The sequence below is a fragment of the Nocardioides lijunqiniae genome, from assembly GCF_015024225.1.
Taxonomy (GTDB): Bacteria; Actinomycetota; Actinomycetes; order Propionibacteriales; family Nocardioidaceae; genus Nocardioides; species Nocardioides lijunqiniae.
This window is the reverse complement of the sequence record NZ_JACJGM010000001.1, coordinates 169,348-282,451: the sequence shown is the minus strand read 5'-3', so window position 1 is coordinate 282,451 and position 113,104 is coordinate 169,348. Positions and strand designations below refer to the sequence as shown.

General features: G+C 73.0%; 106 protein-coding genes and 1 tRNA gene (1 of these 107 cut by a window edge). 34 read left to right on the top strand and 73 right to left on the bottom strand.

Annotation, left to right across the window (positions count from 1 at the left end):
• From IRQ30_RS01340 to kduI, 3 genes are all read right to left on the bottom strand, one after another.
• Nucleotides 1-827, bottom strand: the 5' portion of a protein-coding gene (locus tag IRQ30_RS01340) for a sugar ABC transporter substrate-binding protein (RefSeq protein WP_193611253.1). Its footprint begins 265 nt before the window's first position; only the first 827 of its 1,092 coding nucleotides appear in the window; the start codon lies at nt 825-827; its stop codon lies off the left edge, out of view.
• Nucleotides 828-937: 110 nt separating this feature from the next.
• Nucleotides 938-1,693: a 2-dehydro-3-deoxy-D-gluconate 5-dehydrogenase KduD gene (kduD, locus tag IRQ30_RS01335; RefSeq protein WP_193611252.1), complete on the bottom strand. Its 756-nt coding sequence runs from the start codon at nt 1,691-1,693 to the stop codon at nt 938-940.
• The gene (gene kduI / locus IRQ30_RS01330; RefSeq protein ID WP_338087660.1) at nt 1,690-2,472 is read right to left on the bottom strand and encodes a 5-dehydro-4-deoxy-D-glucuronate isomerase; all 783 of its coding nucleotides are present in this window, start codon (nt 2,470-2,472) and stop codon (nt 1,690-1,692) included. Before kduI ends, kduD begins: the two co-directional genes overlap by 4 nt.
• A gap of 203 nt (nt 2,473-2,675) precedes the next feature.
• Here kduI and IRQ30_RS01325 point away from each other — a divergent pair, with 203 nt between their 5' ends.
• Nucleotides 2,676-3,467, top strand: coding sequence for an IclR family transcriptional regulator (locus IRQ30_RS01325; RefSeq protein WP_134741220.1), 792 nt, complete (start codon nt 2,676-2,678; stop codon nt 3,465-3,467).
• A gap of 35 nt (nt 3,468-3,502) precedes the next feature.
• Here IRQ30_RS01325 and IRQ30_RS24015 read toward each other — a convergent pair whose 3' ends face one another.
• On the bottom strand, nt 3,503-5,614 hold the full coding sequence (locus IRQ30_RS24015) for an acyltransferase family protein (protein ID WP_193611251.1): 2,112 nt from the start codon (nt 5,612-5,614) through the stop codon (nt 3,503-3,505).
• 113 nt (nt 5,615-5,727) lie between these two features.
• Here IRQ30_RS24015 and IRQ30_RS01315 point away from each other — a divergent pair, with 113 nt between their 5' ends.
• Nucleotides 5,728-7,116: an exonuclease/endonuclease/phosphatase family protein gene (locus tag IRQ30_RS01315; RefSeq protein ID WP_193611250.1), complete on the top strand. Its 1,389-nt coding sequence runs from the start codon at nt 5,728-5,730 to the stop codon at nt 7,114-7,116.
• A 7-nt stretch (nt 7,117-7,123) separates the two neighbouring features.
• On the opposite strand, the gene IRQ30_RS01310 is transcribed toward IRQ30_RS01315, so the two are convergent.
• Nucleotides 7,124-8,104 (bottom strand): alpha/beta hydrolase family protein, encoded by a 981-nt coding sequence (locus IRQ30_RS01310; protein WP_193611249.1) that lies wholly within the window; start codon nt 8,102-8,104, stop codon nt 7,124-7,126.
• Between the two features lie 510 nt (nt 8,105-8,614).
• Between IRQ30_RS01310 and IRQ30_RS01305 the strand changes: the two genes are divergently transcribed.
• The 6 genes from IRQ30_RS01305 to IRQ30_RS01280 are packed head-to-tail and all read left to right on the top strand — an operon-like array spanning nt 8,615 to nt 14,334.
• On the top strand, nt 8,615-9,043 hold the full coding sequence (locus tag IRQ30_RS01305) for a hypothetical protein (RefSeq protein WP_193611248.1): 429 nt from the start codon (nt 8,615-8,617) through the stop codon (nt 9,041-9,043).
• Between the two features lie 2 nt (nt 9,044-9,045).
• Nucleotides 9,046-10,098, top strand: coding sequence for a peptidoglycan-binding protein (locus tag IRQ30_RS01300; RefSeq protein WP_193611247.1), 1,053 nt, complete (start codon nt 9,046-9,048; stop codon nt 10,096-10,098).
• Nucleotides 10,095-10,766, top strand: coding sequence for an ATP-binding cassette domain-containing protein (locus IRQ30_RS01295; protein ID WP_193611246.1), 672 nt, complete (start codon nt 10,095-10,097; stop codon nt 10,764-10,766). The genes IRQ30_RS01300 and IRQ30_RS01295 overlap by 4 nt, the downstream gene beginning before the upstream one ends.
• Entirely contained in the window at nt 10,763-11,941 is a 1,179-nt protein-coding gene (locus IRQ30_RS01290; RefSeq protein WP_338089512.1) for an ABC transporter permease, read from the top strand. Before IRQ30_RS01295 ends, IRQ30_RS01290 begins: the two co-directional genes overlap by 4 nt.
• 9 nt (nt 11,942-11,950) lie before the next feature.
• Entirely contained in the window at nt 11,951-12,652 is a 702-nt protein-coding gene (locus tag IRQ30_RS01285; RefSeq protein WP_227466761.1) for a response regulator transcription factor, read from the top strand.
• Nucleotides 12,649-14,334, top strand: a complete 1,686-nt coding sequence (locus IRQ30_RS01280) for a sensor histidine kinase (protein ID WP_193611245.1) — start codon at nt 12,649-12,651, stop codon at nt 14,332-14,334. The genes IRQ30_RS01285 and IRQ30_RS01280 overlap by 4 nt, the downstream gene beginning before the upstream one ends.
• A 99-nt stretch (nt 14,335-14,433) precedes the next feature.
• Here IRQ30_RS01280 and IRQ30_RS01275 read toward each other — a convergent pair.
• The 7 genes from IRQ30_RS01275 to IRQ30_RS01245 all read right to left on the bottom strand — a co-directional run bounded on the left by IRQ30_RS01275 (nt 14,434) and on the right by IRQ30_RS01245 (nt 19,853).
• Nucleotides 14,434-14,506: transfer RNA gene (locus IRQ30_RS01275), tRNA-Ala, on the bottom strand.
• Between the two features lie 72 nt (nt 14,507-14,578).
• Complete coding sequence (sepX, locus tag IRQ30_RS01270) at nt 14,579-15,448, bottom strand: divisome protein SepX/GlpR (protein ID WP_193611244.1); 870 nt, start codon at nt 15,446-15,448, stop codon at nt 14,579-14,581.
• 179 nt (nt 15,449-15,627) lie between these two features.
• Nucleotides 15,628-16,233 carry a GNAT family N-acetyltransferase gene (locus IRQ30_RS01265; protein WP_338089511.1) on the bottom strand — a complete coding sequence of 202 codons (606 nt, stop codon included), beginning with the start codon at nt 16,231-16,233 and terminating at the stop codon, nt 15,628-15,630.
• Nucleotides 16,234-16,282: 49 nt separating this feature from the next.
• Nucleotides 16,283-16,762 carry a MogA/MoaB family molybdenum cofactor biosynthesis protein gene (locus tag IRQ30_RS01260; RefSeq protein ID WP_193611242.1) on the bottom strand — a complete coding sequence of 160 codons (480 nt, stop codon included), beginning with the start codon at nt 16,760-16,762 and terminating at the stop codon, nt 16,283-16,285.
• The gene (gene moaC / locus IRQ30_RS01255) at nt 16,759-17,235 is read right to left on the bottom strand and encodes a cyclic pyranopterin monophosphate synthase MoaC (protein ID WP_193611241.1); all 477 of its coding nucleotides are present in this window, start codon (nt 17,233-17,235) and stop codon (nt 16,759-16,761) included. Before moaC ends, IRQ30_RS01260 begins: the two co-directional genes overlap by 4 nt.
• On the bottom strand, nt 17,228-18,472 hold the full coding sequence (gene glp, locus IRQ30_RS01250; protein ID WP_193611240.1) for a molybdotransferase-like divisome protein Glp: 1,245 nt from the start codon (nt 18,470-18,472) through the stop codon (nt 17,228-17,230). Before glp ends, moaC begins: the two co-directional genes overlap by 8 nt.
• Nucleotides 18,465-19,853 carry a UTP--glucose-1-phosphate uridylyltransferase gene (locus IRQ30_RS01245; protein WP_193611239.1) on the bottom strand — a complete coding sequence of 463 codons (1,389 nt, stop codon included), beginning with the start codon at nt 19,851-19,853 and terminating at the stop codon, nt 18,465-18,467. The genes glp and IRQ30_RS01245 overlap by 8 nt, the downstream gene beginning before the upstream one ends.
• 23 nt (nt 19,854-19,876) lie before the next feature.
• Here IRQ30_RS01245 and IRQ30_RS01240 point away from each other — a divergent pair, with 23 nt between their 5' ends.
• Complete coding sequence (locus tag IRQ30_RS01240; RefSeq protein ID WP_338089510.1) at nt 19,877-20,482, top strand: 5-formyltetrahydrofolate cyclo-ligase; 606 nt, start codon at nt 19,877-19,879, stop codon at nt 20,480-20,482.
• Here IRQ30_RS01240 and hemB read toward each other — a convergent pair.
• From hemB to IRQ30_RS01205, 7 genes are all read right to left on the bottom strand, one after another.
• Nucleotides 20,479-21,477 carry a porphobilinogen synthase gene (gene hemB / locus IRQ30_RS01235; RefSeq protein ID WP_193611238.1) on the bottom strand — a complete coding sequence of 333 codons (999 nt, stop codon included), beginning with the start codon at nt 21,475-21,477 and terminating at the stop codon, nt 20,479-20,481. The two genes, IRQ30_RS01240 and hemB, sit on opposite strands and share 4 nt — an antisense overlap.
• A 127-nt stretch (nt 21,478-21,604) precedes the next feature.
• On the bottom strand, nt 21,605-23,317 hold the full coding sequence (locus tag IRQ30_RS01230; RefSeq protein WP_193611237.1) for a bifunctional uroporphyrinogen-III C-methyltransferase/uroporphyrinogen-III synthase: 1,713 nt from the start codon (nt 23,315-23,317) through the stop codon (nt 21,605-21,607).
• On the bottom strand, nt 23,314-24,270 hold the full coding sequence (gene hemC / locus IRQ30_RS01225) for a hydroxymethylbilane synthase (protein WP_193611236.1): 957 nt from the start codon (nt 24,268-24,270) through the stop codon (nt 23,314-23,316). Before hemC ends, IRQ30_RS01230 begins: the two co-directional genes overlap by 4 nt.
• Nucleotides 24,267-25,559: a glutamyl-tRNA reductase gene (locus IRQ30_RS01220; RefSeq protein WP_193611235.1), complete on the bottom strand. Its 1,293-nt coding sequence runs from the start codon at nt 25,557-25,559 to the stop codon at nt 24,267-24,269. Before IRQ30_RS01220 ends, hemC begins: the two co-directional genes overlap by 4 nt.
• Complete coding sequence (locus IRQ30_RS01215; protein ID WP_420827592.1) at nt 25,556-26,245, bottom strand: redox-sensing transcriptional repressor Rex; 690 nt, start codon at nt 26,243-26,245, stop codon at nt 25,556-25,558. Before IRQ30_RS01215 ends, IRQ30_RS01220 begins: the two co-directional genes overlap by 4 nt.
• 178 nt (nt 26,246-26,423) lie before the next feature.
• Nucleotides 26,424-26,663 carry a glutaredoxin family protein gene (locus tag IRQ30_RS01210; RefSeq protein ID WP_193606635.1) on the bottom strand — a complete coding sequence of 80 codons (240 nt, stop codon included), beginning with the start codon at nt 26,661-26,663 and terminating at the stop codon, nt 26,424-26,426.
• Nucleotides 26,664-26,677: 14 nt separating this feature from the next.
• Nucleotides 26,678-28,306 carry a class I adenylate-forming enzyme family protein gene (locus tag IRQ30_RS01205; protein ID WP_193611234.1) on the bottom strand — a complete coding sequence of 543 codons (1,629 nt, stop codon included), beginning with the start codon at nt 28,304-28,306 and terminating at the stop codon, nt 26,678-26,680.
• A gap of 249 nt (nt 28,307-28,555) precedes the next feature.
• Here IRQ30_RS01205 and IRQ30_RS01200 point away from each other — a divergent pair, with 249 nt between their 5' ends.
• From IRQ30_RS01200 to IRQ30_RS01190, 3 genes are all read left to right on the top strand, one after another.
• Nucleotides 28,556-29,434 (top strand): HAD family hydrolase, encoded by an 879-nt coding sequence (locus tag IRQ30_RS01200; protein ID WP_193606637.1) that lies wholly within the window; start codon nt 28,556-28,558, stop codon nt 29,432-29,434.
• A 102-nt stretch (nt 29,435-29,536) separates the two neighbouring features.
• Nucleotides 29,537-30,262 (top strand): sigma-70 family RNA polymerase sigma factor, encoded by a 726-nt coding sequence (locus tag IRQ30_RS01195; protein WP_193611233.1) that lies wholly within the window; start codon nt 29,537-29,539, stop codon nt 30,260-30,262.
• Nucleotides 30,263-30,410: 148 nt separating this feature from the next.
• Nucleotides 30,411-31,565: a DUF5667 domain-containing protein gene (locus tag IRQ30_RS01190; RefSeq protein WP_193611232.1), complete on the top strand. Its 1,155-nt coding sequence runs from the start codon at nt 30,411-30,413 to the stop codon at nt 31,563-31,565.
• A gap of 30 nt (nt 31,566-31,595) precedes the next feature.
• Here IRQ30_RS01190 and IRQ30_RS01185 read toward each other — a convergent pair whose 3' ends face one another.
• The 5 genes from IRQ30_RS01185 to IRQ30_RS01165 form a co-directional block, all read right to left on the bottom strand.
• Complete coding sequence (locus IRQ30_RS01185) at nt 31,596-32,762, bottom strand: 1-acyl-sn-glycerol-3-phosphate acyltransferase (protein ID WP_193611231.1); 1,167 nt, start codon at nt 32,760-32,762, stop codon at nt 31,596-31,598.
• A complete protein-coding gene (locus IRQ30_RS01180; protein WP_193611230.1) occupies nt 32,755-33,828 on the bottom strand; it encodes an NAD-dependent epimerase/dehydratase family protein in 1,074 nt (357 codons plus the stop codon). The genes IRQ30_RS01185 and IRQ30_RS01180 overlap by 8 nt, the downstream gene beginning before the upstream one ends.
• Before the next feature lie 28 nt (nt 33,829-33,856).
• Nucleotides 33,857-33,958: a 30S ribosomal protein bS22 gene (locus IRQ30_RS01175; RefSeq protein WP_008356322.1), complete on the bottom strand. Its 102-nt coding sequence runs from the start codon at nt 33,956-33,958 to the stop codon at nt 33,857-33,859.
• 150 nt (nt 33,959-34,108) lie between these two features.
• A complete protein-coding gene (locus IRQ30_RS01170) occupies nt 34,109-34,315 on the bottom strand; it encodes a helix-turn-helix domain-containing protein (RefSeq protein ID WP_193606642.1) in 207 nt (68 codons plus the stop codon).
• Nucleotides 34,316-34,545: 230 nt separating this feature from the next.
• Nucleotides 34,546-35,739 (bottom strand): acetoin utilization protein AcuC, encoded by a 1,194-nt coding sequence (locus IRQ30_RS01165; protein WP_193611229.1) that lies wholly within the window; start codon nt 35,737-35,739, stop codon nt 34,546-34,548.
• A gap of 191 nt (nt 35,740-35,930) precedes the next feature.
• On the opposite strand from IRQ30_RS01165, the gene trpS reads away from it, so the two are divergent.
• Entirely contained in the window at nt 35,931-36,908 is a 978-nt protein-coding gene (trpS, locus tag IRQ30_RS01160) for a tryptophan--tRNA ligase (protein ID WP_193611228.1), read from the top strand.
• A 31-nt stretch (nt 36,909-36,939) separates the two neighbouring features.
• Here trpS and IRQ30_RS01155 read toward each other — a convergent pair whose 3' ends face one another.
• Complete coding sequence (locus tag IRQ30_RS01155) at nt 36,940-38,124, bottom strand: Kelch repeat-containing protein (protein ID WP_193611227.1); 1,185 nt, start codon at nt 38,122-38,124, stop codon at nt 36,940-36,942.
• Nucleotides 38,121-38,621: a SigE family RNA polymerase sigma factor gene (locus IRQ30_RS01150; protein ID WP_193611226.1), complete on the bottom strand. Its 501-nt coding sequence runs from the start codon at nt 38,619-38,621 to the stop codon at nt 38,121-38,123. The genes IRQ30_RS01155 and IRQ30_RS01150 overlap by 4 nt, the downstream gene beginning before the upstream one ends.
• Before the next feature lie 119 nt (nt 38,622-38,740).
• Here IRQ30_RS01150 and IRQ30_RS01145 point away from each other — a divergent pair, with 119 nt between their 5' ends.
• From IRQ30_RS01145 to IRQ30_RS01135, 3 genes are read left to right on the top strand one after another with little or no spacing between them, the layout of a single operon-like run.
• The gene (locus IRQ30_RS01145; RefSeq protein WP_193606647.1) at nt 38,741-39,178 is read left to right on the top strand and encodes a hypothetical protein; all 438 of its coding nucleotides are present in this window, start codon (nt 38,741-38,743) and stop codon (nt 39,176-39,178) included.
• Nucleotides 39,179-39,211: 33 nt separating this feature from the next.
• On the top strand, nt 39,212-39,619 hold the full coding sequence (locus IRQ30_RS01140; RefSeq protein ID WP_193611225.1) for a DCC1-like thiol-disulfide oxidoreductase family protein: 408 nt from the start codon (nt 39,212-39,214) through the stop codon (nt 39,617-39,619).
• On the top strand, nt 39,567-40,262 hold the full coding sequence (locus IRQ30_RS01135; RefSeq protein ID WP_338089509.1) for a TetR/AcrR family transcriptional regulator: 696 nt from the start codon (nt 39,567-39,569) through the stop codon (nt 40,260-40,262). Before IRQ30_RS01140 ends, IRQ30_RS01135 begins: the two co-directional genes overlap by 53 nt.
• Before the next feature lie 106 nt (nt 40,263-40,368).
• On the opposite strand, the gene proC is transcribed toward IRQ30_RS01135, so the two are convergent.
• Complete coding sequence (proC, locus tag IRQ30_RS01130) at nt 40,369-41,178, bottom strand: pyrroline-5-carboxylate reductase (protein WP_193611223.1); 810 nt, start codon at nt 41,176-41,178, stop codon at nt 40,369-40,371.
• Nucleotides 41,179-41,215: 37 nt separating this feature from the next.
• Complete coding sequence (locus IRQ30_RS01125; RefSeq protein WP_227466760.1) at nt 41,216-42,151, bottom strand: proline dehydrogenase family protein; 936 nt, start codon at nt 42,149-42,151, stop codon at nt 41,216-41,218.
• A 139-nt stretch (nt 42,152-42,290) separates the two neighbouring features.
• Between IRQ30_RS01125 and IRQ30_RS01120 the strand changes: the two genes are divergently transcribed.
• Genes IRQ30_RS01120 through IRQ30_RS01110 form a run of 3 tightly spaced genes read left to right on the top strand, consistent with a single transcriptional unit; the run spans nt 42,291 to nt 46,242 of the window.
• Nucleotides 42,291-44,381, top strand: coding sequence for an MMPL family transporter (locus IRQ30_RS01120; RefSeq protein WP_193611222.1), 2,091 nt, complete (start codon nt 42,291-42,293; stop codon nt 44,379-44,381).
• A 41-nt stretch (nt 44,382-44,422) separates the two neighbouring features.
• On the top strand, nt 44,423-45,568 hold the full coding sequence (locus IRQ30_RS01115) for a histidine kinase (RefSeq protein ID WP_193611221.1): 1,146 nt from the start codon (nt 44,423-44,425) through the stop codon (nt 45,566-45,568).
• Nucleotides 45,565-46,242 (top strand): response regulator, encoded by a 678-nt coding sequence (locus IRQ30_RS01110; protein WP_193606652.1) that lies wholly within the window; start codon nt 45,565-45,567, stop codon nt 46,240-46,242. The genes IRQ30_RS01115 and IRQ30_RS01110 overlap by 4 nt, the downstream gene beginning before the upstream one ends.
• On the opposite strand, the gene IRQ30_RS01105 is transcribed toward IRQ30_RS01110, so the two are convergent.
• A complete protein-coding gene (locus IRQ30_RS01105) occupies nt 46,239-46,973 on the bottom strand; it encodes an ABC transporter permease (protein ID WP_193611220.1) in 735 nt (244 codons plus the stop codon). The two genes, IRQ30_RS01110 and IRQ30_RS01105, sit on opposite strands and share 4 nt — an antisense overlap.
• Complete coding sequence (locus tag IRQ30_RS01100; RefSeq protein ID WP_193611219.1) at nt 46,970-47,680, bottom strand: ABC transporter ATP-binding protein; 711 nt, start codon at nt 47,678-47,680, stop codon at nt 46,970-46,972. Before IRQ30_RS01100 ends, IRQ30_RS01105 begins: the two co-directional genes overlap by 4 nt.
• A 35-nt stretch (nt 47,681-47,715) precedes the next feature.
• Between IRQ30_RS01100 and IRQ30_RS01095 the strand changes: the two genes are divergently transcribed.
• Nucleotides 47,716-48,129 (top strand): DUF7674 family protein, encoded by a 414-nt coding sequence (locus IRQ30_RS01095; protein ID WP_193611218.1) that lies wholly within the window; start codon nt 47,716-47,718, stop codon nt 48,127-48,129.
• A gap of 13 nt (nt 48,130-48,142) precedes the next feature.
• Here IRQ30_RS01095 and IRQ30_RS01090 read toward each other — a convergent pair whose 3' ends face one another.
• The 3 genes from IRQ30_RS01090 to IRQ30_RS01080 are packed head-to-tail and all read right to left on the bottom strand — an operon-like array spanning nt 48,143 to nt 50,470.
• Complete coding sequence (locus tag IRQ30_RS01090) at nt 48,143-48,742, bottom strand: TetR/AcrR family transcriptional regulator (protein WP_193611217.1); 600 nt, start codon at nt 48,740-48,742, stop codon at nt 48,143-48,145.
• Entirely contained in the window at nt 48,739-49,530 is a 792-nt protein-coding gene (locus tag IRQ30_RS01085) for a TIM barrel protein (protein WP_193611216.1), read from the bottom strand. Before IRQ30_RS01085 ends, IRQ30_RS01090 begins: the two co-directional genes overlap by 4 nt.
• Nucleotides 49,531-49,534: 4 nt before the next feature.
• On the bottom strand, nt 49,535-50,470 hold the full coding sequence (locus IRQ30_RS01080) for a Ppx/GppA family phosphatase (protein ID WP_193611215.1): 936 nt from the start codon (nt 50,468-50,470) through the stop codon (nt 49,535-49,537).
• 57 nt (nt 50,471-50,527) lie between these two features.
• On the opposite strand from IRQ30_RS01080, the gene IRQ30_RS01075 reads away from it, so the two are divergent.
• The 3 genes from IRQ30_RS01075 to IRQ30_RS01065 all read left to right on the top strand — a co-directional run bounded on the left by IRQ30_RS01075 (nt 50,528) and on the right by IRQ30_RS01065 (nt 52,759).
• Nucleotides 50,528-51,304 (top strand): DUF3109 family protein, encoded by a 777-nt coding sequence (locus IRQ30_RS01075; RefSeq protein WP_193611214.1) that lies wholly within the window; start codon nt 50,528-50,530, stop codon nt 51,302-51,304.
• A gap of 88 nt (nt 51,305-51,392) precedes the next feature.
• Nucleotides 51,393-52,031: a VOC family protein gene (locus IRQ30_RS01070; RefSeq protein WP_193606660.1), complete on the top strand. Its 639-nt coding sequence runs from the start codon at nt 51,393-51,395 to the stop codon at nt 52,029-52,031.
• A 41-nt stretch (nt 52,032-52,072) separates the two neighbouring features.
• On the top strand, nt 52,073-52,759 hold the full coding sequence (locus tag IRQ30_RS01065; protein ID WP_338089508.1) for a class I SAM-dependent methyltransferase: 687 nt from the start codon (nt 52,073-52,075) through the stop codon (nt 52,757-52,759).
• Between the two features lie 111 nt (nt 52,760-52,870).
• Here IRQ30_RS01065 and IRQ30_RS01060 read toward each other — a convergent pair whose 3' ends face one another.
• Nucleotides 52,871-53,902: a LacI family DNA-binding transcriptional regulator gene (locus tag IRQ30_RS01060; RefSeq protein WP_193611213.1), complete on the bottom strand. Its 1,032-nt coding sequence runs from the start codon at nt 53,900-53,902 to the stop codon at nt 52,871-52,873.
• Between the two features lie 130 nt (nt 53,903-54,032).
• Between IRQ30_RS01060 and radA the strand changes: the two genes are divergently transcribed.
• A complete protein-coding gene (gene radA / locus IRQ30_RS01055; protein WP_193611212.1) occupies nt 54,033-55,457 on the top strand; it encodes a DNA repair protein RadA in 1,425 nt (474 codons plus the stop codon).
• A gap of 94 nt (nt 55,458-55,551) precedes the next feature.
• Nucleotides 55,552-56,634 carry a DNA integrity scanning diadenylate cyclase DisA gene (gene disA / locus IRQ30_RS01050; protein ID WP_134741182.1) on the top strand — a complete coding sequence of 361 codons (1,083 nt, stop codon included), beginning with the start codon at nt 55,552-55,554 and terminating at the stop codon, nt 56,632-56,634.
• A gap of 178 nt (nt 56,635-56,812) precedes the next feature.
• On the opposite strand, the gene IRQ30_RS01045 is transcribed toward disA, so the two are convergent.
• Nucleotides 56,813-57,637 carry a hypothetical protein gene (locus tag IRQ30_RS01045; protein WP_193611211.1) on the bottom strand — a complete coding sequence of 275 codons (825 nt, stop codon included), beginning with the start codon at nt 57,635-57,637 and terminating at the stop codon, nt 56,813-56,815.
• A gap of 64 nt (nt 57,638-57,701) precedes the next feature.
• On the opposite strand from IRQ30_RS01045, the gene IRQ30_RS01040 reads away from it, so the two are divergent.
• On the top strand, nt 57,702-58,562 hold the full coding sequence (locus IRQ30_RS01040) for an HhH-GPD family protein (protein ID WP_420827591.1): 861 nt from the start codon (nt 57,702-57,704) through the stop codon (nt 58,560-58,562).
• Between the two features lie 94 nt (nt 58,563-58,656).
• Here the strand turns inward: IRQ30_RS01040 and IRQ30_RS01035 are convergent, their stop codons facing one another.
• From IRQ30_RS01035 to IRQ30_RS00990, 10 genes are all read right to left on the bottom strand, one after another.
• Complete coding sequence (locus IRQ30_RS01035; protein ID WP_193611209.1) at nt 58,657-61,239, bottom strand: ATP-dependent Clp protease ATP-binding subunit; 2,583 nt, start codon at nt 61,237-61,239, stop codon at nt 58,657-58,659.
• Nucleotides 61,240-61,547: 308 nt separating this feature from the next.
• Nucleotides 61,548-61,898, bottom strand: coding sequence for a histone-like nucleoid-structuring protein Lsr2 (locus IRQ30_RS01030; RefSeq protein ID WP_476703676.1), 351 nt, complete (start codon nt 61,896-61,898; stop codon nt 61,548-61,550).
• Between the two features lie 83 nt (nt 61,899-61,981).
• Nucleotides 61,982-62,755 carry a type III pantothenate kinase gene (locus IRQ30_RS01025; protein ID WP_193611208.1) on the bottom strand — a complete coding sequence of 258 codons (774 nt, stop codon included), beginning with the start codon at nt 62,753-62,755 and terminating at the stop codon, nt 61,982-61,984.
• Complete coding sequence (gene nadC, locus IRQ30_RS01020) at nt 62,752-63,663, bottom strand: carboxylating nicotinate-nucleotide diphosphorylase (protein WP_227466759.1); 912 nt, start codon at nt 63,661-63,663, stop codon at nt 62,752-62,754. Before nadC ends, IRQ30_RS01025 begins: the two co-directional genes overlap by 4 nt.
• Nucleotides 63,660-65,339, bottom strand: coding sequence for an L-aspartate oxidase (locus IRQ30_RS01015; protein WP_193611207.1), 1,680 nt, complete (start codon nt 65,337-65,339; stop codon nt 63,660-63,662). The genes nadC and IRQ30_RS01015 overlap by 4 nt, the downstream gene beginning before the upstream one ends.
• Before the next feature lie 9 nt (nt 65,340-65,348).
• On the bottom strand, nt 65,349-65,768 hold the full coding sequence (gene panD, locus IRQ30_RS01010; protein WP_193606669.1) for an aspartate 1-decarboxylase: 420 nt from the start codon (nt 65,766-65,768) through the stop codon (nt 65,349-65,351).
• Nucleotides 65,768-66,667, bottom strand: a complete 900-nt coding sequence (panC, locus tag IRQ30_RS01005; protein WP_193611206.1) for a pantoate--beta-alanine ligase — start codon at nt 66,665-66,667, stop codon at nt 65,768-65,770. The genes panD and panC overlap by 1 nt, the downstream gene beginning before the upstream one ends.
• Before the next feature lie 7 nt (nt 66,668-66,674).
• Nucleotides 66,675-67,628 carry a Rossmann-like and DUF2520 domain-containing protein gene (locus tag IRQ30_RS01000; RefSeq protein ID WP_193606671.1) on the bottom strand — a complete coding sequence of 318 codons (954 nt, stop codon included), beginning with the start codon at nt 67,626-67,628 and terminating at the stop codon, nt 66,675-66,677.
• A gap of 156 nt (nt 67,629-67,784) precedes the next feature.
• The gene (locus IRQ30_RS00995; protein ID WP_193611205.1) at nt 67,785-69,488 is read right to left on the bottom strand and encodes a glycosyltransferase family 61 protein; all 1,704 of its coding nucleotides are present in this window, start codon (nt 69,486-69,488) and stop codon (nt 67,785-67,787) included.
• On the bottom strand, nt 69,485-70,597 hold the full coding sequence (locus IRQ30_RS00990) for a hypothetical protein (protein ID WP_193611204.1): 1,113 nt from the start codon (nt 70,595-70,597) through the stop codon (nt 69,485-69,487). Before IRQ30_RS00990 ends, IRQ30_RS00995 begins: the two co-directional genes overlap by 4 nt.
• A 223-nt stretch (nt 70,598-70,820) precedes the next feature.
• On the opposite strand from IRQ30_RS00990, the gene IRQ30_RS00985 reads away from it, so the two are divergent.
• Entirely contained in the window at nt 70,821-72,245 is a 1,425-nt protein-coding gene (locus tag IRQ30_RS00985) for an SDR family NAD(P)-dependent oxidoreductase (protein ID WP_338087667.1), read from the top strand.
• A gap of 12 nt (nt 72,246-72,257) precedes the next feature.
• On the opposite strand, the gene IRQ30_RS00980 is transcribed toward IRQ30_RS00985, so the two are convergent.
• Both IRQ30_RS00980 and IRQ30_RS00975 read right to left on the bottom strand, forming a co-directional pair.
• Nucleotides 72,258-75,842 (bottom strand): CDP-glycerol glycerophosphotransferase family protein, encoded by a 3,585-nt coding sequence (locus tag IRQ30_RS00980; RefSeq protein ID WP_193611203.1) that lies wholly within the window; start codon nt 75,840-75,842, stop codon nt 72,258-72,260.
• Nucleotides 75,843-75,901: 59 nt separating this feature from the next.
• Complete coding sequence (locus tag IRQ30_RS00975; protein ID WP_193611202.1) at nt 75,902-77,431, bottom strand: glycosyltransferase family 2 protein; 1,530 nt, start codon at nt 77,429-77,431, stop codon at nt 75,902-75,904.
• Between the two features lie 92 nt (nt 77,432-77,523).
• On the opposite strand from IRQ30_RS00975, the gene IRQ30_RS00970 reads away from it, so the two are divergent.
• Entirely contained in the window at nt 77,524-78,114 is a 591-nt protein-coding gene (locus IRQ30_RS00970; RefSeq protein ID WP_193611201.1) for a DapH/DapD/GlmU-related protein, read from the top strand.
• A 12-nt stretch (nt 78,115-78,126) separates the two neighbouring features.
• Here IRQ30_RS00970 and IRQ30_RS00965 read toward each other — a convergent pair whose 3' ends face one another.
• The 6 genes from IRQ30_RS00965 to IRQ30_RS00940 all read right to left on the bottom strand — a co-directional run bounded on the left by IRQ30_RS00965 (nt 78,127) and on the right by IRQ30_RS00940 (nt 86,171).
• A complete protein-coding gene (locus tag IRQ30_RS00965; protein ID WP_193611200.1) occupies nt 78,127-79,410 on the bottom strand; it encodes a nucleotide sugar dehydrogenase in 1,284 nt (427 codons plus the stop codon).
• Between the two features lie 26 nt (nt 79,411-79,436).
• Nucleotides 79,437-80,447, bottom strand: coding sequence for a Gfo/Idh/MocA family protein (locus IRQ30_RS00960; RefSeq protein WP_193611199.1), 1,011 nt, complete (start codon nt 80,445-80,447; stop codon nt 79,437-79,439).
• Complete coding sequence (locus IRQ30_RS00955) at nt 80,444-81,562, bottom strand: DegT/DnrJ/EryC1/StrS family aminotransferase (protein WP_193611198.1); 1,119 nt, start codon at nt 81,560-81,562, stop codon at nt 80,444-80,446. The genes IRQ30_RS00960 and IRQ30_RS00955 overlap by 4 nt, the downstream gene beginning before the upstream one ends.
• 99 nt (nt 81,563-81,661) lie before the next feature.
• Complete coding sequence (locus IRQ30_RS00950) at nt 81,662-82,771, bottom strand: acyltransferase family protein (protein WP_193611197.1); 1,110 nt, start codon at nt 82,769-82,771, stop codon at nt 81,662-81,664.
• Complete coding sequence (locus IRQ30_RS00945) at nt 82,768-84,876, bottom strand: glycosyltransferase family protein (protein ID WP_193611196.1); 2,109 nt, start codon at nt 84,874-84,876, stop codon at nt 82,768-82,770. Before IRQ30_RS00945 ends, IRQ30_RS00950 begins: the two co-directional genes overlap by 4 nt.
• Nucleotides 84,873-86,171 carry a glycosyltransferase family protein gene (locus tag IRQ30_RS00940; protein WP_227463347.1) on the bottom strand — a complete coding sequence of 433 codons (1,299 nt, stop codon included), beginning with the start codon at nt 86,169-86,171 and terminating at the stop codon, nt 84,873-84,875. The genes IRQ30_RS00945 and IRQ30_RS00940 overlap by 4 nt, the downstream gene beginning before the upstream one ends.
• Before the next feature lie 120 nt (nt 86,172-86,291).
• Here IRQ30_RS00940 and IRQ30_RS00935 point away from each other — a divergent pair, with 120 nt between their 5' ends.
• Together IRQ30_RS00935 and IRQ30_RS24010 are read left to right on the top strand one after the other, a co-directional pair.
• A complete protein-coding gene (locus IRQ30_RS00935; protein WP_193611195.1) occupies nt 86,292-87,893 on the top strand; it encodes a glycosyltransferase family 4 protein in 1,602 nt (533 codons plus the stop codon).
• Between the two features lie 35 nt (nt 87,894-87,928).
• Nucleotides 87,929-90,070, top strand: coding sequence for an acyltransferase family protein (locus IRQ30_RS24010; protein ID WP_193611194.1), 2,142 nt, complete (start codon nt 87,929-87,931; stop codon nt 90,068-90,070).
• Nucleotides 90,071-90,096: 26 nt separating this feature from the next.
• Here the strand turns inward: IRQ30_RS24010 and IRQ30_RS00925 are convergent, their stop codons facing one another.
• On the bottom strand, nt 90,097-90,537 hold the full coding sequence (locus IRQ30_RS00925; RefSeq protein ID WP_193611193.1) for an acyltransferase: 441 nt from the start codon (nt 90,535-90,537) through the stop codon (nt 90,097-90,099).
• 93 nt (nt 90,538-90,630) lie between these two features.
• Here IRQ30_RS00925 and IRQ30_RS00920 point away from each other — a divergent pair, with 93 nt between their 5' ends.
• Both IRQ30_RS00920 and IRQ30_RS00915 read left to right on the top strand, forming a co-directional pair.
• Entirely contained in the window at nt 90,631-91,596 is a 966-nt protein-coding gene (locus tag IRQ30_RS00920) for a dTDP-glucose 4,6-dehydratase (RefSeq protein WP_193611192.1), read from the top strand.
• Nucleotides 91,593-92,717 (top strand): DegT/DnrJ/EryC1/StrS family aminotransferase, encoded by a 1,125-nt coding sequence (locus IRQ30_RS00915; RefSeq protein ID WP_193611191.1) that lies wholly within the window; start codon nt 91,593-91,595, stop codon nt 92,715-92,717. The genes IRQ30_RS00920 and IRQ30_RS00915 overlap by 4 nt, the downstream gene beginning before the upstream one ends.
• Here the strand turns inward: IRQ30_RS00915 and IRQ30_RS00910 are convergent.
• The 6 genes from IRQ30_RS00910 to IRQ30_RS00885 form a co-directional block, all read right to left on the bottom strand.
• Nucleotides 92,659-93,666: a glycosyltransferase family 2 protein gene (locus tag IRQ30_RS00910; RefSeq protein ID WP_193606688.1), complete on the bottom strand. Its 1,008-nt coding sequence runs from the start codon at nt 93,664-93,666 to the stop codon at nt 92,659-92,661. The two genes, IRQ30_RS00915 and IRQ30_RS00910, sit on opposite strands and share 59 nt — an antisense overlap.
• 106 nt (nt 93,667-93,772) lie before the next feature.
• Nucleotides 93,773-95,677, bottom strand: a complete 1,905-nt coding sequence (locus IRQ30_RS00905) for a hypothetical protein (RefSeq protein WP_193611190.1) — start codon at nt 95,675-95,677, stop codon at nt 93,773-93,775.
• Nucleotides 95,678-95,822: 145 nt separating this feature from the next.
• Nucleotides 95,823-96,452: a hypothetical protein gene (locus IRQ30_RS00900; protein ID WP_193611189.1), complete on the bottom strand. Its 630-nt coding sequence runs from the start codon at nt 96,450-96,452 to the stop codon at nt 95,823-95,825.
• Nucleotides 96,453-96,490: 38 nt separating this feature from the next.
• On the bottom strand, nt 96,491-97,447 hold the full coding sequence (locus IRQ30_RS00895; RefSeq protein ID WP_193611188.1) for a glycine betaine ABC transporter substrate-binding protein: 957 nt from the start codon (nt 97,445-97,447) through the stop codon (nt 96,491-96,493).
• A gap of 65 nt (nt 97,448-97,512) precedes the next feature.
• Entirely contained in the window at nt 97,513-98,301 is a 789-nt protein-coding gene (locus IRQ30_RS00890; RefSeq protein ID WP_193611187.1) for an ABC transporter permease subunit, read from the bottom strand.
• On the bottom strand, nt 98,298-99,029 hold the full coding sequence (locus tag IRQ30_RS00885) for an ABC transporter permease (protein ID WP_338089507.1): 732 nt from the start codon (nt 99,027-99,029) through the stop codon (nt 98,298-98,300). Before IRQ30_RS00885 ends, IRQ30_RS00890 begins: the two co-directional genes overlap by 4 nt.
• A gap of 3 nt (nt 99,030-99,032) precedes the next feature.
• Between IRQ30_RS00885 and IRQ30_RS00880 the strand changes: the two genes are divergently transcribed.
• Nucleotides 99,033-100,040 carry an ABC transporter ATP-binding protein gene (locus IRQ30_RS00880; RefSeq protein ID WP_193611186.1) on the top strand — a complete coding sequence of 336 codons (1,008 nt, stop codon included), beginning with the start codon at nt 99,033-99,035 and terminating at the stop codon, nt 100,038-100,040.
• On the opposite strand, the gene IRQ30_RS24005 is transcribed toward IRQ30_RS00880, so the two are convergent.
• The 6 genes from IRQ30_RS24005 to folP all read right to left on the bottom strand — a co-directional run bounded on the left by IRQ30_RS24005 (nt 100,037) and on the right by folP (nt 104,148).
• Complete coding sequence (locus tag IRQ30_RS24005; protein WP_338089506.1) at nt 100,037-101,131, bottom strand: GNAT family N-acetyltransferase; 1,095 nt, start codon at nt 101,129-101,131, stop codon at nt 100,037-100,039. The two genes, IRQ30_RS00880 and IRQ30_RS24005, sit on opposite strands and share 4 nt — an antisense overlap.
• Before the next feature lie 48 nt (nt 101,132-101,179).
• A complete protein-coding gene (locus tag IRQ30_RS00870) occupies nt 101,180-101,761 on the bottom strand; it encodes a hypothetical protein (RefSeq protein ID WP_193611185.1) in 582 nt (193 codons plus the stop codon).
• Nucleotides 101,762-101,890: 129 nt separating this feature from the next.
• Nucleotides 101,891-102,382: a DUF3180 family protein gene (locus IRQ30_RS00865; protein ID WP_193611184.1), complete on the bottom strand. Its 492-nt coding sequence runs from the start codon at nt 102,380-102,382 to the stop codon at nt 101,891-101,893.
• On the bottom strand, nt 102,379-102,948 hold the full coding sequence (gene folK / locus IRQ30_RS00860; RefSeq protein ID WP_193611183.1) for a 2-amino-4-hydroxy-6-hydroxymethyldihydropteridine diphosphokinase: 570 nt from the start codon (nt 102,946-102,948) through the stop codon (nt 102,379-102,381). The genes IRQ30_RS00865 and folK overlap by 4 nt, the downstream gene beginning before the upstream one ends.
• Nucleotides 102,941-103,315, bottom strand: a complete 375-nt coding sequence (gene folB / locus IRQ30_RS00855; RefSeq protein WP_193606696.1) for a dihydroneopterin aldolase — start codon at nt 103,313-103,315, stop codon at nt 102,941-102,943. The genes folK and folB overlap by 8 nt, the downstream gene beginning before the upstream one ends.
• Complete coding sequence (folP, locus tag IRQ30_RS00850) at nt 103,312-104,148, bottom strand: dihydropteroate synthase (RefSeq protein ID WP_227466758.1); 837 nt, start codon at nt 104,146-104,148, stop codon at nt 103,312-103,314. The genes folB and folP overlap by 4 nt, the downstream gene beginning before the upstream one ends.
• Nucleotides 104,149-104,259: 111 nt before the next feature.
• Here folP and IRQ30_RS00845 point away from each other — a divergent pair, with 111 nt between their 5' ends.
• Nucleotides 104,260-105,117, top strand: a complete 858-nt coding sequence (locus tag IRQ30_RS00845) for a class I SAM-dependent methyltransferase (RefSeq protein ID WP_193611182.1) — start codon at nt 104,260-104,262, stop codon at nt 105,115-105,117.
• 11 nt (nt 105,118-105,128) lie between these two features.
• On the opposite strand, the gene folE is transcribed toward IRQ30_RS00845, so the two are convergent.
• From folE to dacB, 7 genes are all read right to left on the bottom strand, one after another.
• Nucleotides 105,129-105,707 carry a GTP cyclohydrolase I FolE gene (gene folE, locus IRQ30_RS00840; protein ID WP_338089529.1) on the bottom strand — a complete coding sequence of 193 codons (579 nt, stop codon included), beginning with the start codon at nt 105,705-105,707 and terminating at the stop codon, nt 105,129-105,131.
• Nucleotides 105,708-105,751: 44 nt separating this feature from the next.
• Nucleotides 105,752-107,836: an ATP-dependent zinc metalloprotease FtsH gene (ftsH, locus tag IRQ30_RS00835; RefSeq protein WP_193611181.1), complete on the bottom strand. Its 2,085-nt coding sequence runs from the start codon at nt 107,834-107,836 to the stop codon at nt 105,752-105,754.
• A gap of 172 nt (nt 107,837-108,008) precedes the next feature.
• Nucleotides 108,009-108,986: a ribose-phosphate diphosphokinase gene (locus tag IRQ30_RS00830; RefSeq protein WP_193611180.1), complete on the bottom strand. Its 978-nt coding sequence runs from the start codon at nt 108,984-108,986 to the stop codon at nt 108,009-108,011.
• A 56-nt stretch (nt 108,987-109,042) separates the two neighbouring features.
• Entirely contained in the window at nt 109,043-109,594 is a 552-nt protein-coding gene (gene hpt, locus IRQ30_RS00825; protein WP_193611179.1) for a hypoxanthine phosphoribosyltransferase, read from the bottom strand.
• Nucleotides 109,595-109,598: 4 nt separating this feature from the next.
• Nucleotides 109,599-110,597 (bottom strand): tRNA lysidine(34) synthetase TilS, encoded by a 999-nt coding sequence (gene tilS, locus IRQ30_RS00820; RefSeq protein ID WP_193611178.1) that lies wholly within the window; start codon nt 110,595-110,597, stop codon nt 109,599-109,601.
• Complete coding sequence (locus tag IRQ30_RS00815) at nt 110,594-111,634, bottom strand: zinc-dependent metalloprotease (RefSeq protein WP_193611177.1); 1,041 nt, start codon at nt 111,632-111,634, stop codon at nt 110,594-110,596. Before IRQ30_RS00815 ends, tilS begins: the two co-directional genes overlap by 4 nt.
• Before the next feature lie 60 nt (nt 111,635-111,694).
• A complete protein-coding gene (dacB, locus tag IRQ30_RS00810; protein ID WP_193611176.1) occupies nt 111,695-113,092 on the bottom strand; it encodes a D-alanyl-D-alanine carboxypeptidase/D-alanyl-D-alanine endopeptidase in 1,398 nt (465 codons plus the stop codon).
• Nucleotides 113,093-113,104: the final 12 nt, after the last annotated feature.

The window sequence follows — 113,104 nt, the reverse complement described above, 5'->3', positions numbered from 1 at the left end:
GCGTCGGGGACGGCGTCGATGCCGACGACGGCGACCTCGCCCTCCTTGCCGGCCTGCTTGAGCGCCTCGAGCGCACCGAGGGCCATGTCGTCGTTGGCGGCCCAGATGCCCTTGACGTCGTCACCGTGCTTGGTGAGCAGCGTCTTGGTCACCTCCAGGGCCTCCTGGCGCGAGAAGTTCGCGGTCTGCTCGTCGAGCAGCTTGACGTCGGTGTTGGCGGCCAGCGACTCCTCCAGCCCGGCGAAGCGGTCCTTGGCCGCGCCGGTGTCGAGGATGCCCTGGAGGGCGATGATGCCACCCGAGCCGCCGATGGCCTCGGAGAGCGCGTCGCCGATCTGCTTGCCGGACTCCACGCCGTTGTAGGTGATGTGGCTGACCCAGTGGTCGTAGTCGGCGACGTTGAGGTCGGCCGGCTTGTTCCACTGCGTGACGAGGTAGGCGCCCGCCTCCTGGGCCTGCTCGACGATCGGCGGGGTGTCGGAGTCGCCGTTGGGCAGGATGTTCATGACCAGGCACTCGGTGTCACCGGCGAGGAGCTGGCTGACCTGCTCCTGCTGCTTGGTGGAGTCGCCGTCGTAGGTGAGCCGCTCTTGGCTCAGGTCGACCGACTCGGCGAAGGCGTCGCCGCCGTCGAGCCAGGCGGCCTCGTAGGGGTTGGACTCGTTGCGGACCTGACCGACGAGCTTGACGTCGGCGGGCTTGCACGCGCCCGAGCCGCCGGCTTCGTCGTTGCCTCCTCCGGAGGCTTCCTCGCTGCAGCCCGCCAGGGCGACGGCGGCCAGCGACAGGCTGACCAGTGCTACGGCGGGACGTGACTTGAACTTCATCGTCGATCCTCTATCTCTTGGTGCCAGGGAATCCGGCGGTGGTGGTCCGAGAAGGGGTGAGGCGCGCCGCGGGTGCGGCGTCGATCTGGACGTGCGATGGGACGTGCGGCTCAGCGGGCCATCCAGCCTCCGTCGACCACGAGGACGTGGCCGTTGACGTAGTCGGCCGCCGACGAGCTGAGGAACACCGCGGACCCGGCGACGTCGTCGGGGGTCCCCCAGCGGCCGGCCGGGATCCGCTCGAGGATGGACCGCGAGCGGTCGGCGTCCTCGCGCAGCGCGGTGGTGTTGTCGGTGGCCATGTAGCCGGGTGCGATGGCGTTGACCTGCACGCCGTGGGGGCCCCACTCGTTGGCGAGGGCCTTGGTGATGCCGGCGACGCCGTGCTTGCTGGCGGCGTAGGAGACCACGCGCAGCCCGCCCTGGAAGGCCAGGAGGCTGGCGATGCTGACGATCTTGCCGCTGCCCCGCTCGACCATCGGGCGGCCGATCTGCTGGCAGAGGAAGAACAGGCCCGAGAGGTTGATGTCGAGCACCCGGCCCCAGGCCTCGGGGGTGACGTCGACCGAGTCCTCGCGGTCGATGATGCCGGCGTTGTTGACGAGGATGTCGACCTGGCGCTCGGCCGTCACCTGGGAGGCGACCTTCTCCACCGCGTCCAGGTCGGCCACGTCGAGGTCGAGGACCTGGACGTCGCGGCCGAGCTCCTTGAGGATCTGCTGGGTCTCGGTCTGGCTGCCCGGGAGACCCAGGAGGACCAGGTCGGCGCCGGCCTGTGCCAGCCCGAGGGCCACGCCCTGGCCGAGACCGCGGCCCGCGCCCGTGACGACGGCGCAGCGGCCGGTCAGGTCGAACGGCGAGCTCACAGCTCCTCCAGCGCGACGGGGCGCAGGTCGGTGTAGGCGTTGTTCTCGCCGGCCATGGCCCAGACGAAGGCGTAGGAGGCGGTGCCGGCGCCGGCGTGGATCGACCACGGGGGCGAGATGACGGCCTCGCGGTTCTTGACCAGCAGGTGGCGGGTGGCGCCGGGCTGCCCGAGGAAGTGGAAGACGCGGTCGTCCTCCTCGAGGTCGACGTAGAGGTAGACCTCGGTGCGGCGCTCGTGCAGGTGCGGCGGCAGGGTGTTCCACACCGAGCCGTCGGCGATCACGGTCACGCCGAACTGCAGCTGGTCGGTGCGCAGCTCCTCGCCCCAGGCGTAGCGGAACAGGTGGCGCTGGCTGGCGCCCTTGGCGGTGCCGATGGCGACCGGCTCGATCGTGTCGTGACCCAGCGTCGTCGTGGGGTAGGTGACCGTGGCGGGCGCCGAGACGAAGTAGAAGGCGGCGTCGGCCCCGGCGAAGACGACCTCGGCGCCGCGACCGACGTAGAGCCCGTCGAGGTGGCCGAGCTCGAACTTCTCACCGTCGACCAGGACGTGGCCGGCCTCGGCGACGTTGATGATGCCGAGCTCGCGGCGCTCCAGGTGAGAGGTCACGCCCAGGACGTCCTCCCAGGCCGGCAGCTCCAGCTGGTCCGCCCCGGGCAGCGCGCCGCCCACGACCAGGCGGTCGTCGTGGGTGTAGACGCCGGACACCTCGCCGGGGACGAAGAGCTCGTCGACGAGGAAGCGCTCGCGCAGGTCCGCAGCGTGGGCGGTCTCCACGCTCGACGGCGATGATGAATAGCGGACCTGGATCACTCAGATGCTCCCTCGGACTCATGAACTGCGTTCGTCTATGTGAACTGGGACGCTACACGTGACCCCCGTCACGGGTCAAGGGGTTGAAACTCGTCCACGTATGCGAACTTCGCGTACAGTGGTCGCCTGTGCGGGGAACGGCCCCACCACCAGAAGAAGGCTTCGCCATGCAGCTCGAGAAGACGCCCACCCGCGAGGCGGTCGCGGGACCGGTCAAGTCCGCCGCCCGCGCCCTCGACCTGCTGGACGAGATCGCCGCCCACGGCCCCGGCACCCAGCTCCAGCTCTCGACCCGTCTACAGATCCCCAAGAGCAGCCTGCACGCGCTGCTGCGCACGATGACGGCGCGCGGCTGGTTGCAGACCGACCCCACGGGCAGCGTCTACCAGCTGGGCATCCACTCGCTGGTCGTGAGCTCGGCCTACCTCGACGGCGACCCGGTGCTGGCCCGCGCCAAGGCCGTGATGGACGAGGTGGCCGCGGCCACCGAGGAGACCGTCCACGTCGGCCGGCTCGACGGCGCCGACGTCATCTACACCGCCAAGCGCGAGTCGGTGCACCCGCTGCGCATGCACTCGGCGGTGGGCCGCCGGCTGCCGGCGTACAGCACGTCGCTGGGGCGCGCGATCATGGCCGAGATGCCCGAGCCCGCTCGCCACGAGCTGGTGCCCGACAGCATCACCGCGCTCACGCCGCACACGACGACCGACAAGGACGCCGTGCTGACGATCATCGACCAGGCCTCGGTCCACGGCTACGCCGTGGAGAGCGAGGAGTCCTGCATGGGCGTGCGCTGCTTCGGCGTGGCGCTGCCCTTCGCGCGACCCGCCCTCGACGCCCTGAGCGTCGCGGTGCCGATCAGCCGGCTCGACGGGGGTCGTGAGGACTTCATCATCGAGACCCTGCTGAGCGTCAAGGCCAAGGTGGCCGTCATGCACGACAACAGCATGGTGCGCTAGACCGCGCTCCGTCGTCCGACCGTCCGGTCGGTCCGTCAGCCGCCCGCCAGCGTCGCCGAGCCGAAGAGGCCGTCGGTCGCCCGGGCGAGCCGCTTCGCGAGGATCGGCGTGGTGGTCTTCGCGTAGGTGTTGCTCAGGTGGGTGCCGCCCCGGTAGACGAGGACGTTGCCGATCACCGGCGGGCAGTGCACGCCGTCGGGACACACGACCGACGACATGTCGACGACCCGCGCCTCGGGCACCAGCTCGGCGGCCGCGAGCTGGGCGGGCGCGCCCGACTTCTCGAAGCCGCGTTCCTTGAGGGCGACGCACTGGGTGAGGTCGTCGAGGTGGTCCTGGACGCAGTCGGGGACCGTGGGACTGAAGGGGACGGGGGTGTCCAGGATCGGCACCAGCATGATGTCGGAGTCCACCAGGCGCTCCCAGTACTCGACGAGCCCCTCCACCATGGGTGCCTGCGTGGCGTCCTCGTCGGTCGTCCCGCCGGGCGGCAGCGCCCGCGCGTTGCGCGTGACGGTGATCAGCACGTCCGGATCGAGCTCCTCGACGTTGTCCATGGCCCACGGCTGCCAGGACTTGCAGGTCGGGCTGGGCTCGCCCTGGTACAGGACGTCGGAGGCGGCGAAGGGGCAGCCGTTCTTGAAGATCACCACCAGGCGCCAGCCCTCCCGCTCCGCGATCTCACGGATGGGCGGGAACCACTGGGCGGCCTTGGAGTCGCCGACGAGGGCCACCGTGCGCTCGGCGTCCTCGTCGCCGTACTCGCAGGTCTTGTAGTTCTCCTCCACCATCGTGGCGACGCACCCGTCCTTGTTGATGGAGGGGTAGTCCTCGTAGGCGTCCAGCGGGGACGGCCTGAGCACGTCGACGGTCTTGAGCGACGCCCAGTCGGTGTCGGCGAGGTCGGGGTCCTGGAGGACAGCCGCTCCGGGCGCCTCCTTCGCCGATGCCTCCTCCACGGTGTCCACGAGGGAGAAGGACGCCACCAGCGCCAGCCCGGCGACGATCGAGACCGCCATCCCGGCGGCGCCCGCCAGCAGTGCGGGACGCGGGAGGGCGAAGCGGGGGGCGTGGCGGAACGGCGTCTCGACGTAGCGGTAGGAGAGCCACGCGGGGACCGCCGACGCGATCACGACCAGCAGCGCCTGCCGCACCCGCAGGTCGCCCCACAGCCCCTCGGCCGCGATGAGGAACGGCCAGTGCCAGAGGTAGAGGGAGTACGACAGCCCGCCGATCCACACGGCCGGGCGCAGCCCCAGCAGGCGGCCGACGCCCCACGTGGCCGCGACGCCGCCGCCGGCGAGGATGGCCGCCGCCGTGCCCAGCACCGGCAGGAGCGTGGCCGTCCCGGGCCACACGGTGCCCTCGTCGAGCACGAGGACGCTGTAGGCGATGGCCAGGATCCCCGCCCAGCCCAGCACCCCGCGCAGCGCGGCCGGGAGCCGGACGAGGACCGGGAAGGCGATCGCGAGCAGGGCTCCGATGCCGAGCTCCCAGACCCGCGTGGTGGAGACGAAGAACGCCAGGCCGGGCTGGTCGGCGGTGTAGGAGAGCGTGAACACGAACGACGCGACGGTGACGGCGGCGATCCCGACCAGCAGCGCGGCCCGCCACCGGGTGCGGACCAGGGCGACCAGCGCCGCGATGAGCAGCGGCCAGACGATGTAGAACTGCTCCTCGACGGCCAGCGACCAGTAGTGCTGCACCGGGGAGGCGCTGACGTTCTCGGCGAGGTAGTCGACCTCGCGGGCGCCGAGGCGCCAGTTGACGACGTACAGCGCCGCCGAGACGATGTCGCCGCCGAAGTCCTTGCGGGTGTTGACGGGCAGGCAGACCAGGGCGACGACGGCGCTGAAGACCAGCACCACCGTGCTGGCGGGCAGGAGCCGTCGGGCCCTGCGGGCCCAGAAGTCGGCGAGTCCCAGCCGTCCGCGCCGCTCGACCTCGCGCACCATGAGCGAGGTGATCAGGAAGCCCGAGATGACGAAGAAGACGTCGACGCCGACGTAGCCGCCGGGGACCCAGACCAGGTCGGCGTGGTAGATCAGGACCGAGAGCACCGCGACGGCGCGCAGGCCCTCGATGTCGGGTCGGAAGCTCCTGGACGGGGCGCGCTCCGGGGAGCGTGTCTCGGTCGTGGCACTCACGCGTCGACACACTAATCGTGAGGGGCTTCGTCGAAGAAACCCGCGAGGCTGTCGCCCCGACCTACCATGGGGCCTCACGCCAGGTCCACTGCCGCCGTCCGTCCGGAGTACCCATGCCCCGCCCGTCCCTCACCCGCCAGGTCGCCTCGCTGCTCTCCGCGACCCTCGTCACGGGCCTCTCGCTGCTCCTCGGCGTCACGCTCCTCGCCGCCCCGGCGAGCGCAGGCGACGCGAGCGAGCGCGCACCGCGACGCGACACCAACCCGACCGGCACCGCCTCGGGCAGCCAGGTCAACGGCGCCGGCAACCTCAAGCTGCGGCTCGCGCAGACCGCCAACGGACGGATCAAGGTCAGCTGGCGCCGTCCCGGACCCGCCTCCCGCTTCCGCAAGGTCGTGGTGCAGGTCAGCCCCGGCCGCAAGATGGTGACCAAGCTGCAGTCCTACAAGGTCAACCGCCGCAAGCAGTCGCTGATCGTCTCGCACGCCTTCGGCGCCACCCCGGCCTCGGGTCGCTACTCGTTCGTCAAGGTCATCTACGTGCGTCGCGACCGCTCGCGCAGCCAGAGCCCCGCCAAGTGGATCCAGGCGCCGATCACGAGCGAGTGCCGGGCCGCCGCGAAGGACCAGGCCACCGTGGCCTCGTTCAACGTGCGCACCTGGACCGGTGACACCAAGCCCTCCTCCGCGACCTACTGGGGCCGTCGCGGACCCAACGTGATCACGGAGATCCTGCGCAGCGGCGCCCATGCGATCGCCATCCAGGAGGCCAGCGGCAAGGCCGGCATCGGCTTCGGCCCGAAGACGCAGCAGCGGTGGATCCTCGACGAGCTGAACGACAAGGACCCCGACACGACCGCGCAGTGGGTCGACGCCCTCCCCGACAGCGCCTACAAGCCGCCTGCCGGCCGGACCCCGGGCCACATCGGGACGCGGGTCTTCTACGACGCGAGCAAGTACACCGAGCTGGACGCCGGCATGGACCGGGTCCAGGACTCGGTCGCCAAGATGGACTCGCTGGTGCCCTGGGTGCGGCTGCAGTCGGTGAGCGGCACGCAGGCGCCGTTCGTCCTGACCTCCAACCACCTCGCCGTCGGCAACCCCGCGGGCAACCTGCGGGACTGGCAGCTGCGCGGTCGCCAGACGCAGCAGACGATCGCCCACCTGCGCCGCCTGCGGTCGGTCTTCGGCGACACCGTCGTCCTGGCCGGTGACCTCAACTCCACCGCCAACACCATCCCCTACGACAACGCGCACTACCTGCTGATGCGGGCCGGCTTCTACGACGCCTACGCCAGCAGGCGCATCTCCGGCGCGGCGTACCCGACCACCACCCAGGGGGTGTTCCCCGTCCCGCGCACCCCGCTGCGACGCGACTACATCCTGACCCTGGGCGCCGTGAAGGGCTCCTGCGGCTACGTGAACCAGACCTACAACCGCGCCGCCCAGATCGCGTCCGACCACTTCCTCCAGAGGGCGACGCTCCCGCTGCCCGCGCTCTGAGGTCACCTCACTCGTCGACGGAGGGCTGCAGGGTCTCGACGAAGTAGGTGGCGACAAGGCGCCTCGTCCGTCGACGCTGTTCCTGCGCCGAGATCTTGCTCGCGCACGGGTCGATGGCATCGTCCTCGCCGCCGATCCGGCCCGGCGACCACCGCGTGTTGAAGTGGTTGTGGTTCCCCCCGGCGATGCTCTCGTGAGAGGCATCCGGGTTGCGGCCCTCCACGTCGTCGACGTACTGGACTCCCTCCTCGCCGACCGCGCCGTCACACGAGGCCGTGATGACCTTGACGGGGATCTTCGTCACGAGGGTGTCGCGGTCGCTCCCGCCAGGAGGGGTGAAGTAGACGGGCGCGAGAGGAAGCACCGCCCGGACTCGTACGCCGCGTGGCCACTCCGACCGGTGCTTGTCGGACGCCTGCCACATGACGCCCTTGCCCGCCCGAGAATGTCCTACCGTCCCCACGTTGCGGGTGTCGACCCTGCCTCGGAATCGCGGTCGCACCTCACGACCGGTGCGGGGATCGACGAACGTGCCGCGCAGAGGGCCGCGTCCCGTGGACGCGAGCTGCTGCCACATGTGGAGATGCCGGTTGATGAGGCGGGCGCGGGCGAGGTAGCCGGCGTCGCCCAACACGTGCGCGTTGATCGCATTGGCGCTGATGGAGACCACGACGAACCCCCGCTCGGCGAGGCTCGTGGCGAGATAGCCGTATCCACGGTAGCTGCGCAAGGAGCCCTCGCCCCTCGTGCAGGGCCAACCCCCTGTGGGCTTGCGGGCCGCCCGGTCGATGCAGGACCACCAGCTCCCGTGCTCGATGACGATCAGCGGGTGGCGGGTCCGACCCAGGTCGGTCGGGTAGTGGACGACGGCTGCGAGCTCCATCGGGACGGGCTTGCCGGGATGCCTGTCGAAGAAGGTCACGTCAGGGTCCGTGAACGCCTGGTCGCCGAGGTCGTAGGTCACCGTCGAGACGGGCAGCGCGTCCACACGTGCCCTCGGTGGCGCGCCCGGGGGCGCCTCGCTGGAGACTGACGCAGCCCTGCCGCCTGACGATTCCGAGGAGGTCTCACAACCCGTGGTCATCAGTCCGACCCCCAGGGTGATGGCAACGAGGACGGGCAGGACCGTGACAGCTCGCCTCGTGCGCCTGATGTCGTTTCCAGAGGTCTTCATGTCCGGCAAGGTAGGGAACCCAGGTCAGGAAAGTGTCAGGTAGTTGTGTGCTCCGGGTCTCGACCGAGCGTTCCCGTGACCATCGACGACGCTGACCAGATCAGCACGCCGCCCTGACAATTCCCTGACGAACGGTGCCTACCGTCCTGCTTCATGACGACGTTCCGCAAGCCACCGGCCACCCTGGTGACCGGCCCCCTCCTGGCCGGCCCTCTCCTGCTCGCCCTCGTCGCGTGCGGCTCGCCCGCTGACTCCCCCGCGGTGGACAGCATTCCGGCGACCGGCAGCCCTGCCGGGACCGGGACTCCGTCGGACCCGGGGACCGTGACCGGCTCCGACGATGCTGACACCTCGAGCCGTCGCCCGGTGCTTCGCCTCGACGACAGTGCGGATCGTCGCACGAGCCTGTGGAACGCCTACAACACCTGCCTGCTCGACAACGGCGCCAGCGCTCCCACCGGCCTGACGGCCGCGAAGCTCGGCGACGTCCTGGGGCAGTACCCCGCGCCGGATCAGGCGCAGTCTGCCTGCCGAGACCTCGAGCCGGTGCAGCCGCCCGAGCTCGACGCCTCGACGAACCCCCACTTCCACCGCCAGTCGTTGTCCTACGTGCAGTGCCTGCAGGACAACGGACTGTGGGTCACCCTGAACAGCGACACGAACATCGACTGGACCTACACCGACGGCCACCCGGTGCCGGAGAACACGGGCGAGATCGAGAGCGATTGCCTGATCCAGGCCTTCGGCGCATGACGATGACACGGAGATTCCGCACCGTGGTGGTCGCCGGTGCCGTCGGCGTCCTGGTGGTGGGTGCCACGACAGCCGGACTCATCACCGGTCTCGTCGGCGCCGAGGAGCCCGCGGCCCCGACCGAGCCCGAGACGAAGACCGTCCACGTGACCCGTGGAGACCTACGCCAGACCCAGGAGCTCCCCGGGGAGCTGGGCTACGGAACACCGATCACCGTGATGAGCCGCAGTGAGGGCATCATCACCTGGCTGCCCTCCGCGGGGGTGGTCGTAGCCCGGGGCGAGGAGCTCTACCGGGTCGACGACTCTCCGGTGGCCATCCTGTACGGCGACCTGCCGATGTACCGCACCCTGAAGGACGACGGCGTGACACCGCTGCTCAGTGGGCGGGACGTCGACCTGGTCGCCGAGAACCTGACCAGGCTGGGCTACTACGACGGACCGACCGACGGCACGTCCTACGGCAGGGCCCTCTCCGACGCCGTGGCCACCTGGCAGGAAGCCTGTGGTCTGGTGGGCACCGGGGTGCTCGCGCCCACCGATGTCGTCGTGACCCGCGGTCCCGTGCGCATCGAGCAGGTCATCGCCCAGGTGGGCGGCGACGCAGCCGGGGAGACGATGACGCTCACGTCGACCGAGAAGATCATCGTCCTGCAGGCCACTCCGGAGATCGCGAAGTCACTGGCGCCCGGCGCGAGTGTGCTCGTCACGCTCGTCGACGGCACCCGCGTCCGCGCCGGCGTCGTCTCCCTCGGTCAGCAGGCCGTCAGCGCCGAGGTCGAGGGGCCGCCGACCGTACCGGTGACGGTCGAGGTGCACCGACCCAAGGACGTGGCCCGGGCCGCTCTCGGCCCCGTGACGGCGCAGTTCACGACCGCGTCAGCCACAGACGTCCTCTCCGTCCCGGTCACCGCGCTCCTGGCACTGTCGGGCGGAGGCTATGCACTGGAACGCCCCGACGAGACCCTGGTGCCCGTCACGCTCGGCATGATCGTCGACGGACTCGTCGAGGTCGAGGGCATCGAAGCCGGCGCGACCGTGGTGATCGCAGCGTGAGCGTCCTGCGGCTGAGCAATGTCAGCAAGAAGTACGCCGGCGAGGTCGTCGCCCTGCACGACGTATCCCTGACCATCGAGCCCGGCGAGGCCCTGGTGATCGTCGGGCCGTCCGGTTCGGGCAAGTCCACCCTGCTCAACCTCATGGGGACCCTGGACAGGCCCACCTCGGGCCGCGTCGAGATCGCGGACCAGGCCACCCACCTGCTCGCCGACGCCGCCCTGTCGCAGTTGCGCGCCCGATGGCTCGGGTTCGTCTTCCAACGTTCTCACCTCGCCGACCGCCTCACGGCCGTGGACAACGTGGCCACCGGTCTGCTCTACGCAGGCGTGCCCCGCCGACAGCGCCGCCCGCTGGCCCTCGAGGCGCTCGACCGGGTCGGTCTGTGTCACCGCGCCGGGCACCTCCCTCACGAGCTGTCCGGCGGGGAGCAGCAGCGCGTCGGGATCGCCCGCGCCCTGGTCAACAGGCCCGCGCTCCTGCTCGCCGACGAACCGACCGGCGCCCTCGACCGGGCGACCGGCCGCCAGGTCCTCTCGTTGTTCCACGAGCTGCACGCCCAAGGCACCACCGTCGCCCTGATCACCCACGACCTGTCCGTCGCCACCACGTTCAGCCGGCGGGTCGAGATCAGCGACGGGCGCCTGGCGGAGGTGAGGGTCTCGTGACGGCGCTCGTGGACGCTCTGATGCTGGGCTGGCAGGGTGTCGGGGACCGACGGGCTCGCGCCGCGATGAGTGCCCTCGGCATCGCCCTCGGGATGGCGACCCTGGTCCTCGTCACCGGGATCCCCGCCAGCGGGCAGGCCGACCTGGACCGCCAGCTGGACGCCATGGGGACCACCATGCTCGTCGCCCAGCCCTCCGCGGCGATCGACACCACATCCGCACTGCCGCTCGAGGCCGCGGCCATGGTTCGACGCATCGCCCCCGTCGAGTCCGCGAGCGCCATCGCCAACCTCAACGTGCCTGTGGTCCGCGACAGGTACGCCGATCCGAACCGCACCGCCGGCGTCACCGCCATGGCTGCGACCCCCGACCTCCTCGCGCCCATCGGCGGCTCGCTGGACTCTGGGGTCTTCCTCACCGACACCACCTCGGACCTCCCGACCGTCGTGCTGGGCCATCAGGCCGCAGCCTGGCTCGGCGTCACGACCGTCGACTTCTCGCGCCCTCGCCAGATCCTGGTCGGTGGCGCCCCGCTCACCGTGATCGGGATACTGGCGCCGATGCCGCTCGCCCGCGAGCTCGAGCAGTCCGTGTTCGTCGGTCAGGGCACCGCGGGAGCCGGCTTCGGGTTCACCGGGCACCCCACCGTCGTCTACCTGCGGGCAGCAGAGTCGCAGGTCGAAGCGGTGCGCGACGTGCTGCCCGCAACCCTCGACCCCGAGGTGCCCGGCCTGATCTCGGTGAGCCGTCCCTCGGACGCGCTGGCTGCCCAGCGCGCCGCCCAGGGCACCTTCTCCGGCCTCTTCCTCGGTCTCGCCGGAGTCGCCCTGCTGATCGGTGGCGTGGGAGTGGCCAACACGATGATCGTCTCGGTGCTCGAGCGGCGACGAGAGATCGGCCTGCGCCGCGCCCTCGGGGCCACCCGGCGCGACATACGACGTCAGTTCCTCATCGAGGCGGTGCTCCTCTCGCTGCTCGGCGGCGCCGCCGGACTGCTCCTCGGCGCGATCGGTTGCGTCGGGTACGCCGCAGTGCGGGGATGGCCCGTCGTCGTGCCGCTCCCAGCCGTGGCCGGCGCCGTCCTCGGCGTCATCGTCGTCGGCGCCCTGGCCGGGCTCTACCCCGCCGTCAAGGCGTCCCGGCTGTCGCCGACCGTCGCCCTGGGATCGACCTAGGATCGCCGTATGCCACGCATCCTGGTCGCCGAGGACGACCCCAAGCAGGCCGAGCTGATCCGCCGCTACGCCACGGCCGAAGGCCATGACGTGACCCTGGTGGTCGACGGTCGCGAGGCAGTCGACCACGTGCGCCGGCAGGTCCCGGACCTCCTGATCCTCGACGTCATGATGCCCCGCCTCGACGGCCTCGACGTCTGCCGGATCCTGCGTGCCTCACCCGAGGCGGAGGCAGTACCCATCTTGATGTTGACCGCCCGCAGGAGCGAGGACGAGCTCCTGCACGGTCTCGACCTCGGAGCCGACGACTACCTGACGAAGCCCTACAGCCCGCGCGAGCTGATGGCGCGGGTCCGCTCGTTGCTGCGCCGCCACGGGGTGTCGGCCAGCGGCGCGGTGCGCCCCCCGGTGGTTCTCGGCCAGCTGACGCTGACACCCGCGACACACGAGGTGCGCTTCGCCCAACGTGTCGTGGCGTGCACCTCGGGCGAGTTCTCCCTGCTCGAGGCGTTGGCCACCGAGCCCGGACGGGTCTTCAGCCGCGAGCAGCTCCTCACCCGCCTGCACGGACCCCACGCGGCCGGGGACTACATCTCACGACGGACCATCGACGTCCACGTCGCCAATCTCCGCAAGAAGCTCGACCCTGCCGTCATCCGCACCGTCCATGGTGTCGGCTACTCGGCTCCCCAGCCAGCGCCGGACCGATGACGGGCGCCGAACGCGCCGGCGTTCCCTGGCACCGCAGCTTCTTCCTCCGATTCTTCGCGATCGCCGCACTGGTGGCGGTGATCGCCGTGGTGGCAGCCGCATATGTCACCGTTCACGCGACGACGGTGGCCGTGCGCGACGAGCAGCGGGGCTCGCTCAATCTCGAGGCCCGGACCTACAGCCGCCTCATCGACTACGCAGCCACTCACCGATCCTGGGACGGCGCCGACCGCCTCGTCGCGCGCTTGGCACAAGACGCAGGTCGCAGCGTCGCCATCACCGACCTCGCCGGCCGGACACTCGTGACCAGTGACGGCGACGTCTCCAGCCGTGCTCCCTCGCAGGCGCGCGCCACCCTCGACGCGCTCGACGTCGACATCGTGCTGCGCAGCACCGTGGAAGCGGCGGCGCCGCCGAAGGACGCGACGACCACGGTCCCGTGCGCCGACGCATCCGGCTGCAGGCAGTACGCGGTCGCGCCCCTGTCGGTGGTCGACGCCCGAGTCGACGGACCCCTCGGACGTCCCGACGACGTCGAGGCCTGGACATCCCTGAAGGACACCATCGATCGTTGCCTTCGCCGCGGCGGGCTGAGCCCGACCCTGGCGGTGCAGGAGGACTTCGACGTCATCGTGACCTACCCCGACCGCCATCAGACGGTCGCGGAGTGCGCGGAGACCGCCCGCCGCGAGGTGCTGGCCCCCTTCGTGGCTCCCCCCGCCCTGCTCTTCGTCAGCGGCCAGGGGGCCACCGCGGACGTCTTCTGGGACTTCTCGCGCGCGAGTCAGGCGCGCATCAGCCTCCTTGCCGGCGCAGTGCTCCTGGTGATCCTGATCGTGTGTGCCGTGTTGGCGAGGAGCGTGGTCCTGCCGATGCGACGGCTCGCGACCGCGGCCCAGCGTGCTGGTGACGGTGACCTCAGCGCCAGGGTCCCCGACAGGCGCGGAGACGAGTTCGGCGAGGTGGCGTACGCGTTCAACCAGATGGCCGATCGCCGTCAAGAGCTCGAGGAGGCCCGCCGGCGGCTGGTGAGCGACGTCTCTCACGAGCTTCGCACACCCCTGACGAACGTGCGCGGCTGGCTGGAGGCCGCCCAGGACGGCTTGGTCGAGCCCGACGAGCGACTCATCAGCAGCCTGCACGAGGAGACCCTGCACCTGCAACGCCTCGTCGACGACCTCCACGACCTCGCCCTCGGCGATGCCGGTGAGCTGCGCCTCGAGCGCGAGGTGATCGACCTGACCCACTTCGTCGCGCAGGTCGCCGACGCCTTCGGTGCAGCCGCCCACACCGCGGGGCTCACGCTCGAGGTCGACGCCGCGCCCGGCGCCACCATGAGCGCCGATCCCGTCCGCCTCCGACAAGCGGCCGGAAACCTGGTCGCCAACGCACTGCGCCACACCCCTCCCGGCGGAGTGATCCGCGTCATCGGTGCTCCCGACCGGATCGTGGTCACCGATACCGGCGAAGGCATCCCCGCAGCGGACCTGCCCCACGTGTTCGATCGCTTCACCCGCGCCGACCCCTCACGCACCAGGGCCACCGGGGGCAGTGGCCTGGGACTCGCGATCGTCCGTCAGATCGCCGAGGCCCACGGTGGCTCGGTCGAGATCGCCAGCGAACCCGGCACCGGCACCCGCGTGACCGTCCGAGTGGCACCGATGCCGACGGCGATGACCTGAGGCTCATCCCGGGTCACGCCGCCCTCGGCCCTCCGGCGCACGAAGCGGGAATGCGAGAACCCGCAGGTCGGGGAGACCTGCGGGTTCTTCGACGTGCGGTGGAGCTGAGGGGATTCGAACCCCTGACCTTCTCATTGCGAACGAGACGCGCTACCAACTGCGCCACAGCCCCATCACGCCGTACGGGGTGACCGACGGCGCGGGTCGAAACGTTAGCACCAGCCCCAGGGGCTTTCCGAATCGGTCAGGAGCCGGAGGCGCGGCGCCGCTCGTCGTCCTTGCGGGCCGCCTTCGCGCTGCGGTCGGCCTCCTCGGCCTCGCGGGCCAGCGCGCTGTCGGACTCGCTGCGACCCGAGGTCCACACGCCGGTCGAGTCGAGGTCGATCGTGCGCACGGTGCGGCGCGTGGCCTGCTCCTTCGAGACGTACGTCGGCAACGTGACGGGCACCGGGTCCCACGCGCCGGGCTCGCGCTCGACGGGCGCCTCCTCGGCCACGGCGGCGATCTCCTCGGTGATCGGCCCCTCCTCGGCAGGCTGCTCGGGCAGCACGACCGGGATCGTGACGATCGGGGCGTCCACGGCGCGCTCGCGCTTGACCATGAGCCGGCAGGCCACCAGCCACAGGGCCAGCACCGCGACCGGGATCGCGACGTAGGGCCACGGCACGACGGCTCCGACGGCGAGGGCGACGACGACCAGGTTGGCCAGCCCGATGAGCGTGACCACCCGCAGGCGGCGCTTGGCCGCCCGGGCGGCCGCGGCGCGGCGCGCCTGCCGCTCGGTGCGTGTCGGCGGCTCTGCTGCGACGGGTGCCTCGGCGGGCTTCTCGACGGGTTCCGCGACGGGCGCCTCGACCGGCTTCCCGGCGGGCACCCGTGCGGGCGTCGCCTCGGCGACCGGCACCGCGGTCGACGCCGGCTTGCCCGGCGTCACCACGAGCCGGGCGCTGGTGCGGCTGGTCGGCTCGCGCCGTGCCAGCACGCGCATGGTGTGCGAGAAGCGCTCGACGGACCGGCTGCGGCCGGCGTCGTCATGATGCTTGAGCGCCTTCGGGATCAGGTAGACGGCCCAGGCCACCGCCAGGGCTACGAAGATCAGTGCGCTCAGGTCCACGACTCCGAGGTTAGGTTCGCTACCCCGAACTGGGACGGATGTCTACCCGTGTGTCGCAAATTGCTGCTGTTGCTGATGTGAATGTGTGCGTCATCGGGCGGCCGGTCCATGTGAGTTTCACCGGGTACCCGGTGAAACTCCTGCTTCCCTGACGAAGTTTCGTACCGGAAGCGTGAGATTCACCGGGTACCCGGTGAAACTCCTCCCAGCCCGTCACCCGCAGGTCCGGCCGACCCGCGGCCCTCGAGCCGTGCCAGCATCCCCTCGGGGCACTCCTCGACCGTGACGGCGTAGATCCGGTGGTCGCGCCACGCGCCGTCGATGTGCAGGAAGCGCGGGGCGAAGCCCACCTCGGCGAGGCCCAGCTTCTCGACGACCCGCAGGGAGTTGGAGTTCTCCGGCCGGATGGCGACCTCGAGGCGGTGCAGGCCGGCGGCGGTGAAGCAGTGGTCCATCGCCATCGCGACGGCGCGCGGCATCACGCCGCGGCCGGCGAACCGCTGGTCGAGCCAGTAGCCGACGGAGGCGAACTGCGCGGAGCCGCGCACGATGTTGTTGATCGTCACCTGGCCGGCGAAGTGGCCGTCGACCTCCACCGCGAAGGGGTACGTCACGCCCTGGCGGGCCTGGCGCCGCAGCCGCCGCACCAGCGCGCGGAACGACGAGACGCGTGCGCTCGAGCCGGCCGGGGCCGTCGCGTCCCACGGCGCCAGCCACGCGGCGTTGCGCTGCCGGGCCAGGCGCCACGCCTCGACGTCGGAGGCGGCCAGCGGGCGCAGGGTCACGACGGGGTCGGTGCCCGAGGTCAGTCGCGCCGGCCACGCCCCGGGACGGCTAGTGGTCACTGCCCACGACCTGCTCGACCGCGTGGACCAGGATCGGCCGCAGCACCTCGAGCCCGTCCTTCACGCCGCCGCGCGAGCCCGGCAGGTTGACCACGAGCGTCGCGCCGACGACCCCCGCAAGCCCGCGCGACAGTACGGCGGTCGGCACGCCCGCGGCCACGCCGGCGGACCGGATCGCCTCGGCGATGCCGGGCACCTCGCGGTCGAGCAGCGCCCGGGTGGCCTCGGGGGTGCGGTCCGTTGGCGTGAGGCCGGTGCCACCGGTGGTGAGCACGACGCGCGCGCCGGCGCCGACCGCGGCCGAGATCGCCGCGCCCACCGGGTCGCCGTCGGGCACCACGGCGGGCGGGCCGACGGCGAAGCCGAGCTCCTCCAGGAACGCCACGATCAGCGGACCGGTGGCGTCCTCGTAGACGCCGGCGGCGGCGCGGTTGGACGCCACGACGACGGCCCCGGCGAGCGCGCTCATCGTGTCCACTCCCCCGAGCGGCCGCCGGACTTGGCCTCGACGCGCACGTCGGTGATGACCGCGCCCTTGTCGACGGCCTTGACCATGTCGATCACGGTGAGCGCGGCGACCGAGACGGCGGTGAGCGCCTCCATCTCCACGCCGGTGCGGTCGGTGGTGCGCACGGTGGCGGCGATGTCGACGGACTCGTCGGTGACGGTGAGGTCGACCGAGACCGAGGAGAGCGCCAGGGGGTGGCACAGCGGGATCAGCGCGGGCGTCTGCTTGGCACCCATGATCCCGGCGAGCCGGGCCACGGCGAGGGTGTCGCCCTTGGGCATCCCCTCGCCGCGCAGCAGCGCGACCACCTCGGCGGAGACCAGCACCCGCCCGGACGCGGTGGCCTCGCGGGCGGTGACGTCCTTGGCGGAGACGTCGACCATGTGGGCCGCGCCCGTCTCGTCGACGTGGGTCAGGCGGGGGCTCTCACTCATGGGTGCCTCGATCCAGCAGGACGACCTGCACCTGGGCGCCCGGCTCGAGCGAGGTGAGCTCCTCGGGCACGACGATCAGCGCGTTGGAGGCCGCCAGGTCGCCCACGAGGTGCGAGCCCGTGCCGCCGATCGGGCGCACGGTCACGGTCGGGCCGTCGGCGTCGCGGGCGAACCGCCCGCGCAGGAACTGCCGCTTGCCGGAGAGCGACGACACCGAGCCGTCGAGCGTCGCCGTGGTCGTGGGCTCGACCGCCGGCGAGAGGCCCATCAGCGTGCGCAGCGCCGGGCGGACGAACAGCTCGAAGGAGATGTAGGACGACACCGGGTTGCCCGGCAGCGTGAAGATCGGCACCCGCCGCTCGCCGACGACCCCGAAGCCCTGCGGCTTGCCCGGCTGCATCGCGACCCCGCCGAACCACACCGTGCCGAGCGTGCGCAGGGCGGCCTTGACGATGTCGAAGTCGCCCTGGGAGACCCCGCCGCTGGTCACCACGACGTCGGCCTCGTCGAGGCGGTCGTGGAGCAGCGCGAGGAACGCGTCCTCGTCGTCGGGCACGATGCCGATGCGGACGTCGGTCGCCCCGAAGCGGCGGGCGGAGGCGGCCAGGAGGTAGGAGTTGCCGTCGTAGATCGAGTCGGCGCCGAGCGGCTCCCCGGGGTCGCGCAGCTCGGAGCCCGTGGAGAGGATCAGCACCCGGGGCCGCGGGTGCACCGAGACCTCCGCGCGTCCGATCGAGGCCAGCAGCCCGAGGTGACGGGGGCCGAGGCGGGTGCCGGCCGAGATCAGGTGGTCGCCCTCGGTGACGTCGCCGCCGGCGGGGCGGATGTGCTGGCGCTCCGACGGCGCCTGGGAGATGCGCACCGAGTCGGTGCCGCGGTCGGTCCACTCGTAGGGCACGACGGCGTCGGCGCCGTCGGGCACCGGCGCCCCGGTCATGATCTTCGCGACCTGGCCCGGGGCGATGCTGCTGGGGCCGGCCTGCCCGGCACCGATCTGGCCGACGACGGGCAGCACAACCGGGTCGTCGCCGGAGGCCGCGCGGACGTCGTCGAGACGCACGGCGTAGCCGTCCATCGCGGAGTTGTCGAAGCGCGGCAGTGACAGCGGGGCGCGGACGTCCTCGGCGCACACCAGCCCGAGGGCGTCGAGCAGCGGTACGGCGACCGGCTCGGCGGGTCGGAGGTCGGCGAGGACCCGCGCGAGGAAGTCGTCGACGGAGACGAGTCCGTCAGGCATCCGCCGGGCCGCTCAGGACCGTGTCGGGGGCGACGCGCTCGGCCTTGGTGGCCTCCAGCTCCACGTCGCCCACGACCTGGACGCCGCGGCCGAAGGTCCAGTCGCCCTCGACCTTGAGCGAGGACGCCTTGCGCATGGAGGGCGCGCCCTCGGGGAAGCGCTTGTCGAACTCGCGCACCAGCTTGTAGAAGGAGCCGTCCAGGTCGACGAAGGGCAGCTCGTCGGCGACCTGGTCCAGCACGAAGTCCGACCGGATGTCGTAGACGTCGGAGCGCAGGACCAGCAGGTCGTTGGTCGTCTTGACGGGCACGAACCGGTCGCGGCCCACCTCGATGAGCTGCGAGCCCTCGAACACCTCGATCGCGGCGCCCATCGCCGTCTCCACCTGGATCACCTTCGGGGTCGAGGGGTCGCCCGGGTCGACGTTCTTGACGTTGCGGATCAGCGGCAGGCCGAGGATGCCCTGCCGGACGTCGAGGGCCTGCTTGAGCGCGGCGAGGTCGACCCACAGGTTGTTGGTCGAGCAGAACCGGTGCCGGTCCAGGTCGGCGAGCGCCTCCGCGTCACCGGCGGGGGTCTGCGCGGTCTCGCGCAGCACCAGGCGGCCGTCCTGCTTGCGGCGCGCGAAGTGCCCGCCCTTGCGGTCCGAGGGGGTGCGTCGCACGGCCTCGATCGCGAACGGCGCCCCGCTGCCGGCGAACCATCCGGCCACCCGCGTGTCGGGCACGGCGCCGAGGTTGTCGGAGTTGGAGATGAAGACGTACTTGAAGCCCTCCGCCAGGAGCTGGTCGAGCAGGCCGGTGCCGCGCAGCGCGGTGTAGACGTCGCCGTGCCCGGGCGGACACCACTCCAGATCGGGGTCCTTGGGGTAGGACACCGGCAAGAGGTCCTTCTCCAGCAGCTTGGGCTCCTTGTTCTGCAGGAACTCCAGCGGCAGGCCCTCGACCGGCAGGTCCTCGTAGCGCCCCAGCGCGGCCATGGTGTCGGCCGAGGTGCGGAACGAGTTCATGAAGATCAGCGGCAGCCGGGCGTCGTGCTGCTCGCGCAGGTGCAGCACCTGCCGGGCGATGATGTCGAGGAACGACAGGCCGCGGCGCACGCACAGCAGGGACTTGGCGCGGTCCATGCCCATGGACGTGCCCAGCCCGCCGTTGAGCTTGATGACGGCGGTGTCGCGCACGGCCTGCGCGGCGAGCTCGTCGTCGACGTCCACGTCGCCCAGCGAGGGCATGTCGACGGGGTCGATCGACGACTCCGGGATCATGCCGGTCTCGCCGTGCTCGAGGAGCCGGAAGTAGTGGGCGAAGGTCTCGATCGCCACCTCGTCGACGCCGGCCTCGACCATCTTGGCCCGCGCCTTGTTCAAGCCAGAGCTACCCATACCACCGATCGTAGGCTGGCCCCGTGCCAACCCCACAACCGAGCCCGGAACCCCTGGGGACGACGCTCGCCAAGGTGGCCCTGCGCGACCAGCTCACCACCGCGCGCGGCCGGCTCTCCCTCGTCGAGATCGGCGACACGGCGCGACGGATCGCGGACCGGCTGCTGGCCGTCGAGGACGTGCGCCGCGCGGCCTCCGTGGCGGCGTACGTCGGCATCGGGACGGAGCCCGGCACGGGCCCACTGCTGACCGCGCTGAGCGAGGCGGGCAAGCGCGTGCTGCTCCCGGTGCTGCTGCCTGACGGCGACCTCGACTGGGCCGTCCACACCGGCGACCGGGACCTGCGGCCGGCGCGCTACGGGCTGCTCGAGCCCACCGGCCCCCGGCTGGGGGTCGATGCCGTCGCGACGGCCGACGTCGTCCTCGTGCCCGGGCTCGCGGCCTCGCACGCCGGGATGCGGCTGGGTCGCGGCGGCGGCTCCTACGACCGCGCGCTCGCGCGCGTGCCCGTCGGCACGTTCACCTGCGTGCTGCTCCACGACGACGAGGTCGGCCGCGACGTCCCGGCAGAGCCGCACGACCGGGCGGTCGCGGCGGCGGTCACGCCCTCGGGGCTCGTGCGCTTCTAGCGCAGGAGCCGCGCGGCCTCGGCGGCCCAGTAGGTCAGGATCACGTCGGCGCCGGCGCGGTGGATCGACCCCAGCGTCTCCAAGATCGCGGCCTCGCGGTCGATCCAGCCGTGGGCCGCGGCGGCCTCGACCATGGAGTACTCGCCGGAGATGTTGTAGGCGGCCACCGGCACGTCGACCGCGTCCCGCACGCGCCGGATGACGTCGAGGTAGGCCAGCGCCGGCTTCACCATGACGATGTCGGCGCCCTGCTCGATGTCGAGCAGCACCTCGCGCACACCCTCGACGGCGTTGGCGGAGTCCTGCTGGTAGGTACGGCGGTCGCCCTGCAGCGAGGAGCCGACGGCCTCGCGGAACGGGCCGTAGAAGGCGGAGGCGTACTTGGCGGAGTAGGCCAGGATCGCCACGTCCTGGTGACCCTCGCCGTCGAGCGCGTCGCGGATGACGCCGACCTGGCCGTCCATCATGCCGCTGGGGCCGACCATGTGGACGCCGGCGGCGGCGTGGGCCAGCCCCATCTCGGCGTACGCCGCCAGCGTGGCGTCGTTGTCGACGCGCCCGTCGGCGGTGAGCAGCCCGCAGTGGCCGTGGTCGGTGAACTCGTCGAGGCACAGGTCGCTCATGACCGTGACCGCGTCGCCGACCTCGGAGACGACGTCGGCGATGGCGAGGTTGAGGATGCCGTCGGGGTCGAGCGCTCCGGAGCCCGTGGCGTCCTGGTGCAGGGGCACCCCGAAGAGCATCACCCCGCCGATGCCGAGCTCGGCCGCCTCGGCGGCCGCGGCCTTCAGCGTCGAGCGCGTGTGCTGGACGACGCCCGGCATCGAGGAGATCGGCTGCGGCTCGTCGATGCCCTCGCGCACGAACATCGGCAGCACCAGCTGGCGCGGCCGCACCTCGGTCTCGGCCACCATCCGGCGCAGCGCGGGCGTCCTGCGCAGCCGGCGCGGTCGAACGACCGGGGGCTGGACCTGCCTGCGTTCGTGCTCGGTCATCGGTCTCCCTCTGTCCCTGCCGTCTGCGTCCGTCTCACCGGGTCTCGACAGGGCGGACGCTGGTTCGTTCCTCACCAGCGCGCCCGCTCGACCTTCCTCGTCTCGGGTGCGCCCCCGCTTCGCGGTGTCACACCCGCGAGGAAGCCTTACTCCGGCGACCCGAAGGCTTGCGCGAGGACGGCTTGGTGACGGGGTCGCCGGCCTCGATCATCGCGAGCCGCCGGGCGGCGCCGAAGTCGGCGAGCGCGTCGACGAGGGCCTCGACGTCCGGCTTGGGCGACATGACGTCGACCCGCAGGCCGTGCTCCTCGGCGGTCTTGGCGGTCGCGGGTCCGATGACGGCGATCACCGTCGACGGGTGGGGCTTGCCCGCGATGCCGACCAGGTTGCGCACGGTCGAGGACGACGTGAAGACGACCGCGTCGAACTTGCCGGTCTTGATCGCGTCGCGCGTCGGCGCCGGCGGCGGGGTGGCGCGCACGGTGCGGTAGGCGGTGACGTCGTCGCACTCCCAGCCGAGGTCGACCAGGCCGGCGACGAGGTTCTCGGTCGCGATGTCGGCGCGCGGCAGGAACACCCGGTTGATGGGGTCCAGCACGTCGTCGTACTCGGGCCAGTCGGCGAGCAGGCCGGCCGCCGACTGCTCGCCCGAGGGCAGCAGGTCGGCGCGCAGGCCCCAGGCGGCGATGGCCTGGGCGGTCTTGTCGCCGACGGCGGCAATCTTGAGGCCGGAGAAGGCACGCGCGTCGAGGCCGTACTCCTCGAACTTCTCGCGCACCGCCTTGACGGCGTTGACGGAGGTGAAGGCGATCCACTCGTAGCGGCCCTCGACCAGGCCGCGCACGGCCTTGTCCATCTGGAGCGGGTTGCGCGGAGGCTCCACCGAGATGGTCGGGACCTCCTCGGGCACGGCGCCGTAGCCACGGACGCGGGACGACAGCGTGCCGGCCTGCTCCTTGGTGCGGGGCACCAGCACGCGCCAGCCGAAGAGCGGCTTGCTCTCGAACCACGACAGCGTCTCGCGCAGGTCGACGACCTTGCCGACGACGGTGATGGCCGGCGGGGTCATCCGCGCGGCGCGGGCGTCGGCGGCGATGTGCTCGAGCGTCGAGGTGACGGTCTCCTGGCCGGTGGTCGTGCCGACCCGGGTCATGGCGACCGGGGTCTGCGGCGAGCGGCCGGCGAGCATGAGGGCCTTGGCGATGTCGCCGATCTGGCCGACGGCCGAGAGCAGCACCAGGGTGCGGTCGCCGGCGTGGGCCGACCAGTCGATCTTGTCGCCGCAGGTGATGACCGAGATCTCGCGGTGGTCCTTGGTGGTCAGCGGGATGCCGGCGTAGGCCGGGACCGCGCCGACGGACGAGACGCCGGGGACGACCTCGAAGCCGAAGCCCGCCTTCGCGACCGCCTGCGCCTCCTCGGGACCGGAGGCGTAGAGGAACGGGTCGCCGGCGAGGAGACGGACGACGCGGAAGCCCTTCTTGGCGTAGCGCACGACGACCTTGGCGCGGGCGGCGTGGGTGAGCGGCTGGCCGTCCTCACCGAAGCCACCGTCGACCAGCTCGGGACCGACGACGGGAGCCGGGCCGGTCTCGCCCGCCTCACCCGTCTCGTCCTCGACCGGCTCGGGCAGCCCGAGCAGGGTGCGGACCAGCGGGGCGTGCTCGGGAGACTCCGTGACGATCACCTCGGCCTGCTTGATCAGGTCGACGGCGCGCACCGTCAGCAGGTCCGGGTCGCCCGGGCCGCTGCCGACGAACGACACCCAGCCGCGGTTGGCGGCCGGCTTGGAACCCTGGGTGGTGCCCTGGGTCGTACCAGTGGTCTTGCCTCGCGTCATGCGTTCTGCACCTCTGCTGATGGTTCTGCCGGTTGATTCAGTTGACCTGCTCCGTCGGCGAGCATCTCGCCCGCCAGACGGGTGCCGACGCTGGTCGCGTCAGCGGGGGCGCCGGATGCGGACATCCGAACCGACAGGCCCCCGTCCAGTGAGAGTGCGATCGCTCGCACCCAGATCTCGTCCCCGTCCTCGCCCTCGGCGACCTCTGCCAGCGCCCCGATCGGCGCCGAGCAACCGCCCTCGAGCGTGGCCAGGACCGCGCGCTCGGCGTCGACGGCCGCGCGCGTCGCCGGGTCCTGCAGCGCTGCGAGCACACCCGCCAGGTCGCCCTCGGACCGGCACTCGATCGCGAGCGCACCCTGCCCGGGGGCGGGGAGCATCTGCAACGGGTCGAGCACCTCGGTGGCCTCGTCGAGACGGCCGATCCTGGCGAGTCCCGCGCGGGCCAGCACGACGGCGTCGTACTCACCCGAGCGGACCTTGCCGATCCTGGAGTCGACGTTGCCACGAACGCCGACCACGTCCAAACCGAGGCCGAGCGCGTGCAGCTGGGCGACGCGTCGCGGGGAGCCCGTGCCGACGCGGCTGCCGACCGGCAGCTCGCCGAGGGTCAGCCCGTCACGGGCGACCACGACGTCGCGCGGGTCCTCGCGCACGGGCACCGCCGCCAGGGCGATGCCGACGGCGGGATAGGTGGGGATGTCCTTGAGGGAGTGGACCGCCACGTCGACGCGGCCGTCCAGCAGGGCGTCGCGCAGGGCGCTGACGAAGACGCCGGTGCCGCCCATGGTCTCCAGCGGGACGCCGGCGGCCTGGGTGCGGTCGCCCACGGTGCTGATCTCGACCAGCTCCACCTCGAGGCCCAGTCGGCCGCGGATCATCTCGGCGACGTGACCGGCCTGGGTGGTGGCCAGCAGGGACGCACGGGTGCCGATCCTCAGGGGCGCGCTCATGCGAGCCCCTCCGGCCGGGTGACGGCCTCGACGGCCTCGGGGTCGAGCGCGAAGAGCTCGGCCAGCGCGGCGGCGTAGGAGACGGCGCCCTGCTCGTTGGCCAGCTCCTTGACGCGCACGGTCGGCTCGTGGAGCAGCTTGTCGGCGACGCGGCGCACGGTGTGCAGGATCTCCAGCCGCGACGCGTCGTCGAGGTCGGGGAGTCGGCCCACGAGGCGGCTCATCTCGGCGTCGACCACCGAGGTCGCCATCGAGCGCAGCGCCACGACGGTGGGGGTCACGCTGGCCTGGCGCCGCGCGGCCAGGAAGGCGGCGACCTCCTGCGTGACGATCCGGCGTACGTCGACGACCTCGCGGCCGGCGTCGGACTCGTGCAGGACCGCGGCCAGCTCGGCCAGGTCGACGAGGGTGACCCCCGGCAGGTCGGCCACCGCGGGATCCACGTCGTGGGGCAGGGCCAGGTCGATGACCGAGAGCGGGCGGCCCTCGGGGTTGGCGGCCCGCACCATCTCGCGGGTGACGAGCACGCCGGTCGCACCGGTGCAGGTGATGACGAGGTCGGCCCGGGCGATCTCGACGCCGAGGTCGCTCATCGGCGCCGCGCGCACGCCGTACTCGGCCACCAGGCGGTCGGTGCGCGCCACGGTGCGGTTGACGACCGTCACCCCGGCGGCGTCGAGCCGCGCGACCGTGGCCGTGGCGAGGCTGGCCATCGCGCCGGCACCGACGACCAGGACCCGCTTGCCGGCGACGTCGCCGACGGCGCGGCTGGAGCGGTCGAGGGCTGCGGTGACGAGCGAGGGGGCGACCTGGTCGATGCCGGTCTCGGCGCGCGAGCGCTTGCCCACGCGCAGGGCCTGCTGGAACAGCACGTTGAGGGCGGAGCCGACGGTGCCGAGCTCCTGGCCGACCCGCAGGGCCTCCCGGGTCTGGCCGAGGATCTGGCCCTCGCCGACGGCCATCGAGTCGAGGCCGGCCGCGACCTGGAAGAGGTGCGAGACCGCACCGTCGTCGTAGTGGACGTAGAGGTGCGGGAGCATCGCCTCGGTGCTCTCGCCGGCGCGCTCGACCAGCAGGCGGGAGAGCTCCTCGACGCTGCCGTGGAAGCGGTCGACCTCGGTGTAGATCTCCACGCGGTTGCAGGTGGAGATGACCGTGGCCTCGGTGACGTGCTCGCTCGCGACCGCGTCGCTGACCAGCTTGACGACGCCGTCGGCGTCCAGCGCCACCTGCTCGAGCAGGTGGACCGGTGCGGAGTTGTGGGAGATGCCCACGACCAGGATGCTCATGCGGTCTGGGCCTTCCGCTGCTCGTGGTAGGCGAGGATCTGCAGCTCGATGGACAGGTCGACCTTGCGCACGTCGACGCCCTCGGGCACCGAGAGCACCGACGGCGCGAAGTTCAGGATGCTCGTGATGCCGCACGCGACCATGCGGTCGGCGACGTCCTGCGCGGCGAGGGCGGGGGTGGCGATCACGCCGATCGCGACGCCCTGGTCGGCCACGATCTGCTCGAGGTCGTCGAAGGGACGCACGTCGACGCCGGCCACGACCTCGTCGTGGCGCTCGGGGTCGGCGTCGAGCAGCGCCACGACCCGGAAGCCGCGGCTGCGGAAGCCGGAGTAGTTGGCGAGCGCGTGGCCGAGGTTGCCGATGCCGACGATGACGACCGGCCAGTCCTGGGTCACGCCGATCTCGCGGGCGATCTGGTAGCGCAGGTAGTCGACGTCGTAGCCGACCCCGCGGGTGCCGTAGCTGCCGAGGTAGGACAGGTCCTTGCGGAGCTTGGCGCTGTTGACGCCGGCCGCGGCGGCGAGGTCCTCGCTGGAGCAGGTGCGGGTGCCGGCCTCGGCCAGGCTCGTGAGCGCGCGGAGGTAGACGGGCAGGCGCGCGACGGTGGCCTCGGGGATGTCCCGGGCGCCTTCGCCCAAGGTCCTGGCGCCCAACGTCTTGGCACTCGTCGTCCGTGCGGTCACAGCGGTCCACTTTCCAGTCGCACACCACGTCTGGGAGCCGCCCTCGCAGGCGGTCGGGCATGCGGCTCGATCACTGTAGGAGTTTGTGAACGCGAGAACAAAACGAGCGGACGGCCCCCTGGCCGCAGCGGCTACCACATGTGAGAAGTGCCACGCGATCGGGGGTCCGTCCGCGGTGTCAGTGACCGAGGGCGGCGCGCAGCCTCGCCTCGTCGACGCGCCAGAAGTCGTGCTGACGGCCGTCGACGAAGGTCACCGGCACCTCCTCGGTGAAGCGGCGCTGCAGCTCCGGGTCGTCGTCGACCGACACCTCGACGTACTGCTCGCCGGTGTCGGCGCACACCTTCTCGATCACCGCGCGGGCGTCGTCGCAGAGGTGGCAGCCGGGGCGGCCGTAGAGCGTGATCCGGGCGGTCATGCCCCCAGCCTCCCTCACTCCAGGATGCCGAGGGCCCGACGGCGCTCGAGGCCGCGCAGTCGGCCCTTCTGCACCTTGCCCGTCACGGTCACCGGGAGCTCGTCGACGACCTCCACCCGGCTCGGCTGCTTGAAGCGCGCCAGGCGGGTGGCGCAGTGCTCGCGGACGGCGGTCTCGACCGCCTCGGCGTCGAGGCCGGGCGCGACGACGTAGGCGACGACCGCCTCACCCGAGGTGGGGTCGTCGGTGCCGATCACCGCGACGTCGGTGACGCCGGGGGTCTCGCCGATCACCTCCTCGACCTCGACGGGGTAGACGTTGAAGCCCGAGACGATCACCAGCTCCTTGACCCGGTCGACGAGGAAGAGGTCGCCGCTCGCGTCGAGGAAGCCGACGTCGCCGGTCGACCACCAGCCCTCGTGGTCGGGACCGTCGGCGCCGTCGGGCCAGTAGCCGCTGAAGAGGTTGGCGCCGCGGATCTGGATCTCGCCGGGGTCGTCGCCGACCGGCACCGCGCCGGCCTCGTCGACCAGCCGGATCTCGATGCCGTCCAGGGCTGCTCCGACCGATCCGTTCTGGAGCTCCGAGGACCGCAGGGTGCTCGTCACGATGGGCGAGGCCTCGGTGAGGCCGTAGCCCTGGTGGAGCGGGATGCCGGTGCGGTCCGTGAACTCCTCGATGACCTCGGCCGACAGCGGCGCCGAGCCCGACAGCATCAGCCGGACCGGTCCCAGCCGCTCCTCGAGCCCGTCGATGTCGCGCCAGTGCGCGAAGACCGGCGGCGCGACGGGCACGACGCTGCAGGCCTGGTCCTCGATCAGGTCGAGGGTGCCCTGCGGGTCGAAGCGCTCCGCGATCACCAGCTTGGCGCGGTGGCGCAGCACCAGGCCGAGCACGGCGTTGAGCCCGTAGACGTGGAAGAGCGGGAGCACCCCGAGCACCACGTCGTCGCCGTGGATCATCGGCGGCCGGACCGCCGCGGCCTGCTCGATGTTGGCCACGAGCGCGCGGTGGGTGAGCATCGCGGCGCGCGGTCGGCCCGACGTACCGCTGGTGTAGAGGAGCGCCGCGAGCTTATCGGGGTCCTGGAGGGCCGGCGCCGGGCGCGGGGTGTCGGCCCGGAGGTGGTCGTAGGAGCGCTCCCCCGGCAGCAGCGTCGTGCCCACCACGACCACGCGCGGCACGACGAGACGCGCCACCACGTCGGGGTCGACCTCGCCCATGCCGTCGGTGTCGCCGTCGAGCGCCCGCTGCAGCAGCGACGCCGCCTCGCGCACCGCGGTCACCGTGTCGCCGTCGGCGACGACCATGCGGGAGCCGGAGTCGGCCACCATCCGCGCCAGCTCGCCCGGCGTCGACGAGGGGTTGACCGGCACCGCGACCGCCTGTGCGCGCAGGGTCCCGAGGTACGTCGTCACGAACTCGATCCGGTTGCCCAGCACGAGCATGACCCGGAAGCCCGCGACGATGCCGGCCGCGCCGAGCCCCGTCGCGACCCGCCCGACCTCCTGCTCGAGCTGCGCCCACGTGAGGCTGCGGCCCTCGGCCTCCACCAGCGCGAGCCGGTCCGGGCTCTCGTCGGCCGCGAGCGTGACGAGCTCGGCCACGTCCGTCACACCCGGGGCGGTGCCTGCGCTGGACATGCGCAGATACTTCCACAGACGCCGACCCGCGTGGAGAGCCGAAACCCGGTGGGTGAGCGGCGACGAGCGGGTGGGTGGTTTCGAGGCTCGCTGCGCTCGCACCTCAACCACCGCGGCACGCTCGCTGCGCTCGCACCTCAACCACCGCGGCACGCTCGCTGCGCTCGCACCTCGACCACCGCGGCACGCTCGCTGCGCTCGCACCTCGACCACCGCTGGGGGGCGGGGGTTCGGCGCTACTGTGTGCCGATGCCACCGCCGGACCGCTCGCGCCAGCTGAACCTGCAGCAGCGATCGACCCTGGCCGGGGAGGCGGCGGCCGCGGCGGCCGAGGTGGAGACGGCGCTGGTCACGCCGTCGGACTCGGTGGCGGCGGCGTTCTTCGACGTGGACAACACGGTCATGCAGGGCGCGAGCATCTTCCACTTCGCCCGCGGCCTGCACCGCCGCGACTTCTTCACCACGCGCGACATCCTGGGCGCGGCCTGGAAGCAGGCCTACTTCCGCATGGTGGGCGTGGAGGATCCCGAGCACGTCGCGCAGGCGCGCAACTCGGCGCTGAGCTTCATCGCCGGGCACACCGTCACCGAGCTGCAGGAGCTGGGCGAGGAGATCTTCGACGAGGCGATGGCGCACCGGATCTGGCCCGGGACGCGCGCGCTCGCGCAGCTGCACCTCGACCGGGGGCAGCGGGTCTGGCTGGTCACGGCGGCGCCGATCGAGATCGCGACGATCATCGCGCGGCGCCTCGGCCTCACCGGCGCGATGGGCACCGTCTCCGAGCACGTCGACGGGGTCTACACCGGGCTGCTCGTGGGCGACATGCTGCACGGGCCGGCCAAGGCCGAGGCGATCAAGGCGCTCGCCGCGCGGGAGGGGCTCGACCTGGCCGCCTGCTCGGCGTACTCCGACTCCTTCAACGACCTGCCGATGCTGAGCCTCGTCGGCGACCCGGTCGCGATCAACCCCGACGCCCGGCTGCGCGCGCACGCGCGGGCCCAGGGCTGGCGCGTGCGCGACTACCGGACCGGTCGCAAGGCGGCCCGGGCCGGCCTCGTCGTGGGCGCGGTGACGGGCGCGGTCTCCGGCAGCGTGGCCGCCGCGGTCGCGCTGCGCCGGCGTCGCTGAGCCGCGTCACGAGTTCCCGCGGACCATTCCCCCGGGGCCGGGTGCTGGCCTACTATCCGGTAGGGCTTCGGGGGGAGCCTCCAGGGAAGGGTCACTGTTCGCATGCCGTCGTACGGTCGTGAGGTCGCGCTGGGGCTGGACGCCCTGCGTGCCGCGATCCTGCTCAGCGAGGCGCTGGGCGGCGGTCCGGGCGGCGGTCCGGGCGGCGGCTCGCGCGGCCCCGGGGGCTACGGCGACGCCGACCTCGCGGCCTCCTCGGAGGACGACGCCGCCGAGCGCACCCGCCTGATCGCGCTGGTCGAGCTGGCCCGCAAGGGCGACTCCGAGGCGTTCGGGATGCTCTACGACCACTACCAGCCCTCGGTCTACCGCTTCCTCTTCTACCGCACCCGCTCGGGACCGCTGGCCGAGGACCTGACCTCGGAGACGTTCTTCCGGGCGCTGCGGAGCATGACCGGCTTCCGGTGGCAGGGCAAGGACTTCGGCGCCTGGCTGATGACCATCGCCCGCAACCTCGCCACCGACCACTTCAAGGCCGGGCGCACGCGCCTGGAGATGACCACCGAGGACATGGGCGCCCACGACGACGCCACCGAGGGCCCCGAGTCCACCGTGCTGGCGAGCATGACCAACGAGATCCTGCTCGAGGCGCTCACCCAGCTGCCCGACGAGCAGCGCGACTGCCTGGTGATGCGCTTCCTGCAGGGCATGAGCATCGCCGAGACCGCCGAGGTCCTGGGCCGCAGCGACGGCGCGGTCAAGCAGCTGCAGCTGCGCGGCGTCCGCAACCTGGCCAAGCTGATGCCCGACGGGATCCGCGGCTCATGACGGCCCTCGCGCGCCGGCCCCTGAGAGGGGTGTCGAAGACCACTCGACTGCGACCCCGGGTCGCCGTAACCCGCCAGCCGGCCGGGTCGTTGAGCCTGGTGTCAGCACGCGTCACCACCGCAGCGCACCACCTTCCAGGACGGACCCGATGATCCCCGCATTCACGGCGCGACGTCGCGCCGAGGAGTTCAGCTCACTGGTCGATGCGACCAGCGGGCCTGCGGATGCGCGCTACACCGACCTCCTCGAGCTGGTCGAGGCGCTGCGGGCCGAGCCCCCGGTCGAGGCTCGGACGGAGTTCGTCTCCGGGCTGCGCGAGCGGCTGATGCGGGCCGCCGACTCGGCGCTCGCCCCGGACCCCGACGCCGAGGTGCGCGCCCGGCTCACGGTGACCCCCCGCCGTACGCCGCGGGAGCGCCGCGTCGCCGTCGCCATCGGCGGGTTCGCGATCGTCACCGCCACCACGTCGATGGCAATGGCCGCCCAGAGCGCGCTCCCCGGCGACACGCTCTACCCCCTCAAGCGGGCCCTCGAGAACGCCCGTGCCGGCGTCCAGTCCGACGACGGCGACCGCGGCTCCACGCTCCTGCACAACGCGTCGGGCCGCCTGGCCGAGGCCGACGAGCTGGCCCAGGACGAGGGCGACGGCCGCGCGATCGCCGACACCCTCCACGCGTTCTCCAACCAGGCCAGCGCCGCCTCCGACGCACTCATCGCCGACTACCAGAGCACCGGCGAGGAGGCACCGATCGCCGAGCTGCGCGACTTCACCGCCGACAGCCTCGCCGAGCTCGAGGGCCTGGAGTCGCTCGTGCCCGACGAGGCGCGCGGCGCGCTGATCCAGGCGGTGCAGGTGCTCGGCCAGATCGAGCAGCAGGCGATCTACGCCTGTCCCACGTGCGTGCCCGGCCTCACCCAGGTCCCGGCGGCCGTCCTCGACACCGTCAGCAGCCTGCCCCAGCACATCCTCGGGCCAACCCTCACCCCGCCGGCCCCGCCGAAGCCGGGTCCCGGCCGTCCCGGCGGCTCGGGCACCCCCGGCGGCAAGGGCGGGTCCGGAGGTGGCAGCGGCGAGGACCTGCCCGGCGCGGGAGCCGGCAGCACCCCGGTGGTCCCGACCCCGCCGACCGCCGCGCCCAGCGCCGCTCCCCCGAGCGGGAGCGGGGGCGACACCGGCAAGGGACCGATCGGCCAGCTGACCGACGGCATCAAGAGCGCCGGCCCGCCCCCGACCACGACCGAGGAGCTCGTGGAGGACCTCGACGAGCTCCTCGGCAACGTCACAGGCCCGCTGCTCCCCTGACCCCTGCCGGGGGGTGGCGGACGCCGCCGCTCAGCGGAAGACGGACTCGCGCTGCATCAGCAGCGAGTACAGCGTCTGCTGGATCGTCTCGCGGACCTGGTCTGTGACGTTGAAGACCAGCATCGGGTCGTCCGAGGCACCGCCCTCGTAGTCGTCGGTGCGGATGGGCTCGCCGAACTCCAGCAGCCACTTCGAGGGCAGCGGCACCAGGCCGAGCGGCCCGAGGAGCGGGAAGAACGGGGTGATCGGCAGGTAGGGGACGCCCAGGACCCGCGCCAGGCCCGGGATGTTGCCGACGAGGGGGTAGATCTCCTCGGCGCCGACCACAGCCAGCGGGACGATCGGGACGCCGGTGCGCAGGGCGGCCGACACGAAGCCGCCGCGCCCGAACCGCTGCAGCTTGTAGCGCTCGGCGTAGGGCTTGCCGATGCCCTTGAAGCCCTCGGGCCACACCCCGACGAGCTCCCCGCCGCGCAGCATCCGCTCGGCGTCCTCGCTGCAGGCGAGCGTGGCTCCGCTCTTGCGGGCCAGGCTGCTCACGATCGGCAGCTGGAAGACCAGGTCGGCGCCCAGCGGGCGCAGGAACCTGCCGATGTGGTCGTGGATCGTGACCATGGTCATCAGTCCGTCGACCGGGATGGTGCCGGAGTGGTTGGAGACCACCAGGGCGCCGCCCTCGGTCGGGACGTTGTCGATCCCGCGGACCTCGATGCGGAACCACTTCTCGGCGATCGGGCGCAGGGCGGCCATGAAGAACCGCTGGGTGACCTCCTGGTCGAAGCCGTACTCGTCGACGGTGTAGTCGCCGGTGACCCGGCGGCGCAGGAACGCCAGGAAGCGGGCCAGCTGCGGCTCCCACTGCTCGCCGAAGACCTCCAGCGCGGCCGCCTGGAACGCCGCCAGCCAGTCGCTGCCCGGGACGCCGGCGAGCGGGTGTCGCTCCTCGGTGCGCACGGAGGGGCGAGTGGCCGCCGCCGGGGCGACCGGCTCGGCGGGTGGCGTGGTCGATGCGGCGGGCTCGGTCGGCTCCGCCTCCCCACGAGCGGCCGAGCGGGGCGGGGATGCCTTCGTGGCGGCGGCCTTGGGCTTCGCCGGTGACTTCGGGGCCAGCCCGCGCGCGGCGGAGCTGGGCTGGGTGCCGGTGCCGCGGCCGGGACGGCCGCGGGTGCCGATGGGGATGATCTCGGCGTCACCCACGGCGCGCACCTCCCGGTGCCGCGACGGAGGTCGGCGCGGTCGGCGTCGGGTCCGGGTCGGGCAGCTGGCGGGCGAGGGCCGAGATGACCTTCTCCGAGCGGCCGCCGGTGACCGGCAGGCGGCTGCCGAAGTCGGCGAACGCCGCGGCGGTGGTGTAGCGCGGCTCGAAGCCGAGCACCTCCCGCATGCGCGTGGTGTCGACCCCGCGACCGTAGGTCAGGAACGACAGCTGCTCCGGGGAGAAGTCCGCGACCCGCGCCGAGCGCAGGAACGACCCGAGCCCGCCGACGGCGAACCCGGGCATCGGCACGGTGGGGCGCTGCAGGCGGCGTGCCGCCTGCGAGAGCATCAGGATCCCGTCGCCGGCGACGTTGAAGGTGCCGTGGACGTCGGTGACGACGCTGTGACGCAGCACCGCGAGCAGGTCGTCCTGGTGGAGGAACTGCAGCCGTGCGTCGAAGCCGAGCACGGTGGGCAGGACCGGCAGCCGAAAGTACGACGTGATGGGGCTCGACACGTGCGGCCCGATCACGTTGGCGGCGCGCAGCAGCGTCACGCGCAGGTCGGGCCGGCGACGTCCGAGACCGCGGACGTAGCCCTCGATCTCGGCGACGTCCTTGGCGTACCCGGCCCGAGGAGCGCGCCGCGGCTCCATGTCCTCGGTGAACATCGCCGGGTCGCGGTTGCTGGCGCCGTAGACCGTCGTCGTCGACTTCACCACGAGGTGCCGCAGCCCCGGCGCCTTCTGGCACGCCGCCAGGAGCTGCATCGTCCCGATGACGTTGAGCTCCTTCATCGTGTTGCGACCACCGGCGCTGCCGGGGGTCGAGATGACGCTCATGTGGACGACGGTGTCGACGTCCTCCTTCGCGATGACCTTCGCGATGACGGGGTTGCGGATGTCGGCGCGCACGAACGACACGTCGCCCATGTCGCCCCGCGGGGGGACGACGTCGACGCCGATGACACGCGCGACGCCGGGCTCGGAGGCGATGGCGCGCGCGGCCTTCCGGCCGAGGTCACGAGAGACCCCGGTGACGAGAACGACCCTGCCGTCGCCGGCCATGGCTGCGTCCGAGACCCGAACGACGGGCTTACTTGCCGAGCTTGCGACGCTGGACGCGCGTCTTCTTCAGCAGCTTGCGGTGCTTCTTCTTGGCCATACGCTTGCGCCGCTTCTTGATGACAGAACCCACGAATAAACCTCTCCAGGCTGATCAGTCGCTCCAGGAGTTGCCTGGAGAACCGGGCCAGCCTATCGGCGCGGGTGCGTCACGAAGAATCCGGCTGGGCAGGAGCGTCGCCCGGGCCCTCGTCGGGCCCGGGACGCGCACCCGTCTCCGTGGTCAGCCCGCGCTGTAGAAGCTCTTGCGGAGGTACTCGTCGACGTCCTCCTCGCGCACGCGGAAGGAGCGCCCGACCCGCAGGGCGGGGAGCTCCTCGTTGTGCACGAGGCGGTAGACCGTCATCTTCGACACCCGCATCATCGCGGCCACCTCGGCAATGGTCAGGAACCGCGAGTCCGAGAGGTCCCCGGTGGAGTTCGTTGCCATGGCGCACCAACTTTCTGTGGCGACCGCCATCGGCTTTCCCCACCGATGATCACACGGGCGCATCGTGGGAAGGATAGGGCCAGGAGTGACGGATGGGGAAGGGATTCACCAAAGGAACTTCTGGGACGTCGGCGTGTCGGCTTGACCGCGCCGAGCCACCCCTCGTCGGACGAGCCGTCGGCGGTGGCGCCACCCCCGTGTCCGGCCCCGCCTCCCGCCCCCGCGTCCGGTCAGAGCCCGGGGTCCAGGCCGTGCAGCGGGAACGCCTCCATGCGGGTGCTGTGGATGGCGCGGTCGAGCCAGGTGTCGGGGTCGTAGCCGTCCTCCCAGCGCCGGTACGCCGGCGTCCGGCCGTCCGTCAGCCGGTGCGGCGCGGAGCACCCCAGGTGCTCCAGGACGTGCTCGCGCCACGCGGCCGGGGTCTCGGTCGCGGGGTCGAGGGGCCGGCCGCCGACGATCGCCAGCAGGTGGGTCCAGGCGCGCGGCACGACCTCCACGACGGCGTACCCGCCGCCGCCCGTGGCCACCCACCGCCCGTCGGCCACCTCGTGGGCCAGCTCGTGGAGCGCGAGGTACGCCGCCCGCTGCCCGTCGACGCTGAGCATCATGTGGGCGAGCGGGTCGTCGGCGTGCGAGTCGCAGCCGTGCTGGGTCACCAGGATCTCGGGGTCGAAGGCCCTCAGCAGCGCGGGGACCACCGCGTGGAAGGCGCGCAGCCAGCCGGCGTCGCTCGTCCCGGGCGGGAGCGCGACGTTGACCGCGCTGCCCTGTGCGTCGGGGCCGCCGAGGTCGACCGCGAAGCCGGTGCCGGGGAACAGCATCTGGCCGGTCTCGTGCAGGGAGATCGTGAGGACGCGCGGGTCGTCCCAGAAGATCTTCTCGACGCCGTCGCCGTGGTGGACGTCGACGTCGACGTAGGCCACCCGCTCGGCGCCCTGGTCGAGCAGCGACTGGATGCCGACCGCGATGTCGTTGTAGATGCAGAAGCCGCTGGCGCGGTCGCGCATCGCGTGGTGCAGGCCGCCGGAGATGCTCGCGCTGTGCAGCGACTCCCCCGACCACACCTGGCGGCACGCCTCGTGGGTGGCGCCGACGACGTGCGCGGAGGCCTGGTGCATGCCCAGGAACACCGGGTTGTCGTCCGTGCCGAGCCCGTGCTCCTCCTCGCCCGGCCCCGGGGCCTCGCCCATGCGGGTCACGGCGTCGATGAGCGACTGGTCGTGCACCGTGGCGATGAGGGCGTCGTCGGCCATCGGGGCGTCGACGAGCCGCAGGCCGTGGTCGAAGACCCCCAGCTCGCGGGCCAGGCGCATGGTCAGGTCGACCCGCAGCGGCGACATCGGGTGACCGTGCCCGAAGTCGTAGGCGGTGAGGCTCTCGTCGAACACGACCGTCGCCGGCCCGGTGCACTCTGCCGGCGTCATGCCAGCAACCTACTCGCCGCCCTCGTTGCTGGGTTACATTGATCGCGTGCTGACGACCCGACCCCTGCAGTGGTGGCCCGCCTGACCGGCGGACCTTGCTGAAGCACACCCTTCATCGGCCGCCTGCGGGCGGCCGTCGTGCATGTCGGGGCACGGTCGACCTGCGGGCTCTCACCCTCAGGAGCACCACCGTGTCCCCCCACCCCACCGCCACCCGGCGGCTCTCGCTGCTCAAGCCGACGGGCCACCTGACGCTCGGCAACCTGCTTGGCGCGCTGCGCCCGATGGCGGCCGCCCAGCAGGAGGCCGACTGCTTGTACGGCGTCGCCGACCTCCACGCCCTGACCGTGACCCACGACCCGGCGGCGCTGCGGCGCCTCGTGCGGGAGCAGGCGACGCTGCTGCTCGCGGTCGGTCTCGACGCCAGCACGCTGTTCGTGCAGAGCCGCGTGCCGGCCCACGCCCAGCTCGCCTACCTGCTCGAGTGCGTCGCCACGACCGGCGAGCTGGGCCGGATGGTCCAGTTCAAGGAGAAGGGACGCGGCGTCGGCTCGACCCGCACGTCGCTCTACACCTACCCGGTGCTGATGGCCGCCGACATCCTGCTCTACCGGCCGACCCAGGTGCCGGTGGGCGACGACCAGCGCCAGCACCTCGAGCTCACCCGCGACCTGGCGATGCGCTTCAACGCGACCTACGGGCCGGTGTTCGCGATCCCGGAGATGACCGCGCCACCGGCCGGGGCGCGCGTCATGGACCTCGCCGACCCGACCGCCAAGATGGGCAAGACCGGCAGCGACGGCGCCGGGGTGGTCCGCCTGCTCGACCCGCCCGACGTCGTACGGCGCACGGTCGCGCGCGCCGTCACCGACAGCGAGACCGGCGCGACGGCGATCCGCGCCGACCGCGAGGCGAAGCCGGGAGTCACCAACCTGCTGGAGATCCTGGTGGCCTGCGGCGGGTCGGCGGAGGGGCTGACGACCTACGGCGCGCTGAAGAAGGTCGTCACGGACGCGGTGGTGGCCGAGCTCGAGCCGATCCAGCGCCGCTACGCCGAGCTCGCCGCCGACCCGGCCCACGTCACGGAGATCTTCGCCTCGGGCGCCGCGCGCTGCCGCGAGGTCACCGCGCCCGTCCTCGCCGCGGCCGAGGCCGCGATCGGGTTGTGAGGGCGCGGGTCGACCTCGGACGGCGAGGCGGTCAGGGCCGCCAGGCCCAGGCCTGGCTGACGGGCTCGTAGCTCTGCGCGGAGGAGTCGACGCCGCCGAACACGATGACCCGGCCGTCCGCCCACACCGCGGACACGCCCTCGGTCTGCGCCGCCTCGGGCCGGGGCGCCTGGCGGGCCCAGGACCCGTCCCGGTCGTCGTAGAGGTAGCCCCAGCCCAGGATGAGCGGCCCCTCCGCGGCGTTCACCGACCACCCGCCCCCGGCCGAGTCGGTCAGCCGGTCCGGCAGCGGGGACCACTCCCGGGTGGCCGGGTCGAGGATGCCCCCGGCGCGCTCGCCGTCGGCGCCGCGCTGCGGGTCGAGCTCCACGAGGCGCTCGCCCGTCCAGTGGCGGAAGGAGTTGCGCTGCGGGACGGGCACCTCCGACCAGGAGCTGCCGTCCCAGATCTGCGCGACCACCCCGGTGCCGTCGCCCCGGGTGGGCCCGGAGACGACCACCCCGTCGTCGGTGGCCACCACGGCGCCGACCAGCCGCCGCGGCGCCGCCGGCAGCTCCGACCAGGTCCGCGCCGCGAGGTCGAGCACCTGCACCCGGCCTCGCCGGCTCATCGCGAGGACGCGACCGTCCGCCGACGAGATCGAGCCGGTGTCCTCCGTCGGCGCGGGCGGCGCCGGCAGGCGCGTCCAGGCGTCGTCGCCGGCGTCGTAGGCCCACCACCGGCCGTCGCCGACGATCACCATCGTGTCGTCGACCATGGTGGTGCGGAACCAGTAGCCCATCGGCACGGGCGCCTCCGCGATCACCCGCCACTCCTGCGCGTCCGGGTCGTAGGCCGCCCCGTCGCGCGCCGGCACGGAGGGGACGACGCAGTCGGCGGCGGGCGGGCAGGGCTCGAGGTCGCCGCCCACGAACAGCGCCTCCTCCCCCGTCCAGCCCGCCAGGGGCATCGCGCGGCCCGGCACGGGCGCGTCGTCCATGCGCTGCCAGGAGCCCGACCCCGCCGGGTCGGTCACCCGGTCGTCAGCCTCGCGGTCCCACGCGAGCACCCCCAGCCCGGTGACGGCGACCGCGGCGGCGACCACGGCGGCGACCACCCGGCGGCGCCGCCGCAGCCGGCCACCGGCCCGACGGGCGCCGTCGAGGTCGCCCGGCGGCACGTCCAGGCGGGCGAGGCCCTCGTGGAGCGAGCGGGCGAGCCGGTCCTCGAGCGTCATGGGCGGTCTCCTGTCAGCGGGGCCGCGTCGCCCAGACGTGCGCGCAGCGACGAGAGGGCGGCCGCGGCTTGAGACTTCACGGTCCCGGGACGGCAGCCGAGGGTCTCGGCGATCTCGCGCTCGGACAGGTCCTCGTAGTAGCGGAGCACGACGACGGCGCGCTGCCGCGGCGGGAGGGACGCCACGGCGGTCCAGACCTCGTCCCGCTGGAGCAGCGCGTCCTCGCCGGACCGGGCGTGGTCCTCCGGGAGGGCGGGGATGGTGGTCTCGCGCCTCACCGACGCCCGGCGCTGCTGGGCGATGGCGGCGTGGAGGGCGATCCGGCGGACGTAGGCGACGGGGTCGTCGGCGCGGCTGACCCGCGGCCACGCCGCGTAGGCCTTGGCGAAGGCGGACTGCAGGGCGTCCTCGGCGAGCTGCCGGTCCCCGGTGACGGCGTACGTCGTGCGCAGCAGGCGTGGCCACGCGACGGCGAACAGCTCGTCGAAGTCGGTCACACCCTCAGGATGCCGACGCGGGCCCGTCCGGTTCGTCCGACACCAGACTTGAACACGTTCAATTCTTGCCCTACTGTCGTCCAGACAGAGTTGAACACGTTCAAATGAAGGAGCGCACCATGGACTGGACCGTCGGCACCTACCTCGCCTACCTCGCGGTCAGCGTCCCGCTGATCGTCTGGGTCGCGACCACCCTCGGACGCAACGGCAAGGTCTTCCTCGCCGACGTCTTCGGAGGCAACGACGAGCTGGCGGTGGCGGTCAACAAGCTGCTCGTCGTCGGCTTCTACCTGCTCAACCTCGGCTTCGTGAGCCTCTACCTGCGCATCAGCGACCCCGTGCGCGACCTCGGCGGCCTCTTCGAGACGCTGAGCGTCAAGATCGGCGTGGTCACCCTGACGCTCGGCGTCCTGCACTTCTTCAACGTCTACGTCTTCAACGCGATCCGCCGGCGCAGCCGGATGGAGTCGCTGCGCACCGCGCCCGTGCCGCCGCAAGGCCACCTCCCGCCGGTGGCGACCTACACCCACCCCTACCCGGCGCCCGGCCGGGCGTGACGGGCCGGACGCCCCCGACGGACCGGGCGACCGGTGCTCACCGTCCTGTACGACGCGGACTGCCCGCTGTGCGCCAGGTTCCGCTCCTGGCTCGCCCGACAGGCGACCCTGGTGCCGCTCGAGCTGGTGGCGGCGGGGTCCCACGAGGCGCGGGCGCGCTTCCCCACGCTCGACCACGACCGCACGCTCGCGGAGATCACGGTGGTGGGCGACGACGGGTCGATCTGGACCCACGAGCACGCCTGGGTGATGTGCCTGTGGGCGACCCGTGCCCACCGCGCCCTCGCCGAGCGGCTGGCGCGGCCGGCCTGGCTGCCGCTGGCCCGGGGAGCGGCGTACTCCGCCGCCGGGCTGCGCTCGCTGCTCGCCTCGGGAAGCGACCGGGGGGGTGACTACCCTGAGCGCTGTGCCGGAACCTGCAGCCCGCTCCCCGAAGGCTGAGCAGACGCGCGCGACGATCGCGGAGGCCGCCATGCGCCTCTTCCGTCGCGATGGCTACGACAGGACGACGATGCGCGCCATCGCCCAGGAGGCGGGCGTCTCGGTGGGCAACGCCTACTACTACTTCGCCTCCAAGGAGCACCTGATCCAGGCGTTCTACGACGGCATCCAGGCCGAGCACGCGGCGGCGGCCGGCGCGCTCCTCGCCGACCGGAGGTCGTTCGCGGCGCGGCTGCAGGCCGTGCTGGACACCTGGCTCGACGTCGCGGCGCCCGACCACGAGTTCGCCGGGCAGTTCTTCCGCAACGCCGCGGAGCCGACGAGCCCCCTCTCGCCCTTCAGCAAGGAGTCGGCGGGCGCCCGCGAGGCCAGCATCGCCGTCATGGCCCAGGTCGTCGAGGGCTCCGACCTCAAGCTGGCGCCCGCGCTGCGCCGCGAGCTGCCCGAGCTCCTGTGGATGGTGCAGATGGGCGTCGTGCTGTTCTGGGTCTACGACGACAGCGAGGGCCAGGCCCGCAGCCGCGCGCTGGTGCAGAAGGTCGTGCCGATGCTGGACCGGCTGGCGCGGCTCTCGCGGCTCCCGGTGGTGCGCGGCCTGGTCGAGGACCTGCTCGACCTGATGGTCACGCTCCGCTCGATCTAGGGACGGGCCGCCCGCGTCCTGCCCCGCGTCCCGCTCCGCGAGCGAGCGCAGCAGCAGCTCCGTGCGCATCGTCGGCTGGCCGACCTCGAGCTCGTCGGCCTCCGGCTCAGCTGCCCTGGGCGAGCTCGCGCGAGCGGTCGCGCGCGGCCTCCATGGCGGCCAGGAAGGCGGCGCGCACCTTGTGGATCTCCAGCTCGCGCAGGGCGGAGGCGGTCGTGCCGCCGGGCGAGGTGACCTGCTCGCGCAGCACCGTCGGGTGGGTGCCGGTCTCGCGCAGCATCTTGCCGGAGCCGACGAGGGTCTGGATGACCAGCTCGCTCGCGGTGGTGCGCGGCAGCCCGAGGTGGACGCCGGCCTCGATCATCGACTCCACGACGAAGAAGATGTAGGCGGGCCCGGAGCCGGAGATGGCCGTCACCGCGTCCTGCTGGCGCTCGGGGATGCGCAGCACCTTGCCGACCGACGCCATCAGCGACTCGGCCTCCGCGAGCTGGGCGTCGTCGCAGTGGGAGCCGGGCGAGATCGCCGACATCCCCTCGTCGACGAGCGCCGGGGTGTTGGGCATGACACGGACGACGGCGACGCCGTCGGGCACTCGCGACTCGATGAACGCCGTCGTGATGCCGGCCGCGAGCGAGACGACGAGCTGGCCGGGGCGCAGGACGCCGGCGATCTCGTCGAGCAGGTCGCCCATGTCCTGCGGCTTGACGACCAGCGCGAGGGTGTCGGCCTTGGCCGCCGCCTCCACGTTGGTGACCACGGCGACGCCGTAGCGCTCCTCGAGCTCGCGGGCGCGCTCGACCCGCTTCTCGCCGACCAGCAGGTGGTCGACGCGACGGCCCGCCCGGACGAGGCCCGAGAGCAGCGTCTCGCCCATCACGCCGGCGCCGAGGATGGCGGTCTGCTGCGAGCTCATGTTCTTCTCCTGTGCTGGATGTCGACGCGCCCGTCGCTCATCTCTTGGAGATCAGCGACCTCAGGAAGAATGACAGGTTCTGCGGTCGCTCGGCGAGGCGCCGCATCAGGTAGCCGTACCACTCCCCGCCGTAGGGCAGGTAGACGCGCACCTTGTCGCCGTCCTCGGCCAGCCGCCTCTGCTCGGTCGGCCGGATGCCGTAGAGCATCTGGAACTCGTAGGTCTGCTGCCCGCGCCCGTAGCGGCTGGCCAGCGACGACGCGATCTCGACCAGCCGCGGGTCGTGGGTCGCGATCATCGGGTAGCCGTCGCCCGCGAGCAGGATCTTCAGGCAGCGCACGTAGGACTTGTCGACGTCGACGCGGTCCTGGAAGGCCACGGACTCCGGCTCGTTGTAGGCGCCCTTGCACAGCCGCACCCGCGAGCCCTCGTAGGCCAGGGAGCGGCAGTCGTCCTCGGTGCGGTGCAGGTAGGCCTGCAGCACCGCGCCGGTCTCGGGGAAGTCCTTGCGCAGGTCGCGCAGGATCGCGAGCGTCGAGTCGGTGGTGGTGTGGTCCTCCATGTCGAGGGTGACCGTCGTGCCGGCGTTGCGTGCCGCGCGGCAGATCGTGCGGGCGTTCTCCAGCGCCACCTTGTGCCCCTGCTCGGGCAGCGCCTGCCCGATCGCGGACAGCTTGACCGAGACCTCGGCGTGCCGGGTCAGGCCCGCCGCGCCCAGCGCCTTGAGGACCTCGACGTACGCCGCCACGGTGGCCTCGGCCTGCGCCACGTCGAGGGTGTCCTCGCCGAGGAAGTCGAGCGTCACGTCGAGCCCGTCGTCGACCAGCACCCGGGTCGCCTCGACCGCGCTGTCGGTGGTCTCGCCGGGCACGTAGCCCGTGACGATGCCGGAGGTCACGGGCAGGGTGCTGACGAGCTTCTTGACCTGGGCACTGCGCGACAGGAGCAGGATCGGCTGACGGAGCAAGGACATGCGGCCCAGGCTAGTTCAGCAGCCGTCGCGTCCCGCCGAAGCCGCCTCCCGGCGGCGTACACCGCCCGGAGTACGCCGCCCGGCGGGAGCATCCCGCAGCACGACGCGGCGGCGGGCCGGAGGCCGAAGGATCGTCGTCATGTCCCTCACCCTCCTGCACCGCATCATCGCGCGTCCTCGCCATGCCCTCGTGGGCCTCTTCTTCTTCGTGCTCGTCGCCGGCGCCCTCGGCGGCCCGGTGGCGGGCGCGCTCGACTCCTCCGGCGGCTTCGTCCCCGACGACGCCGACTCGGCCCGTGCCGTCGAGCGCGTCGAGGCCGCCACCGGCCTCGCCCCCGACCCGGGCCTCGCGGTCCTGGTCGACGACGCCGACCCCGGCCGCGTCGCCGACGTCAGCAGCCGGCTCGCCGGCGTGGACGGCGTCGCGCAGGTGGCGCCGGGCGGGCCCTCCCAGGACGGCACCAGCACGCTCGTCCTCGGCACCCTCGACGCCTCCGCGGTCGAGGACGACGTGGCCGCCGACGCCATCGAGGAGTTCGCCGACGACGGCGACGTCACCGTCGGTGGAGGCGCCGCGGCGGGCCTCCAGATCGGTGAGAGCGTCGGCGAGGACCTCGCCCGTGCCGAGCTGCTCGCGATGCCGCTGCTCCTGCTGCTCTCGCTCATCTTCTTCGGCGGCCGCGCCGCGCTCCTCCCCCTGGTCGTCGGGCTCACGACGGTGCTCGGCACCTTCCTCACGCTGTCGGGCGTCAACCAGGTCTACGGCCTGAGCGTCTTCGCGCTGAACCTCGTCATCGGCCTCGGGCTCGGCCTGGCCATCGACTACACGCTGTTCCTGCTCACCCGCTACCGCGAGGAGCTCACGCGTCACGGAGCCACCCCGGCCGCGATCGTGGCGACCATGCGGACGGCGGGGCGCACGGTGGTCTTCTCCGCCGCCACCGTCGCCGTGGCTCTCGCGACGCTCACGGTCTTCCCGATGAACTTCCTCAAGTCCATGGGCATCGCCGGCGCGGTCGTGGCCGTCGTCGCCGCACTGGCGTCCCTGGCCGTGTCGCCGGCGTTCTTCGCGCTCATGGGCGCCCGGCTGCAGCGCCGCTCGGCGGGCGCCGGGGCGGCCGAGGGGCGTTGGTACCGGCTCTCGCACGCGGTCATGCGCCGCCCCGGCCGGGTCGCCGCGGCGACCGCCGTCGTGATGGTCGTCCTCTCGGCGCCCGCGCTGCGCGCCGAGTGGACCCCCGTCGACGAGACCGTCGTCCCGACCGACCAGAGCGCCCGGATCGTGTCGGACCGGCTCGCCGAGGAGTTCGCCGGCACCGGCACCACGCCGGTCACCGTGGCGATCGAGGCCGACGACGCCCAGCAGGTCGCGGAGTACGCCGCGCAGGCCGGCGCCCTCGACGGCGTACGGGAGGCGGCGGAGCCGGTGGCGCTCGACGGGAGCACCTGGCAGCTCGCGCTCCCGGTCGACGGGGCCGCCGCAGGCGAGCGGGCCCAGGACGTGGTCGGTGAGCTGCGCGAGCTACAGGTCGACGGTGTCGACGCCCTGGTCGCCGGTCCCGCGGCGGCGTTCGTCGACCAGCAGGCGGCCATCAGCGGCAGCCTGCCGCTGGCGATCGCGCTCCTCGTGCTGCTGACGCTGCTGGTGCTGTGGCTGATGACGGGCTCGGTGGTGCTGCCGCTCAAGGCGGTCGTGATGAACACGCTGACCGTCGGCGTGGCGCTCGGGGCGCTCACCTTCGTCTACCAGGACGGGCGTCTCACCGGGCTCCTCGGCTACACGCCGAACGGCGGGATCGAGCCCACCGACTTCCTGGTGGCGGCCGCGCTGGTCTTCGCCCTGTCGACCGACTACGGCGTCTTCCTGCTCGGACGCATCAAGGAGGAGCGCGAGGCCGGGCTGTCGGAGAGCGAGGCGGTCGCGACCGGCCTCGGGCGCACCGGCGCCGTCGTGACCGCGGCCGCACTGCTCCTCGCGGTGGCGATCGGGGCGTTCAGCACCAGCTCCATCTCCTTCATCCAGCAGATCGGGGTGGCGACCGCGGTCGGCGTCCTGGTGGACGCGTTCGTGGTCCGCTCGCTGCTGGTGCCGTCGCTGATGGGACTGCTCGGCAAGTGGAACTGGTGGGCCCCCATGTGGCTGCGCCGGATCCACGACCGGGTCGGCCTGTCCGAGGGCCCCGTCGTCCGTCCCGACGAGCGCCCTCGCGTGCTCGCGGATACTCCCTGAGGACGACGCGGGGCCGGGTCACCCACCGCTACCGTCGGGGGGTGACCCGGCCCCACCTCCCGCCCCGCGTCCTCGACGTCGGGGCGTTCGTCCTGTGCGTGGCCACCATGCTCATCGAGCTGGTCCGCAGCGAGAAGGGGGACCCGTCGACCGCCGGCGTGGTCGCGGTCGTCGCCATCTGCCTGCCGGTGCTGGTCCGGCGCCAGCACCCCGAGCTGGCGATCACCGCCGCGATGGTCCTGCTCTTCGGCGTCACCGAGACCACCCCCATCTACCAGACGATCGCGGTCTCGCCGGTCGTCTGCGCCTACGCGCTCGCGAGCCTGCGTGGGCGCCGCTCGTTCTGGTTCGCGCCGCCGAGCATGCTGCTCGTGGCCTACATCCTGGCGACGTACAGCCCGCACTCGCTCCTCGACGTGGACACGGCGCGCAACCTCGGCCTGGTCGTGCTGCCGCTGGCCCTGGGCGTGATGGCCCACGACCGCCGGACGATGCTGGCCGGCCTCGTCGAGCGCGCCGAGACCGCGGAGCGCACCCGCGAGGAGGAGACCCGCCGCCGGGTCGGCGAGGAGCGGCTGCGCATCGCCCGCGACGTGCACGACGTCGTCGCCCACGCCATGGTCGCGATCAACGTCCAGGCCGGGGTGGGGGCCCACCTCCTGGAGCGCGACCCCGAGCGGGCGCGCGGCACCCTGCGCGACATCAAGCGGGTCAGCGGCGAGGCGCTCGACGACCTGCGCTCCATGCTCGGCATCCTGCGCGACCCCGACGACGAGGACGCCCCCATCCGCCCCACCGCCGACCTGGCCGCGCTCGACGACCTGCGCGACGGTCTCGCCGCCGCCGGGGTGGACGTCGACATCCACATCGACCCCGGCGCCTTCCCCCTCCCGGCCTCCATCGGCTCGACCGGCTACCGGATCGTGCAGGAGGCGCTGACCAACGTGCTGCGCCACGCGGGCACGACGACTGCACGCGTGCGTGTCGCGCGCGCCGACGACCGGGTGCTGATCGAGGTCGAGGACGACGGCACCGGCACCGCGCCGACCGACGACAGCGGCTCCGGCAACGGCGTGCGCGGCATGCGCGAGCGCGCCACCGCGGCCGGCGGGACGCTCGAGGCCGGCCCGCGACCCGGGGGCGGCTGGCGCGTGGCCGCCTCGCTCCCGGCGGGGGCTCTGACGTGAGCGGGCCGATCCGGGTCCTGCTCGTCGACGACCAGACGCTGGTGCGCGCCGGCTTCCGCGCGCTGCTGGACTCCGAGCCCGACCTCGAGGTCGTCGGCGAGGCCGTGGACGGCGAGGAGGCCGTGGCCCGGGCCGGGGCCACTCTGCCCGACGTCGTGCTGATGGACATCCGGATGCCCCACGTCGACGGGCTCGAGGCCACCCGACGGATCACCGCCGACCCGCGCCTGGCCGGCACCCGGGTGATCGTGCTGACGACGTTCGAGCTGGACGAGTACGTCTTCGGCGCGCTGCGGGCCGGCGCCTCGGGCTTCCTGCTCAAGGACATCGAGCCCGACGCGCTGATCGAGGCCGTGCGCCTGGTGCATGCCGGCCAGGCGCTGCTGGCCCCGCGGGTGACGCGGGCGCTGATCGAGGCCTACGTGTCGTCGACGTCGGCGCGCGAGCCCGTGCTGGCGGCGGCCCCCGACCAGCGGCTGACGGCGCTCACGCCGCGCGAGCGCGAGATCCTCGCCCTCGTCGGCCGGGGCATGTCCAACCACGAGATCGCCGAGCACCTCGTGCTCTCGCCGCTCACCGCGAAGACCCACGTGTCGCGGCTGTTCCTCAAGCTGGGGGCGCGCGACCGCGCCCAGCTCGTCGTCGCGGCCTACGAGACCGGCCTCGTCGGCTAGGCCGTGCGCCGGCGCAGCGTGGCGGCCCCGAGCGCCAGCCCGGCCAGCGCGAAGCCGGCCACGACGGCGAGGTCGCGCCACACCTGCCCGGTGGACGCCGAGGCGCCGAGGTGCGACATCGCGTCGACGGCGTAGGACAGCGGCAGCACGTCGGAGACCGCGCCCAGGACGTCGGGCATGTCGTCGCGCGGCACCAGCAGCCCGCACAGCAGGATCTGCGGCACGACGACGGCCGGCATGAACTGCACGGCCTGGAACTCCGTCTGCGCGAACGCCGACACGAAGAGCCCGAGGGCGGTGCCGAGCACGGCGTCGACCACCGCGACGACCGCCAGCAGCCACACCGAGCCGGTGAGCTCCAGCCTGAGCAGCCCGACGCTGACGCCGACGGCGATCGCGGACTGGGCGGCCGCGACCACGCCGAACGCCACGGCGTACCCGAGCAGGAAGTCGAGCCTGCCCATCGGCATCGCGAGCAGCCGCTCCAGGGTGCCGCTCGAGCGCTCGCGCAGGGTGGTCACGCTCGTCACCAGGAACATCACGATGAACGGGAAGATCGCCAGCAGGGCTGGCCCGAGGCGGTCGAACTGCGGGCCGGCGTCCTGGTACATCCACCACAGCAGCGTCATCAGCAGCGTGGGGAGGACCAGCAGCATCGCCAGCGTCCGGTGGTCGCGGCGGACCTGGGTCAGGACGCGGCGGGCGACGGCGAGCGTCGTGCGCGGGCTCATGCCGCCGCCTCCACCAGCGCCAGGAACGCGGTCTCGACGTCCGTCGTCCCGGCGCGCTGCTTGATCGCGTCGGGAGTGTCGTCGGCGAGGACGCGGCCCTCACGCATCAGCAGCAGGCGGTCGCAGCGCTCGGCCTCGTCCATGACGTGGCTGGAGACCAGCACCGTCGCGCCGCCCGCGGCGATGCCGTGGAAGAGCTCCCACAGGTCGCGCCTCAGGACCGGGTCGAGCCCGACGGTCGGCTCGTCGAGGACCAGCAGGTCGGGCGCGCCGAGCAGTGCGACGGCCAGGCTGACCCGGCTGCGCTGACCGCCGCTGAGCCGTCCCGCGACGGCGTCGCGGTGACCCGCGAGGTCGACGGCGTCGATCGCGCGCTCGACCGCGTCGGCGTCCACGCCGAGGACCCGCGCGAAGAAGCGGAGGTTCTCGGCGACGGTCAGGTCGTCGTAGACGCTGGCGGCCTGGGTGACGTAGCCGACCCGGTCCCGCAGCGGGGCGCTGCCGGCCTCCTCCCCCAGGACGGTGACGGTCCCGCCCGCGACGCGCTGCACGCCGACCAGCGCGCGCAGCAGCGTGGACTTGCCGCACCCGGACGGGCCGAGCAGGCCGGTGACGCCGGGCCCGACGTCGAGGTCCAGGTCCGTGAGCACCGGACGCCCTCCGCGCACGACGGTCAGCCCCCGCACCTCGATCGTTGAATTCATCATGTGATGAATTGTGCACCTCGGGGCACGATGGCGCAATGGCGATCGAGCGCGAGCAGGTGGTGGGGCTGCTGCTCGAGGCGTGCCCGTCCTTCGAGGACCCGTGGCGCGACGGGGTCGAGGAGGAGGGCGCCGACGAGGGCGGGCGCCTCCACTACGTCGACGCCGCGGCGTTCGCCCGCCACGTCGCCGCCCTGCTCGCGGCCGGGCGCACCGCCGAGCTCCCGGCGACCTTCGCCGTCATCGAGCGGCTGCACGTCGAGGGCGACGACCACGTGCGCGAGCTCGCGACGATCGGCTACCTCGAGGACCTGCAGAACGCGCTGCTCCGGGCCGGGTTGCCGACGGACCTGGCCGTGGGCTGGCTGGGGCCGGTGTCGGTGCGGTGGTGGCGCGGCGTCCAGGACTTCTGGTCCGGCAGGACTCCGCCTCCGGTGCGACCCGTCGACTGAGCGCGCGCGGCGCCTAGGGCAGGGGTCCCGTGAGGTAGCCCTGGAGCACCGGCGCGTACGTCGCCACGACCTGCTCGGCGGGCAGGGAGGCCAGCGGCTCGATCTCGAGCAGGTAGCGGATCAGGACGAGCCCGAGCAGCTGCGAGGCGACGTGGCTCATCCGGCGGGCCGGCTGGTCGACGCCGAGGGCGTCGCCGAGCGGGTGCAGCACCAGGCGCAGGAAGCCGTCGCGGACCAGCTGCTGCGACTGCGGCTCGCCCACACCGCGCAGCAGCGCGAGCAGCGGGAGCCGGGTCTCGGGGTCGTCCCACACCGTCATGAACAGGTGCATCAGCCGTTCGCCGACACCGTCGGGGCCACCCTCGATGACCGGCAGCACGGCCTCGCGCGGGTCGATGCGCAGGTCCAGCGCCGCCACGAACAGGTCGTCCTTGGTGCCGAAGTAGTGGTGCACCAGGGCGGCGTCGACGCCGGCCGCGGCAGCGACGGAGCGGACCGACGTACGCGCGAAGCCGGAGGCGGCGAAGCCCTCCCGGGCGGCGGCGAGGATCGTCGCGCGGGTGTCGGGCGCGCCGGGGCGGCGTCCGCGGCGCGGCGCGGCGGCGGACGTCACGTCGCGGGCACCGCGAGGTGCTCGCGCGCGAACTCCAGGGACTCGCGCAGGTCGGCCTCGCGCTCCTCGTGCGTGCCGCAGCGACGGGTGTTGATCTCGACGACGACCTCGCCGGAGAAGCCGACGCGGGTCAGGCGACTCAGGAACGCGCCCGCGCCCATGACCCCGCGCCCAGGCACCAGGTGCTCGTCCTTGGCCGAGCCGCTGCCGTCGGTGAGGTGGATGTGGCGCAGCCGCTCGCCGAGCCGCTCGGCCATCTCGATCGGGTCGGACGCGGCGATCGCGGCGTGCGAGAGGTCGATGGTCGTGTTGGCGTAGGGCTCCGCGGAGGGGTCCCACCCGGGGGCGTACATCTCCATGCCTCGCCGGGAGGAGGCCCGCCAGGGATACATGTTCTCCACCGCGAAGGCGATCCCCGTGGAGTTCTCCAGCGCGGCGATGCCGTTGACGAAGTCGCGGGCGTACTCGCGCTGCCACCGGAACGGCGGGTGGACGACGACGACCTCGGCGCCGACCTCCTGCGCCATCTCGGCGGAGCGCTGGAGCTTGCCCCACGGCTCGGTGCCCCAGACCCGCTGGGTGAAGAGCAGGCACGGGGCGTGGACGGCGCTGACGGGCAGGCCGTGGTGCTCGGCCAGCTGCTTGACCGCGGACGTCTGCTGGCTGAGCGCGTCGATGCCGACCATCACCTCGACGGTGTCGTAGCCGAGGTCGGCGGCGTAGGCGAAGGCGTGCGCGGACGACTCGGGGTAGACCGAGGCCGTCGAGAGTCCGATGCGGGGCGCCACCAGGTCAGTCCAGCACGCTGAGGGCGTCGAGGCGCTCGAGGATGACGCCCTCGCGCAGGGCCCACGGGCAGATCTCGAGCTCGGCGAGGTCGAAGATGTCCATGCAGGCCTCGGCGACGAGCGCGCCGGGCACGATCTGATGGGTGCGGCTCGGGGAGACGCCCGGCAGCGCCGCGAGCTCGGCGGGCGCCATCGCGGCGAGCTTGGGGATCCAGGTGCGCAGGGAGTCCAGGGGCAGCGTGCGCGGCGCCAGGGGTCCGTCGCTGGACGGCGCGGCCCCGCAGATGCGCCCCAGGGAGCGGAACGTCTTGGACGTCGCGGCCGCCCGGTGAGGGGCGCCGGCCCGCAGCAGGTTGCCGGCGTCGCGCGCGATCTCGGTGCGGATCTCCTTGCGCAGCCGGCGGATCGTCTGCTCGTCGTCGGCACCCTCGCCGCCGAACTGCCGCGCCAGCCGGGCCGCACCGAGGGGCAGCGACCAGGCGACGTCGGGTCGCTCGTCGGTGCCACCCGCGATCTCGAGCGAGCCGCCGCCGATGTCGAAGACCGCCAGCCGGCCCGCCGACCACCCGAACCACCGGCGTACGGCGAGGAAGGTCAGCCGGGCCTCGGACTCCCCGGACAGCACGGCGATCTCCTCGCCCGTGCGGTCGCGCACCTGGGCGAGCACCTCCTCGGAGTTGACCGCGTCGCGCACCGCCGACGTCGCGAACGACAGCATCTCCTGGCAGCCCTTGTCCTCCGCCACGACCAGCGCCTCGGAGGTGAACGCCGCGAGCGCGTCGATGCCGGCCTGCGTGACCGCGCCGCTGTCGTCGAGGTGCTCGGCGAGACGCAGCGGCTGCTTGTAGGAGTACGCCGGCAGCGGCGCCGCGCCGCCGTGCGCGTCGACCACCAGCAGGTGGCCGGTGTTGGAGCCGATGTCCAGGACGCCCAGGCGCATGCGACCAACGTACCGCCGTCGCGTTCGTCGCCGTCATCGCAGCCGTAGGCTGGTGGCATGCCCGAAGTCGACCTCGTGTTCCCCCGCGCCTTCGTGGAGTTCGTGAACCCCGCCGACGAGACCGAGGTGATGCGCTGCGACCTCACCTGGCTGACGTCGAGCTTCATGTGCATCTTCGGCCAGGGCTGCCAGGGCATCTACGCCGATGCGCCCGACACCGGCTGCTGCACGCTGGGCGCGCACTTCGCCGACGAGGACGACGAGGCGCGGGTCAAGACCTTCGTCGACCAGCTCGACGAGACGCAGTGGCAGTTCCACCCCGGGCGGCCGGTGAAGCGCAAGGACTGGATCGAGACCGACGACGACGGCGAGCGCAAGACCCGCACGCTGACGGTGGACGGCCAGCAGGCGTGCGTCTTCCACAACCGCGCCGACTTCGCTCCCCCCACGGGGCAGGGCGGCGCGGGCTGCGCCCTGCACGGCCTGGCGCTCCAGCAGGGTCGCAACCCGCTGGAGACCAAGCCCGACGTCTGCTGGCAGCTCCCGATCCGGCGCCGCTTCCGCAACGTCGAGCGCCAGGACGGCAGCACCTACACCGAGGTCACCATCACCGAGTACGACCGGGTCGGCTGGGGACCCGGCGGCCACGACCTCGACTGGTACTGCTCGGGCAACACCGAGGCGCACGTCGCCGTCGAGGCGGTCTACGTGACGCACGAGGCCGAGCTCACCGAGCTGATGGGCAAGGCGGCGTACGACGAGCTGGTGCGCCACTGCGACGCCCACGTGCGCTCACGATCCGCGCTCGCGCTCCACCCCGCCGATCCCCACTAGGCGGCGGCCGCGGCTCATGGTTTCTCGATGTCGAGATACCTAGACCCCCCTATTCAGGAGCCTGATCCGTGTGACGCAGAATGCCTGCATGCGCCTGGATCATCTCTCGTTCGCAGCAGGGCCGGACGGCCTCGCCAGCACCGCCCAGCGCATCGGGGGGCTGCTCGGCCGGGAGTTCGTGGACGGCGGGATCCACCCCCGCTTCGGCACCCGCAACATGACGCTGGCGCTGGCCGGCGACACCTACCTCGAGATCGTCGAGGTCCTGGACCACCCCGCCTCCGACAAGGCCCCCTTCGGCCAGGCCGTGCGCGCCCGCTCCGCCCTGGGCGGCGGCTGGCTCGGCTGGGTCGTGGCGGTCGACGACATCGCCCCCGTCGAGGAGCGCCTCGGGCGCGCGGCCGCCGTCGGCAGCCGCCACCGCCCCGACGGCACCGAGCTGCGCTGGCGCCAGATCGGCGTCAACGGCCTGATCTCCGACCCGCAGCTGCCGTTCTTCGTGCAGTGGGAGTCCCCGGCCGAGCTGCACCCCTCCGCGGGTGCCGACGGCGCGCTCTCCCTGGCCACGCTGGAGATCGCGGGCGACCCGCAGCGCGTGAGCGAGTGGCTCGGCCACACCGTCGAGGCGCCGCTCGAGGACGTGAAGGTCGAGTGGGTGGCCCCGCACGGCACCCCCGGCATCCTCGCGGTGCAGGTGCAGACCCCCGACGGTCTGGTCCGTCTCTGACGCGGGTCCCGACGCCACGGGCCCGGACTCCTCGGGGCACCGTGGCGAGCCCCAACATCTGGGAGCACACCGCGACGTACGAGGTCGAGAACCGGGCGGTCGACCCGCACGGGCGCCTGGCCTCCACCCTGCGCGGGCTCGCGACCTGGCAGGACGCGACGGTGCTCGACCTCGGCTGCGGCACCGGCTTCCACCTACCCGGCCTCGCCGACGACGTCGGCCCGGGCGGGCGCGTGGTCGGCGTGGAGCCGCACCCCGACCTGCTCGCGCTTGCCCGGCGGCGTACCCGGCCGCGGGAGAACGTCACCGTCCTGCAGGGCACCGCGCAGGCCGTCCCCCTGCCGGACGCCTCGGTCGACGTCGTGCACGCACGGTGGGCCTACTTCTTCGGACCCGGCTGCGAGCCGGGCCTGGCCGAGCTCGACCGCGTCGTACGCCGGGGCGGCGTCGCCCTCGTCATCGACAACGACGCCTCGCGCTCGACGTTCGGCGCGTGGTTCCGCCGCGGCTACCCCCACCTGCCGTCGCCCCAGGAGATCGAGCGCTTCTGGGCGACCCGCGGCTGGACCCGCACCCCGGTGGACATGGGCTGGTCGTTCGCCTCGCGCGCCGACCTCGAGGCCGTCGTCCGTATCGAGCTCAAGCCCGACGTCGCCGAGGAGGCCCTGCGCCACCACCAGGGCACCGACGTCGACTACGCCGTCAACGTGTGGTCCAAGACGTTCTGAGGGCGTCGCGCGGCGGGAGTTTCGCCGGTCGACCGGCGTTTCTGGACCTTGGCGTACGAAACTTCGGCGGTCAGGGTCCAGTTTCGCCGGTCGACCGGCGAAACTCACCGGCTACGACGACCCCCGCACCGCCAACGTCGGCGTCAGCAGGATCCCCGGGCCGACCCGTGGCGGGTGGGCGAGGAGCCCCTCGAGCGCGTTGACGACCCGGATCGCGGCGTCCTCGAGCGGCTGGCGCACCGAGGTCAGCCCGGGCCGCACGACCTGCGCCACCTGCGAGTCGTCGAAGCCGACCACCGCGATGTCGGCGCCGGCGCGCAGGCCGCGGTCGGCCAGCGTGTGCAGCACGCCCATGGCCAGGGTGTCGGAGGCGCACACGAACGCCGAGGGGCGGGCCTCGTCGAGCAGGACCGCGCTGGCCTCGCGCCCGCTGTTGACGGTGTCCTCGACCCGCGAGGCCATCCCGGTCGTGGACAGGTCCCGCTCCTTGAGCGCGCGGCTCCACCCGGCGCGGCGGTCCTCGCCGATGAAGGAGTCCTTGCGCCAGCCGATCCACGCGATCCGCTCGTGCCCCTTGTCGAGCAGGTGCCGCGTGGCGAGCTCGGTGCCGGCGGCGCCGTCGACGTCGACCCACGGGTGGGTGGCGTCCGGGTCGTCCCAGGGACGGCCGAACGACACGAACGGCGCGCGGCGCTCGCGCAGCCAGGCCGCCTGCGGGTTGCCGAGGTAGGTGTCGGTGACGACGAAGGCGTCCACCGCGGTCGAGCGCAGCAGGTCGTCGTAGCCGCGCAGCGGGTCGTTGCCGTCGCCGTTGAAGAGGAGCACGTGGTAGCCGGCCTCACCGGTGGTCTCCACCAGCGAGTGCACGAAGCGGTCGATCGCGGCGTTCGCGGTGAACTCCTGCCCAGGGCTCAACCGCATCCCGACCAGGTGCGAGGAGCGGGTGCGCAGGTTGCGGGCCGCGCGGTTGGGCGAGTAGCCCAGCTCCTCGATCGCGTCCTGCACCCGTACCAGCGTGTCGGCGCGCAGCAGGTCAGGGTTGTTGACGGCGTTCGAGACGGTCTGGCGCGAGACACCGGCGAGCTCGGCGACGTCGGCGAGGGTCGGCGCAGCGGTGGGCACCCGCCCGGGGATCCGACTCATCTCGCCTCCCGAGGTCTTGATCGTTCCAAGCGGGAGCATAACGGCGTACGACGCCGCATCGGGCCATTCCTAGGGGTGGACGACGCGGGCCTGCGCGAGGCTGTCGGTGGCAGCGCCTAGCGTGACGGCCATGGCCAAGCCCCCTCGTTCCGCCTTCCGCTGCTCCGAGTGCGGATGGGAGACCACCAAGTGGGTCGGGCGCTGCGGCGAGTGCCAGGCGTGGGGCTCGGTGGCGGAGGCCGCCGCCGTGCGCACCGGGCGCACCGCGGCCAGCGCCGTGACCCAGGCGGCCGTACCCATCGGGTCGGTCTCCGTGGCCGAGTCGGCCTTCCGCGGCAGCGGGGTCGCCGAGCTCGACCGGGTCCTCGGCGGCGGGCTGGTGCCCGGCGCCGCGATCCTGCTCGCGGGCGAGCCCGGCGTCGGCAAGAGCACGCTGCTGCTCGAGGTCGCGGCCCAGACCGCCCGCCACCGCCGCCGCACCCTCTACGTCACGGGCGAGGAGTCCGCCTCGCAGGTGCGCATGCGCGCCGACCGCACCGGCGGGGTCTTCGACGAGCTCTACCTCGCCGCCGAGACCGACCTCGGCGCGATCCTCACCCACATCGAGACCGTGCGGCCCGAGCTGCTGGTCGTCGACTCCGTGCAGACCATCGGCGCCCCCGGGCTCGAGGGCGTCCCGGGCGGCGTCACCCAGGTCAAGGAGGTCGCCGCCGCGCTGATCCGCGTCGCCAAGACCCGCAACATCACCGTGGTGCTGGTCGGCCACGTCACCAAGGACGGCACCATCGCCGGTCCGCGCGTGCTCGAGCACCTCGTCGACGTGGTGCTCCACTTCGAGGGCGACCGCAACTCCCGGTTCCGGATGCTGCGCGCGGTCAAGAACCGCTTCGGCCCCGTCGACGAGGTCGGCTGCTTCGACCTCGGCGCCGAGGGCATCTCGGCGGTCACCGACCCCACCGGCCTGTTCATCGAGAACCACCACGGCCGGGTCCCCGGCACCTGCGTGGCGGTCACGATGGAGGGCCGGCGCCCGATGCTGGCCGAGGTGCAGGCCCTGGTCACGATCTCGGCGATGGAGCGCCCCCGCCGCACGACCTCGGGGCTCGACGGCTCGCGCATCGCCATGGTGCTGGCGGTCCTCCAGCAGCACTGCGGCATCCGGCTCCACCAGCACGACGTCTTCGCCTCCACCGTCGGCGGCGCCCGGCTGACCGAGCCGGCCAGCGACCTCGCGGTGGCGCTGGCGCTGGCCTCGGCCACCTTCGGCACCGCCCCGCCCGCCGGCGTGGTCGCCATGGGCGAGATCGGGCTCGCGGGCGAGCTGCGCCGGGTGCGCGACCTCCCCCAGCGCATCGCCGAGGCCGCCCGTCTCGGCTTCCGCATGGCGGTCGTCCCGACGGGCCCGGAGAGCCCCGGCGGCGTACGCCCGGTGTCGCAGGACCGCATGGTCGACGGCATGCGCGTGGTCGACGCCCCCGACGTCGGATCGGCCCTGCGACTGCTCGGACTCTCCCGTCCGGCAAACGGGAGGCTGCGCAGCGCCGACGACGGCTAAACTCCCAGCGCGGCCGGCTGCAGGTCCGCACACGACGGGTCTCGACCAGGCTCGACCACCGGGTCTCGACGAGGCTCGACCACCGAGGAGAACCGTGCCGACCGACAGAAGCGACGAGGTGCTGCGCCTGCGGGAGACGCTGGCCTCCATCGCCCCCGGGACCGCCATGCGCGACGGGCTCGAGCGCATCCTGCGCGGACGCACCGGCGCGCTCATCGTCATGGGCCACGACCGCACCGTCGACTCGATCGCCACCGGCGGCTTCACCCTCGACGTGCCCTTCACCGCCACCGGCCTGCGCGAGCTGGCCAAGATGGACGGCGCGATCATCGTCGACGGCGACCTGAGCCGCATCATGCGCGCCGCCGTGCACCTGATGCCCGACCACACCATCCCGTCGGAGGAGACCGGCACCCGTCACCGCACCGCCGACCGGGTGGCGCGCCAGACCGGCTTCCCGGTCATCTCGGTGTCGCAGTCGATGCAGATCATCGCCGCCTACGTCGGCGAGACCCGCCACGTCCTCGAGGGCTCGGGCCAGATCCTCTCGCGCGCCAACCAGGCCCTGGCGACCCTCGAGCGCTACAAGCTGCGCCTCGACGAGGTCTCCAGCACCCTGTCGGCCCTCGAGATCGAGGACCTGGTCACCGTGCGCGACGTCGCGGTCGTGGCCCAGCGCCTCGAGATGGTCACGCGCATCGCCCGCGAGATCGAGGACTACGTCCTCGAGCTCGGCACCGACGGCCGGCTGCTGTCCCTCCAGCTGGAGGAGCTCGTGACCGGCGTCGACACCGAGCGCGAGCTGGTGATCCGCGACTACGTCACCACCGGCCGGCGCAGCAAGAGCCCCGAGGAGCTGCTCAACAAGCTCGAGGCGCTCTCGGCCACCGAGCTCGTCGACCCCGCCGCCGCGGCCAAGGTGCTCGGCCTCGGCAGCAGCGAGCACCTCGACGGCGCGGTCGCCCCCCGCGGCTACCGGCTGCTCGCCAAGGTGCCTCGGCTGCCGTCGTCCGTGGTCGACCGCCTGGTCGAGCACTTCGGCACCCTGCAGAAGCTGCTCTCCGCCGGCATCGACGACCTGCAGGCCGTCGAGGGCGTGGGCGAGCTGCGTGCCCGCAGCGTCCGCGAGGGTCTCTCCCGCCTGGCCGAGTCGACGATCCTCGAGCGCTACGTCTAGCCGAGCGCTACCCGGACCGCCCGGGACGGCCGGGAGGCGTCTGCGCGCCGGACAGTTTCCCCAAGGGATGCAGGGAAGATGTCACTTCCCTCGCGCTGCAGCCCGTGGGAAGTGACGCTTCGGCTGCATCCCTTGGGGAAACTGCGCCCGCGCGCCAGCGTCAGCGCCAGCGCCGAGGTCAGCGGGGCGCGGGCCCGTTGGGCTCGACGGCGCCGCTGGGCAACGCGTCGTCGTCGGGCTTGTTGGGCTTGCCGCCGTTGCCGCCGCCGGCCGGGCGACCCGACGGGCGGTCGGTCGGGGCGAGGCTGAGCTGGCTGCTGGGGGTGGTCGGCGGCACCGCCTTGGTCATCTCGAACTGGACCTCGGTGGGCTCACCGCCCAGCGCCGCCGCGGCGACGAGGTAGAAGCCGGGGTCGGCCCAGGCGGCGAGCCGGCTGCAGTCCTCGTCGGAGCGCTGGCCCTTCCAGGTCACCGGGAGCACGGTGCCGGCGGCGCGGCGTACGACGACGTCGGTGACCGGGATCGCCTTGGGGCACTGGGCCGACGACCAGATCGGGTCCTTGCCGGAGCGGATGCGCAGGGTCAGGCTCGTGGGCGAGACGCGCCAGGTGCAGGCCTCGGCGGTGAGGGTGCGCAGGTCCAGGCTCAGGACGACGTCGCTGCCCTCGACCGCGTCGGTCACGCTCGGCGTGACGCGGATGTCGGAGTCCTCGCAGCGGCCCTCGGGCTCGGCGAGCACCGGCGCGGCGCTGGTCGTCGGCGCGGTGGGGGTCGGGCGGGGGGTGCGCCTCGGCGTGCTCGACGGGGTCCCGCTCGGTGCGGAGCTCGACTGCTCGGCCGCGGCCGGGGTGACCGCGCCGCCGTCGTCCGACGAGCCGTCGCTGCCGCCGCCGAGCAGGCGGGCGAACGCCAGGACCAGGACGGCCGCGACGCTGAGCACGACGAGGCGGCGACGCCAGTAGACCGATGCCGGGAGCGGACCACGGGTCAGGGGCGGAGGCATGGCAGAACGCTAGTCAGCCGACCGCCCTGCGGCGTGGTGCCACACCGCAGGAACAATGGCCGGTGTGGACCTCCACGAGCCCCTGCTGCGCTGGTACGACGAGCACGCCCGCGAGCTGCCCTGGCGCGGCCCCCAGGCCTCCGCCTGGTCGGTGATGGTCTCGGAGCTCATGCTCCAGCAGACCCCGGTCGCCCGGGTGCTGCCCGTGCACGCGCAGTGGCTCGAGCGGTGGCCGACCCCGGCGGACCTCGCGGCCGAGCCCACAGGGGAGGCCGTGCGCGCCTGGGGCCGCCTGGGCTACCCGCGGCGCGCGCTGCGCCTGCACGCGGCGGCGCAGGCGATCGTGGAGCACCACGGGGGCGTGGTGCCGGAGGGCTACGACGACCTGATCGCGCTGCCCGGCGTCGGCGACTACACCGCGGCGGCGATCGCGACCTTCGCCTACGGCCGCCGCCACGTCGTGCTGGACACCAACGTGCGCCGGGTCCTCGCCCGGACCGTCGGCGGCGTCGAGCTGCCCGGCGCGTCGGTGACCCGCGCCGAGCGCGCCACGGCCGCCGAGCTGCTGCCGCTCGACGAGCCGACGGCGGCCACCTGGTCGATCGCGCTGATGGAGCTCGGCGCGCTCGTCTGCACGGCCGCCAAGCCCCGCTGCGACGCCTGCCCCGTCGCCGACCGGTGTGCCTGGCGCGCGGCCGGCTACCCGGCGTACGACGGTCCCCCGCGCCGCGTCCAAACGTGGGCCGGCACCGACCGCCAGTGCCGCGGCCGGCTGCTGGCCGTGCTGCGCGACCACGACGGCGCGGTGCCGACCGCCCGGCTGGACGCGGCGTGGGCCGACGACGCCCAGCGCGTGCGCTGCCTGGCCGGCCTCGTGGAGGACCGCCTGGCGGTGCTGACCGACGCCGGCTACGCGCTGCCCTGACCGTCCACCGCCGCCCGCCCGCATCTCGGGCGCCGAGACGCAGGAAGCCCCACCGGCGGGACCGGTGGGGCTTCCTCGTCGTGCAGGGGTCGGACTACGCCTCGTTCTCGCGCGGCACGTCGACCGGGCCGTCGGAGTCGTCGGGTCCCTCGGTGAGGGCGCCCTCGGACAGACCGATCTCGGCGGCCTCGAACGGCGGCAGGTCGGGCAGCGCGCCGACCTTCTGGCCCTCGAAGGTGAAGGTCGCGGTCGCGCCCTGACCCTCGACGTCCACCAGGATGATCTGGCCCGGGCCGACCTCGCCGAAGAGCATCTTCTCGGCCAGGGTGTCCTCGATCTCGCGCTGGATCGTGCGTCGCAGCGGACGCGCACCCAGGACCGGGTCGAAGCCCCGCTCGGCCAGCAGGTCCTTGGCGGCCTGCGTCAGCTCGAGGCTCATGTCGCGGTCGCGGAGCCGGAGCTCGACGGCCGTGATCATGTTGTCGACCATCGCGACGATCTGCGGGCGCGACAGCGGCGGGAAGACGACGATCTCGTCGACGCGGTTGAGGAACTCGGGCCGGAAGTGCTGCTTGAGCTCGTCGGCGACCTTGCTCTTCATCCGCTCGTAGGAGCCGGCGGCGTCACCCGACTGCTGGAAGCCCAGGTTGACCGACTTGTTGATGTCGCGGGTTCCGAGGTTGGTCGTCATGATGATGACGGTGTTCTTGAAGTCCACGACCCGACCCTGCGAGTCGGTCAGGCGACCTTCCTCGAGGATCTGCAGCAGGCTGTTGAAGATGTCCGGGTGGGCCTTCTCGACCTCGTCGAAGAGCACGACGGAGAACGGCTTGCGGCGCACCTTCTCGGTGAGCTGGCCGCCCTCCTCGTAGCCGACGTAGCCCGGAGGCGAGCCGAAGAGCCGCGAGACGGTGTGCTTCTCGCTGAACTCCGACATGTCGAGCTGGATCAGCGCGTCCTCGTCGCCGAACAGGAACTCCGCCAGCGTCTTGGACAGCCACGTCTTACCGACACCGGACGGACCGGCGAAGATGAACGAGCCGCCGGGACGCTTGGGGTCCTTCAGGCCGGCACGGGTACGGCGGATGGCCCGGGACAGCGCCCGCACGGCCTCCTCCTGGCCGATGACGCGCTTGTGGAGCTCGTCCTCCATCTTGAGCAGCCGCGTGGACTCCTCCTCGGAGAGCTTGACGATCGGGATGCCGGTGGCGACCGCCAGCACCTCGGCGATCAGCTCCTCGTCGACCTCGGCCACCTCGTCCATGTCGCCGGCGCGCCACTGCTTCTCGCGGTCGGCCTTCTTCTGGATGAGCTGCTTCTCCTCGTCGCGCAGACGCGCGGCCGCCTCGAAGTCCTGGCCGTCGATCGCGGCCTCCTTGCGCTGGCGCACCTCGCCGATCTTGTCGTCGTACTCGCGCAGGTCGGCGGGCGCCGTCATCCGGCGGATCCGCAGCCGCGAGCCGGCCTCGTCGATCAGGTCGATCGCCTTGTCGGGCAGGAAGCGGTCGGAGATGTAGCGGTCGGCCAGCGTCGCCGCCGAGACCAGGGCCTCGTCGGTGATCGTGACCCGGTGGTGCGCCTCGTAGCGGTCGCGCAGGCCCTTGAGCATCTCGATCGTGTGGGCGATCGACGGCTCGGAGACCTGGATCGGCTGGAAGCGGCGCTCCAGGGCGGCGTCCTTCTCGAGGTACTTGCGGTACTCGTCGAGGGTGGTGGCGCCGATGGTCTGCAGCTCGCCGCGGGCCAGCATCGGCTTGAGGATGCTGGCGGCGTCGATCGCGCCCTCGGCAGCGCCGGCGCCGACGAGGGTGTGGATCTCGTCGATGAACAGCACGATGTCGCCGCGGGTGCGGATCTCCTTGAGGACCTTCTTCAGGCGCTCCTCGAAGTCACCGCGGTAGCGCGAGCCGGCCACGAGCGCGCCGAGGTCCAGCGTGTAGATCTGCTTGTCCTTGAGCGTCTCCGGGACGCTGCCACGGACGATGTCCTGCGCCAGGCCGGCCACGATCGTGGTCTTGCCGACGCCGGGCTCGCCGATGAGGACGGGGTTGTTCTTCGTGCGCCGCGACAGGATCTGCATGACGCGCTCGATCTCGGCCTCGCGACCGATGACCGGGTCCAGCTTGCCCTCGCGGGCGTCCTGGGTGAGGTTGCGGCCGAACTGGTCGAGGACCAGCGAGGACGACGGCGCGTCCGCACCGGCGCCCTGGGCGGCCGCGGCGGCGGTCGACTCCTTGCCCTGGAAGCCCGAGAGCAGCTGGATGACCTGCTGGCGGACCCGGTTGAGGTCGGCACCCAGCTTCTGCAGGACCTGGGCGGCGACGCCCTCGCCCTCGCGGATCAGGCCGAGCAGGATGTGCTCGGTGCCGATGTAGGAGTGGCCGAGCTGCAGCGCCTCGCGCAGGGACAGCTCGAGCACCTTCTTGGCGCGCGGGGTGAAGGGGATGTGGCCGCTCGGGGCCTGCTGGCCCTGACCGATGATCTCCTCGACCTGGGCGCGCACCGCCTCGAGGGAGATGTCGAGGCTCTCGAGCGCCTTCGCCGCGACGCCCTCGCCCTCGTGGATGAGGCCGAGCAGGATGTGCTCGGTCCCGATGTAGTTGTGGGAGAGCATGCGGGCCTCTTCTTGGGCCAGCACGACCACCCGACGGGCTCGGTCTGTAAACCGCTCGAACATGCGCATCGCTCCTGAAGATCAATGGGGCCGGTCCGTCCTGGGTCGGACGACCGGAACATAGAGAACTAACCCCACGGACAGCCTACGCGTTCCCGGTGAGCGCCCAACCGCGTCCGCCCAGAGCGAACACGGGCCCTCGGCGGCCGCCGCCGCAGCCGACCCCCGGGCTGTAACGCTGAGTTATCTGTTCTGGTGCTCCCCTGCAGAGGGGCACCAGAGGAGATAACTCCGCGTTACAGCGGTTCGGGACCGCCGAGACGACCGCTGGCCCGCCCGAGGGTGTCGGACGGGCCAGGGGTGAGGGTGGGTCAGCTGGCGGCGTCGAAGGCCGAGCGGACGTCGGCGGGGATGCGGCCGCGGTCGGGCACGGTGTAGCCGTTGGAGCGGGCCCAGTCGCGGACCTCGCGGGCGCTCGGACCGTTGGAGGCGGCCGAGCCGGACTTCTTGCCGGAGCGGCGGCCGCCGGCGCTGCCGGACTTGCGGGCGTGGCCGACGTAGGGGCTCAGCGCGTCGCGCAGGCCCGCGGCGTTCTTGTCGTTCAGGTCGATCTCGTACGACGTGCCGTCGAGGCCGAAGACCACCGTCTCGGTGGCGTCCGAGCCGTCGATGTCGTCGACGAGAACGATGTTGACCTTTTGCGCCATAACGGGTGACCTCATGTCGTTCGGGGGATATCGGGCACCCCATCCTGGCATTGTCGACGACCAAAAGGGAATTCGGCCCCGAGGGGGCTGATTAACACTCAGGTATTACGCCGGAACACCAATTCGAGCCCGATCAGCGTGAGCCAGGGCGAATGATCGGTAAAGCACCGGCATTCGTCGATCACCAGCGGAGCGAGATATCCGGTGGCGATGACGCGCACGTCGGCCGCCGTCAGGCCGAGCTCGGCCGTCATCCGGTCGACGATGCCCTCCACCTGGCTGGCCACGCCGAACACCATCCCGGACTGCAGCGCCTCCACGGTGTTCTTGGCGACGACCGTGCGCGGGCGCTGCAGCTCGACCATGCGCAGCTGCGCGCCACGGCGCCCCAACGCCTCGAGCGAGATCTCGATGCCCGGCGCGATGGCCCCGCCGATGTACTGGCCGGCGGCGCTGACGACGTCGAAAGTCGTGGCCGTGCCGCCGAAGTCGACCACGATCGCGGGCCCGCCATAAACCGTCGCGGCGGCCAGGGCATTGATTATCCGGTCGGAGCCGACTTCGCGGGGATTGTCCATCAGCACCGGCACGCCGGTGCGCACCCCGGGCTCCACCACGACATAGGCCACGTCGGCGAAGTGGCGCGGCAGCATGTCGCGCCACTCGTGCAGCACCGCCGGGACCGTGGAGCACACGACGATGCCGTCGACCGCGGCCAGTGCCTCCCCCAGCAGGCCGCGCAGCATGACGGCCCACTCGTCGGACGTACGGCGCTCGTCGGTGGAGACGCGCCACTCGGCGCTCACCTCGCCATCGGCCACCAGGCCGAGGACGGTGTGGGCGTTGCCGATGTCGGCGGCGAGCAGGGTCATCGGTCCTGCAGGTCCATCCCGATGTCGAAGACCTTCACCGAGTGCGTGAGCGCCCCGACCGAGATGAAGTCCACCCCGGTCAGCGCCACCTCGCGGGCCCGCTCCAGGGTCAGCCCGCCGGAGGCCTCCAGCGTCGCGCGGCCGTCGGTGACGCGCACGGCCTCGGCCATCGTCTCGGTCATCATGTTGTCGAGCAGGATCTCGGTGCAGCCCACCTCCAGCAGCTGGCGCAGCTGGTCGAGGTCGGTGACCTCCACCTCGACGCGCAGGCCCGGGTACGCCGCCCGCACGGCCTCGTAGGCCGGGACGACGCCGCCGGCGGCGACCACGTGGTTGTCCTTGACCATCGCGCGGTCCGAGAGGCTGACGCGGTGGTTGACGCCGCCGCCGCACCGCACGGCGTACTTCTGCAGCGCGCGGAAGCCCGGCAGCGTCTTGCGGGTGTCGAGCACCTGCGCGCGGGTGCCCTCCAGCGCCGCCACCCAGTGCGACGTCGCGGTGGCGACACCGGAGAGGTGGCTGGCGAAGTTGAGCGCCGTGCGCTCGGCGGTCAGCAGGCCGCGGGTCGGGCCGGCGACCCGCATCACGACGTCGCCGGGAGCGACGACCGCGCCGTCGGGGAGCCGGTCGGTGATCTCGACGTCCCTCATGACGTAGTGGAACACCAGGGCGGCCACCGTCAGGCCCGCGACGACGCCCGGCTCGCGCGCCGCGAAGTCGGCGACCCCGCGCGCGGTGTCGGGGATCGTCGCGGCGCTCGTGACGTCCTCGCCGCCCTCGCCCTCGGGCAGGTCCTCGTCGAGGGCCGCCGCGATGGCGGCGTGGAGGGCCGGGCCGTCGAGCCCCGCCAGGTCGAGCTCCTGGCGCAGCAGGTCGGGCATCTCGTCGTACGGCGTGCGGGCGATCATGCCGCTCCTCCATCGCTCGCGGGCTGGGGTCGGAAGGTCAGGACGGAGGTCCCGTCCGCCAGGACGGCGTCGAAGTGGCCCGCCCAGCGGCCGTCGTCGCGCTCGGGGAAGTCCTCGCGCCAGTGGGAGCCGCGGGTCTCCTCGCGGAGCATGGCCGCCGCGGCCAGGGCGGCGCTGATCGTGAGCAGGTTGGTGGTCTCCCAGGAGGCCAGGTCGACGGCGTCGGCCGGCGTGCCGGCGAGCTTGTCGAGCAGCGCGGTGGCGTCGGCGAGACCCGAGGCGGTGCGCAGCACGCCCACCTTGGAGGTCATCACCTCCTGCAGCTCGGTGCGTACGCCGCCGGGCACGAGCCCCTCGGGGCGCTGGTCGGCCACGGGGTCGGCCCACGGGCGGAGCTCGCCGGGCAGCACGGTGGCGATCCGGCGCGAGAAGACCAGGCCCTCCAGCAGCGAGTTGGAGGCGAGCCGGTTGGCGCCGTGCACGCCGGAGCACGCGACCTCGCCGGTGGCGTAGAGGCCCGGGACGCCGGAGCGCCCGTGCAGGTCGGTGCGCACCCCGCCCGAGGCGTAGTGGCACGCCGGCGCGACCGGGATCAGGTCGGTGACCGGGTCGACGCCGTGCGAACGGGCGGTGGCCAGGATCGTGGGAAAGCGCCGGGCCCAAAAGGCCTCGCCCAGGTGGCGGGCGTCGAGCCACATGTGCGGCTGCCCGGTCTCGAGCATCCGCTTCATGATGGCCTTGGCCACGACGTCGCGCGGGGCGAGGTCCTCCAGCGGGTGGACGCCCTTCATCAGCCGCTCGCCCTCGAAGTCGACGAGGAAGGCGCCCTCGCCACGGACGGCCTCGGAGATCAGGGGCTGCTGGCCGTGGGAGTCGGCGCCGAGGTACATCACGGTCGGGTGGAACTGCACGAACTCCAGGTCGCGCAGGGTCGCCCCCGCGCGCAGCGCGAGCGCCATGCCGTCGCCGGTGGAGACCGACGGGTTGGTGGTCTGGCTGAAGACCTGGCCCAGGCCGCCGCTGGCGAGCACGACCGCGCGGCAGTGGACCGCCCCGACGCCGTCGCGCTGGCCCTCGCCCATCACGTGCAGCGTCACCCCGGCCACGCCGCCGTCCTCGGCGAGCAGCAGGTCGACCGCGAGTGCGTGCTGGACGACCTCGATCTCGGGCGCGGCGGCGACGGCCTCGATGAGCGCCCGCTGGATCTCGGCGCCGGTGGCGTCGCCGCCGGCGTGGGCGATGCGGTCGCGGTGGTGGCCGCCCTCCCGGGTGAGCGAGATGAGGCCGTCGGCGTCGTGGTCGAAGTTGGTGCCGAGCGCGATCAGCTCGCGGACGGCCTCGGGTCCCTCGTTGACCAGGATCCGCACGGCCTCGGGGTCGCAGGCGCCGGCGCCCGCGACGAGCGTGTCGACCTCGTGCTCCTCGGGGGTGTCGCCCTCCCCCAGCGCGGCGGCGATCCCGCCCTGCGCCCACTGCGTGGAGCCGGCGGCCAGCACGTCCTTCGTGACGACGAGGACCTTGTCGACGTGGTCCTTGAGCCGGAGCGCGGCGGTGAGCCCGGCGATGCCGGAGCCGATGACGACGACGTCGGAGCGCGTGGTCCAGCCCGGGTCGGGCGCGGAGAGGCGCGCAGGCACCCGGCGTACGGGCGGGTCGAACAAGCGCTCCGAAGGCATCCGCCGAGGCTAGCGGGTGGCGGTGGCGTCGCCGCGGACGAGCCCGGGGTCGCCGAAGGTCTCGGCCGGGTCGAAGCCGGTGGCCAGGATCCTGTTGTCCGCGTCGACGAAGACCACGTGCGGCTCGAGCGCCTTCGCCTCCGCGGTGTCCATCTGCCCGTAGCCGATCAGGATCACGATGTCGCCGGGGTGGACCAGCCGCGCGGCGGCGCCGTTGATGCCGATCACGCCGCTGCCGCGCTCGCCGGCGATCGTGTAGGTCTCGATGCGGGCGCCGTTGGTGACGTCGACGATGTGGACCAGCTCGCCGGCCAGCAGGTCGGCGGCGTCGAGCAGGTCCTCGTCGACGGTCACCGAGCCGACGTAGTGGAGGTCCGCCTGGGTGACGGTGGCGCGGTGGATCTTGCTCTTCATCATGGTCCGCAGCATCAGCTGCCTCCTTCGGGCTGGCGGGTGCTGCCGGCGGTCCCGATGACCAGCGGCAGGTTGTCGATGAGGCGGGTGCCGCCCAGGCGCGCGGCGACCAGCATCCGGGCCTCGGTGCCGGGCGGGACGTCGTCGGGCAGCTCGCCGAGGTCGGGCGTGGTGAGCACCAGGTAGTCGAGGTCGACCGCCTTGGCCGAGCGCAGCTCGGCGCGCGCCGCGTCGAGCGCCGCCGCGGCGCCGTACGTCGCCTCCGCGCGCGCCGCCAGCAGCGCCCTGCTGAGCACCAGCGCCTCCTGGCGCTGCTCGGGGTCGAGGTAGCGGTTGCGGCTGGACAGCGCCAGCCCGTCGGGCTCGCGCTGCGTCTCGGCGCCCACCACCTCGACGCCCTGGCACAGGTCGGCGACCATGCGGCGCACGAGGGCGAGCTGCTGGTAGTCCTTCTGGCCGAACACCGCGACGTCGGGGCGCACCAGGCCGAAGAGCTTGGCGACGACGGTCAGGACCCCGCGAAAGTGCGTGGGCCGGACCCGGCCCTCGAGCGTCTCGGCGAGCGGGCCGGGGTCGACGGTCACCTGCGGGTCCCCGCCGGGGTAGACCTCCTCCACCGACGGCGCGAAGACCGCGTCGACCCCCTCGCGCGCGCAGACCTCGAGGTCGGCCTCGAGCGTGCGCGGGTAGCGGTCGAGGTCCTCGCCGGCGCCGAACTGCATCGGGTTGACGAAGACCGACACCACGACCGGCCCCTCGCCCACCTCCGCGCGCGCGACCCGCATCAGGCTGGCGTGGCCCTCGTGCAGCGCGCCCATCGTGGGCACGAGCCCCACCCGGGCGCCGCCGGCGCGCGCGGGCGCCAGGAGCGCGGCGAGCTCGGCGCGCGTGGACACGACGACAGGCACGGTCATCGAGGGCTCAGCGCACGTCGCGCAGGTAGACCGGGCGGGCCGCGGTCTCGGCGAGCGCCTCGTCGAGGAGCTGGTTGATCTTCAGCGCCCGGATCGGGAGCAGGCGCCCGTCGGTGACGGCGCGGCTCAGGGTCGCCCGGCCGAGCGCGACGTACGACGGCATCGTCTGCGGCGCCTTGAGCGCGATCTCCTGCAGGTGGGCCTCCACCGTGCCGGCGTCGCCGCGCACGATCGGGCCGGTCAGCGCCGCGTCGCCCTGCTCGAGCGCGTTGTCGAGGGCGGCGGTGAGCAGCGGGCGCAGCGTGGCCGCCGGATCGTCGCCGCCGGCCGCGGTGAGCATCTCCATGGCCTCGGTCACGAGCGTGACGAGGTGGTTGGCGCCGTGGGCGAGCGCCGCGTGGTAGAGCGTGCGGCTCTCCTCGGGCACCCACATCGGGCGGCCGCCGAGCTCGGCGACCAGCGACTCGGCGAAGGGCCGCTCGCCCGCACCGGCCGTCAGGCCGAAGACGCAGCCGTCCAGCCGGTCGAGGTCGAGCGCGGTGCCGGTGAAGGTCATCGCCGGGTGCATCGCCACGACGCGGGCGCCCACGGCGGCCGCCGGGGCGAGGACCGCGAGGCCGTGACGGCCCGAGGTGTGGACGACGTACTGGCCCTCGCGGATCGCCCCGCTGGCGCTCAGCACGGACACGACGTTGGGCAGCATGTCGTCGGGCACGGTCAGCAGCAGGACGTCGGCCGCGCGCGCGACCGCGCTGGGCTTGTCGGTGCGCACGCCCGGGAGGAGCGAGGCGATGCGCTGGGTGGAGGCGTCGGACTCGCCGGCGACGGAGACGACCTCGTGCCCCGCGGAGCGGAGGCGGGCGGCGAGCACGGCGCCGACGCGGCCGGCGCCGACGACACCGATGCTCGGCGGCGCGGGGTGCGCGGCGGGGTCCTGCGGGCGCCCTGAGGGGACCGTCATCTGCTGCTCCACATCTGTCGTTCCAATCCCTCCGACCACTCCGTCAGCGACGGAGCCGGGTGGGGTACCGGACGGTTGTGCCGATGCCTGCTCCTCCGAGGCTACGTCGGGGGCGGGTCGCTGGGAACACCGGCGCCTGTGACGTGGACGACAGGCCTACGGGAGCTCGTCGAGGATCGCCCGCAGGTACGGGCCCTCGCGCTCGTGGTCGAAGGTGTAGCTGACCTGCACCTTCTTGCCCGGCACCAGCGAGAACGCCCCGTCGAGCCGGTGCCCGTGGACCGCGGCCATGAGGTACTCGTTGCGCATCGTGTACGACGCCGCGCCGACCATGATGACGTGGGTCGGCTCGGTCACGAAGGCCATCTGGAACAGCCCGCTGCCGGCGTAGCCCGCGATCACCTCGGCCGCGCGGAACAGCCGCACCTGCTCCCCCACGGTGTAGTCCTCGGGGTAGACGGGCTGGAAGCCGTACTCGGCGAAGATCGCCTCCACCTCCGCGCCGTTGGTGCAGGACCGCTTGTCGGTGCGCCGGGACACGAAGAAGCGGCGCGGGAAGTCCCGGTCCTCGGCGCTCTCCGCGAGGCGGTCGCCCACCTCGCGCCAGGTCTGCGCGATCTGGGGGTGGACGTACTCGGGGTGGCTGAACATCGGCGTCCCCGAGATCAGCCGCTCCACCCGCACCGGTCCGTCGACGACGACGATGCGGTCGCGCGGGATCCCGCAGGCCTCGTAGAGCTCCAGCTCGTACTCGAGCGGCCGCGGGCGCTTCTTGGTGGCGCCGAGCAGCACCCGCGCCTCCGGGTCGATCTCGAGGGCCAGGGGCCAGCTCCAGACCCGGGAGATGCTCTCGGTGAGGAGGTGGCCGAAGTGTCCGCGGAACTCGTTGTCCAGGTGCAGGTAGGTGCCCTCCAGCAGCGGCGGCTCCTCCTGCAGTGGCGCCCGGCGCCGCGCGAACAGCGGCCCGTGGTCGACCAGCTGGGTGTGCTCCAGCACCGGCCACTGGTTGTGGCGGAAGGTCTCGGGCAGCAGCAGCCGGTCCCAGACGATCATCTGCCGCGGGAAGACCACCACGTCGCGGTAGTCGCGCAGGCTGATCGTCGCCTCGGTGATCGGCCGGTGCATCGGCGGGTCACGAGGGTCCGGGCCCTCGCGCCCGGGCGGCGCCGGCGGGGGCGGCTCGGCGGGGATCGTGCGCAGGAGCCGGTGCGGGGCCGGGGTCAGCTCGAGGAGGGCGTTCAGCTCCTCCTCGCGGAGCTTGACGTAGACGTCGGGCAGGTCGTGGCTGAGCAGCAGGTCGGCACCCGCCACCCTCCGGGTGACGTGCTTGTCGAGCGAGAGCCGGAAGTCCGCGAGGCGCAGCTTGTCCTTGCGCGGTCCTCGAGGCACGGGGCCCGCCGGGTCCAGCAGCTGGCCCAGCGGTCCCGGTCGGTCGGCCAGCTCGTCGGCGCCGCCCGGCACGACGTAGGTGCCCTCGGGCCGGAGGTGGAAGAACGTCGCCTCGAACCTCGCCCGGCGCCCCTCGGGGACGTCGCGGTCGAGGATCACGTCGTAGGGGCCGCCCGCGGCCATCGCGACGTGCCGCTCGCTGCTCTCGCTGACGACCTCCGTCACGCTCGCTCGAGGTGAGGCGGCGCGCACCGCCGCGACCAGGCGGGGGTCGGCCGGGCCGAGCACCGCGATCGTCGCGTCGTCGCGCCCGCGAGCGCCGGCGACGAGCGAGGCCAGCTCGGCGTGGCGCCGGCGGGGGAAGCGGGTCCGCAGGTCCGCGCGAGCGCGTCGGGCCCTCGCCACGGCGCGGTCGAGCCCTCGCACCCGCTCGGCCCGTCGCACCAGGCCGGCCACCGGACGCGCGCTCATGCGCGCCGCCGCACGCGGCCACGGACCCGGCGGGCCACCTCGCGGACCAGGTCCTTGCCGGCGACCCCGTCGAGCGTGGGGGCAGGGGCGGACGCGTCGTGCTCGAGGCCGGAGGCGAAGAGGATCTCGGCGATCCGGCCGGCCGAGGCCACGCTGAGCGTCTCCGGCGGGGTGGTGTCGTCGGGATAGTCGTCGGGGTCGACCAGCAGGTTGCCGAGATCGCCGATCACCCGGGCGTCGGACGCCTCGACGGCGGCGATCCACCCCTCGACGTACTCGTTGGCGCGGGCGGCCGCCCAGCGCGGGGTGCGGATCGGGTACGGCGTCAGGCCGGTCAGCTCGCGCAGCGCCAGCTGGCCGGGGCCGCCGACGGTGAACATCCAGGTGGCGTGGTCGCCGCCGCCCTCGGTGTAGGCGAGGTTGAAGTGGCGCACCATCTCCGCCTCGGGGTAGGGCAGCGAGGCGTTGTCGAGGTCCTGCAGCCGCAAGGTGTCCTCCGGGACGCCCATCAGGCCCTCGAAGACGTGCAGGTTGAAGAGCCGGTCGGCGGGGTCGCCCACGACGAAGGTGATCCGGTCCTCGCCGAACACCGGGCCCCACTGCTCGATCACCCGGCGCAGGCTGAGCCGGTGCAGCTCGGGCATCACGGTGGTCCACGTCCCGTGGGTGGTCCCGTCGACCGAGACGGCGTCGAAGTGGCGGTTCAGCCAGGTGTCGAGCGGCTCCGTGCCGCGTCGGCGCAGCACCTCCTGCCACTGCGAGGCGAGGAGCGGCGCGAGGGGTCGCACGGTGAGCACGACGTGCACCTCGTGACCCTCGCGGCGCAGCTGCTCGGCGAGGTAGCGGATCCGCTCCGGGCTCGCCTGGGTCAGGGTCTCGCTCGACCAGATGGTGCAGCGCTCGGTCGAGCTGCGGAACCGCTCGGAGAGCTGGCTCCAGCGGGTGGCGAACGGCTCGGTGTCCCAGTAGTAGGGCAGGGTGCCGGCGGCGGTCAGCGCCACCCGCATGTCGTGCCGGCCGCGGGAGACGTTGCGGACGCCCAGCTCGAGCAGCTGCGGACGCGCCTCGTGCAGCGCGGCCTGCAGGGCGGTCGTGCCCGTCTTCGGCATGCCGACGTGGAGCAGACCCGCTCCGTCCGGCAGTGCTGTCGCCGTGCCCGATTGGCGCATTCGACCCGTCAACTCCTCGATCACTGTCCACCCGACGACGTTCTCGGGGCGCCCCGACCCTATCCCGGTGCCCGCGGCCGATCCGACCGCAACCCGGGCGCCGTTGTAGTCTCGACGCGCCTCATCCCCTGGCCGAACACCGAAGGGCACCAGTGATCCGCTCGTGAAGAACGTGGCCGTGCTGCTGGCGGGCGGGGTCGGCGTCCGCGTCGGGCTCGACGTCCCCAAGCAGCTGATCAAGATCGCCGGGCGACCGATCATGGAGCACACGCTCGCGATCCTGGACGCGCACGAGGACGTCGACGAGGTGCTGGTCCTGATGACCCCGGGCCACCTCGACGCCGTCCACGCGATGGTGCGCTCGGGCGGCTACGAGAAGGTCACCGCCGTCCTGGAGGGGGCCGAGACCCGCAACGAGACGACGCGCCGCGCGCTGGACGCGCTGGGCGAGGACGACTGCCGCGTCCTGCTGCACGACGCCGTGCGGCCTCTGCTGAGCCCGCGCATCATCAGCGACTGCTTCGAGGCGCTCGAGCGCTACGACGCCGTCGACGTCGCGATCCCGTCGGCCGACACGATCATCGAGGTCGGTCCCGACGACACGATCAAGGACATCCCGCCACGCGCGGCGCTGCGGCGCGGGCAGACCCCGCAGGCCTTCCGGGCGTCGGTGCTCAAGGACGCCTACGCGCGGGCCGCGCTGGACCCGAACTTCGAGGCGACCGACGACTGCACGGTGGTCCTGCGCTACCGGCCCGACGTCCCCATCTCGGTGGTGCCCGGCGACGAGCGCAACATGAAGGTCACCGAGCCGATCGACCTCTACCTCGCCGACAAGCTCTTCCAGCTCACGCAGTCCGATCTGCCCCCGACCCGCGAGCCGGAGGCCTACCGCGAGGCGCTCGCCGGGAAGGTGATGGTCGTGTTCGGCGGCAGCTACGGCATCGGCGCCGACCTGGCCACCCTGGCCCGCGAGCTGGGCGCGCAGGTCGTGACGTTCAGCCGCTCCTCGACCGGCACCCACGTGGAGCGCCGCGAGGACGTGGCGAAGGCGGCGCGCGAGGTCGTGGCGGAGCACGGGCGGGTCGACTTCGTGGTCAACACCGCCGGGGTCCTGCCGCGCGGCAGCCTGATGGAGACCAGCGACGAGACGATCTGGGCCGCGACCGAGATCAACTACATCGCTCCGATCCTCATCGCCCAGGAGTTCTTCCCGCTGCTGCGCGAGACGCGCGGCAGCCTGCTGCTGTTCACGTCCAGCTCCTACACGCGCGGGCGCAGCGGCTACAGCCTCTACTCCTCCGCGAAGGCCGCCACGGTCAACCTGACCCAGGCCCTCGCCGACGAGTGGGCCGCCGACCACGTCCGGGTCAACTGCGTCAACCCCGAGCGCACCGGCACCCCGATGCGCACCAAGGCGTTCGGCGAGGAGCCGGCCGGCAGCCTGCTGGAGTCCTCCGTGGTCGCCCGTGCCTCGCTGGACACGCTGCTCGCCAGCGGCACCGGCCACGTCATCGACCTGCGCCGCGAGGACCCGATCGCGGTCGCCCTGCACCAGACGGCGTACGACGACGACGCCGAGGAGTAGTCCCCGGACCCGCTAGCCCCAGAAGGCGCGGACGACGCGCTCGGCGCTGAGGCCGTCCTGGAGGTAGTTGTAGGTCCGGTGGAACAGCTCCTGCTGGGCGGCGTACTCGCGCTGCAGCTCGGGCAGGCGGCGCAGCCAGGTGATGACCTCGTCGGCGGTGTCGACCAGGGGCCCGGGGGCGGAGTCCTCGAACGGGTAGAGGAAGCCGCGCACACCGCCGGAGTACGTCGCCAGGTCCGGCACCAGGAAGATCATCGGCCGCCCCGTCAGCGCGAAGTCGAAGCGCAGCGAGGAGTAGTCGAGGACCGCGGCGTCGGAGGCCAGGATCAGGTCGTTGATCTCGGGATGGCCGGAGACGTCGACCATCCGGGCAGACCCGGCGTCGCGCGGCTCGGGACGCTGGTGGAAGCGGTGCCCGCGCATCAGGATCACGTAGTCGGCGCCCAGGCGCCGGCTGGCGGCCTCGACGTCGAGGTGCGCCACGAGCTCGGCCCGGCGCCAGTTGGTGGCCAGGTCGTCGCGCCACGTCGGCGCGTAGAGCACGGCGGTCTGCTCCGGGGAGATCCCGAGGCGGGCGCGGGTGGCGGCCCGGACGTCGTCGCGGCCGGGGGCCACGAGCGCGTCGTCGCGCGGGTAGCCCGCGCTGTGGATCTCGCCGTCGTAGCGGTACTCGCGCCGGTAGTGCTCGTCCATCTCCGGGGTCGGGGTGAGGATGAGGTCCCAGTCGCGCGAGGTCCGGTCGAGCTCCAGGCCGACCCGGCGCGGCGTGTAGCCCTTCGCCTCCCACATGCGGATGCCCATGGACTTCGCGGGGTAGCCGTGGAAGGTCTGCAGCACCCGCTGCTCCGGCCGCTTGGCGAACCACCGGTCGAAGTCGATGTTGAGGCACAGGCTGCCGGCGGTCGCCAGCACCTCGTACCACTCGCGCGAGCCCAGCAGCACGGGCTCGGCGCCGTCGGGCACCCAGGAGGAGGCGTCGGCGACGCCCCAGCGGACCCGCAGGTGCGGGTGCCGGCGGCGCAGCTCGTGGAAGATCGCCAGCTGGCTGTCGGTGGCCGAGGCGCCGCTGTAGGACTGCAGGTAGACCAGGTCGTGGTCGACCGGCGCGTCGGTCTCGCGGGCCCAGCGCTGCATCGAGGCCTGCGCGAACGGGCCGCGCTCGTCGTCCTGCAGCGCCGGGAGCAGCTGCACGGCGACCTCGGTGCCGTTGCGGGCCGGCCGGAACCGGTAGCCGTGGGCCACGGTGAAGCTCAGGAGCCGGTCGATGAGCTCGCCGCCCAGCAGCACCCGGGCGGACCTGCCCGCACCGCGCAGCTCGAGCTGGTAGCGCCCGCCCGCCAGGGGCCGCGGCCCGAGGCCCCAGGGGTCGGCGAGCAGCGACACCTCGGCCCGCACCCGGCCCTGCGTCGTGCCGTCGGCCGGACGGTCGGCCACGAGGTCGGCGACCTGGTGGGCGCCGGCCCCGACGAGCGCGAGCCGGGCGGAGGCCGCGGGCGTGCCCAGCCAGTGACCCACGACGTCGAGGCACCCGTCGCGGAGGTCGAGCCGCTCCACGACCAGGGCGCCCTCGGTCTCGAGCACCTCGACGTCGCCGGTGGCCGAGCGGGCCAGCACGACGTCGCCGTCGCCGAGCCAGGGGCCCTCGTCGGTCCAGGCGACCGCGAGCTCCTCGCTGCCGTCGGTGAGCGCGGCGACGTCCCAGCGGACGTGCGCCCGGCCCGCCCAGGGCTCGGGCACCTTGAGGTCGAAGCGGAGCAGGTCGCCGTCACGGGTGAGCGGCGCGCGGCCCACGATGCTGCCCATCTGCACCCGCAGCGTGCGCAGCTCCTGCGGCCCGGGCCGCACGGCTCCGCGGACCCGGCGACCGGTGACGCTGGCCTCCACGAGCCGCGGACCGGGCACGGCGCGGACCTCGACGGTGACTCCCAGGGCGCCCTTGCGGACCAGCCCGACCCTCAGGTCGCCCTGCAGGCGCGGCGCGAGGTGCTCGGAGGTGACCAGCGCGGCGGACCCGCGGTCGTCGACCCTCGTGATGGTGCCGGCGCGGGTGAGCCCCTGGGTGACGAGGCGGACCTCCAGGTGCCACGGCACCTCGGACCGGCCGTCGGCGAGGGATGCCCGCGACTCCTCGGCCAGGGCCGCGGCGTCCACCTCCGCGACCAGCGCGCCGTGGCTGACGTCCTGGTAGCTGCGGCGCTCGGTCTGGTTGGCGCCGGGGTCGAGGTACTGGCGCACGGCGAGCGCCAGGCGCCCGCCCCCGGGACGCACGAGGTCGACGGAGACCTCGGGCGGCTCGGGCAGGCCGACGTGGTCGACGTACGACAGCAGCTCGAGCTCGAGACGGTCCGGCGCCGTCCAGCGCACGCCGCGCAGGTCGACCACGAGCGGCGTCTCGGCCTCGGTCATGACGTAGCAGTCGTCCGGCACCCCGACCTCGGGGTCGTGGCGGAACGGCAGGTCCGCGACGACGGTCCCGTCGACGACCGAGGTGGGCCGGCTGTCGCGCTCGAAGAGGCGGGAGACCACCATCTCCTCCAGCTCGGCCCGACGGTCGTGGCGCAGCAGCCAGAGCTTGACGCGGGACTCGGCGCGCAGCGAGGCCCACGTGGACTCGCCCGCCGCGTCCAGGAGCAGCTCGACGTGGTCGCGCAGGTGGCGCCACTGGTCGTCGTCGGCGCGCTCGGCGTCGTCGATGAACGGCTGGACGGCGGTGTCGAGCACGCCCCACAGCCACCAGGCCCGCACGTCGGGGTGGGCGAGCCGGTTGAGCTCGGCCCACGTGCGCTCGTGGTCGAGCAGCCAGGCGTCGAGCCGGGCGAGGACGTCCGGCATGGAGCCGACGCTCACCCCGTCGCGACGGTTGGCCGGCACGTAGGTCTCGTCGGCGAGCAGGTCGAAGGTGGCGGCGCGGACGTAGGAGGCGAGCGCCACGTCCTCCCCGCTCGGTCGCTCCGAGGTGAAGACCAGGCCGGAGCGGCGCCAGAAGGACTGGCGGAACATCCGGTTGCCCACTCCCAGATCCGTGACGGCGACCGGGTTGGTGGCGAGGTCCGTGTGGAGCTGGGTGACCTCGTGGGCGGCGCCGAACGGCGAGTCGACGCGCGCTCCGGGGGCGAAGGGCGGCTGCATCCGGCCGACCGCGAGGTCCGACCCGGACCGCTCGAGGGCGTTGACGAGCCGGCCGACGCCGTAGGGCAGGACGGTGTCGCCGCCGGCCACGAAGAGGAGGTAGGCGCCGCGGGCGGCGCGAGCTCCGGTGTGACGTGCCTCGGCGACGTCGGACGCGGTGTGTCGCGAGAGCACGATGCGCCAGTCGGCGTCAGCGTGCTCGCGGGCGATCCGTCGCACCTCGGTGGCCGGGCCCCAGGGCTGCACCCGCACCTCGAGGTTGCGGTGCACCGAGGCGCGCAGGCTGTCGAGGCAGGGGCCGATCCTGGTGGTGTCCGCGTCGCTCACGGCCAGGACGACCGTGACGCGCGGACCGGCGTACTCGGAGCGGAAGCGGTGGCTGGCCCGGCCCAGGGGTCCGCGGACGCCGCGGGGGGTCATCTTCGCGACCCGTCGTGCGGTGTCGGTGACTCGCTGGCGCGCGCGCACTCAGCCTCTCCTTCGCTCGGAGCGGGCGGTCGTGGCCCCGCTCGACGGGTGGGGCGCGGTCACTGCTTCTCGCAGGAGACCAGCAGCCGCGACTCGCTGTCGACGAAGACCTCGACCGTGTAGTGCCGGCGCCGGCCGATGCCACCGCGGCGAAGGTGCTGGGGAGGCAGCGGGTCGGCGATGACCGGGACGGCGTAGGTGTGCTCGCCGACGTCGAGCTGCAGGCGCAGCTCCCACAGGGCCTGGGTGCGGTCGCCGAGCTCCTCGAGCACGTCACCCGACCACGTCAGCGTGCCGTCGTCGGCGATGGCCACCCGCCGCGAGGGCTTGTCCGAGGCCGCCCGCCGGTCGCGGCGGAGGGCGGGGCGCCCCTCGCGGCCGGTCGCCGCGATGAGGGCGGCGCGCACGTGCGGGGCGCTGCGCGGGTCCAGCCGGGTGGGGACCCGCAGGTGCAGGCAGTCGTCCTCCCACGTCACCTCGCCGGGCGAGGAGGCGGCGAAGATCATCCGGCGGGCGTGGCCCGGCGGCAGGCGGTAGACCTCGGGCGGCTGGGAGGCGAGGCGCTCGGGCAGGTGGTAGGACACGTGGTCGCCGTCGAGGACGAGCGGGACCTCGTCGGCGTCGGTGGCGTTGACGTCGTCGATGGTCTCGGACCGGTCGTCGCGCACGGCGCGGTAGCTCAGGCGGTACAGCGGCCGCAGGCGGGCCTCGATGCGATCGGTGTAGTAGCGGTCCATCAGGTCGCGCAGCCCCGCGCGCAGCTCGGCCCGCTCGCTCTCCGGGAGCAGGGGGTGGTCGCGCTCGAGCAGCTTGGCCAGCTCGCTGTCGAAGTGGCGGACCAGGATGCCGTCGCGCTCCTCCCCCGGCGGGACCAGGTCGGCGATGTGCTCCATCACCGCCCCGATGTCCTCGAGACGCGCGCGCCAGGTGGAGGCGTAGCTGATGTTGCGGGCATCGGTGCGCCGCACCGCGTAGTAGCAGGTGTAGTCGGCCAGCACCGAGATCCGACCGGCGTGGTGCATCGCCTCGACGGTGAACGGCTGGTCGCTGCCCACCCGCAGGTCCAGCGCGTAGCGGATGCCGTGCTCCTCGAGCAGCGCGCGGCGGAAGAGCTTGGTGTTGGAGAGCGCGTAGGGCAGGAGGTCCCCGGGGAACGGCACGTCCTCGGCGTCCTCGCGGTAGAGCCTCTGGCTGACGTAGCGGTCGTTGACGCCGATCATCCGTCCGCAGAGCACGTCGGAGCCCCACTCGTCGGCGCGGTCGACCATCCGCTCGAGGGCCTCCTCGCCGAGGTAGTCGTCGGAGCCGAGGAAGAAGACGTAGCGCCCCCGGGCCAGGTCCAGCCCGACGTTGCAGGGCCCGGCCGGACCCCCGGAGTTGGCCTGGTGGACGACGGTGAGCAGCCCCGGGTGGGCGGCGGCGTAGCGCTCCAGCTCCTCGCCGCTGCCGTCGGTCGAGCCGTCGTCGACGGCGACCACGTGCATCCGGGAGGCACCGATGCTCTGGGAGACGAGCGAGTCGAGCGTCGCGGTGAGATAGGGCATCGTGTCGAAGACCGGGACGACGACCGTCACGTCCACCTGAGTCATCGTCGCCCTTCGCCGTCACGGAGTTGCCGTCCGGCCCGCGATTCTACGGGTCTACGCTGGCGCCGACCCACCACCCCAGGAGAGGCAGCGACGTGACGAGCACCGTGAAGGACACCGCCCAGGTCGACCCCCGCGCCGAGCTCGGCGACGGCACCACCGTCTGGGAGCTCGCCCAGGTGCGCGAGGGCGCGCGCCTCGGCGCCGGCTGCATCGTCGGCCGTGGCGCCTACGTCGGCAGCGGCGTCGTCATCGGCGACCACGTGAAGCTGCAGAACTACGCGCTCGTCTACGAGCCGGCCGAGCTCGGCGACGGCGTCTTCGTGGGCCCGGCCGCCGTGCTCACCAACGACGAGTACCCGCGGTCGGTCGACCCGGAGGGCAACCTCAAGCGGGGTGCCGACTGGGAGCCCGTCGGCGTCGTCGTCGAGGAGGGCGCCTCGCTCGGCGCCCGGTCCGTGTGCGTGGCCCCCGTGCGCGTCGGGCGCTGGTCGCTCGTCGCCGCCGGCGCCGTCGTCACCCGCGACGTGCCGGCGTTCGCGCTCGTCGTCGGGGTCCCCGCCCGCCGGATCGGCTGGGTGGGTCGCGCCGGCGTGCGCCTGGTCGAGGACGGCGAGGGCGCGTGGCGCTGCCCCCGGACCGACGCCCTCTACGACGAGGCCGACGGCGTCCTCACCGAGCGCTGAGCCCGAGGGCGCTCAGCCGCCGATGACCACGCGGCGGTGGCCCGCCCAGGCGGCGGCGTCGGTGATGCGGCGACCGTCGACCAGGACCCCGACGCCGGGGAGGTCGGCGGGCGCTAGCGTGCGGTACTCCTCGTGGTCGGCCTGCACCACCGCGGCCACGACGTCCTCGCCGCGGTGCGGGGTGAGCCCGAGGGCCTCCAGCTCGTCGGCGGTGTACATCGGGTCCGAGACGTACGCCGTGGCGCCGCGCGAGCGCAGCTCCTCGACCAGCGGGAAGACGCCGGAGAACGCCGTCTCCTTCACGCCGCCGCGGTAGGCGGCGCCGAGCACGAGCACGGCGGCGCCGGCGAGGTCGCCGTGGGCGGCGGCCAGCAGGTCGACGGAGTAGTGGGGCATGCCGGCGTTGGCCTCGCGGGCGGCTCGCACGACGGTGGCCTCGGGGTCGTTCCACAGGTACAGCCGCGGGTAGACCGGGATGCAGTGCCCGCCGACGGCGATGCCGGGGCGGTGGATGTGGCTGTAGGGCTGGGAGTTGCAGGCGTCGATGACCAGGTTGACGTCGACGTCGATCGTGTCGGCGTAGCGGGCGAACTGGTTGGCCAGGCCGATGTTGACGTCGCGGTACGTCGTCTCGGCCAGCTTGGCGAGCTCGGCGGCCTCGGCGGAGCCGAGGTCCCACACGCCGTTGGCCCGGGGCAGGTCGTCCCGGTCGTCGAACGTCAGCGTCGCCTCGTAGAACTCCACGCCGCGGCGGGTCGACGCCTCGTCGACGCCGCCGACCAGCTTGGGGTAGCGGCGCAGGTCGGCGAAGACCCGGCCGGTGAGCACGCGCTCGGGGCTGAAGACGAGGTGGAAGTCGGTGCCGGCCTTCAGGCCGGAGCCCTCCTCCAGCATCGGCGCCCAGCGGGTGCGGGTGGTGCCGACCGGCAGCGTGGTCTCGTAGCTCACGAGCGTCCCGGGCTTGAGGCCGCGGGCCACGTCGCGGGTGGCGGCGTCCATCCAGCCGAAGTCCGGCTTGCTCTCGGCGTCGACGAACAGCGGCACCACGAGCACGACGGCCTCGCTGCGCGAGACCGCGTCGGCCGTGTCGGTCGTGGCGCTCAGCAGGCCGGCGTCGACCGCCTCGCGCAGCTTCTCGCCGAGGTGGGCCTCCCCGGGGAAGGGCTCCTCGCCCCGGTTGACCAGGTCGACGACGGCGGCGTTGACGTCGGCGCCGACGACGCGGTGCCCCATGCTCGCGAACTGGACCGCCAGGGGCAGCCCGATCTTGCCGAGAGCGACGACGCAGATGTCCATGTGACGAGATGTCCTTCGGAGAGGGATCAGGCGGGGAGGGCGGAGCTGACCGAGACGGTGGTGCCTTCCTGGGCCGAGCGGAGCACGGCGGAGGAGACCTCGACGGTACGCATGCCCTGGCGAACGGTGACGATGTCGTCCCCGACGCCCAGCACGGCGTCGCGGAAGCGCTCGTGCTCGACGAGCAGCGGCTCGCGGCGCGAGATGGCGAAGCGGGTCATGTCGCCCTCGCTGACGCCGCGGAAGTTGCGCATCGTCTCCCACTCGGAGGTGATGGCGCCGTTGGCGTAGAACGTCAGGTCGGCGGTGAGGGTGTCGGCCACGAAGCAGCCCTTCTCCCCCGTGACGACCGTCGAGCGCTCCTTGAGGGGGCTCAGCCAGTTGACCAGGTGGTTGGCGATCGCGTCCTGCTCGAGCTCGGCCACCACCGCGACCATGTCCTCGTGCTCGCGACCGCTGCGGCGCGAGGTGCGCGCGGAGACCGAGAGGTACGCACGACCGGTCACCCAGGCGGTGAGGTCGATGTCGTGGGTCGCGAGGTCCTTGACCACGCCGACGTCGGCGATGCGGGCCGGGAACGGGCCCTGGCGACGCGTGACGACCTGGTAGATCTCACCGAGGTCTCCGGCGGAGAGACGCTCGCGGAGGTTCTGCAGCGAGGGGTTGTAGCGCTCGATGTGGCCGACGCCGGCGACGAGGCCCCGCGACTCGAACGCCTCGACGAGGCGGTGGGCGCCCTCGTCGGAGTGGGCCAGAGGCTTCTCGATGAGCGCCGCCACGCCGTTCTCGGCGAGGTAGAGGCCGACCTCCTCGTGCAGCGCGGTCGGGCAGGCCACCACGGCGTAGTCGAGGCCCGCGGCGACGAGGTCCTCGACGGTGGTGTGGATCGGGCTGCCGTGGCTGACGCGCTGGTCGGTGACCAGCGGGTCCGAGCAGCCGACGAGCTCGACGCCCTCGAGCGTGCTCAGGACGCGGGCGTGGTTGCGGCCCATGGCGCCCAGGCCGATGACGCCGGCCCGCAGCGACGCCGTGCTCATGCGGCACCCACGGCGGAGGCGACGCCCTCGACGATGCGGTCGAGGTCGTCCTTGGCCAGCGACGGGTGCACCGGCAGCGAGAGCGCCTCGAGGGCGGCCCGCTCGGTCTCCGGGAGCTCCCAGCGCGGGTCCGGGGCGCCGTCCTTGAGGAACGGCGTCAGGCGGTGGATCGGCGTCGGGTAGTAGACCGCGTTGCCGATGCCGAGCTCGCGCAGGCGCTCGGAGACGCCGTCGCGGTCCTCGGCGACCCGGATCGTGTACTGGTGGTAGACGTGGCGGTAGTCGGCCGGCACGGGCGGGACGGTGACCCCGTCGATGCTGCCCACGCCGGCGTCGAGCACCTCGGCGTTGTCGCGGCGCTGCTCGGTCCAGCCCTCGAGGCGGGCGAGCTGCGTGCGGCCGATCGCGGCGGCGACGTCGGTCATGCGGGTGTTGGTGCCGACGACCTCGTTGGCGTAGCGCTGCTCCATGCCCTGGTTGCGCAGCAGGCGCAGCATCCGGGCGAGCTCGGCGTCGTCGGTGGAGATCATGCCGCCCTCGAGCGAGTGCATGTTCTTGGTGGGGTAGAAGCTGAAGCAGCCCGACTTGCCCCACGCGCCGACGGCGCGGTCGCCGATCGCGGCGCCGTGCGCCTGCGCGGCGTCCTCGACGATGGCGAGGCCGTGCTTCTCGGCCAGGGCCACCAGCGCGGTCATGTCGGCGGGCAGGCCGTAGAGGTGCACCGGCATGATCGCGGCGGTGCGGGGGCCGACCAGGGCCTCGACGGCCGCCGGGTCGACGTTGAAGGAGTCGCGCTCGATGTCGGCGAACACCGGCTCCGCACCGACCAGGCGCACGGCGTTGGCGGTCGCGGCGAAGGAGAACGACGGCACGATGACCTCGTCGCCGGGGCCGAGGCCCAGCGCCAGGAGGGACAGGTGCAGCGCGGAGGTGCCCGAGTTGACGGCCACGCAGTGCTGGGCGCCGGCCAGCGGGGCGAACTCCTCCTCGAAGGCCTTCACCTCGGGGCCCTGCACCACCATGCCGCTGCGCAGCACACGGACCGCGGCCTCGATGTCGACCTCGTCGATGACGGGCTTGGCGGCGGGGATCGGGCTGGGCTGAGAGCCGGTCATGCAGGCCTCCTGAGTCGTGGTGGGCGCGGCCATGCTCGCAGGTCGGTGGAGCGAGTCCAAAATAGGGGTATCAGGCGTCGGCGCACCCGCGACGGCCGCTCAGAACACCCGTCGCAGACCCGGGACCTGTCGGGCCAGCATGCTGATGGCGAAGGCCGCCACCACGACCACGACGTACATCTCGGTCTTGTCGACCGGGGCGGGACTGGCGTACCACTCGGGCCAGACCTGGCGCAGCACGGCGACGACGAGCAGGTGGACCAGGAACACCCCGAAGGTGGCGTCGGACAGGGCACCCGTGACCCGCCGGACCGCGTCGGAGGGACGGAGCCGCGCGAGCAGGTCGACGCCCGCCACGAAGAGGCAGACCGACCCGACGGCGACGCCCAGTCCGGTGTACGTCGGCGGCAGGGCCGCCTGCAGCCAGCGGTGGTCCGGCGTCACGGAGAACTGCCAGACGGCCTCGGCCATCAGCAGGAGACCGAGCGGCGCGGTCCACCGCCACCTGGTCGACTCCGGCCGCGCGGTCCCCCACGCGTAGCCGGCCAGGAAGAGCCCGGCGAAGGCGAGCCACCAGGTCAGCGCCCCCTGCGACCACGGACGCGGCTCGCCCAGCAGCGAGGTGATCGCCGGCAGGGCGGTCACGGTGCCGCACCACACGAGCGCGACGGCGGCGGCGGTCGCGGCGCGCCGCTGGCCGCCGGCGGAGAGGAAGGCCGCCAGCACGGGCGCGACGGCGTAGAGGCCGAGGATCAGCCAGAGGAAGTAGAGGGCGGTGAAGACCTTGCCGTCGATGAAGTTGACGATCACGAAGTCGGTCCGGGGCTCCTCGCCCTGCATCCAGAACCGCACCACCAGCAGGTAGACCGCGTGCCAGACCACCAGCGCGGGGAGCAGCCGGGTCACCCGCTTGCGGTAGAAGGCGGCCGGTCCGGCGGCGTGCGCGCGCGGCGCCAGCACCAGGAGCCCGCTGGCCAGGACGAAGAACGGCACCGACCAGCGAGCCCCCAGGTCCAGGACGACCGCGAAGGTCCAGGTGGGCGTGCCGCGCAGGTCGGGGCGTCCGAGGATGAGGCCGAAGACGTGGATGGCGACCACGCCGAGGATCGCCAGGATCCGCAGGACGTCGAGCTCGAAGCGCCTGCCGGTCGTGGTGGCGGCCACCGCGGCCTGCTCGTCGGTGCCGGACGCCCGGTGCGAGGCGCTCACCCGAGCAGCAGCCGTGCGAGGTGGGGCGCGGTCACGTCGGCGTCCCACGAGCCCAGCGCCGTCGCCGAGGCGGCCGACGACTCCCGGGACCAGACGTCGGCGTCGCCGGTGACGGCGAGCACCCGGTCGACGGCCTCCTCGAGGCTCGCCACCACCCAGGACTCCGGGTACGTCGTCCGGGCGCCGCCCTGCCGGCCCGCGAAGAACGGCCAGTCGCGCACGACGGCGACCGCGCCGCCGGCCGCGCCCTCCTTGACCGCGAGGTGCTCGCTCTCCCGCACCGAGGAGCTGACGATGACGCCGACCTCGCGCAGCGCCTCCGGCACGTCCAGGGTGCGGCCGCGTCGCTCGACCGCGCCCGCGGCCTCGAGCTCCGCGAGCTCCGTGCGGTAGGCCCGCTCGTACTCGCGGTAGATCGCCGTGCCCGTCTCGGGCAGGTCCTCGCCGAAGAGCAGGAGCCGGTAGCGCTCGTCGTGGGCGCGCAGGCGACGGACCAGCTCCATCGTCCAGCGCACGTCCTTGGCCACGCCGGCGTAGCCGACCATCGCGAGCGTGTGGCGCACGTCGCCGTGCTTGGGCAGGGCGAAGCGTCGGAGGTCGACGACGTTGTTGGCGACCGAGGTGCGCGGCCCCTCGTCGGGACCCAGCCGGGGGACGACCGCCTGGACGAGCTCGCGCAGGTGCTCGCCGACGTAGACGACCTCGTCGACGCGGCTGACGTCGAGCAGGTGCGGCCAGTTGGTCCACCCCTCGAAGCTGTGCAGGCGCACGACGACCCTGGCGTCCCCGGGGTCGACCAGGCTGAGGAACAGCGCCATCGAGGTGCACCACTCGGCGAGCACGACGTCGGCCCAGTCGAGGTGCGGGCGCAGCAGCTCCTCGGCCTCCTCCCGGACCAGCTCGTCGGTGGCGAGCGAGTGCAGCAGGCGGGGCAGGCCCTCGCGGACGTACGACGCCGCGCCGCCGAGGTCCTCGGGCGTGAGGTAGCGGACCTCGGCCCCGCGCTCGGCGTGCAGTCGCGCCGCGAACTCGGTCACGAAGTTGGTGTTGCCGTTGACGACCACCAGCACCCGGGCCGGCCGGTCCTCGGGGAGCGGTGCCGCCGGGCGCAGCCGGCCGCGCGGGGCGGTCAGCCGGCGGTGGACCTCGCTCCCCGCCAGGACCTGGGAGTAGCCCTCGGGGTCGGCGCTGAGCGGCGAGGTCAGCGAGTCGAAGTGGACCCCGGGGTAGAAGAGCAGGCGCACCGCCTGCAGGTAGGAGGCGACGGCGGGCTTGGTCCGTCCGCCCTCCCACAGGGCGTCGGCGTAGCCGAGCTCGGCCCGGACCGCCTCGACCAGGCGTGCCGGCGTGCGCCCCGCGGCCAGCTCGAAGCCGGCCACCCGGCCGTGGAGGTCGGCGCGGGCGCGCCGGTTCTTGAACGTGGGGCCGAGCTCGTCGAGGAGGGCGACCGCCTCGGCGTGCTGACCGGCCTCCAGGAGCGCGACGACGCGCGACGACTCCCGCCGCGCCCGGGCCGCGGGGTCCGGTGGGGCGGCGGCGGGTGCGGCCTCCGGCTCCGCCCGGGACGGCCGCAGGGCACCGCGAAGCCGCGAGAGCAGGCCACTGCGCGGCTGCTCCGTTGCCGTCACGGCCACCGGGGCCGGCTCCTGGGCGGGCTCCTGGGCGCGCGCGGCGAGCGGGCGTGGGGCCGGCGCGTCCGTCGCACTGCTCTCCCGGAGGGCGCGGACGGCGGCGTAGACACCGGAGCGGGCGAGGACCGACGGGTCGGCCGACGCCAGCTCCCACACGGCGTAGACCGCCGCCGGGTCGACGGCCACGAGCATGTCGGCCTCGCGGGCCCGCGCCAGCGTCCACTCGTCGTGCTTGACGTAGGTCCACATCCGCCGCGCCGGGGCGGCGAAGGCCGTGCCCCGCCAGAACTCCGGCTCGAAGCCCTCGCTCGCGGACCACAGGCTGCGCACGTCCTCGAGGCCGACGTCCGAGGGCACCGTGCGCGACAGGGTGACGAGGCGGACCTCGGCGCCCAGCGCCCGGAGCTCCTCCACGGCCTCGGCGTAGAGCCGGGTGCTGCGGCGCTTGGACGACAGGAGCAGGACGCGGGTCATCGGACCTCCAGCCCCTCGGTGAGCGCCTGCACCGCGGCGGCGATGGTGCCCACCCGCTCGTAGGTGTCGGCGTAGGCGCGCGCGGCGGCACGGTCCTCATCGCTGCTGCCGACCGCGAGCTCGGCGGTGCGGATCCAGGCCTCCACGAGGAAGTCGGGGTCCACGTCGCCGACGCCGGACCACAGCGGGTAGCCGCCGAGGAGGGTGGAGGCGTCGTGCTCCACCTCGTGCACCGACAGGATCGGCAGCCCGGTCGCCATGTACTCGTAGACCTTGCCCGAGGTCATGTAGGCGCCGCCGATGACCATGAACGTCAGCGCGTCCCAGCGCCGGTAGAGGTCGAGCAGCTCGTTCTTGGGCACCGGGCCGCCGTAGACGACGCCGTCGTCCTCCGCGTCCAGCACCAGCTCGAGGACCGTGGAGGACCCACGGCTCGCCCCGGCGCCGAGGTTGCCGCGCCACTCCCACCGCGCGTCGCGCAGCAGGGGCGAGACCTCGCGCGCGGTGCGCCACGAGTCGAGGACGGCGCGCACGAAGTCGGGCTTGAAGTTGATGGTGCCGACGTAGCCGAAGGTCAGCGGGGTCGTGGCGGTGGCCGGCGGCCGGTCCGGGACGCTGTCGCGGTCGAAGCCGTTGCGCACGACGCGCACCTTCGCGGCGAGCTCGGGGTAGCGGGTGCGGTAGTGCTCGGCGATCGGGTCGTTGACGACCCACAGCGAGACGGCCGCCTCGAGGGCCCGACGCTCCCACGCGGCCTCCGGGGAGTCGTCCTCGACGGCGGTGCCGCCGTTGATGACGTCGACGGTCCAGCCGTCACGGAAGTCGACGGCGAAGGGGACGCCGCGCTCCTCGTGCAGCCGCAGCGCCGGGGCGAGCAGCACGTACGGCACGCAGCTCACGACCACGAGGTCGAAGGGGGTCTCGTCGTGCAGGGCGAGGACCGCGGCCTCGAGCTCGTCGCGCCACCCGCCGAACGTCGGCTCGGGGAAGCTCTCGAGGTTCTGCTCGCGCCACTGGCGCAGCCACCTGCCCGGGTGCAGGGCGCGCTCCTCGCTGAAGGCGCGGATGTCGGTCTCGAGGTCGGCCCGGCGCAGCGGCAGCTCCACGACGCGGATGGCCGGGTCCACGCCCTCGAGCAGGCTCTCGTCCAGCCCGAACTCGTCCTCCCACAGCGGGCGGGCGGCGTTGACCACGGTCACGTCCCATCCCGCAGCCGCGAATCCGTTGCCCATGGCGCGCAGGCGGTACGTCGAGCTCTTGAGTGCGGGAGGGAAGCCGAACGCCAGGAAGAGCAACCTACGAGTGGATCGACTCACAGAGCCCCTTCAACGGTCTGGACGGCGCCTCGGTCTCGGTAGTGTACGGCTCGCTGCCGGGACGATCCGGCACCACGAGACATCGATGGGAGCCGCGCCATGACGACGTCACAGGAGTCGCCCGCCCTCGGCGACGGCGTGACCCCGGACGACGGCGGCCCGCGCGGTCCGCGGGTGGTGATCCTCGTCGACAACGACGTCCGCCGGGACTCCCGCGTGCAGAAGCAGGCGGTGTCGATGGCCGACAAGGGGTGGGACGTGCAGGTCCTCGGCCTGGCGCCGCGCGGCGAGCCCCAGGACGCCTGGATGCTCGGCGGCGCCCGCGTGCTGCTGCTGGAGGTCCCGACGCACCGTCGGCGCCACGAGGCGCGTGACCCGCGCTGGCGCAACCCGCTCGCCTTCGGCTCCGCCCGCGAGCTCCAGCAGTACGAGCTCGGCGTGGAGCGGCGCCGGCTCGACGCGGAGGCCCGCACCGGCTCGGCGCGGCTGCGGGAGCCCGACCTCGGGTCGGCGGCCCGCCGGCTGGCCCGCCTGGGGGTGCAGCCCCGTCGGGTCCGCAACGGGCTGCTCTCACGGTGGGTCGCCCTCCGGGTGGCGGCGACCACGTCGGTGCGCCAGAAGCGGCGCGCCATGGCGTCCCCCGTCGACCGGCTGACCACCTGGCTGTGGACGCGCCTCCTCGGGCAGCGCTCGTGGCGACGGCTCGACCCCCACCTGTGGGACTGGGAGGCCGCCTACGGCCCGGTCGTCGACGCGCTCGATCCGGACCTCATCCACGCCAACGACTTCCGCATGCTCGGCGTCGGCGCGCGCGCCAAGCTGCGCGCCGCCCTCCGGGACCGGCCGGTGGCGCTGGTCTGGGACGCGCACGAGTACCTGCCCGGGGCACGTCCCTGGAGCAACCACCCCCGCTGGCACCCCGCCCAGATGGCGCACGAGCGCGAGTACTCCGCCTACGCCGACGAGGTCGTCACCGTCTCCGAGGAGCTGGGCCAGCTGCTCCAGCAGCGACACCGCCTGCCGCGCCCGCCCACGGTCGTCCTCAACTGCCCCCTGCTGCCCCAGCCGTCCCGCGACGGCGACCCGGTGCCGGACATGCGGGCGCTGGTCGGCGCCGACGACGCGACGAGCCTCCTCGTCTACGCCGGCTCCCCGTCCCGGCAGCGCGGCCTCCGCACGGTGGTCGAGGCGCTGCCCGAGCTGCCCGGGGTCCGCTTCGCGATCGTCACCGCCGTCCCGGAGTCCGAGCCGGTCCTCGAGGTGGTGCAGCGCGCCGAGGAGCTCGGCGTGGCCGACCGGCTCCACCTCCTGCCCTACGTCTCCCCCGACGACGTCGTGACCTACCTGTCGGCCGCCGACGTCGGGCTGATCCCGATCGAGCACTTCCCCAACCACGAGATCGCGCTCATCACCAAGTTCTTCGAGTACAGCCACGCCCGGCTCCCGATCGTGGTGAGCGACGTGCGCGCCATGTCGCGGCAGGTCCGCGAGACCGGACAGGGTGAGGTCTTCCGCGCCGGCGACGTGCCCGACCTGGTCCGCGCCCTGCGGGCCGTCCTCGCCGATCCCGCGCGCTACCGGGCGGCGTACGACGGCCCGGCACCGCTGGCGGAGTGGACGTGGGAGGGGCAGTCGGTGATCCTCGACGAGGCCTACCACCGGGCCCTGGGTCGGGCCCGACAGCCTGCCCCGCGTCCGTGAGCGGCCCGCCGGGACGGCCCAGGGCACCGCGGACCGTGCGCCGGTCCACTGCGGTGCCGAGCGGTGCAGCGGCTCCGGACAAGGGTCACCGGTTCCGCCCCGACATCGAGGGACTCCGCGCGCTGGCCGTGGCCGCGGTGCTGATCAACCACGCCGGCCTGACCTTCCTGCCCGGCGGGTTCGCCGGCGTCGACGTCTTCTTCGTCGTCTCGGGCTTCGTGATCACCACCCAGCTGCTGCTGGAGCTGGAGGACCGGGGCCGCATCGACCTGCCGCGCTTCTACGCTCGCCGGGCGAAGCGCCTGCTTCCCGCAGCAGGGCTCGTCCTGCTGGTCACGACCGTCGCCGCGTGGCTCGGCGTGTCTCGCGTGCAGTGGAGCGCGATCGCCCAGGACGTCATCGGGTCGGCGCTCTACGTCGTCAACTGGGTCCTGGCGAACCGCTCCGTGGACTACATGGCCGAGGACGTCGCCCCCTCGCCGGTGCAGCACTTCTGGTCGCTGGCCGTCGAGGAGCAGTTCTACTTCATCTGGCCCCCCGTCATCCTCGGCCTCGCATGGCTCGGGTCCCGCGTGCTCGCCTCGCGCGGGCGGCGCGCGACGCCGACGGCCTCGCGCGGCTTCCTCGCGCTCGGACTGGTCGTCGTCATCGTCGTCCCGTCGCTGGCGTGGGCGGCCTACATGACCTCGGAGCGTCCCAGCGAGGCGTTCTTCGTCACCACCACCCGGCTCTGGGAGCTCGGCCTCGGCGCGCTCGTGGCCCTCGGCGCCAGCCAGTGGCGTCGCCTGCCCCCGTGGGCGGCGCAGGTCCTGGGCGGGCTCGGGCTGGTCGTGGTCGTGGCCGGCCTCCTGCTGCAGGGCGAGGAGACCCCCTGGCCGTTCCCGGGTGCGCTCGTGCCGACTCTCGGCACCGCGGCGGTCATCGTCGCGGGGTTCGCGGCGACGACCAGCTGGGCCAGCGCCCTGCTCGGACGCCGGACGCTCGTCTGGGTGGGCGGCCTGTCGTACTCGCTCTACCTGTGGCACTGGCCGGTCCTGCAGTTCGGCACCTGGCGCTGGGGCGACCTCTCGGCCGCGCAGGGCCTGGGCCTCGTGGTGCTGTCGTTCGTCCCGGCATGGCTGTCCTTCCGCCTCGTGGAGAACCCGATCCGGCGCTCGCCCGCGATCGCCGCGTCGCCGCGGCTGGCGCTCTCCCTCGGCCTCAACTGCACGCTCGTGGCCGTGGTCGCCGGGCTGGTGCTCCAGCACGCCGTCTCGACGAGCCGCTCGACGTCGGCCGACCCCGGGGCCGCGGTGGAGATCGCCCCGCGCGACCTCAAGGGCACGGTGGCGGCCGGTGTCGGCGTCGACGGCCCGCCGCTCTTCGACTCCATCACCCCCGACCCCGTCGACGCCGTGCTGGACTCCCCCGAGCTCTACGCCCAGGGCTGCGCGGTCGAGGTCTACGACACCGGCGTCAAGTCGTGCGACAGCGGCGACCCCGCCGGGCGGACCTCGGTGACCGTCGTGGGCGACTCGAAGATCGCCCAGTGGATGCCGGCCATCGACGCGATCGCCGAGGCCAACGGCTGGCGGGTGCGGCTCTACACCAAGGGCGGGTGCACGTTCACCGACACGATGACCCTGGTCGAGGGCGACCCCTTCGAGGAGTGCCGCGAGTGGGGCGAGGAGGTCTTCCGCCGGATCAGCAGCCCCGGTGACGTCCCGGACGTCCTGATCACCTCGGGGCTGCGCAAGGGCGCCGTCGACGAGGACGGGGAGGAGACGCTCGAGGGTCTGGTCGAGGGCTACGTCGGCTACTGGAAGCCCCTCACCGAGGCCGGGACCAAGGTGATCGCGATCTCCGACACCCCCAGCCCGTCGGCCGAGGTCGCGCCCAACGCCTACGAGTGCGTCGCCGAGCACCTCGACGACGACCCGGGCGAGACCTGCTCCTGGGACCTCGCCGAGATGAGCAGCAACGTCGCCATGCGCGACGCCGCGGCCCGCGTCGACGGCACCTTCATCGACATGAACCCGCTGGTGTGCCCGGAGCAGACCTGCCGGGCCGTGCTGCGCAACGTGCTCACCTACCGCCAGGGCTCGCACGTCACGGCGACGTTCGTGCGGCTGCTGGCACCGGCGCTGGCGTCCGAGCTGGTCCCCGCGGTCAAGGCCGCCAAGCGCCGACGCGGCTGAGGCGGTGCGCGGCCGCCCGCGGGCGGCTAGCCGGTCGTGAAGCGGCGGGCGCCGTCGGGGACGACCCGCGCGGGCACCCCCACGAGCAGGCTGTACGGCGGTGCGACCGTGCCCTCGCGGACCACGGCCCCCGCGCCGACCACGGAGAAGTCGCCGATCTTGCTGCCCATCAGCACGACGGCGTTCGCGCCGACGTGCACGTGGCGCCCGATCGACGTCGGCCGGCGCTCGGTCCCGGTCGCGCCCTCGCTGAGGCAGCGCGCGACGGTGGAGTGGGTGTAGATCTGGGCCCCCGCCGAGATGTCGCAGCCCGCGCCGACGGTGAGGCCGCCGCTGCCGTCGACCACCGTGAACGCACCGATCCACACGCCGTCGCCGATGTCCGGCTCCCCCACGATCCAGGCCAGGGGGTGGTACGGGTTCGCGGGGAGCGGCCCGTCGTCCCGGGCCTGCTCAGCTGCCGTCAACGTCGTCTCCGATCCTGGCCGTGGGGCGCCGCGCTGGTAGCCTGCCCGCGCCAGCAGAGCCTACGCCCGACCCCCTTCGCGAACGAGCAGGTCATGTCAGTCAAGTCCAAGTCCATCCTGGTGACCGGCGGCGCCGGCTTCATCGGCAGCCACCTCGTCGACCGCATCGTCGCCGACGATCCCGCGCGCGTCACCGTGGTCGACAACTTCTTCCTCGGCGAGGCGAGCAACCTGCGCAACGCGCTGGCCACCGACGCCGACGTCGAGGTCATCCGCCTCGACGCCGCTGACCTCCCGGCCATGCAGGACATCGTCGAGCGCCGCGGTGTCGACACCATCTTCGACCTCGCGGTCATCCCGCTCCCGACCTCGCTGGTCTACCCCGCGTGGACCGTGCAGACGAACGTCGCCATCGCCCTCACGGTCAGCGAGCTCACGCGGCGCGGCCTGGTCGAGCGGCTCCTGCACGTGTCGACGTCCGAGGCCTACGGCAGCGCCCGCTACATCCCCATGGACGAGGACCACCCGCACGACGCGATCACGCCCTACGCCGCGAGCAAGAGCGCGGCGGACCGGATCATCGAGTCCTACGTCCAGACCTTCGGCATCGACGTGACCGTGGTGCGCCCGTTCAACAACATCGGCCCGCGCCAGAACCCCGGCTCCTACGCCGGCATCGTGCCGATCGTGGTCAAGCGCGTGATGTCGGGCCAGCCGATCGAGATCTTCGGTGACGGCGAGCAGACCCGTGACCTGATCTTCGTGCGCGACACCGCCGACCTGATGGTGGAGATCCACGACGCCCCCGAGTGCCGCGGCGAGGTGCTCAACGTGGCGAGCGGCGTCGAGACCTCCGTCAACGAGCTGGTCCGCCGGCTGCTGGCGACCATGGGCGCCGAGGACCACCCGGTGGTGCACACCGCCCCCCGGCCCGGCGACGTGCGCCGTCACCTGGCGGACGCCACCAAGCTGCGCAAGGTCATCGGACGCGACATCCCGACGCTGAGCGACGACGCGCTGGCCGAGACGGTCGACTGGTACCGCGGGGTCCTGGCTTGAGGCTCAACGTCCCGCTCATCGACGGCGACGAGCTCGCCGAGATCACCGCCGTGCTCGCGTCGGGCATGCTCACGCAAGGGGTGCGCGCCCGCGAGCTGGAGGACGCCGTGCGGGCCGTCGTCGGCACGCCGTACGCCGCCGCCGTGAGCTCGGCGACGACCGGCCTGCACCTCGCGCTCGTGGGCCTCGGCGTGGGGCCGGGCGACGAGGTCGTGATGCCCGCCTTCAGCTTCCCCGCCACGGCCAACGTCGTCGTGCAGCAGGGCGCCGTCCCGGTGTTCGTCGACATCGAGCCCGACACGTTCAACATGGACCCCCGCCTCCTCGAGGCGGCGATCACCGAGCGCACCGCGGCCGTCATGCCCGTGCACGCCTTCGGCCTGTGCGCCGACATGGACCCGATCAACGAGATCGCCGCCCGCCACGACCTGCCGGTCATCGAGGACGCCGCGTGCGCGCTCGGCGGGACCTACCGCGGCCGCGACGCCGGATCGCTGGCGACCGCGGGCGTCTTCTCCTTCCACCCGCGCAAGATCGTCACCACCGCCGAGGGCGGGATGATCACCACCGCCTCCGCCGACCTCGCCGAGCGCATCAACGTGCTCCGCACCCACGGCGCGATCCGGGGCGAGCTGTTCATGGAGTTCGTCGACGCCGGCTTCAACTACCGCCTCTCCGACGTCCACGCCGCCATCGGCGTGGCCCAGATGCGCAAGCTCGACCACATCCTCTCCGAGCGCCGCCGCCTGGCCGCGGCGCTGAGCGAGCGGCTCGCGGCGGTCGTCGGCGTGACCCCGCCGTCCGCGCCGGAGCACATCAGCCACGCCTACCAGTCCTACGTCGTCCGGCTGGCCGACGACGTCGACCGCGACGGCGTCATCCGGTCGATGCGCACCCACGACATCGAGACGACGCTGGGCACCTACGGGATGCACCTGCAGCCGTACTTCGTGAGCCGCTTCGGCGAGTCGGGCGCGCGCTTCCCCGAGGCGACCCGCGCCCACCGCCAGACGCTGACCCTGCCGCTCTACCCCGGCATGGCCGACGAGGACCTCGAGCTGATCAGGGCCGGTCTGACGGCGAGCGTCGCGGAGAACCGTCGGGACCCGGCACCGTCCTGACGTCGCGCACCACGAACAGCGGGCGGGCCCGGGTCTCCTCGACCGCGCGCCAGAGGTACTCGCCGATCACGCCCACGACGGTCAGCTGCATGCCGCCGAGCAGCAGCACCGCGACCAGCACCGTGGACCAGCCCGGCGGCGTCTCCACGCCCACCAGCACGCGCACGACCAGGAAGATCGCGTAGAGGACGCCGAGCAGGGCGACACCCAGCCCGGCGAAGGTGCACAGGCGCAGCGGCATCGACGAGAACTGGATCAGCGAGTCGACCGCGAGCTGCAGCATCCGCCGCCTGGTCCAGCGCGACTGGCCGTGCGTGCGCGCGACCTGGTCGTAGTCGACCCGCGTCTGGGTGAAGCCAAGCCACGCGATCAGCGCCAGCACGTTGCGGTTGTGCTCCGGCATCTTGGCGACCTCGTCGATGACGCACCGGTCCACCAGCACGCCCGAGGGTCCCTCGGCGGGGTAGTTCTGCAGGTCCGCGTAGCGCGTGAACAGCACCGAGAACGTCTTGGAGAACGCCTCCTGCGTCCACGAGCGCCCGGTGCGCGTGCGGCGTACGCCCCAGACGACCTCGGAGCCCGACTCCCACCCGGCGATGAAGTCGTCGATGAGCGAGGGGGGCTCCTGCAGGTCCGCTCCGAGCACGATCGCGGCGTCGCCGTGGCAGGCCTCGAAGCCGGCGGAGATGGCGTAGTGAGACCCGAAGCGACGCGCCAGCCGGACCACGACCGTGCGGTGCGCCGGGTCGGCCCCGGCGACGACGAGGTCGGCCGTGCCGTCGACCGAGCCGTCGTCGACGACCACCAGCTCGAAGTCGTAGGCCGGGTGCGCCCGGGCGAGGTGGCCGAAGCGCTCGATGAGGCCGGGGACGTTGGGCGCCTCGTCCAGGGCCGGCACGATGATCGAGACCAGACGGCGAGGCGTCACCTCGTCGGGGTTCTGCGTCATGCTCGTCATCTCTCCAGGAGGGATCGGGTCGTGGGGCCCGGCTGCGCAGGCGGCGGCTCGGCCACGACACGATAGGACACCGCCACGGCGGGGCGGGCGCGTGAGGTCACGAGCCGTTCCTCGGCACGTAGACGACGACGTCCGGGATCGGGACCGTCACGCGGATCTTCTCGTAGCGCGCGAGGTGGATCCCGCAGTGGCGCAGCGCCGAGCGCTCCAGATCGGTCACCGGCCGGTTGAACAGGACGATCGGCTTGCGGGCGCCCCACCACCGGTCGTCGTCGCAGGTGCGGATCACCCCGGCCGTGGAGCGGGCGGTGTCCAGGCGGGAATACCACGCCTCCCCCACCGGGCGACCGTCGAGCAGGTAGACCAGCCCGGCCATGCCGTCGAACGGCATCATCGCCCGGCCCGGCCGCTCGACGTACGGCATCAGCTGCCGGCGCAGCTCGGTGTAGGCGGCGGCGTCGTCCGGGGCCACCCGCACCGACTCCAGGGCGGGCACGTCCTGGACCGTCGCGGTGCTCGCGGAGAAGCCGGACGTGCGGTAGGGCCGGTTCCACAGCCCGTCGACCGCGATGCAGGTCGTGGCGAGGACGATGCCGCCCACGGCCCCGACCAGCAGCACCTGGGTCGCGCGCTGACGCGCCCACGGGGCGGTGACGACCATGATCGCCAGCGCCACCCACGCGGCCAGCCCCAGCACGGCCATGAACTGCAGCAGGTTGCCCGTGCCGACCGAGACCGCGACCGGCAGGACCAGCAGCATGACGACGACGACGGCGCGCGCCAGGTGCGGGCGCCACGAGCCCTCCCCGTCCTGGCGGCTGCCGCGCTCCCGCACCGCCGAGACGAGGCCGGCCGCCATGGCGGCGAGCAGGACCGCGGCGAGCGGCGCGAAGATCGTGACCGTGAAGGTGAGCAGGTTCGGCGAGCCGGCCAGGGTGCCGTCGCGACGCACCACCTGCACGACGCTCCAGCCGAGGGCGAGCACGGCGAGCGTGACGCCGATCCTCATCCAGCGCGCCAGCAGCGGCGTCAGCACGGCCGCCAGGAGCAGCGGCCAGTACTGCGCGACGACGTCGTCGACGAGGGTCTCGCCGCCGGTGCGGTAGCGGGCCATCAGCGCGCCGGGCGAGTTGGTGGAGTCGGCGACCCGGGAGTTGACCTCCAGCATCGGCGGGACGATGGTCTGGAACGGCACGAGGAGGAACTGCACGAACCCGGCCATGAGCAGCACCCCGGCCACTCCCAGCGCCGCCAGCCGTCCGAGCCGCACCAGGCTCTGGCGCGCGGCGACGTGGACGGCCACGAGGACCACCACGACGCCGAGCAGCACCAGCGCGGCGGAGGACCACTTGGCCAGCGCCATCACGACGGCCGCGGCGCCCATGCCGACCGGCACCCAGGCCGGCGGCGGCCGGTCGAGGGCGTTGTCACGCGCGACGCGCAGCGTGCCGCCGGCGAGGACGAACGCGCACGAGAGCGCCAGGTCGTTGTAGCCCGGGCTGAGCGGGAGCCAGGAGTAGGTGATGCCGGCGCAGGCGGTGATCGTGGCGGCGCCGGCGACCTCCCACCAGCGGGTGTCGGGCGCCGAGGGCCGCTGCACCCGCAGCCATCCCATGAACGCCCAGCCGAGCCAGGCGTGCGTCGCCACCGTCACCAGGAGGCGCACGATGCGCAGGAGCCCGATGTCGTAGCCCAGCAGCTGGAAGACCGGCCCGTAGACGTACTGCACGCCGGTGAACGCGTCGAAGTTGACGTTCCACCAGCGGTAGCTCAGGAGGTAGAAGCTCTCGTCGGTGAGGTCGAGCCCCCGGCGCGCGCACAGCACCACGACGACCACCCACGTGAGCGTCGCCGCCAGCGCGCCGCCGGCCGCCAGCTGGGGCAGTCGGCTCACCGGGGCCGCCTGGCTGCGGCGCGGGACCTCGGGGACAGCCGTGGCACCGGTCCGGCCGGTGTCGACCGGGCCGTCCGTCGACGTCCCGGTGGTCTCGCTGTCCGTCACAAGGCCCCTCTCCTGCGCCGCGTCTCTCCACCGAGCCGCGGCGTGAAGTGTAAGCGGAGAGACGGCGGAGGACGGCCTCGCGGGCGCGCCCGCGGGGCCGTTCCGGGGCTACGCCGTCGGAACGGTCGTGGAGCGCCGCAACGGGTCAGCAGCCACCCTTGCGGGCGATCTGGTACTTGACGGAGCCCTTCTTGTAGCGGGACGCCGGGCACAGCACGGCGCCGCTCTCGTCGATGACGTCGAAGCTCCGCAGCTGACCATACGAGTCGTGCTGTCCGTGGTTGCAGATCCGCTTGTGCGCACGGAAGCCGAAGGTCTGGTACCCGGCGTAGAAGACGAACAGCCGGTCCCGCTTGGCGCTGGCGACGTCGAAGGTCTCGGTGACGGACTTCGAGGTCGTCTTGGAGCCGGCCGCACCGACCTTGACCCCTGCCTCGACGGAGGCCTTGGCGAAGAAGGCCCCGGCGTCGGCCTTGACCGTCGCGGACGCCTCGAGCGACGCCGACAGGACGTCGATCTTGGTCAGCTCGACCTTGCGGGTGAAGCCGACGCCGGCGGGGATGCGGCGACGCACGGCATGGGTCATGCCGAACCTCGACTTCTTGAGCGTGATCTGGCGGAACGTCTTGGACTTTCCGCCGTCCCAGTCGCTGATGCGGCAGGGACGCATGGCACCGGTGGCGGCCTGGGCCGGGGCCGTGGTGGCGACGACGTTGCCGACCACGGCGAGAGCGAGGGTGAGCATGGCGGCCGCGAGGCCCGAGAGTGTCTTCATACGCGACTATTCCCCGGGCCCCGCGCCGCAAAACACCCTCAGACCAGGCCTTCCTCCTGGAGGAAGTCGCCGGCCACGTCCTCGATGGACTCGCGGTCGACCGTGACCCTCACGAGCAGCTCGCCGAGCTTCTCGTTGTCGAGCGCGGCCATGAGCTCGTTGAGCATGTCGGCGACGTCCTCGTGGTCGGCGATGAAGTCGCTGCCGACCGCGGGGATGAAGTTCTGCGCGGGCTGGATGCCCTTGTCGTCCTCGAGGAGCAGCAGGCCGCGGTCCTCCAGGGTGACGTCCAGCGTGCCGGTCTGGCCGAGGTCGGACTCACCGTTGAGCACCGAGTCGTAGGTCTGCTGCGAGGCGAAGCCGGTGCCGAGGAACTTCGCCACCGTGATGCCGTAGACGTCCTCGAGGCCCGCCTGGCAGTCGGCGCGCCCGGGGCAGTCCTTGTTGGCGGCCAGGGTGACGGACTCGCCCTCGAGGTCGGAGAGCGCCGTGGCCCCTCCGAGCTGCTCGGCGTAGTCCTCGGTGATGAAGTAGGCGTTCTGCGAGTTGGCCGGGGACGCGTCCAGGAGCTCGATCCCCTTGTCGGCGAGGAGCGGGGTCACCGCGTCGATGGTGGCCTGGGTGTCGTTGCTCGAGATCGGCTCGGCGTCGGCGCCGTTGGCCTGGGTGTTGACCAGGTCGGCGATGCCGCTGAGGTAGTCGGAGGCGATGTCGATGTTGTCGGGCATCTGGTTGAGGTAGATGTCGCGCTGCCCCACGAGCTGCGTCTCGACGTCGTAGCCGGCGTCGTCGAGCAGCTGGGCGTACATCTGCGTGACGAGCGCCGCCTCGTCGAAGTCCTGGCTGGCGATGGTGACCTTCTCGCCGTCGCCGCCGCCGCCGCCTCCGCCGCTCTTGTCGTCGTCGAGGTCGTCGCCGGCGCAGCCGGAGAGGACGAGGGTCGCGGAGACCGCCAGGGCCGCCAGCAGGCGCGCCGGGGTTGGAATTCGGGTCATGGTGCTGCACCTTCTGTGTCCCGCAGGTGAGCCTGCGCGTGTCCGGTGACGGGGGCAGACCCTCGTCAGTGGCCGCCGTCGGCCGACGCTCCCACAGTAGGCGCTGGCACCGACACCGCCGCCTCGACGTCTCGCGCAGGGGGCGGACCACTCTCGGGGCGGGCCCACCGCTCGACGAGGGAGGCGGCGACCTCGAGCACGAGCGCCATGACCGCGACCACCACGGCGCCGGCGATCCCCTTGCCGTAGTCCTCCGAGTCGAAGCCGTCGACGATGACCTTCCCGAGACCGGGACCGACCACGAGCGCGGCGATGGTGGCGGTCGCCCACACCTGCACCAGGGCGAGCCGGAGTCCGGAGACGATGAGGGGCAGCGCGAGGGGCAGCTCGACCCGGAAGAAGAGCTGGCGACCGGTCATCCCCATGCCGCGGGCGGCCTCGACGACCTCGCCGGGCACCTCGCGCATGGCGACGTAGGCGTTCGTGACGATGGGCGGCAGGGCGAACAGGGCCAGGGCCGCGAGCGTGGAGGCGCCCGCCCGGCCGTAGGGGCCGAGCTCCGCGGCGCCGGGGAAGCGTCCGCCCGTCCAGCCCCAGGGATCGGCGACGACGAAGATCGCGAGCAGGGCGAAGGTCGGGACCGCACGCCCGAAGTTCGTCAGGTTGATCGCGAGGAACCCTCCCCGGCCGAGGTGGCCGAGGGTCAGCGCGAGCGGGAGGGCCACTCCGGCGGCGAGGACCATCGCGGTCGCCGTCAGCAGCAGCTGCTCGACGAGGAGGGCGAGCATGCCGTCGTACCCGCGCCAGTTGGCGCCGTCGAAGAGGTAGGCGAGGGAGTCGGAGAAGACGTTCACACCCGACCTCCCCTCGCCCAGGGCGTCAGGGCCCGCTGGGCGAGCACCAGGACCGCGTCGAGCACCAGCGCCAGCAGCACGCAGAGCACCGAGGCGGTCAGGAGCTCGGCACGGAAGTTCGCATCGACGCCGTGGGCGATCAGCCGCCCCAGGCCGCCGTAGGTCCCCTCGACGAGGCTGCCCACGGTCGTGAGGGCCACGGTGGAGACGGTGGCCACGCGCAGTCCGGCCACGATCACGGGCAGGGCGAGCGGGAGCTCGACCTTGAGCAGGAGCTTGCCCCTGCCGTAGCCCAGGCCGGTCGCCGACTCGCGCACCTCGTCGGGCACTCCCCGCAGTCCGTCGAGGATGGCGCGCACCAGGACGGTGAGCGCGTAGAGCGCCAGCCCGAGGACGACGGTCGTCGCGGAGATGCCGGTGAACGGAAGGAAGAGGGGGAAGAGCGCGAGGGAGGGGATCGTGTAGAGCCCGGTCGCGCCGCCGAGCACCCAGGCCTCGGCACGGGGGAACCGCCGTGCCAGCAGCGCGAGGGGGAACGCGATGAGGACCGCGAGCACGAGCGCCGCCAGGGTGATCTGGACGTGCCACTGCAGGGCGTCGAGGATCTGGTCGCTGCGGTCCTCGACGTACTGCCAGCAGACCCACTCGTTGGCGTCCTGCGTGTTGGCGTAGCACTTCGGCTCGCGCGCCGACCCTGCTGCCGTGAGCAGCGCCGCGGGTAGGGTCACCGCATGGACGCTACCCGTTCCGGGGCCCCGGGCGACGACTCCGCACCGATGATCCGTCTCAGCGGCGTGGGCAAGACCTACGACGACGGCACGGTCGCCGTGCAGGAGCTGGACCTCGAGATCCGGCGCGGCGAGCTGGTCTGCCTCGTCGGCCCGTCCGGGTGCGGCAAGTCGACGACGCTGAAGATGATCAACCGGCTGATCGAGCCCACCACGGGGCGCATCGAGATCGACGGCAAGGACGTCACCGGCGAGGACCCCGTCCAGCTGCGGCGCGGCATCGGCTACGTCATCCAGCAGGTCGGGCTGTTCCCGCACCAGAAGATCACCGCCAACGTGATGACGGTGCCGCTGCTCTACGGCGAGTCCAAGTCCGTGGCGCGCGAGCGGGCCCACCACCTGCTGGAGCTCGTCGGGCTGGACCCCGCGACGTACGGCGACCGCTACCCCCACCAGCTCTCCGGCGGCCAGCGGCAGCGGGTCGGCGTGGCCCGGGCGCTCGCCGCGGACCCGCCGGTGCTGCTGATGGACGAGCCGTTCGGCGCCGTCGACCCGGTCGTGCGGGTGCGGCTGCAGGACGAGTTCCTGCACCTGCAGCGCGACCTGGGCAAGACCGTCGTGCTCGTGACCCACGACATCGACGAGGCCGTGCGGATGGGCGACCGGGTCGCGATCTTCGCCGTCGGTGGGCGCCTGGCGCAGTACGCCACCCCCATGGAGCTCCTGGCGCGACCGGCCGACGACTTCGTGGCCGACTTCGTGGGCTCCGAGCACGGCCTGCGCCGGCTCAGCGTGACCCCGCTCGACGTCGCGCACATCGAGCCGCTCGACGGCGTCAGCGTCGGCGACCTCGCCTCGACCATCGACCTCGACAGCACCCTGGAGCAGGCGCTCGCGACGATGCTGCGCGACGACCGGATGATGGTGGGCGTCAAGGACGGCCCCCGCTTCGTCGGCGTCCTCACCCCCAACGGCGTGCACCGCGCGCTGCGCGCGTCGCTGGAGCGCTAGCCGGGGCCCTCGTCGACGGGCACGTCGCGGTGCCAGGACTCGGTGACGTACTTGGTGACCCAGCCCATGGACACGTAGAGGCCGTCGGCGCCGGTGGAGGAGTCGGCGTCCACCTCGAGGGTGACCCGGTCGCGTCCGCGGGCGGCGGCGTCCGCGATGACCGTGCGGAGCAGCCCCTTGGCCACGCCGCGGCCGCGGGCGGCCTCCAGCACGCCGATGTAGGCCACGTAGGAGCCGTCGGGGCCGTTGGCCGACTCGGAGTGGGTGCCGATCAGCGCACCGACCGGGGTCGGCCCGTCGCCGTCGTCGACCTCGGCGAGCCACCAGTGGTCCCAGCGGTGGCCGGGGTCCTCGCGCAGCCGGCTCATGAACTCGTCGAAGGTCTCGGCCCAGGAGTTGAAGTGGTCGACGAAGGCCCCCTCGAGCACCTCGTGCACCTCGCGCAGGTCGTCCTCGTCGGGCATCCCGTCCCGGCCGCGCCGCACCAGGCGGAAGCGCGCCTTCTCGGTCTCCCAGCGCTCGGGCGAGGGGACCAGGTCGGCCTCGTCCGAGGTGACCGGGCGGCTCATCTGCCACCAGGTGCGGACCTTGGTGAAGCCGCCCGCCTCGAGCCAGCGGTGCTGACGGTCGTCGTCGGCGAAGGACCCGGTGTCGATCTGCTGGACCTCGAGCCCCCGGGCCGCGCCGACGGCGCGAGCCTGGCCGACGGCCCACTCCACGAGGACGTCGGAGCAGGATCGGCCGAGCCCCTCGGTGAGGTCGCGGGAGACGATGTGGACGAAGAGCATCCGCCCGCCGGCGCGGTCGTGGACGCTGCCCCAGGCCTGGATCTCGCCGGCCGCGTCGCGCACCACGACGTTCTCGCGGGTGCGCAGCCCGGCCTCGGACACCTCGACGAGGACGTCGTCGAGGCCGGAGCCGGCCCAGCCCCGCCCGTGCTGCTCGTGGGCCCGGAGCAGGTGGGTCAGCCGCGCCAGCGTGAAGCGGTCGCCGGGGTCGGGCGACTCCACGGACCAGCCGGTGGGCAGGCCGGGCTGCTCGGGCAGGAGCTCGTCGGGGTCGCTCTCGAATCGGGACTCGTCGGTGCTCACGAACGACGATTCTCCCAGTACGGCGTCACGGGTGCGCCGCGTGGGTGCTCAGGCGTGCTTGCGGGTGGCCTGGGCGGCCTGCCACTCGGCGGTGACGACGTCGAGCTCGCGCTCGATCTCCGCCACGCGGACGATGGCCTCGGCGGCCCGCTCCTCCGCGGCGTCGAGCCGGGTGCGCAGCGAGACGATGTCGCGCTCGGCGTCCTCGGCACGCCGCTGCTCGGCGGCGAGCTTCTGGTGCGCCTCGACCAGGCAGCCCTGGGCGTCGCCCAGGTCGCGCTCGAGGGTGGCGATGGTCTGCTCGTGGTCGGCGATGCGGGCCGAGGTCGCGACGACGTACGCGGCGTTCTCGGCGGTGCGGGCGACCGTGATGTCGCGGTAGCCCTGCGCCTGGGTGGCGCGGTCGCGCGCCGCCTCGCGCCGGGAGTCGGCGAGCTCGGCGTGGGTGATGCGGGTGGCGGCGGCACCGAGGCCGACCGCGAGGATGCCGGCGAGGGTGACGGCGAGCCACGAGCCGGTGAGGGCGGTCCCGGCGACGGCCAGGGCGGCGACGAGGAGCAGCGTGCCGGCGACGACCAGGCGGGTGGACCGCTGGCGTCGGCGCACGGGCGTGCTGGACGGGGAAGCCATGTGCTGACAGTAGGTCGCGGCGCGGTCGCGCGGGCGCAGACGCGCCGCGACGCATGGGGCCGGAGTTGCCGCTGTGACGCGGCCGACGTACGGCGGTCAGGCGGTGGTCAGGCGGTGGTCAGGCGGTGCTCAGGCGGGGGGCGGGTCCCCGGGCACCCGGCAGGCCCGCTCGAGGAGCAGGGCCGTGACCACCACGGCCAGCCCGCCGACCGCGGCGACCACGGACCGCAGCAGCCGCTGGTCGCCGAGCTCGGCCTCCGAGCCCAGCCAGCTCAGCCCGTAGCCGAGGTAGCCGCCCCCGGCGAGCGCGCCGACGTAGGCGCAGGCACGCGCGAGCACCAGCCGGTTGACCGCCTGGTGCGACTCCAGCCGCTCGCGGCGCACGTGGACCGAGCGCCAGGTGGCGTGCGCCGCGGCGCCGAGGATGGCGGCGACGAGCAGCAGCGCGAGCGGCTGGGTCCACGAGACCACGGGCGCCGTGCCGCCCACCCGCTCGGAGAGCGGGTGGACCAGCCAGCCGATCGCGAGGCCCGCGACCGCCCAGCCCGCCAGCGCGGCGGGTGGGGTGGGGCGCAGCGAGCCCGGCGGCGGGCCGCCGTCGGGGCCGGGGGCCTGGGTCACTCCACGTCGAGCGCGAGGTCCTCGCGCTGGACGAGCCCGTCGGTGCCGAGAGCGGCCAGCAGCTCGGCGATCGGGCCGCGGTCGGGGAAGACGGCGTCCGGCTCGACGTCGTACCAGGGCTTCAGCACGAACGGGCGCTCCGCGGCCCGCGGGTGCGGCAGGCGCAGGTGCTCGTCGTCGCTGCGCCGGTCGCCGACCACGATGAGGTCGACGTCGAGGGTGCGTGGGGCGTTGGGGACCTCCGTGCGCTCGCGGTCGAAGGCGTCCTCGATGGCCAGCGCCCGGTCCATCAGGCGGTGCGCGGCGAGGGTGGTGTCGACCAGCAGCACCGCGTTGAGGTAGCTCTCCGCGTCGGGAGGAGAGTCCACGGGCTCCGTCTCGTAGACCGGGGAGACGGCGGTGACCCAGACGTCGGGGGTGTCGGCGATGGCCTCGACCGCGCCCTGGAGGCTGGCCATCTTGTCGCCGAGGTTCGATCCGAGGGCCAGCACCGCACGTCGGATCGGTCGCATCTCACCGGTGAGGGTGTCGGCGTCGATGATGTTCGGGTTGGGGGTCTCAGTCACGGCGGCCCTCGCGTTTCCGGGTGATCGTGAGCGCTACGTCCGAGAACGTCGCCTCGATGGGGGCATCCGGCTTGTGAACGGTCACCCGCGCCCATTCAACACGAACGTGCAAGAGGCACACGTCCGCGATCCGCTGGGCGAGGGTCTCGATCAGGTCGACCGGATCTTTCTCCACGGCGGCTTTCACCGAGGCCACGAGACTCCCGTAGTCGACGGTGTCTTGCAAGTCGTCCGAGGCCGCGGCGGCGGCCGTGTCGATGCCGAGCGAGAGATCGATCACGAAGGTCTGGCCCTCGCGCCGCTCGAACTCGAAGACCCCGTGGTGGCCGTAGCACTCGATGCCGAGCACGGCGAGCTCGTCGGTCATGTGGCGCCTTCCGTCGGGTGCAGCAGGTCGTACGCCGCCAGCGCGTCGCGGCTGGCGCGGACGTCGTGCACCCGCAGCCCCCACACGCCCTGACGTGCGCAGTGCAGGACCACCGTCACATGGGCGTGCTCGCGCCGGTCGACCGGGCGGGGGGTTCCGTCGGCGCGGGCGAGCAGCCGGCCGAGGAACGCCTTGCGGCTGGCCCCGACCAGGATCGGGAGCCCCAGCTCCTGGAGCCGTCCCAGGTCGCGCAGCAGCGACCAGTTGTGCTCGGCGAGCTTGGCGAAGCCCAGGCCGGGGTCGAGCACCAGGCGCTCCGGGGCGACGCCGGCCGCGAGGACGGCGTCCACGCGGGCCGCGAGCTCGTCGCGCACCGCGGCCACGACGCCGCCGGGCCCGTCGTAGACGGCGAGGTCGCCCATCTGGTCGGCGTGCGCGCGCCAGTGCATCGCGACGTAGGTGACGCCCGCCTCGGCGACGACGCGCAGGATCCGCGGGTCGGCGAGCCCGCCGGAGACGTCGTTGACGATCGTGGCCCCCGCCGCGACGGCCGCCTCGGCCACCTCGGCCCGCATGGTGTCCACCGAGACCGTGGCGCCCTCGGCCGCCAGGGCGGCGATCACCGGCACCACGCGGTCGAGCTCCTCGGCCACCAGCGGGCGCGTCGCGCCGGGCCGGGTGGACTCCCCGCCGATGTCCAGCACGTCGGCGCCGTCCGCGAGCAGCCCGAGCCCGTGGGCGACGGCGGCGTCGGGTCGCAGCCACCGGCCACCGTCCGAGAACGAGTCCGGAGTCACGTTCACGACACCCATCAGCACCGGGGTCGTCGCCATGAGGAGAGGCTAGTGGCTCGGTGCACGGCGCCGGCCGGCTGATCGGGGACGGTAGTTTGTCACCGCCGGCAAGGCGCCGGCCCGACGAGCCCCCGACGAGCAGGAGACCTGATGCCCCACCCGTTGCGGACCCTGGCGGTGCGCGTGGTCAAGCCCCTCGTGCCGGAGTCGCTCTGGCGGCGGCTGCGCGGCCTCGCGGGCGCAGCGCCGGCTCCCCAGCCCGTCGCACCGCTCAGCCCCGCCGAGCAGCGGCGCCGCCGGCTGCAGGCGATGGACCTGACCGAGCTGGCCCAGGAGTTCCGCACGGACAAGTGGGGACGGCACTTCTACACCCCGCACTACCAGCGCCACCTCGAGCACCTGCGCGACGAGCGGTTCACCCTGCTGGAGATCGGGATCGGCGGCTACGCCCGGGAGAAGCAGGGCGGCCGGTCCCTGCGCATGTGGAAGCACTTCTTCCCGCGCGCCCAGATCGTGGGCCTCGACATCGAGGACAAGTCGTTCGTCGAGGCGCCCCGGATCAAGGCCTACCAGGGCAGCCAGACCGACCGCGAGGTCCTCGAGCGCATCGTGGCGGAGAACGGTCGCCCGCAGGTCGTCATCGACGACGGCAGCCACCGCCCCGAGCACATCCGGGAGACCTTCCGGGTGCTGTTCCCCATGCTCGCCGACGACGGCGTCTACGCCATCGAGGACACCCAGACCTCCTACTGGCCCACGTGGGGTGGCAGCGAGGACAGGCAGGACCCCACGACGACCATGGCCCTGGTCAAGGACCTCCTGGACGGCCTCAACTACGAGGAGTTCCTCGACGCCGACTACGAGCCCACCTACAGCGACCGCCACGTGGTCGCCGTGCACGCCTACCACAACCTGATCTTCATCGAGAAGGGCCTCAACAACGAGGGCGGCGGCCCCACCCCCGGCCGCAAGAAGGCCGGCGACACCGCCCACGGCGCCTCCGCCTGACGGCGGGCCCGTCAGCCGCGGCGGCTGTTGATCAGCGCCATCGCCTCGTTGCGGGTGGCGGGGTCCGAGAGCATCGAGCCCCGCACCGCGGAGGTGATGGTGCGCGCCCCGGCCTTGCGGACCCCGCGCATGGTCATGCAGAGGTGCTCGGCCTCGATCACCACGATGACCCCGCGCGCCGCCAGGATGTCCATGAGGGCGTCGGCCACCTGGGTGGTGAGGCGCTCCTGGACCTGGGGGCGCTTGGCGTAGACGTCGACCAGGCGCGCGAGCTTGGACAGCCCCGTGATCTTGCCGCTCTCGGCGGGGATGTAGCCGACGTGGGCGACGCCGGTGAACGGCACGAGGTGGTGCTCGCACATCGACCACAGCTCGATGTCGCGCACCAGCACCATCTCGTCGTGGCCGATGTCGAACGTCGTGGTGAGCACGTCCTCGGGCGTCTGGCGCAGCCCCAGGGTGAGCTCGGCGTAGGCGCGCGCGACCCGGGCCGGGGTCTCCCGCAGCCCCTCGCGGTCGGGGTCCTCGCCGATGGCGAACAGCAGCTCGCGCACGGCGGCCGCCGCACGCTCGTGGTCGAACTCCGGGATCTCCTCCGGCGGGCGCTCGGGCGTGCTGATCGGGTCGGCCACGTCTAGCCCGGCATCCCGGAGCCGGGCTCGGGCGGGCCCGCGGTGGGTCCTGCGGTGGGCCCTGCGGTGGGCGGGGTGCCGCCGTGCACGTCGCCGCCGGATCCGGGCGGCGTGATGATCGCGCCGGCGCTCTCCTTCTCCGGTGCGTGGCCGTTGGCGGCGACCCGGTCACGGATCTCCTGCGGGATCTCGATCGGCGGGATGTCCGAGGGGTTGCGGTCCGGCGAGCCGGTCCACGCGGGTCGCTCGGCGCGGCGGCGCAGCGGGGTGAAGACCTCCGCCACCTGCTCCTTGTCGAGCGTCTCCTTGTCCAGCAGCGCGAGCACGAGGGAGTCCAGCACGTCGCGGTTCTCCTCGAGGATGTCGAAGGCCTCCTGGTGCGCGGCGGCGAGGAACTTCTTCGTCTCGTCGTCGATCATCGCCGCGACGTCCTCGGAGTAGTTGCGCTGGTGACCCATGTCGCGGCCCAGGAACGGCTCGGAGTTGGAGTCGCCCAGCTTGATGGCGCCGAGTCGCTCGGTCATCCCGTACTGCGTGACCATGGCGCGCGCCAGCGAGGTGGCCTTCTCGATGTCGTTGCCGGCCCCGGTGGTGGGGTCGTGGAAGACCATCTCCTCCGCGGCGCGGCCGCCCAGCATGTAGGCCAGCTGGTCGAGCATCTCGGAGCGGGTCTGGGAGTACTTGTCCTCGTCGGGCAGCACCATCGTGTAGCCGAGGGCGCGCCCGCGGGGCAGGATCGTGATCTTGTGGACCGGGTCGGTGCCCGGCAGCGCCGCGGCGACGAGGGCGTGGCCGCCCTCGTGGTAGGCGGTGATGAGCTTCTCCTTCTCGCTCATCAGGCGCGAGCTCCGCTGCGGGCCGGCGATGACGCGGTCGATCGCCTCGTCCAGGGACGTGTTGGTGATGACCAGCTCGTTGTTGCGCGCGGTCAGCAGCGCGGCCTCGTTCAGCACGTTGGCCAGGTCGGCGCCGGTGAAGCCCGGCGTGCGGCGCGCGTACGACATCAGGTCGATGTCGGGGGCCATCGGCTTGCCGCGCGAGTGGACCTCGAGGATCTTCTTGCGGCCAGCCAGGTCGGGGGCGTCGACGCCGATCTGGCGGTCGAAGCGCCCCGGGCGCAGGAGCGCGGGGTCGAGGACGTCGGGTCGGTTCGTGGCGGCGATGAGGATGACGCCGCCGCGCACGTCGAAGCCGTCCATCTCGACGAGGAGCTGGTTGAGGGTCTGCTCGCGCTCGTCGTGACCGCCGCCCATGCCGGCGCCACGGTGGCGACCGACGGCGTCGATCTCGTCGATGAAGACGATCGCGGGGGCGTTCTCCTTGGCCTGCTCGAACAGGTCCCGGACGCGGCTGGCGCCCACGCCGACGAACATCTCGACGAAGTCGGAGCCGGAGATGGAGTAGAACGGCACCCCGGCCTCGCCGGCGACCGCGCGGGCGAGCAGGGTCTTGCCCGTGCCCGGAGGGCCGTAGAGGAGCACGCCCTTGGGGATCTTGGCCCCCACTGCCTGGAACTTGGCGGGCTCCTGGAGGAACTCCTTGATCTCGCCGAGCTCCTGGATCGCCTCGTTGGCGCCGGCCACGTCGGAGAACGTCGTCTTCGGCATGTCCTTGGTGATCAGCTTGGCCTTGGACTTGCCGAACTGCATCACGCCCCGGCCGCCGCCGCCCTGCATGCTGTTCATCAGCCACAGGAAGACGAGGATGATCAGCAGGATCGGCAGGAACGTCGCGAGCAGCGAGCCGAGCAGGCTGGGCTGGGGGTTCTCGGAGTTGGACTCCTCGATCGCCCCCTCCGCCACCTGCTGGTCGACGGCGCTGATGATGTCCTGCTGCTGGCCCCGGACGTAGTACGAGACGACCTTGTCGCCGCTGTCACGCACACCGGAGTCGAGGGTGGCCTGGATGGCCTGGTCCCCGTCGACGAAGGTGATCTCCTTGACCTGGCCCTTGGCGATGTAGGACTCCATGCGCGAGGTCGGGACCTCGTCGAAGCCTCCCCCGGGCGCGAGGAACTGGAGGGCCAGGAGGACGCCGACGACGGCGACCGCGATCCAGACCCAGGGACCCTTGAAAATGCGCTTCACAGACTTCTCTTCGCTTGTACTGGGCCTGTCGAGGTGAGCCCAGGACTGAACACTCGACGGTACACGCCGATCTCACCGCACAGTCTCTCAGGCACATGGGTGAAACGGCCGAGCGGGCGGAGTGGTTCCCGCGTGGCTGCCGCGGGCCGGGGAGGCGACGCGGCCGCGGCGCTCAGTCGAAGAGGCGGGGCTGCGGGGAGGCGTGGGCGGGGTCGACGCCGTCGAACAGGCTGCTGACCGACTCGCCCTCGTGGATGCGCTGGATCGCCGCCGCGAAGAGCCCCGCCACCGAGCGCACCTTCAGCTCGGGCCAGCCGGTGGGGCTCGGCACGGTGTCGGTGGTGACCACCTCGGAGATCATCGGGTGCCCCTGGAGCCGCTCCAGCGCCTTGCCGACGAACAGCCCGTGGGTGCAGGCGACCGCCGCGCTGGTGCAGCCCTGGTCGGCCAGCCGGTCGAGCAGCTCCAGGATCGAGCCGCCGGTGGAGATCTCGTCGTCCAGGACGATCGCGCGCTTGCCGGCGACGTCGCCGACGATCTCGTCGATGACCACCCGGTCGTCGGCCAGCCGCTTCTTGCTGCCGGCCGCGACCGGCAGCCCGAGCAGGCGGGAGAACTGGGTGGCGGTCTTGGCGTTGCCGAAGTCGGGGGAGACCACGACCGCGTCGGTCAGGTCCTGGCCCTGGAAGTGGTCGGCCAGCTCGCCCAGCGCCGTGAGGTGGTCGACGGGCACGGAGAAGAAGCCGTGCACCTGGGGCGCGTGGAGGTTCATCGTGATCACGCGGTGCACGCCGGAGGCCACGAGCAGGTCGGCGACCAGGCGGCCACCGATCGAGATCCGCGAGGCGTCCTTCTTGTCCGAGCGCGCGTAGGAGTAGTACGGAACGACCGCGGTGATGGAGGCGGCGGAGGCGCCCCGGGCGGCGTCGATCATCAGCAGCAGCTCCATGAGGTGCTCCTGCGTGGGCGGCGAGAGCGGCTGCACCAGGAAGACGTCGCGCTGGCGGCAGTTCGCCTGGAGCTGGGCCTGCAGGCAGTCGTTGGAGAAGCGGCTCAGCTCCACCGCCGACAGCTCGATGCCGAGGCGCTCGCAGATGCCCGTGGCCAGGGCCCGGTGGGCACTACCGCTGAAGACGACGATCTCGCGCACGTGCCTGCTTCCGGGTCGAGGCGCTCGGTGTGCTGAGGGTAGCCGTCGCGACCGGCTCAGGAGTAGACGTGCGGGGCGAGCGTCCCGATGTCGCGCAGGTTGCGGTAGCGCTCGCGGTAGTCGAGGCCGTAGCCGACGACGAACTCGTTGGGGATGTCCCAGCCGACGTACTTGACGTCCACGGGCATCTGCAGTGCCTCCGGCTTGCGGAGCAGGGTGCAGATCTCCACGCTGGCGGGGTTGCGGCTCGAGAGGTTGGAGGTCAGCCACGACAGGGTCAGCCCGGTGTCGATGATCTCGTCGACGATCACCACGTGGCGCCCGGAGATGTCGGTGTCGAGGTCCTTGAGGATCCGCACGACGCCCGACGACTTCGTGCCGGAGCCGTAGGAGGAGACCGCCATCCAGTCCATCTCGACGTGGCGCGTGAAGGCACGGGCCATGTCGGCCATGACCATGACGGCGCCGCGCAGGATCCCGACGATCAGCAGCTCCTTGCCGGCGTAGTCGCGCTCGATCTCGTCGGCGAGCTCGCCGACCCGCTCGAGGATCTGGGCCTCCGTGTAGAGGACGTTGACGAGGTCGTTCTCCACATGGGCTGCGTCCATGTCGTCAGGATTCCACAGGGCGCCGCCGCAGGCGCAGGTGGTCTCCCCCGCGGTACGCCGTGACGTGCCCGGGGAGCTGGATCTCCTTCGGGAGCCGGTCGCGGTTCCAGACCTGACGCTCCAGCGCGTCGACGTGGACGGCGAACAGCTCGCCGGGTGGGCACCCCGCGCGCAGGGCGGCCAGCCGGAGCATCCGGGTGCGCACGGCCTGGGGCAGCGGGCGGATGCGGGACACCGCGAAGCCGGTCTCGTCGTCGTGGTGCCGGGTCAGGTGCTGGGCCAGCGCCTCGTCGGCGAGGTCGTCCAGCGCCTCCATGTCGGGCCGCAGCTGCTCGGCGGTCCGGGCCAGCGTCTCCGCCACCCCCGGGCCCAGCTCGCGCTCCAGGACGGGCAGCACGGTGTGCCGCACGCGTGAGCGGGTGAACCGGGGGTCGTCGTTGTGGGGGTCGGTCCAGAACTCGATGCCCTCGGCCCGGCAGGCGGCCTCGGTCTGCGAGCGGCGGATGCCGAGCAGCGGGCGGCGGAAGACGTCGAACGCGGGACGCATGCCGGCGATCGACCGGCCCCCGGAGCCGCGCGCCAGCCCGAGCAGGACGGTCTCGGCCTGGTCGTCGAGGGTGTGGCCGAGCAGCACCGCCGCGGCCCCGAAGTGGGTCGCCATCTGCTCCAGCACCGCGTAGCGCGCCTCGCGGGCGGCCGCCTCGGGACCCTGCCCCGCCGCGTCCACCTGCACGCGGGCCGACGCCGTCTCGTCGGCGCCCAGCCCCACCATCTGGGCGACCACGCCGGCGGCGTGGTCGGCGGAGCCGTCCTGGAGCCCGTGGTCGACGGTGACCCCGACGACCCGGGTGGTCCCCCGGGCCTCGAAGACGGTCGCTGCCAGCAGCGCGAGGCTGTCCGCGCCGCCGGAGCAGGCCACGAGGACCGGGCCGTCGTCGAGGCCGGCCAGCCCGCGGCGCCGTACGGCGAGGCGGACCGCCGCGACGTCGGCGTCGAGGCTCATCGCAGGACGCGGGCGACCCAGGCCTCGGGGTCGGCGATCTCGGCCTTGGACGGGAGGTTCTCGGGCCCGGCCCACACGGCGTTGAACTCCTCCATGCCGACCTTGTCGACGACCGTGCGGACGAACGCCGCGCCGTCGCGGTACTGCGCCATCTTGGCGTCGAGACCGAGCAGGCGGCGCAGGACGCGGTCGAGGGTGCCGATGCCCTTGCGGCGCTCGTTGAAGGCGCGGCGGATCTTGTCGACGCTGGGGATCACGGTGGGCCCGACGCCGTCCATGACGACGTCGGCGTGGCCCTCCAGCAGGGACATGACGCCGGTGACGCGGTCCATGATCTCGCGCTGCTCCGGCGTGCTCATGACGTCGACCAGGCTGCCGCCGCGAGCGCCGCCCTTGATGCCCTCGACCAGCCGCTGGAAGCCGTCCTCGACGCCCGCGGGCTCGACGGTGGACGCGATGGCCTCGATCTCGGAGAAGAGGTGTCCGCGCATCCACGGCACCGCGGTGAACTGCACCCGGTGGGTCTCCTCGTGCAGGCACACCCAGAGCCGGAAGTCGGTGGGGTCGGCGCCGATCTCGCGCTCGACGTGGACGATGTTGGGCGCCACCAGCAGCAGCCGGCCGTCGGGCTCGTAGAACGGGTCGAACTGGCCGAGCACCTTGGAGCCCATGAAGCCCAGAAGGCCGCCGACCTCGGCGCCGGTGATGCGGGAGCCCACCTTGAGCGCGAGGCCGGTGGGCGGCTTCTTCGACGAGAGCCTCTCGATGATCGGGGCGACCACCACGCGGAACCCGTCGGCGTTGGCGCGCACCCAGCCGGCGCGGTCGACGACCAGCACGGGGGCGGTGTGGTCCTCAGCGACGAGCCCGGTGAAGTCGCGCACGAGCCCGGTCGAGCGATCGGCGTCGGCCCGCAGCTCGGCGACCACCTCGGCGGCCTCCTCGCGACTGGTCTCCGGGCCGTCGCCGGCGATCTTGGAGCCGACCGAGACGGCGAAGTCCCAGTCGACCAACGATTCCTGGGGGTTCGACGTCATGCCCCGAACCTATCCGCTGCCTGGGAGGCCCCGGCCCGGGCGAGCGGAGGGCGGTGGGGGTCAGCCGCAGCGGCAGGCACCCAGCGCGGCGGCCGCCGCGTCGAGGGCGACCTCGGCGTCGGTGCCCTTCAGACGTCCGACCCGGTCGGCCATCAGCACGAACAGCAAGGGCCGGCCGGACACGTCGGTGGCGACGCCCGCCAGGGACGCGACCCCGGTCAGCGTCCCGGTCTTGGCCCGCACCCGCCCGCGGCCCTCGGAGGGGCCGGCGAGGAAGCGGTCGGCGAGCGATCCGCTGAACCCGCTGACGGGCAGCCCGCTCACCACCGCGGCGAGATCGGGGCGCTGGGTCGCCAGGCGCAGGACGTCGAGCAGCACCGCGGGGGTCATCCGGTTGCGCCGCGACAGCCCGCTGCCGTCGTAGAGGGTGGTCCCGGCGAGGCGGACCCCCGCCTCGCGCAGGGTGCGCACGACGCCGCGCCGGCCGCCCTCGAAGGACGCGTCGCCGCTCACCTGCAGGCCCACCTGGCGCAGCAGCACCTCGGCGGCCTCGTTGTCGCTCACCATCAGCACCCGCTCGACGACCTGGCTCAGCGGCGCGCCCGTCACCTGCGCCACGGTCTCCGCGGTGGGGGGCGCGGCGCCCGCGGTGGGCCCGTCGACGACCGTCACGCCGGCCCCGGCCAGCGCCGCCGCGAACGCCTGCGCCGCGTCGAGCGCCGGGTCGGCCACCCGGCCGAACCCCTGCGCCGGCCGTCCCTCGTCGACCCACAGCGAGGAGATCGGCGAGACCACCCCGTCGGGCACGTAGTCGGGCTCCCACTGGCGGCTGGCGGAGGGACCGGTGAACGGCCCGGCGTCGTACTCGACGCGCACCCGGCGCACCCCCTGCTCGCGCAGCGCCGCGGCGGTCCGCTTCGCGAGGGTCACCACGTCGGCGCGGGCGGGATACGGCTGCTCGTCGCCGGCCGCCGCGGGCGCGCGCGCCAGGAAGGGGTCACCCCCGCCCACGAGCACGATGCGGCGGGGGCCGGCCCGGACGACGGAGGTCTGGAAGGTGTGGTCGGGGCCCAGCGCGAGCAGCGCCGCGGCACTCGTGACGACCTTGGTGGTCGAGGCGGGGACGGCCGCTCCGGACCCCCCGACCACGACGGGCCGCCCGCCGGCCAGGGGCGCGACCGCGGCCAGCACGTGCCGCCCGAGGTCGGGGTCGTCGAGGTACGGCGCGAGCGCGCGCCGCACCTTCGCCGGGCTCAGCGCCGAGGACCGGGCCACGGGCGCGACGTCGCCCGGGGCGAGCACCGGGGGCAGGTCGACGCCCTCCGGCGGCGCGATCGCGGCGGGGTCGGCGGAGGAGGAGTCAGGCTCCAGCCAGCGGTCGAGGAGGTCGTAGTGCCAGGTCGCGAGGCCCGCCAGGACGAGCGCGAGCACCAGCACCGTGCCGATCGTGCGACGCACCTCTCACCTCCG

Coding starts and splice junctions, on each gene's coding strand:
- IRQ30_RS01165 (WP_193611229.1), bottom strand. CDS start 35,739: ATGACGCCGGCAGAGTGCACCGGGCCGGCGACGGTCGTGTTCGACGAG.
- radA (WP_193611212.1), top strand. CDS start 54,033: ATGGCCAAGCCCCCTCGTTCCGCCTTCCGCTGCTCCGAGTGCGGATGG.
- IRQ30_RS01025 (WP_193611208.1), bottom strand. CDS start 62,755: ATGACCCTGCTCGCCGCCGACATCGGCAACGCCCACACCGTCCTCGGC.
- IRQ30_RS00895 (WP_193611188.1), bottom strand. CDS start 97,447: ATGACCCGAATTCCAACCCCGGCGCGCCTGCTGGCGGCCCTGGCGGTC.
- IRQ30_RS01125 (WP_227466760.1), bottom strand. CDS start 42,151: ATGTCCTTGCTCCGTCAGCCGATCCTGCTCCTGTCGCGCAGTGCCCAG.
- IRQ30_RS00845 (WP_193611182.1), top strand. CDS start 104,260: ATGCCCCACCCGTTGCGGACCCTGGCGGTGCGCGTGGTCAAGCCCCTC.
- IRQ30_RS00975 (WP_193611202.1), bottom strand. CDS start 77,431: ATGACTCAGGTGGACGTGACGGTCGTCGTCCCGGTCTTCGACACGATG.
- IRQ30_RS00870 (WP_193611185.1), bottom strand. CDS start 101,761: ATGGCTTCCCCGTCCAGCACGCCCGTGCGCCGACGCCAGCGGTCCACC.
- IRQ30_RS01120 (WP_193611222.1), top strand. CDS start 42,291: ATGTCCCTCACCCTCCTGCACCGCATCATCGCGCGTCCTCGCCATGCC.
- IRQ30_RS00955 (WP_193611198.1), bottom strand. CDS start 81,562: ATGACCGGCTCTCAGCCCAGCCCGATCCCCGCCGCCAAGCCCGTCATC.
- hpt (WP_193611179.1), bottom strand. CDS start 109,594: ATGGACGCAGCCCATGTGGAGAACGACCTCGTCAACGTCCTCTACACG.
- IRQ30_RS01170 (WP_193606642.1), bottom strand. CDS start 34,315: ATGGCAACGAACTCCACCGGGGACCTCTCGGACTCGCGGTTCCTGACC.
- IRQ30_RS00990 (WP_193611204.1), bottom strand. CDS start 70,597: ATGCCGAAGACGGGCACGACCGCCCTGCAGGCCGCGCTGCACGAGGCG.
- IRQ30_RS01035 (WP_193611209.1), bottom strand. CDS start 61,239: ATGTTCGAGCGGTTTACAGACCGAGCCCGTCGGGTGGTCGTGCTGGCC.
- moaC (WP_193611241.1), bottom strand. CDS start 17,235: ATGAGTGAGAGCCCCCGCCTGACCCACGTCGACGAGACGGGCGCGGCC.
- IRQ30_RS00920 (WP_193611192.1), top strand. CDS start 90,631: ATGTCAGTCAAGTCCAAGTCCATCCTGGTGACCGGCGGCGCCGGCTTC.
- IRQ30_RS00995 (WP_193611205.1), bottom strand. CDS start 69,488: ATGAGCGCGCGTCCGGTGGCCGGCCTGGTGCGACGGGCCGAGCGGGTG.
- IRQ30_RS01060 (WP_193611213.1), bottom strand. CDS start 53,902: ATGAGTCGGATCCCCGGGCGGGTGCCCACCGCTGCGCCGACCCTCGCC.
- IRQ30_RS01015 (WP_193611207.1), bottom strand. CDS start 65,339: ATGCCTTCGGAGCGCTTGTTCGACCCGCCCGTACGCCGGGTGCCTGCG.
- IRQ30_RS00935 (WP_193611195.1), top strand. CDS start 86,292: ATGACGACGTCACAGGAGTCGCCCGCCCTCGGCGACGGCGTGACCCCG.
- proC (WP_193611223.1), bottom strand. CDS start 41,178: ATGAGCTCGCAGCAGACCGCCATCCTCGGCGCCGGCGTGATGGGCGAG.
- IRQ30_RS01045 (WP_193611211.1), bottom strand. CDS start 57,637: ATGCCTCCGCCCCTGACCCGTGGTCCGCTCCCGGCATCGGTCTACTGG.
- IRQ30_RS01155 (WP_193611227.1), bottom strand. CDS start 38,124: ATGACGCTCGAGGACCGGCTCGCCCGCTCGCTCCACGAGGGCCTCGCC.
- IRQ30_RS01280 (WP_193611245.1), top strand. CDS start 12,649: ATGACGGGCGCCGAACGCGCCGGCGTTCCCTGGCACCGCAGCTTCTTC.
- IRQ30_RS01190 (WP_193611232.1), top strand. CDS start 30,411: ATGATCCCCGCATTCACGGCGCGACGTCGCGCCGAGGAGTTCAGCTCA.
- folB (WP_193606696.1), bottom strand. CDS start 103,315: ATGACCGACGAGCTCGCCGTGCTCGGCATCGAGTGCTACGGCCACCAC.
- IRQ30_RS00910 (WP_193606688.1), bottom strand. CDS start 93,666: ATGACGCAGAACCCCGACGAGGTGACGCCTCGCCGTCTGGTCTCGATC.
- IRQ30_RS01075 (WP_193611214.1), top strand. CDS start 50,528: ATGCCCGAAGTCGACCTCGTGTTCCCCCGCGCCTTCGTGGAGTTCGTG.
- panD (WP_193606669.1), bottom strand. CDS start 65,768: ATGCTGCGGACCATGATGAAGAGCAAGATCCACCGCGCCACCGTCACC.
- IRQ30_RS01070 (WP_193606660.1), top strand. CDS start 51,393: ATGCGCCTGGATCATCTCTCGTTCGCAGCAGGGCCGGACGGCCTCGCC.
- IRQ30_RS00960 (WP_193611199.1), bottom strand. CDS start 80,447: ATGAGCACGGCGTCGCTGCGGGCCGGCGTCATCGGCCTGGGCGCCATG.
- IRQ30_RS01180 (WP_193611230.1), bottom strand. CDS start 33,828: ATGGCCGGCGACGGCAGGGTCGTTCTCGTCACCGGGGTCTCTCGTGAC.
- IRQ30_RS01285 (WP_227466761.1), top strand. CDS start 11,951: ATGCCACGCATCCTGGTCGCCGAGGACGACCCCAAGCAGGCCGAGCTG.
- IRQ30_RS01300 (WP_193611247.1), top strand. CDS start 9,046: ATGACACGGAGATTCCGCACCGTGGTGGTCGCCGGTGCCGTCGGCGTC.
- IRQ30_RS01105 (WP_193611220.1), bottom strand. CDS start 46,973: ATGAGCCCGCGCACGACGCTCGCCGTCGCCCGCCGCGTCCTGACCCAG.
- IRQ30_RS01195 (WP_193611233.1), top strand. CDS start 29,537: ATGCCGTCGTACGGTCGTGAGGTCGCGCTGGGGCTGGACGCCCTGCGT.
- tilS (WP_193611178.1), bottom strand. CDS start 110,597: ATGAGCCTCGACGCCGACGTCGCGGCGGTCCGCCTCGCCGTACGGCGC.
- IRQ30_RS01200 (WP_193606637.1), top strand. CDS start 28,556: ATGCCACCGCCGGACCGCTCGCGCCAGCTGAACCTGCAGCAGCGATCG.
- IRQ30_RS00900 (WP_193611189.1), bottom strand. CDS start 96,452: ATGAAGACACTCTCGGGCCTCGCGGCCGCCATGCTCACCCTCGCTCTC.
- IRQ30_RS00815 (WP_193611177.1), bottom strand. CDS start 111,634: ATGACGTCGAACCCCCAGGAATCGTTGGTCGACTGGGACTTCGCCGTC.
- IRQ30_RS01325 (WP_134741220.1), top strand. CDS start 2,676: ATGCAGCTCGAGAAGACGCCCACCCGCGAGGCGGTCGCGGGACCGGTC.
- IRQ30_RS01030 (WP_476703676.1), bottom strand. CDS start 61,898: ATGAGGTCACCCGTTATGGCGCAAAAGGTCAACATCGTTCTCGTCGAC.
- IRQ30_RS01080 (WP_193611215.1), bottom strand. CDS start 50,470: ATGCGCCTGGGCGTCCTGGACATCGGCTCCAACACCGGCCACCTGCTG.
- folP (WP_227466758.1), bottom strand. CDS start 104,148: ATGGCGACGACCCCGGTGCTGATGGGTGTCGTGAACGTGACTCCGGAC.
- hemB (WP_193611238.1), bottom strand. CDS start 21,477: ATGACCGAGCACGAACGCAGGCAGGTCCAGCCCCCGGTCGTTCGACCG.
- IRQ30_RS01260 (WP_193611242.1), bottom strand. CDS start 16,762: ATGAGCGCGCTCGCCGGGGCCGTCGTCGTGGCGTCCAACCGCGCCGCC.
- IRQ30_RS01100 (WP_193611219.1), bottom strand. CDS start 47,680: ATGATGAATTCAACGATCGAGGTGCGGGGGCTGACCGTCGTGCGCGGA.
- IRQ30_RS01210 (WP_193606635.1), bottom strand. CDS start 26,663: ATGACCGCCCGGATCACGCTCTACGGCCGCCCCGGCTGCCACCTCTGC.
- IRQ30_RS01145 (WP_193606647.1), top strand. CDS start 38,741: ATGGACTGGACCGTCGGCACCTACCTCGCCTACCTCGCGGTCAGCGTC.
- IRQ30_RS01000 (WP_193606671.1), bottom strand. CDS start 67,628: ATGACGGTCCCCTCAGGGCGCCCGCAGGACCCCGCCGCGCACCCCGCG.
- IRQ30_RS00880 (WP_193611186.1), top strand. CDS start 99,033: ATGGACGCTACCCGTTCCGGGGCCCCGGGCGACGACTCCGCACCGATG.
- hemC (WP_193611236.1), bottom strand. CDS start 24,270: ATGAGCGCGCCCCTGAGGATCGGCACCCGTGCGTCCCTGCTGGCCACC.
- nadC (WP_227466759.1), bottom strand. CDS start 63,663: ATGATCGCCCGCACGCCGTACGACGAGATGCCCGACCTGCTGCGCCAG.
- IRQ30_RS00945 (WP_193611196.1), bottom strand. CDS start 84,876: ATGACCCGCGTCCTGCTCCTGTCGTCCAAGCGCCGCAGCACCCGGCTC.
- IRQ30_RS01230 (WP_193611237.1), bottom strand. CDS start 23,317: ATGACGCGAGGCAAGACCACTGGTACGACCCAGGGCACCACCCAGGGT.
- IRQ30_RS01245 (WP_193611239.1), bottom strand. CDS start 19,853: ATGGGTAGCTCTGGCTTGAACAAGGCGCGGGCCAAGATGGTCGAGGCC.
- IRQ30_RS01095 (WP_193611218.1), top strand. CDS start 47,716: ATGGCGATCGAGCGCGAGCAGGTGGTGGGGCTGCTGCTCGAGGCGTGC.
- IRQ30_RS00965 (WP_193611200.1), bottom strand. CDS start 79,410: ATGGACATCTGCGTCGTCGCTCTCGGCAAGATCGGGCTGCCCCTGGCG.
- IRQ30_RS01220 (WP_193611235.1), bottom strand. CDS start 25,559: ATGAGCATCCTGGTCGTGGGCATCTCCCACAACTCCGCACCGGTCCAC.
- panC (WP_193611206.1), bottom strand. CDS start 66,667: ATGACCGTGCCTGTCGTCGTGTCCACGCGCGCCGAGCTCGCCGCGCTC.
- IRQ30_RS01205 (WP_193611234.1), bottom strand. CDS start 28,306: ATGTCCAGCGCAGGCACCGCCCCGGGTGTGACGGACGTGGCCGAGCTC.
- IRQ30_RS01315 (WP_193611250.1), top strand. CDS start 5,728: ATGCCCCGCCCGTCCCTCACCCGCCAGGTCGCCTCGCTGCTCTCCGCG.
- glp (WP_193611240.1), bottom strand. CDS start 18,472: ATGCCTGACGGACTCGTCTCCGTCGACGACTTCCTCGCGCGGGTCCTC.